Origin of the sequence: Pseudomonas sp. YuFO8, assembly GCF_035065025.1 — a bacterium.
GTDB lineage: Bacteria > Pseudomonadota > Gammaproteobacteria > Pseudomonadales > Pseudomonadaceae > Aquipseudomonas > Aquipseudomonas putida_AE.
The window spans coordinates 1-114,081 of sequence record NZ_JAXDEQ010000021.1 but is presented as its reverse complement, the minus strand read 5'-3'; the positions used below and the strand labels follow the sequence as shown (position 1 = coordinate 114,081).

Here is a 114,081-nt window from a genome sequence, read left to right as displayed (position 1 = left end):
GTAGACAGTGGGGGCGAGTCCATACATAGGAGCTGGCTTGCCAGCGAAGGCGGTGAGTCAGACGACGGAGGTGTTGGCTGTGCTGGCGTCATCGCTGGCAAGCCAGCTCCTACAGGTTTTTTGGGTGCGATTACTCTTTGACGTGCATGAACTCTTCCGCCCAACGGATGTATTCCTCCGGCTGGGTGTAGGTATGCGTCAGTTCAGTCGCGCTCAGGTCCGATGCCTGGGTAAAGATCTGACGCTGTTCGCGCAGGCTGTCGTACGTTGCCTTGATCGCGGCGAAGTAGGCACCGTGGCCGTCGATGACGACGCGCACGCCCAGTTCGGCCAGGCGTTTGTCGTCACGCAGCAATGGATTGCCGTAGGTCACCAGCATCAGCGGCACGCTCAGGTGCTCGGCGATTTGTTCCAGATGGTCGAAATCCTTCACCCCCACCATGCAGATGCCATCCGCACCGGCGGCCTGGTACTGCTTGGTGCGGCTGATGATCTCCTGGACCGGCAGAATGCCCGCGTGGGTGCGGGCGATGATGGCCATTTCCCGGTCACACCGGGCTTCCAGTGCCGCACGAATCTTGCCGACACCTTCGGCGACCGTGATCAGGTCCGTGGACTTGCGGCCAAATTGGGCTGGCAACAGGGTGTCTTCGATGGTCAGGGCGGCCACGCCGGCCCGCTCCAGCTCGACGATGGTGCGCATGACGTTGAGTGCGTTGCCGTAGCCGTGGTCGGCGTCGGCGATCACCGGCAATTGGGCGACGCGGCCGATACGGGTGGCCTGTTCGGCGAACTCGCTGAGGGTGATCAGGGCAAAATCCGGGGCGCCCAGTACCTGCAATGACGCGACCGAGCCACCGAGGATCCCCACCTCGAACCCGAGGTCTGCGGCGATGCGTGCCGACATCGGGTCGAAGACCGACGCGGTGTGGTAGCAGGTGTTGGACGCGAACAGTTGACGAAAATTGCGGCGCAAATCTTGATGAGAAAGCCTGGACATATGAGTTCCACCAATGGAAATGGAAGGGCTTGAGCAAAAGTGTCAACGCCGAAGATGTGAAAGGCTATCACGGGGGCAGGTCAGGAATGATGACGAATTTAGCGGTTTTCCGGCCACAGGCGTCAATCTTGTGGCGAGGCAGGGCGCCTTTACGCCGCCACGGCCTGCTGCTGTCGGTTGGGCAGCGCCACTGCTCGCACCGAGTCGCCGGGTTGCAGCTGCAGGCGTTTGGCGGTGAGGCGGTCGACCAGCAGGCTGTCGCCCCTCAATTGCGCCGGGGCGGCGGTGATGCGACAGTTTTCCAGGCGACGATTGTGGATCAGCCAGGTCGGTGCCTGGTCGTCCGGGGGGCCGATCGCCAATGCCAGGAGTCGGCTGTCGCGCACGGTGCGAATGGCCGAAACCGGCGCTTCGATGACCGGGCCCGCGTCGAAGATGTCGATGAAGCCCTGGTGGGAGAATCCTTCGGCCGTGAGGATTCTCAGTGCCGGCTCGGCATCGTGATGCGGCTTGCCGATCACGGCTTGGGCCCGTTCGGTGAGCAGGCAGGTGTAGAGCGGTTGCCGTGGCATCAGCTCGGCGATGAACGATTTGTTGCCCAGCCCCGACAAATGCTCGGCATGACTGAAATCCATCTTGAAAAAGTGCCGGCCCACACTGTCCCAGAACGGTGAACAACCTTTTTCGTCGGCACTTCCGCGCAGCTCGGCGATCATTTTCTCGCCGAACAGGTGCGGGAACTCCGCCGCCAGCAACAGGCGTCCCAGCGTGAGCAGGCGGCCGTTGCTGCCCCGGCGCTGGTCGGGGCGCAGGAACAGCGAGCAAAGTACCGATTGACCGGTCATTTCATTATTGAGGAACAGGGTCGGGATTTGCCGCGAAATACCCAACGCGGGTGAAGAACTGACCGTCAGCCCGAGCCGATAGTTGTACCAAGGCTCGCGCAGGCCAACCGCGCCGGTCATGGCGCTGACGCCGAGCACCTGCTGGTCGTCGTCTTCAAGGACAAACAGGTAATCGGCGTCGGCGCGTTCGACCTGCTCGGCGAAGGTTCTTTGGACCCAGCGCAAGCGGTGGGTCAGGCGCTCTTCATTGACCAGGGGCGTCAAGTCGCGACCGGCCAGGCGGCTCAGCGCCAGCAGGGCGGGCAGGTCGGTCACCTGGACCGGGCGCAGGATCATGCGGGCGTGCCTTGTGCAAGCCCGTTCGGGTGTTGTCGACGGGGATCCTGGCGTTTGCTACTCACAGCGCGATCAGCCGGACGTTGCTGCCTTCAGTCACCTGCAGCGCCTGGCACATCTCGCTGTCCAGCCCCACGGGTTGACCGGCGCGGTAGTCGAGATCGGCGACGATGGCGCGATAGTGCCCAAGCGCATCGTTGCTGACCAGATACCGACCGCGGGCATCGATGGATGAAACGGGCGAGACCAGCGCGGTCTGGCTCTGCGCAATCGAGCGAATGTCGCCGGTGCGTGCCTGCAGGGTCGGGCCGCCATCGAACAGGTCGACGTAGCTGGTAGTCTCGAACCCTTCGCGTTCAAGGATATCGAAGGCTTCCTGGCCATCGGGGTGGATGCGCCCGATGCAGTCTTGCGCGGCCTGGGGCAGCATCGGCACGTAGATCGGGTATTGCGGCATCAGATGGGCGAGGAACGACCGGCTTTCCAGGCCGCAGAGCCGCTCGGCCTCGACGTAGGGCAGGTCGAAGAAGTGCTTGCCCACGGCATCCCAGAAGGGTGACTGGCCGTCATCGCTGCTGAAGCCGACGATTTCGCTGATCACCGCGTCGGCAAAGCGTTGTGCATGGGCCGCAATGAACAGCAGGCGTGCCCGCGACAACAGTTCGGAGTGGGGCGTGCGCACCAGCGCCGAATCGATATGGAAGCCGCGCAGCAAGGTGTGGCCGTTGAGGTCGTGGCACAGCGACAGGGCAGGCACGCCGTGCTCGATGTTCAGCTCGCGCGAGGCGCTGGTGAAAGGGCGGTTGCGCAGGCTGTAGAAGGGTTCGCTGAAACCGGCCGTGGCGACGATTTCCGAGCAGCCCACCAGGCGCCCGTCCGCCTGGTTTTCCAGGACAAAAAAGTAATTTTGCGGGCCGGGACACTCGGCGTTTTGATCCAGCGATGTGCAGGCGTCGACAATCCTGTCACGCAATCGGGCGCTGTCATCGGGCAAGGACGTGACGCCCACCAGGCTTTCGCGGGCCAAACGCTGCAATTGGGGCAGGTCGGTGGGTTGCACGGTGCGCAAGACCAGCATGGGTGCACTCCTGTATCAAAGAGCTCGGCGACCGGCCTTCGCATGAGGGCATCCCGGCTCCTGCTGGATGAGGTGTTTCGTTAATCCGTTGAAAACAGTATTTGTATAGAGCGCACTACATGTCTAGTTAATTTTGACGGGACTTTTCCAAGGTCGAACAGGCGGGAAATAGCTGTCAGCGGCGGATGAAGGGGATGTTGAAGAATCGTGTAGGGTGTCGCCCTTGAAGCGTGTTTGAATCGTTGAAATGACAACCCCTGACGAACTTTCTTACGGCACAATTGGGCAATGACTTACGGCCAGGTGCCGATTTTCCTTTCTATCCAACAGAGTGATTTTTTTTCGTGCAGGCGACCCGATTGACCCTGATCTGCCACGCTCGAACCCTTGCACAGAAACAGGCACGCTTTCCCGTGGACGAACCCCTGGAGATGGATTGGCAAGCGGCGCGGGGTTCCCGAGGGGCACGCTTCAAGGAGGCCTCGCGCTTGTTGTGCGGGCCGGAGTTGCGCACCCGACAGACTGCCGAGCTGTTCGGCAAACCAGTGGAAGTCGTCGCAGACCTGCGCGATTGTGACTTCGGCGATTGGCGCGGTAAACGCATCAACGACCTGCAGAAAAACCAGGCCGAATCACTAAAGGACTGGCTCGCCGACCCGCGCTCAGCGCCCCACGGCGGCGAGTCGGTGGTGCAAGTCGGCGAGCGCGTCGCCGCCTGGTTGAAAACCCTGGAAGCGTTGCCCGGCCATGTGCTTGCCGTGACCCATCCATTCATCCTGCGTGCCGCGTTGATGCATGTTCTGCAGGGGGCGGCCTTCAACCTGATCGATGTCGAGCCGCTGTCGACGATAGATCTGCAGTTTCATGGTTGCTGGCGGCTGCGGCTGCCGTGCAGCGATAACGAGGGCATGTCCTGATGAAAACACTATTGGTCATCGGCATCGGTGCCGGCAACCCCGACTACATCACCCTGCAGGCCGTGAAGGCGCTGAATCGGGTCGATGTGTTTTTCATCATGGACAAGGGCCAGGACAAGGACAAGTTGATCGACCTGCGCCGCGAGCTATGCGAGCGCCACATCACCGATCCGCACTACCGCTTTGTCGAGGCCCGGAGCCCGGAGCGCGAGCGTGGCGAAGTGGACTACAAGACCAGCGTCGATGAGTTGAACCTGGCCAAGCAGCGGACCTTCGAGCGCCTGATCAATGAGGAGCTGGCGGATGACCAGTGCGGCGGTTTCCTGGTGTGGGGCGACCCGGCGCTGTACGACAGCACCATTCGTATCCTGCAGGCGATCCTGGCTTCAGGCACCTGTACTTTCGAGTTCGAGGTGATCCCCGGCATCACCAGCGTCCAGGCCCTGGCCGCGCAGCACAAGGTGCCCCTCAATCAGATCGGCCGTTCGGTCGAGATCACCACCGGCCGGCGCTTGGCAGCGGGGCAGGTGAGCGATGTTGACAGCCTGGTGGTGATGCTCGATGCCCAGGATGCCTACCAGCATGTGGCGGACCAGCAGACGCAGATCTACTGGGGCGCCTATCTGGGCACGCCGGATGAAATCCTCATCAGCGGCAAGCTCGGGGAGGTGGCGCAGCAGATCGAGCGGGTGCGCAAGGCGGCCCGGCAGGCCAACGGCTGGATCATGGACACTTATCTATTGCGCAAGCCCTGAAGCACGGGTGCGCCCAAACCGTTCCCGGTACACCGACGGCGGCACGCCGACCACGTTGCGAAAGGCCACGCGGAAACTTTCCACCGAACGATAACCGCAGTGCCGGGCGATCTGCTCGGTGTGCTGGTCGGTGCTTTCCAGCAATTCCCGGGCGCGGCCCAGGCGTTCATGTTGCAACCAGGTCTTGGGCGACAGCCCGCTGGCTTCGGTGAAACGGCGCAGGAAGGTGCGCTCGCTCATGGCGGCTTCGCTGGCCAGGTCGCGAACCTCCAGCGGTTCGTGCAATCGCTCCCGTGCCCACTGCATGACACGCGAAAGATCACTGCGCGGCGTCGCACTGACCGGCGTCGGAATGAACTGCGCCTGGCCCCCGGTGCGTTGCGGTGACATCACCAGGCGCCGCGCCACCGAGTTGGCGACCTGGGTGCCGAAGTCCCGCGCCACCAGATGCAGGCAGGCGTCGATGCCGGCTGCGCTGCCGGCCGAGGTGATCAATTGACCCGAATCGACATAGAGCACGTCCGGGTCCACCAGGATGTTCGGGAAGCGTTCGGCCAGTTCCGTTGTGTAGCGCCAGTGCGTGGTGGCGCCGCGACCGTCGAGCAAACCGGTGGCGGCCAGCACGAACACCCCCGAGCAGATCGACAGCAACCGCGCGCCCCGGGCATGGGCCTGGCGCAGGGCGGTCAGCAGCTCCTCGGGTACTGCAGCCTGGCGATCGCGCCAGCCGGGAATGATGATGGTCCGCGCCTCTTGCAGCAGTTCCAGGCCGCCATCGGCCAGTACCTGGATGCCACCCATGGCGCGCATCGGGCCTTGATCGACGGCCGCGATCTGATGGCTGTACCAAGGGAAGTCGAACTCCGGCCGGGCCAGGCCAAAGATCTCCACGGCGATGCCGAATTCGAAGGTACACAAGCCATCGTAGGCGAGGATCGCGACCAGTCCTGGAGAAAAATGCATTTGGCGGAAAGTTCCCGGTGAGTGTCTTGTGCGCCACTTTAGCCGTTGATGGTGGGCAGATAAAGTCTGTTCACACCCACCGACATCCCGGAGCCTTGCCCATGACCAGCCTCGTTCGCGAAATTCCCGCCGCCCCTTCGGCCATTGCCTTGATGCATTTCAGCAACCGCCTGACATTCGAGACCGATTGTTCCGATGTTTACGCCAGCCAACAGGCTGGGGAAGTCGATTTCATTCTGGTGGATGTGCGGGGGCCGTTGGCCTTTGATCGGGGGCATGTGCCGGGTGCGATCAACATTCCGGGGCGACTGCTGACTGCCGAAGGCTTGCGCGGTTACCCGAAAACCAGTCTGTTTGTGGTCTATTGCGCAGGTCCCCACTGTAATGGCGCGAACAAGGCGGCGGTGAAGCTGGCGGCGCTGGGTTACCCGGTGAAGGAAATGATTGGCGGCGTGACCGGGTGGCTGGATGAAGGGTTCGAGTTGAGTGCGGCGAATGCCGCTATTGGCTGCGCCTGCTGACCCCCCTGTAAACGCTGGCCTGTCCGGTCGGCGCATCGCAGCGCTGGCGGCGAAACGGCCACCATCGCATCGCCAGCAAGCCGGCTCCTACAGATTCGCGTAACGCCACAGATTCACCATAAGCCCACAAATCCTGTAGGCGCCGGCTTGCTGGCGATGAGGCCCGAAAGTCCAACGCAATGTTCAAGTCCGCCTTCGCCGGCATGTCTGCCGCTTGCCGGCCACTTTCTATAACTATTTGTCGCCTCGAAATAATTTACCCTGTGATAGCCGCTCTAGACTGCCGGCCACTTCGGTCCCCCGGCCACAAGCCAACGACCGAAAGCTGCCAATAAAAGTCTCCGCACACAGGAGTTATAAATGAAGAAGCTAGTGATGTTCGGTGCCCTGGCACTGTCGATGTTGTCCCTGACCGCCGTGGCCGCGGATGCCAAGCCGATCCGCATCGGTATCGAAGCCGGTTACCCGCCATTCTCGATGAAAACCCCTGACGGCAAGCTCACCGGTTTTGACGTGGACATCGGCGACGCCCTGTGCGAGCAGATGCAGGTCAAGTGCACTTGGGTCGAGCAAGAGTTCGACGGCCTGATTCCGGCACTGAAGGTCAAGAAGATCGACGCCATCCTGTCGTCCATGACCATCACCGACGATCGCAAGAAAAACGTCGACTTCACCATCAAGTACTACCACACCCCGGCACGTTTCGTGATGAAGGAAGGTTCCGACGTCAAGGACCCGCTGACCGAGCTCAAGGGCAAGAAAGTCGGTGTACTGCGCGCCAGCACCCATGACCGTTTTGCCACCGAAGTGCTGCAACCGGCGGGGATTGTCCTGGTGCGCTACGGCTCCCAGCAGGAAGCCAACCTGGACATGGTGTCCGGTCGCGTTGACGCGCTGCTGGCCGACTCGGTCAACCTGGAGGACGGTTTCCTCAAGACCGACGCCGGTAAGGGTTTCGCGTTCGTGGGGCCTGAATACAACGATCCGAAATACTTCGGCGGTGGTGCCGGGATTGCCGTGCGCAAGGGCGATACCGCCCTGGCCGAGCAATTCAACAAAGCCATTACCGAAATCCGCGCCAACGGCAAGTACAAGCAGGTGCAGGACAAGTACTTCAAGTTTGACGTCTACGGCGAGTAATCGAGCCGTTCAAAAAAGTGGCCCCGTTGACGCGGTGGCCATTTTTTTTCGCTCATGATTTATCCTGCAATCACATTTCCCCCCTGTAGGAGCTGCCGCAGGCTGCGATCTTTTGATCTTGCTTTTAAAAAATCAAAATCAAAAGATCGCAGCCTGCGGCAGCTCCTACAGAGAAATCGGAGTTCTGCCATGCAACGCATCGACCATTTGCTGCCCTGGAGCCACCTGGGAACCGAGCGCACCCTCAGCGTATTCCGTTATGGCGCGGGCACTCGCAAGGTCTACATCCAGGCCAGCCTGCACGCCGACGAGCTGCCGGGCATGCGCACCGCCTGGGAGCTCAAGCAGCGCCTGGCTGAACTCGAAAGCCAGGGCCAATTGCAAGGCGTGATCGAACTGGTGCCAGTGGCCAACCCCATCGGTCTCGACCAGCACCTGCAGGGCAGCCACATGGGCCGCTTCGAACTGGGCAGCGGCAAGAACTTCAACCGCGCGTTCGTCGAACTGAGCGCTCCGGTCGCGCAGCGGGTGGGTGATCGTCTGGGCAGCGATGCCGAGGCCAACATCGCCCTGATTCGCCAGACCATGGGCCAGGTGCTCGACGACCTGCCGGCCCCGGCGTCGCAGCTGGAAGCGATGCATCGCCTGTTGCTGCGTCACGCCTGCGACGCCGACATCACCCTCGACCTGCATTGCGACTTCGACGCGGCGATTCACCTCTACGCCTTGCCGCAGCACTGGCCGCAGTGGCAATCGCTGGCGGCGCGCTTGAAAGCCGGGGTGGCGTTGCTGTGCGAGGATTCCGGTGGCAGCTCCTTCGACGAGACCTGCTCTTCACCCTGGTTGCGCCTGGCCAGGGCTTTCCCCGAAGCCAACATTCCACCGGCCAACCTCGCGACCACCCTCGAGCTTGGCAGCATGGGCGACACCCGGGTCGATCAGGCCCAGGCCAATTGCGAGGCGATCCTGGGCTTTCTCGCCGAACAGGGTTTCATCAAGGGCACCTGGCCGGCGGCACCGAGCGAGTGCTGCGAGGGTATGCCGTTCGAAGGCACCCAATACCTGTTCGCACCGCATCACGGCGTGGTCAGCTTCCTGCGCGAGGCCGGTGAATGGGTGGAGCAGGGCGATGCGCTGTTCGAAGTGGTCGACCCGTTGAACGACAAGGTCACCACCGTGCGCGCGGGCACCAGTGGCGTGCTGTTCGCGCTTGATCGCGGGCGCTACACGCAACCGGGCACCTGGCAGGCGAAAGTGGCCGGGCGCGAGCCGATTCGGGTTGGGAAGTTGATTAACGATTGAGGAGGGGGAGGGTCATTGCACCCCGCGTGATCGGTGGATGCCTAATGTGATGAGGTAGCGCTCTTCCGTGGGGCGTTTTACATCCTTGAAACGGCTAACTACCAGCATCAGTTGGTACTTGTCACCTGCACGCCAGTAAGCTTTTCCAACGTTGTTTACATCTCGCAATTGGGCACGCCATTGCGGGGTGTCGGCGAACGATGGGAAGTCTTGGACCCGGATGGGTACCCAGCCAGCGTTGCGCCATTGCTCCTGCAGATCGAGTACGACCTTGAGGGTGTCGTCGAGCAATAGTGGCTCGACTTGTGGGGACATTCGGACACCGTCGATCCGTTCATTACGTCCAAAACCCACTGTGAAGAAGCGGGCCAGTGGAGTCACAAAACCATACTCAGGATCTGCAAAACGCAGTCGGGCATCAGACTTGGGAATATTGAACCAGGAGTGCCCTGGTATCACGGGATCGATTCTTGCGCTGGAGCGCTGGCGCATGGCTTCGTACGGCTCGCCAATTACCAGCGAAATTTCCGGTTCATCCGATAGCGCCTCAATCGCTGTCCACGTAAGGCAGGCAGCGACCGTCAGTGCCAACACGCCGCGTCGCCGCCCGATGCGATGCATCAGCCTCATCGCACGCCTCCACCCCAGGCGATATCCCGAATGGATCGCTCAATCTGCTCGCGCTGGTCGCCGTGCAGCAGATCATCAAACTGCTGCGCCGCCCTGAGCACGAAGGGCATGCGTTGGTTGATATCGGCCAGGTTGGCAACGGGGTTGTTGCCAAAACCAATAGTGCGTCCGTCATCGACGGAGCTCCTGCTGGCCTATGAGGCGATTGAGGCGGGTAGCATCGCCGAAAGTGTTGAGCATCTGGCCAAACACGAGCAGCGAAATATTCTGCAATCCGCGCTGTAGGCTGATTCCGTAATCGGGCCGGTGGTGGGAGTCGCTGGGACGAAGGTGTTAGGCTCTATCCGAATCCTGCGCACGGTGAAGGAAGGTTTATGCTGAAGTTTCTCGCTCTGTTCACGTTGCTGGCATCCGCCACTGTCCACGCTCAATCCCCCCTGCAAACCGATCTGCCGCTCAAGTACCTGGAGCAGGCCAACGCCGATTCCCGCGAGCAGCCGCTGGTGATTTTTCTCCACGGCTACGGCAGTAACGAGCAGGATCTGTTCGGCATCAAGGATGAGTTGCCCGGCACGTACAACTTTCTGTCGGTGCGGGCGCCGATGGTGATGCAGGAGGGGAGTTACCAGTGGTTTCGCAAAAAAGGCGAGGGTGCCTACAACGGCGAAACCGATGACCTGAAGTCCAGCGGCCAGTTGTTGCTGGATTTCGTCGTACAGGCGACGAAGAAATATCACACACAACCGGAGAAGGTGTTCCTGGTGGGTTTCAGCCAGGGGGCGATCATGTCCTACGAAGTCGCCCTGCGCCATCCCGAGGCGGTGGGCGGGATAGCCGCGTTGAGCGGGCGGATTCTGCCGGTGCTCAAGTCTGAGTTGAAACCGGATGAAAAACGCCAGTCGCTGGCGATTTTCATCGGCCATGGCACGGCGGACCAGCGTCTTCCCTTCAGCGATGGCACCGAGGCCAACAGCCTGTTGCAGAGCGTGTCACTGGAACCCGAGTTCCACGCTTACCAGGGTGTCGGCCACAGCATCAGTGCCGAAGAATTGCAGGATTTGAGCGCCTGGTTGCAGCGTCGTAACCCCTGAGGCTCATTTGCCGCTGACTATCTGCTTGATCAGGGTTTCGTGGGCAGCCATGTCGCCGGGGCGGGAAATGACCTGAATCACCGTCATGTGGTTGCCCGAAGCCGCCATCAACGTGGTGTTGAGGGTCATGCCACCGCCCTGGGTGGCGGTGCTGTCGACCTGGCGCACGCCCAGGCCTGTTTTCTTCAGGGTCAGGCTTTTTTCGCTGAGCTTGTTGTAGTCCGCCAAGGCCTTGTGTTGCGCCGCGTCGAAGTCGGCCGCCGTGCCGTCGAGGAACTCGCCGTCGTTGTCCTTGACCTTGACCCCTTCGGGCAGGTTGTTCTGCGCGGCGATCACCACGGTCTTGGTGGTTTCGTTGGAATACATGGTGCCGCTCGCACCGGTGGGGCTGGCGGGCAACGGGTTGGCCACGAAACCCTTGGGCAGGGTGAAGGTGAACTTGCCGTCGAGCATCGAGACTTTCTGGCCCTGCACCGTCTCCTTTGCAGGGGCCTTGGCCGCCTGCACATTCAAAGCCCCCAGGCTGGCAGCCGCCGCCAGCAACAGGACAACGGCTTTTTTACTCAACAGTGACATCAAAATCTCCAGGGTTGGTCGCGCGGTGGGGCGTGATCATCCCATGGGGGCTGCGAGATGTTCCAGCATGGGCTAACGGACGGTCGTTGATGCTTCGGAATCAGGGGTATTCCTGCCGGGCATGTAACACACTCAGGATCTGGATTTGATCCGTCACTTGATAGACCACCAGGTAATTGGGATGCACAACAATTTCTCGTGTACCGGGAAGTCGGCCACATCGATAGAGGTAGGGATATTCGGGGAGGGCTGATGTAACCGTTTCTATAGCCTGATAGAGCTCCAGAGCCGCTACGAGGTTATGGTCGCCAAGATAATTCAGGATTTTCGATAGATCGGACCGTCCTCCGGATGCCACTCAACCCGCATCGCGCTGGTTGCGCTTTGACTGCAGGAGGGCGCGCATTTCGGCCATCACTTGATCATGCGGGATGTTTGGGCGCGGATCATCCAGGGCTGCCTGTACCTTGGCTCGGAACCAGCGGTTGTCTGGATGAAGTACATCCCTTCCAATGGCGCCGGGTGTTGACTTCATCGATAAATCGTAACCACTTGACGTCTGACGGCCAACCGGAAAAACATGTAGGAAATAGGCTCGATTTCTTGCGCTACTCGTTCGAAATAGTTGAACGTGTTGCCAGGGGCGCGGGTTTTGCCAGCAAGCGCCGGGTGACGCCGAGCATGGCCACCGAAACGGCGACGCCAATACCGAACCCCATCAGGCCCAGGCTGGGCACGGTCAGGGTCACGACCAGGCAAAAGGCCGAAAATGAATACATCCCGGTGGCCGTCGCCCGCAGCAACGCCGCGGTAAACGCCGGGCCCCGGGTTTGCTGGGAGAACACCGCCATCACGCTACCGAGGACCGGGAACACGGCGAGCAGGCCGCTCCAGCGATCGCCGACGGTGCTGGCGAGCCAAGTGACGGCGAGGGTCAGCAAGGCGCCGGCGACCATACGCAGCAGCAGTTTGTCGGACTTTGGCGCCGGGCCGGAAACGATCGGCTGCACAGCCGGGAACAGGTACGGCGCGGCCAGCAGTGCGATGGCGGCGGCGATCACCGAGATCGGCAGCGACGGCGGGAGCAAGGACAGGATCACGGCGAGCAGGGCCCAGACCAGCAACGAGATCGTCAGTGCCAGTGGCCATTTTGCCCGTTGCGCGACCTGGGCATAGGTCACGCAGAAGGCAATCATGGCGAACATCGCCGACAGCGCGGCCATGGCCGATTGGGCGGCGAATGCCTGGCCCTGTTCGATGGCGAGGAAAAACAGAATCGGCCCGACCACCACCGGCAACCCCGACAACCATCCCGCCACGCTTGGCCCCCAGCGTTTGCCGGCCAGGGAAATCAGCAGCAGAAAACCTGGAATCACCAGCAGTTTAAGCATCAACACGCGCACTTCTCCGTCCTGTGAGTGGCAGCAACGGTAGCATTTTGCGGGATGATTTGCTCTATAGATGGGCGGGTTTTGTATACAAAACCCGGCATTCGATGCGAGGCGCCAATGAGGGCGACATATACCTTGTAGGAGCGAGCTTGCTCGCGAAGGTCGTCAACGATTACGTGGAAGTTCTGACACCCCGCAGCGTTTTCAGATTTTTTCGCGAGCAAGCTCGCTCCTACAGGGACCAAAAAAAAGAACCCGGTACGACGTGAATCGTACCGGGTGTTTTGCCAGGCGTGCACGGATCTTCGTGGGTCCCCGCGCCGTCTGTTAAACGCTGTTGGCTTAAGCGCGTTCGAGCGCCAATGCCACGCCCTGACCACCACCGATGCACAGGGTGGCGAGGCCTTTTTTGGCGTCGCGCTTGATCATTTCATGCAGCAGGGTCACCAGCACGCGGCAGCCCGAGGCACCGATCGGGTGGCCGAGGGCGATGGCGCCGCCGTTGACGTTGACCTTGTCCAGGTCCCATTCCAGGTCCTTGGCCACGGCCAGCGATTGTGCGGCGAAAGCTTCGTTGGCTTCGATCAGGTCAAGCTGGTCGATGGACCAGCCGGCCTTGTCCAGGCAGCGGCGAGTAGCCGACACCGGGCCGATGCCCATGATCGCCGGGTCGACACCGGCGTTGGCGTAGGCAGCGATTTTTGCCAGTACCGGCAGGCCCAGGGCCTTGGCTTTTTCGGCGCTCATCAGGATCACGGCGGCGGCGCCATCGTTCAGCGACGAAGCGTTACCCGCGGTCACCGAACCGTCCTTCTTGAAGGCCGGCTTGAGCTTGCCCAGGGATTCGGCGGTGGTACCGGCCCGTGGCTGCTCATCGGTGGCGAAGGACAGCGGATCGCCCTTGCGCTGGGGGATCAGGATCGGCGTGATTTCATCGACAAAACGCCCGGCTTCGATGGCCGACACGGCTTTCTGCTGCGAGGCGGCGGCGAAAGCGTCCTGTTGCTCACGGGTCAGGTTGTACTTCTCGACCAGGTTCTCGGCGGTGATGCCCATGTGGTAATCGTTGAACGCGTCCCACAGGCCGTCGCTGATCATGGTGTCGACGATTTGCGCATTACCCATGCGCAGGCCGGTGCGGGCACCCGGCATGACGTAGTTGGACAGGCTCATGTTTTCCTGGCCGCCGGCGATGATCACCTCGGCGTCGCCGCAACGGATCGCCTGGGCGCCCAAGTGCAGGGCCTTGAGGCCCGAACCGCAGACCTTGTTCAGGGTCATGGCCGGCACGGCGAACGGCAGGCCGGCCTTGATCGACGCCTGGCGCGCAGGGTTTTGCCCGGCGCCGGCGGTCAGCACCTGGCCCATGATCACTTCATCGACTTGGGCCGGGTCCAGGCCGGTTTGCGCCAGCAACTGACGGATCACCGCCGCGCCCAGGTCAACGGCGGAGACGTTTGCCAGGGAACCCTGGAAACTGCCGATCGCGGTGCGCGTGGCGGCAACAATGACGACTTCTTGCATGGAATGATTCCTCACTGGTCGGCGAACTGCATTTCTGGAACGTGGTCCGGCACGATCAGTTTACCAGCGGTTTTGGCGACGATTTCCTCGACGCTGACACCCGGTGCACGCTCTTTCAAAATGAACGCACCGTTTTCGATTTCCAGGTAAGCCAGGTCGGTCAGTACGCGCTTGATGCAACCGGCACCGGTCAGCGGCAGGCTGCAGTGGTCCAGCAGCTTGGACTCACCGTCCTTGGAGGCGTGGGTCATGATGACGATGATGTTGTCTGCGCCAGCCACCAGGTCCATGGCGCCGCCCATGCCCTTGACCAGTTTGCCGGGGATCATCCACGAGGCGATGTTGCCTTGCACGTCGACTTCAAAGGCGCCCAGCACGGTGAGGTCGACATGGCCACCGCGGATCATCGCGAAGGACTCGGCCGAGGAAAAGATCGACGCGCCGGTACGAGCGGTCACGGTCTGTTTGCCGGCGTTGATCATGTCGGCATCGATGGTTTCTTCGGTCGGGAACGGACCCATGCCCAGCAGGCCGTTTTCCGACTGCAGCATGACTTCCATGCCTTCGGGGATGTAGTTGGCGACCAGGGTCGGAATGCCGATGCCCAGGTTCACGTAGAAGCCGTCCTGCATTTCGCGGGCGACGCGTTGAGCCATTTGTTCGCGGGAAAGTGCCATTGTTGTTATTCCTTCATTCGGTCCGGGGGCAGGGGATCACTTGCGTACGGTGCGCTGTTCGATGCGCTTCTCGAACGTGCCGCAGATGATCCGGTCGACGTAGATGCCAGGGGTGTGGATCTGCGCCGGGTCCAGCTCGCCGGGTTCGACGATTTCTTCGACTTCGACCACGGTGATCTTGCCGGCGGTGGCGGCCAGCGGGTTGAAGTTCTGGGCGGTGTGGCGATAGATCACGTTACCGAAATGGTCGGCTTTCCAGCCTTTGACGATGGCGAAGTCGCCGGTGATGGATTCTTCCATCAGGTACTTGCGGCCATGGAATTCGCGCACTTCCTTGCCATCGGCAACCGGGGTGCCAACGCCGGTGGCGGTGAAGAAGGCCGGGATGCCGGCGCCGCCTGCGCGCATTTTTTCGGCGAGGGTGCCTTGCGGAGTCAGCACGACTTCGATTTCGCCCTTGAGCAGTTGCTCTTCGAACAGCTTGTTTTCGCCGACGTAGGAGGCCACCACTTTGCTGATCTGGCGGTCGGTCAGCAGAACGCCAAGGCCGAAACCGTCGACGCCGCAGTTGTTGGAAACCACGGTGAGGTCGCGGGTGCCCTTGCGCTTGATCTCGTTGATCAGGTTTTCCGGGATACCGCACAGGCCGAAGCCGCCAGCGATCACGGTCATGCCGTCTTCAAGACCGGCCAGGGCTTCCTCGTAGGAACTCACGCGCTTGTCGAAACCTGCCATATGCACCTCTTTTATTCTTTGTGGGCGGCTGGCTAGCCGAATGGGATTGAGTGTCGCGCCACGAGATTCATTTGTTAAGTTGTTTTTTTGGCTTGATTGATTGATAAAGATCATTAAACCGCTGCTTCAATCTTGCCGTTTGAAGCTTGTAGCTGACAACTGGAGCAAAGCGACCATGACCATCAAGCAGATCCGCGCCTTCCTGGCCGTGGCCCAGAGCCTGAGTTTCGCGGTGGCCTGCGAGCGCCTGCACCTGTCGCAATCGGCCCTGAGCCTGACCATCAAGGCCCTGGAAGAAAGCCTGGGCGGGCGCCTGTTCACTCGCAACACACGCAATGTGGCGTTGACTGCCGAAGGCGAAGCCCTGGTGCCGCTGGCGCGCCGCCTGATCGCCGATTGGGACAATGCCGAGGATGATCTGCGCCAGCGTTTCACCCTGCAGCGCGGGCGCGTGACCCTGGCGGCCATGCCATCGTTCGCCGGCAACCTGCTGCCGCCGATCCTCAAGACCTTCCGCGCGCGGTATCCAAAAGTCAACGTCACGGTCAACGACGTGATCAACGAGCAAGTGCTGGAAATGGTCCGTGACCGCCAGGTGGAACTGGGCGTGGCGTTCGAGCCGACCCAGAGCTCGTCGCTGCAATTCACGCCGTTGTACATCGATCGCTTCGTGGCGGTGGTGCCCGCTGATTCGCCGTTGGTCGAACTGGAGGTAGTCGACTGGCCGACCTTGCTCAAGGAACCGTTCATCACCTTGCAGCGACCGTCGACGGTGCGAGTGATGCTGGAGGAACACTTGCAAGCCCGGGGCATGAAGTTGCCGGTGGAGTTCGAAAGCCATCAACTGGCTACGGTGGGGCGGATGGTTGCCAGCGGGCTGGGCGTGAGCGCCGTTCCGGCACTGTGCGCCGGGCAGATGCGTGAACTGGGGGCGCGCTGCATCACCTTGCGTGATCCGGTGGTGGAACGGGCGCTTGGGGTACTGACGTTGCCGGGCGGGGAGTTGTCGGCGGCGGCGCAGGCGTTGTTTGATGTGCTCAAAGAAGAAAACCTCGGCGAGCGAGTTTTCATGAGCTGATCACAAGTCCCCCCTGTGGGAGCCAGCCTGCTGGCGATGGCGGTGTATCAGGCGCGGGAGATGTTGAATGTGTCGGCCTCATCGCCAGCAGGCTGGCTCCCACAGAGGGATTGGGTTGTGTCAGGTGTTTAGGCGTTGTGCCAGTAACGGTAAAAGCTGTTCGCAGGACATTTCTATTTTCATATCCAGGATCCCGTCAGCCCGGGTCTTGCCCAGGTTGATCGCCAGCAGCGGCTTGCCCTGGTCCACCACCGCCCGGCACAGGCGAAACGCCGAGTACGCCATCAGCGACGAGCCAACCACGAGCAACCCGGCCGCCTTTTCCACCGTGGCCATCGCTTTTGCCGCAGTTGCCTGTGCGACGTTCTCGCCAAAGAACACCACGTCCGGTTTCATCCTCTCACCCGCGCAATGCGGGCAACGCGGGACCTGGAAGCGTGCTTCGAAGGCTGCATCCAGCAGGGTATCGCCGTCCGGGGCCTGCACCGCGTCGACGCCGGCCAAATATGGGTTTTGCGTTTCCATCAATTGCTGGATCGAATCGCGCTCACTGCGTTTTCCGCAGTCCAGGCACAGCACCCGGTGCAGGCTGCCATGCAGTTCGATCACGTCATGGCTGCCGGCCTGGTCGTGCAGGGTATCGACGTTCTGGGTGATCAAGCCGCTGATCCACCGGGTGCTCTGCAAGCGGGCGAGGGTGTCGTGGGCCACGTTCGGTTGTGCCTGACGCACCCGCGGCCAGCCCAGCATCGCTCGCGCCCAGTAACGCCGCCGGGATTCGGGCGCCGAGAGAAATTCCTGGTACATCATCGGCTGGCGGCCGCGCCGCACGCCCTGGTTGTCGCGATAGTCGGGAATGCCCGACGGCGTGCTGATGCCGGCGCCGGTCAGGACCGCGAACGGCTCGTCGGCCATCAGGTGCTGGAGGCGATCGAGTTGTTCGTGGATCTGGTGGTCGAGCATCTTCAACACTCCGGGGGCCACGGACGAACGCATGTAGGAGCTGCCGCAGGCTGCGATCTTTTGATCTTGCTTTTTAACATCAAAATCAAAAGATCGCAGCCTGCGGCAGCTCCTACAGGGTGCGGGCGGGTTACTTGCGTGCTTCAAGGATCAGGTTGAACGGCGTTTCCGTGGCCCGGCGGAAACTCGAGAACCCCGCCTCGCTGAACACCTTGCGCAACCGCGCCTCGCCTGCCTGGGCGCCGAGGCCGAGGCCGACTTCCTGGGACAGCGAGTTGGGCGTGCAGATGAAGGTCGAGGCGGCGTAGAACAGCCGGCCGACCGGGGTGATGTTGTCGTCCAGCGAGTCGTTGGCGAAAGGTTCCACCAGCAATACCGTGCCGTCCGGCTTCAACGACTCGTAGGCGTGTTTGGCCGCGCCCACCGGGTCGCCCATGTCGTGCAGGCAGTCGAAGTAGCAGACCAGGTCATAGTCGTCGCCGGGGTAGTTCTTGGCCGTGCCCTGGAAGAACTGCGCGCGGCTGGACACGCCACCTTCTTCGGCGCGCTGGGTGGCGACCGTGACGGACGGCGCGTGGTAGTCGAAGCCGACGAACCGCGAGTTCGGGTACGCCTGGGCCATGATCACCGTCGACGCGCCATGGCCGCAGCCGATGTCGGCGACCTTGGCGCCTTCCTCCAGCTTGGCCACCACGCCGTCCAGGGCCGGCAACCATTCGGCGATCAGGTGCGCCTTGTAGCCGGGCCGGAAGAAGCGTTCGGTGCCGCTGAACATGCACGGATGGTGATCGCCCCAGGCCAGGGCGCCGTCGCCGCGCATGGCCTTGACCAGTTTGTCCTTGTCATGGAAAAACGATGCAACCACACCGATGCCACCGGCTATGTAGACCGGAGAGTCTTCGATGGCCAGCGCCAGGGCTTGCTCTTCGGGCAGGCGGAACTGGCCGTCGCGGTGTTCCATGTAGCCGGAGGCGGCGTGGGCGCTCAGCCATTCGCGCACCAGGCGGGGGTTGCAGCCGGTCTTGTCGGCGAGCGCTTGGGGGCTGATCGGCTGGCTGTCGGCCATGGCCCGGTACAGGCCGAGTTCTTCGCCGAGGATGACGTTGGCCAGCATCGCCGCGCCGCCCATGTCGCCCACCAGTTTGCCCATGAAATCGTTGAGTCTGGCCTCGTCCATCACGTGTGCTCCTTTGCAAGGATCACGGTCCGGAGGCTTTGTCTGTCCGGGCGGTGGTCGTGGGAATGAACAGGACGCTGAGCAGCTCCTGTGTGCATTAAGTTTAGTTTGCATACCGTGCAGAGTGGCCTGGAGCGACGAAAGTCCCCTGACCGATACCGACCCCCTGTGGGAGCGGGCTTGCTCGCGATAGCGGTGTGTCAGTCTACAAATAGGCTGGATCTGCCGGCCTCTTCGCTGGCAAGCCAGCTCCTACAGGGTATTGGTCAGCAGTGCCTGTGTGTGTATCCCACTGTATCTAACTGGCCCCTCGATACAGTCCCGCTCTATTGCTGCTTATTGCCGAACACAGACCAGATACAAACCTGCGCTGAACTGTGAGGACTATTCGCGCCTGACACCGTAGAGGATCACCATGACAACGCTTGTGCCTCAACCCACTCTCAACGCCACGCCGGTCAATCGCCTGCGGGTCGATCGCTACACCAACGGCATCATCGGCCCGAGCCAGCCGATGCTCGGCCCGCTGGCCGACGGCGGCACGCTGATCACCGGGACGCCGCCAGGTTGCTGGGGGCCGATGATCACGCCAGCGTTCGAGGGCGGCCATGAAGTGACGCAGCCGGTGGCCATCGCCGGGGCGCAGATCGGCGATGCCGTGGCGATCACTATCAAAAGCATGCGCGTCACGTCGCTGGCCACTTCGTCCGGCGTCATGAGCTTCGTCGAGGGGCGCTACAACGGCGATCCGTTCGTCGCCAAATTCTGCTCCAAGTGCGGCACCGAGCATCCGGCCAGCCATGTCGAAGGCATTGGCGAGGACGCGATCCGCTGCAACCACTGTGGCGCCGAGGTCAGCGCCTTTCGCTTCAGCCACGGCTATGTGATTGTGTTCGACGCGCAGAATCAGGTCAGCCTGACGGTCAACCAGGACATCGCCAATCAACTGGCCGGCAAGGCCTCCGAGATGTCGGCGCTGCCGGAGTTCGCCGCGCAGCATTCGATCCTGTCCCTGGCCCGCGCCGACATCCCCGGCGTCGCCGCGCACATGCGCCCGTTCCTCGGCAACATCGGCACCCTGCCGTCCCGGGATATTCCCGACTCGCACAACTGCGCCGACTTCGGCCAGTACCTGATCAACGCCCCGCACCGTTTCGGCATGAGCCGCGAGGAGTTGCACGCGGCCAAGACCGACGGCCACATGGACACCAATTCGATCCGCGAAGGCTGTGTGCTGATCTGCCCGGTGAAAGTGCCGGGGGCCGGGGTGTACATGGGTGACATGCATGCGCAGCAAGGCAACGGCGAGATCGCCGGCCACGCCACCGATTGCTCCGGGGAAACCGAGGTGGTGGTGCAAGTGGTGAAAAACCTGACGCTGGAAGGGCCGATCCTCCTGCAAAACCTCGATGACCTGCCACCGATGGCGCGGCCGATGAATGCCGGGCAGCGCGCGAAAGTCCGTGAGCTGGGCGAGCGTTGGGGGCAGCACGAGATCGAACAGAGCGGCCCGATCACCTTCATCGGCAGCGGCGAGAACCTCAACCTGGCGGTGGAGAACGGCTTGACCCGCGCCGCCGCGGTCACCGGCCTGCCCTATGACGAAGTGCTCAATCGCGCCACCATCACCGGCTCCATCGACATCAGTCGCCTGCCCGGCACCGTGCGCGTGACCTTCCTGTGCCCGATGGACGTGCTCGACTCCATGGGCATCGGTGATCTGGTGCGCGAGAAATACGACCTGGCGTAAAGCCGGGCAGCGGGTCTGTATCAGAGTGTATACAGACCCGCTGCCGATACACGCTTTGCGGTTTTCTGTCAGCACGCCACACAGACCCGATACATCCCTTCGATTAACTGTGATGACGTTCTGACAACCTTGGAATCGACATCATGCACACCTCCATCACATCAACCAGGGCCAGCGCCGGGCTCGGCCTGCGTCGCGGCTTGATCAAGGACCTGCTGGCCGCCCCGGCCGGCCATTTCGACTTTCTCGAAGTCGCACCGGAGAACTGGATCGGCATCGGCGGCGCCCACGGCGCGGCGCTGCGGACCCTGGCCGAGCGCTATCCGTTGTCCTGTCATGGCTTGTCCCTGTCCCTGGGCGGCCCCTCGCCACTGGACGTCGAATTCCTGCGGGAGGTGCGGGTCTTCCTCGATCACCACCAGGTGCCCCTGTACAGCGAGCACCTCAGTTACTGCAGCGATGACGGCCACCTGTATGACCTGTTGCCATTGCCCTTCACCGAAGAAGCGGTGCATCACGTCGCCGCGCGCATCCGCCAGGCCCAGGACATTCTCGGCCGTCGCCTGGCGGTGGAAAACGTCTCTTACTACGCCGCCCCGCAGCAGGACATGGACGAGGTGACGTTCACCAACGCCGTGCTGCGCGAAGCCGATTGCGACCTGTTGCTGGACGTCAACAACGTGTACGTCAACTCGATCAACCACGGGTTCGATCCGCGTACCTTCCTGGCCGGGATCGACGCGAACCGGGTGGTGGCCATGCACATCGCCGGGCACTTCGATGAGTCCGATACCCTGAAAATCGACACCCATGGCGCCTCGGTCAAACCCGCGGTTTGGTCGCTGCTGGCCGACGCCTACGGCCGATTCGGCGCGCAACCGACCTTGCTGGAAAGGGATTTCAACTTTCCGGCGTTTTCCGAGCTGGTTGTCGAGTTGCAGACCATTCGCCGCTTGCAGACCGAGGAGGTGAACCGTGGCTAAGCGCACGCTGCACGACCAGCAAAACAGCATGGGCCTGTACTTGCGCGATCCCGAGCGCTACGCGCCGCCGGCGGAAATGGACCCGGCGCGGGCCGGGGTGTATCGCGACCTGGTGTTCGCCAACCTGTCGTCGTTGATCAGCGGCACCTTTCCGGTACTGGTGAAGATCCTCGGTGATGAGCACTGGCGGACATTGGTGCGAATCTTCCTGCGCGACTACCGCGCCCATACTCCGAAATTCGGTGAAATCGCCGAGGAATTTGTCGAGTTTCTCGCTTCCGGGCCTGAGGCGTTGATCGATGGACCCTGGCCGCCGTTCATGGTCGAGCTGGCGCATTACGAATGGGTGGAAATGGCCCTGCAACAATCCGAGGCCGAACCTTTGTCCGGCGGCGATGCCGATGGCTTGCTGGATCGACCTTTACAGGTTTCGCCATTGGCCTGGCCCTTGGCGTATGCCTGGCCAGTGCAACTGGTCGGGCCGGATTATCAGCCCGATACACCGCCGGATCAGCTGACGCTGTTGCTGGTGCGCCGGGACCTGGATTTCAGCGTGAAGTTTTCCGAGTTGAGCCCGTTGGCGTTTCGGTTGTTGCAGCGCATCGAGGAATTTCCCGGGCAGACCGGACGTGCACATCTGCAGGGGTTGGCGGCGGAGGCGGGGATGACGGAGTCTGTGGAGTTTATTGAAAGCGGTCTGGGGTTGTTGCGGCAGATGCAGGGGGAGGGCGTCATTGCTTGAACGAACATGGATCGTTCCCACACGCGTGGGAACGATCAACAGTATCACCCGCGCAATTTCAGCTCCGCACACAACCCACCACCCTCACGATTGCTCAATGTCAACGATCCCCCGATCGCCAACGCCAGCTGCTGCGCAATCGCCAGTCCCAACCCGGTGCCACCCGTGCTGCGGTTACGTGAATTTTCCACGCGGTAGAACGGTTGCATGACCTGGCTCAGTTCCGCTTCGGCAATCCCCGGGCCGCGGTCCATGACCTTCACCGACACGCTGCCATCGGTTTGCTTTTCCACCAGCAGTTCCGCTGCTCCGGCGAACTTGAGGGCGTTGTCCGTCAGGTTCACCAGCACTCGCCGCAAGGCGTGGGGGCGGGTGTCGATGACGGTGGTGCTTTTGCCGCTCAACTGCACTTGCTTGCCCATGTCCTGATAATCGAACACCAGGCTGTCGAGGAACGAGTCCAGGTCGGTGCGCCGGCTTTCTTCAGTGGCGCCATGGACGCTGCGGGCATACGCCACGCCTTCGCGCACCAGGTGTTCCATCTCGCCGAGGTCGTTCCACAGCTTGTCTTTCTCCACCGAGTCGTCCATGAATTCGGCGCGCAGTTTCATCCGCGTGATCGGCGTTTGCAGGTCATGGGAGATCGCCGCCAGCAGTTGCATGCGTTCCTTCAGGTAGGCGGCGATGCGCGCCTGCATGGCGTTGAAGGCCTTGGCGGCGTGGGCCACTTCGGTCGGGCCTTTTTCGTCCAGCAGCACCGGGTGGGTGTTGGGGTCGAGGCTGTCCACGGCTTCGGCGAGGCGGGTCAGGGGGCGGATGGCGATTCGCACGGCCAGCCAGGTACAGGCAATCATCAGCGCCAGTTGCCCGAGCAGCATGAAGGGCAGCCAGGGCGACAGCGGCACCATCGAAGGCCGCACGTCGATGGTCAGCGGGCTACCGTCCGCCAGTTTCAGGTGCACCTGGAAGTGTTTCACCGGCCCTGGAATGTCGGTGAAGGTCATCGGGTAGTCCTTGCCGATGGAATTCTTGATCGAGGTCATGGCAATCGGTGCTTCGGGCATGTCCGTGTCCATGGAGGTACCGGGCGAGCCTTCACTCAACAGATAGCGATAATTGCGCCGGTCCAGTTGTTGCAGCCAACTGGCGCGTTCTTCGGCCGGCAGGCGATCGAGGATGGCGATGGAGGTCGAGACGTCGGTTTCCAGGTTGCCGAGCATGGTGTTTTTCGAGATTTCATAGCGCTCGTAGTACTGCGCACCGAAGGACAGCGCCTGGGCGAGGATCAGGCCGATCAGGAAGATCAGCGACAGCCTTGACGCCAGGGTGCGGGGCCAGCGAAGCGTGCGGTTCATGCTGGCGCACCGACGATTTCCACCGGCAGGGAAAACACATAGCCCTCGCTGCGCACGGTCTTGATGTAGGCCGGTTCGCGGGCATCGTCCAGCAGGCGCTGGCGCAGGCGACTGACCAGCAGGTCGATGGAGCGATCGAACAGGTCGGCGTCGCGGCCCTGGGTCAGGTTGAGCAACTGGTCGCGATTGAGCACCCGCTGCGGGTGATCGAGGAACACCCGCAGCAACCGGTACTCGGCGCCGCTGAGGGCGACCATGGTGCCGTCGCCATCGAGCAGGTGTCGGGCGGAAGTGTCCAGGCGCCAACGACCGAAGGCCAGCAGGCGGCTGGATTCGGTCACCACCAGGTTCGGTGGCAGCATGCGTGTGCGGCGCAGCACGGCGTTGATCCGGGCCAACAGTTCGCGGGCGGCGAAGGGCTTGACCAGGTAGTCGTCGGCACCCATTTCCAGGCCGATGATGCGGTCGGTTTCATCGTTGCGCGCGGTGAGCATCAATACCGGGGTGGCCTTGTGTTTGCCCGTGCGCAGCTCGCGGCAGAGCATCAGGCCATCGTCGCCGGGCATCATGATGTCCAGCACGATCAGGTCCACCGGCGTGGATTCGAGGAAGCTGCGCATCTGCCGGCCATCGGCCACGACTGTGGTGCGCAGGCCGTTTTTCTTCAGGTAGTTGCCCACCAACTCTCGTATCTCGCGGTCATCGTCAACGATGAGAATGTGATCGACGTGCTCCATGGATTTGCCTCTGTCAGTGGGGGATGTCGCACAGTCTATCGAGCCTTGGCCCGCTCGCCCGTCGCCCTTTGTATTGCAGTGTATCTGGCCTGTGGGCGGATACACACCGACGCAAAAACAGCCATTTCCCGGGGTTTTGTATCCCTCTGTATCCCGGCCCGGTCCAGATACTTTCCGATTTACCCGCGCCGGTTCCCGACACATGCGGGATACCTCGCGGGCTTCTAATAGGTTCCATCGAGGCAGACCACAGCGCCTCTACCCAACCAACGATCTACCTGTCGAACCTTGAGGAAACCACCATGAACACCAAAGCCATCTACGCCGCTTGCCTGTTTGCCGCCCTGAACATCTGCACCTTGTCGGCCCGCGCCGAAGCGGATGTGACCCCGATGAGCTACAGCTACGGCACGCACCTGGACATCAGGAAAGTGGTGTCGTTGAAACAGGATGCCTCGCCCTCCTGCGGCGTGGTGAATGCACAGCTGACCTACCTGGATTCCCAGAGCAAGACCCAGGTCCTGGACTACCGCAAATTGGCTGACAACTGCAGCTCGGACAACTGAGTCCAGCGATCACGCTTAGCGCATTCCACTCACGCCAGGAAGAACATCATGAACAACGTTACCCGCTTTTTGACCGCTTTTGCTTTCTCCGTTGCCGGCGCCGCGGCCCATGCCAACGCCGCTGTAGAACAGAACGCTTGTGGCAGCAGCACCTGCTTTCAGCTGACGCCGGTGGCCGAGAAGGGCGGTGATGCCTTCCTCGCCGAGAACGGTTCCAGCCGTACACCGCAAGGCAAGTTGCTGGATGGCCAGACGGCCTGATTTCCGAATACCACGCCGATCCCCTGTAGGAGCTGGCTTGCCAGCGAAGGCGGCAGCCCATACAACCCGGGTTGTGGCCGTTAGACCGCTTTCGCTGGCAAGCCAGCTCCTACAGGGAGCGGTCCATGCTACCCAAAATTTTCAATGGTGACCCCCATGTTACTCATCGCTTTCCTGGGCGGCATATTGACCGTCCTCAGCCCCTGTATCCTCCCGGTCGTACCCTTCCTGTTCGCCGGTGCAGACCGTACGCGCTCGTCGATCATGCTGACCCTCGGCGGCATGGTCCTGACGTTTGCCCTGATCTCCAGCCTGGCCGTGGTCAGCAGTGAATGGGTGATCCAAGCCAGCAACACCGGGCGCCATGTGGCCCTGATCGTGATGGTGCTGTTCGCCCTGTCGCTGATTTCCGCACGGGTCGGCGACTGGTTGGCGCGTCCGTTCGTTGCCCTGGGTAATCGCATCGACCCCAACAGCCGCAAGATGTCCGGCCCGCTGAGTTCGGTGATGATCGGCGTGGCGACCGGGCTGCTCTGGGCGCCGTGCGCCGGGCCGATCCTCGGGGTGATTCTGACCAGCGCCATGCTGCAAGGCGCCAACGCCGGGACCAGTCTGTTGCTGGTGGCCTACGGCCTGGGTAGCGCATTGTCCCTGGGCACCTTGATCTTCGCCGGTCGTGGCCTGGTCAATCGCCTGAAGCCGTCGATCCCGGTCACTGGCTGGTTGCGTCGGGGTGCGGGTGTGGCGGTGTTGGCCGGGGCGGCGGTGATTGCCACCGGCACCAACGATGTACTGCTGGCCAATACCTCGTCGCAAGGGGTCAGCAGTGTCGAGAAAGGCTTGCTGGAAAACGTGCCGAAGGTCGTCGATTACTTCGTCAGCAAGGTCAAGGCCGAGTCCATGGACAACGCCCAGGGCGCCATGCCGTCCCTGACCGGTGCGGTGGAGTGGATCAACTCGCCAGCGCTGACCAACGAATCGCTCAAGGGCAAAGTGGTGCTGGTGGACTTCTGGACCTTCGACTGCATCAACTGCAAGCACACCCTGCCGTACGTCAAGGACTGGGCGAAGAAGTACGAGAAGGACGGCCTGGTGGTGATCGGCGTACACACCCCCGAATACGGGTTCGAGCGCATCATCGACAACGTCAAGGACAAGGTGAAGGAATACGGCATCACCTACCCGGTCGCGATCGACAACAACTATGCGATCTGGCGCAACTTCGACAACCAGTACTGGCCGGCTCACTACCTGATCGATGCCAAGGGGCAGGTGCGTTATACCCACTTTGGCGAGGGCAGCTATGAGACTCAGGAGAAGGTGATCCAGCAGTTGCTGGAAGAGGCGAAGGCCGCTGTTCCGGCGGCTTGAGATCAAAGGACCGCATCAATGGCTCACCTCACCGTGGGCCATTGTGCGTTTCTCCTGACTGCGCCGCCACGCTGCTGGCGGCGCGCCGTACTCACGACGGAAGGCCCGACTGAACGCCGTGTCGGTCTGGTAACCCACCTCTTCGGCGATGCGTATCAACGAACTGTTACTGCTGCGTAACAGGTTGGCCGCCAGCAGCATGCGCCATTGCGTCAGGTACTGCATCGGCGAAACCCCCACCAGTTGCGCAAAGCGTTCTGCCAGGACCGATCTCGAGGTGCCGGCCGTGCGCGCCAGTTCATCCAGGGTCCAGGCGTGGCAGGGTTTCTTGTGCAGGGCGTTGAGGGCCGCACCGACGATCCGGTCGCTCACGCCGGCCAGCCAACCGGTACGACCCTCGCCGTGTTCGTGCATGTACAGGCGCAGCACTTCGATGAACAGCACCTCGGCCAGTTTCGCCAGCACGCCTTCGCCGCCAGGCCTTGGCGAGCGCGCTTCGGCCAAGGCATAACGCACCGAAGATTCCAGCCAGATGCCGGCGTTCGAGCCACGCACATTGACCCTGACCACGGGCGGCAGCCCTGCCAGCAACATGCCGGCCAGACGCGTGTCGCAGGCCAGGTAGCCGCACACCAGGCGCGTCACCGCGCCGCCACCGCCATAACTCAACTGGCGTGGGCGCCGCGCCAGTACCTCGTCGAGCCGCGCACCGCTGGCGGGCGTCAACCCGGGGCGCGAACTCATGCGATGGGCGTGTCCCTGGGGGAATATCACCACGTCGCCGGGGTTGAGCAGCAGCGGCGGATCATCCCCCAGTTCGACGTAGCACTCGCCCTCGGTGATCAGGTGAAAGATCACCACCCGTTCGGCGCCAGGCTCCAGGAACGGCGCCGCCGTGTCTGCGCTGGGCGACTGATAGCACCAGGGCGCGGTGAACCTGGCGTTGATGAAGATCGCGCCGACCAGGCGGACGACACGCAGGGTCTGTGACAGGGCGTCCATGGGCGTTTTTCCCGTGTGGGGGTTTCCGATTGTGAACGCGTCACGGCTTAACGTGAATTCTCCGGACGATCGGGCAGTGTTGGCCGACGATCGGACAGGACGCCAGTCAGCGGCAGAGAGATAGTTCGCACACAGGGCCACCGGGTCCTGTCATCAATAACAATAAAGTGAGGTTGCCATGCCCAAGTTCGTCATTGAACGCGAGATTCCAGGCGCCGGAGCACTGTCAGAAAGGGATTTGAAAGCCGTCTCGCAAAAATCCTGCAGGGTGTTGCGCGAGTTGCCAGAGGTGCAATGGCTGCAGAGTTATGTCACGGGCGACAAGCTCTATTGCGTGTACATCGCGCCTAACGAAGAGCTCATCAGGGAGCACGCCAGGCAGGGCGGCTTCCCGGCCAATCGCATTTCCCAGGTCATGAACATCATCGATCCGACCACGGCTGAGTGAGCGTGCGCCCGATCCTGTTCCAAACCAGAGATTGTCTCCATGAGTACACCTATTGATCTTGCTGCCTTGAAAACCCGTCAAATGGCCGCGTGGGCCAGTGGCGACTACGCCGTGATCGGCACCACCCTGCAGATCGTCGGCGAGCAACTGGCCGAGGCCTGCGACCTGCTGTGCGATGAGCAGGTGCTGGACGTCGCCGCCGGCAACGGCAATGCGACCCTGGCCGCTGCGCGTCGCGGTTGCCGGGTTACGTCCACCGACTATGTCGCCGCACTGCTCGAACGCGGCGAAGACCGCGCCCGTGCGGAACGCCTGAACGTGACCTTCCAGGTGGCTGACGCCGAGGCGCTGCCTTTCGCCGATGGCAGTTTCGACGCCGTGCTTTCAACCTTCGGCGTGATGTTTGCCCCCGACCAGGCCAAGGCCGCCGCGGAGCTGGCGCGGGTGTGTCGCCCGGGAGGGCGGATCGGCCTGGCCAACTGGACGCCGGAAGGTTTCGTCGGCCAGATTTTCAAGACCCTGGGGCAGCACATGCCGCCACCACCCGGCGCGCAACCGCCGTCGCTGTGGGGTACCGAAGCCTGGCTGCGCAAGCACTTCGACGAGCACGACTTCCTGCTGCAGGTCACTCGCCGGACCTTCAACTTCCGCTATCGCTCGGCCGAGCATTTCATCGACACCTTCCGCAGCTGGTACGGTCCGATCCACAAGGCTTTCGCGGCACTGCCCCCCGATGGCGCCAAGGCCCTGGAAGACGACCTGACCGAACTGCTCAACCGCCTGAACCGGGCGGGGGACAAGTCGATGGTGGTGCCCAGTGAATACCTTGAGGTGGTGATTACGAGGCGTTGAGCCCTCTCGGCCACGGATGGCCGATGGCGGCGGGCCTCCTGTAGGAGCAGCCGGTCGACGCTCGATTGCTCGCGAAAAACCTGAGAGCACCGCGATGTATCAGGGGGCCCGCGTCATCGTTGATCTCCATCGCGAGCAGGCTCGCTCCCACAGTAGATCGGGTACGGCCGCGGTAGATGGGGCGTCTGGCAGGACGCCTTCGCTGCGATGCGGCGACCCGACAAGCCAGCTCCTACAGTAAATCGGGTACGGCGGGACAACCTCCGCCCCGGTTTGCGCGGGGAGCCGAGTCGTACGATATGGATAGGCATGGCGTTATTTGAGCCGCGATTCGCCGAACCACTCAAGCGCCGTGCGCCAGAAACAGATCCCCAGAAAATACGCCGACATCAGCAGCCAAAGCCCCATGACCAGGGGATTGATCACCGGATGGTTGATCACCAGGGACAGGCTGCACAGCAGCCAGATCGCGGTCACGGCAATGTTGATCGGCATGAAGCGGCGCACCCGGAACGGATGCAGGAATTTCATGCGGGTCAGCGTCAACAGCGCCAGGCCGATCACGGTGAGGAAGGTGATCCAGGGCGACGGCGCAATGATGTACAGGCACAGGGCAACCACGTTCCACGCCGCGGGGAAGCCCTGGAAGTAGTTATCCTTGCTTTTCATGTTGACGTTGCAGAAGCAGAACAGCGACGACACCAGGATCAGCGACACGGTCAGCAGCAGCGTGTAGTCCGGCAGCGGGATATAGCGATAGATGAACAGTGCCGGGATGAACACATAGGTCAGGTAATCGATCACCAGGTCGAGAATCGAGCCGTCGAAACTCGGCAGTACCGTCTGCACATTGACCTTGCGCGCCAGTGCGCCGTCCAGGCCATCGACGATCAGGGCCACGCCCAGCCACAGCAGGCAACGGGTCGGCTGGTTTTCGAGCAGGGCGAGGGTGGCGAGGAAGGCGGTGACCACGCCGGTAGCGGTAAAACCATGGGCACCCCAGGCTTTGAGCCTGGCGATGTGTAGGGTTGGTATCACGGGGGCGCTCTCCAGAAAGTGCAGCAAGCCAGTCATCGCCCTCTTCTGGCGGGCGGCGGCAAACCGGGTGGGGTTGCAGGTATCGACCGGGTATCCGGGAATAAGGTTCACCCCCTATGAATCTTAGCTGCGCCACAAGAAAACACTGCGGATAAAACGGCGCTGTGTCAGCCAGACGGTGGTAGCACATTCACCCGCGAAGGCTATCGTTGTCTGACTGGATCACTCCCTTCGATGAGGACGTCGTCATGAACACCAGCGATCTGCTCGAACAATTACTGCGGGCCGGCCAGGGCTCGAGGGCGCAACAGGGCGGCGGTGGGGCGTCGGCTCAAGGTGGCCTGGGTGACCTGGGCGGACTGCTCGGCGGTTTGTTGGGCGGTGGTGGCGCCAGCAGCGCCGGGGCAGGCGGCATGGGCGGCCTGGGCGGATTGCTCGGCGGCTTGCTGGCTGGAGGCTCGCGAATGGGCGGTGCGCCGCAATCGCGCTCCGGGGGTGGTGCCAATTATGCAGCGCTGGCCTCGCTGGGGATGATGGCCTTCCAGGCTTACCAGGCCTGGCAACGCAGCCAGGCCACGCAGCAACAGCAGGCGCCGCAACAGGCGATGCGCACGGTGGACATGCTGGCCGGGCCGGAAGTCGAGGAACACAGCCATGCGATCCTGCGGGCATTGATAGCGGCGGCCAAGGCCGATGGCCGGATCGACGAGGCCGAAACGCTGATGATCAGCAAGGAAATCGGCCGTCACACCGACGACCCAGAGCTTCAGCAATGGCTGGATGATGAAGTCGCCAAACCGCTTGACCCTTGCGAAGTGGCACAGTCGGCAACGGATTCCGGCATGGCTGCGGAGATGTACCTGGCCAGCGTGATGCTGGTGGATGATCAGCAGGATGCCGAACGTAGTTACCTGGATGAACTGGCAGCGGCACTGGGCATCGAGCCGGATCTGCAAGTGCATCTGGAACAGCAGGCCCACGGCACCGCCTGACGAGAACCCTGTAGGAGCTGCCGAAGGCTGCGATCTTTTGATCTTGATTCTTTAAAATCAAAAGATCGCAGCCTTCGGCAGCTCCTACAGGGGCGACGATCACGAATTCGGGGGGTTTGGCACCAGGAACGTCACGCCAAAGCGCTCGGCCACCTCGAATATCCGCGGCAGGTCCTCGGGTACCTTGAACTGATCCATCGCCGTGAAAAACTGCCCGCCCCGGGGATCGGATACCACGCCGATCATCTTCGCGGTGGGGCTGACGTTCTTGTAGGCATGGATCGCCCCGGCAGGAATGTGCACATAGCCCCCGGCCGAGACGATGCTGGATGTGCCTTCGACGGTCACTTCGACCTGCCCCTCCACCACATAGAACGCCTCGTCCCACGGGTGAAAGTGCGGGGGCGGGCCGCCACCTTGCACGCCTTCCTGGATATGCATTTCAAAGGGTTTGCTCAGATCGCCGCCGGCCAGGACAGTGATCGTTTCGCCCACGACATTGACCGATGCCGGTGGGGCCTGGAGGACATGGACCGTGCGCATGATTACTCTCCGCAGATGAGACGGCACCTGCCGATTGTAGGCTTATTTGCCCTTCCAGTACTTCTGCATTTCCAGGAACAGAAAGGACGCGGTCCATGAGATGAGCACCAGCCCGGTAAGGGCTTGCAGACCGGTCAAGTACTTGAGGTCGCCGACAGGCGAAATATCGCCGAAGCCGATCGTCGTGTACGTGGTGAAGGAGAAGTAGACGCAGTCCATCAGCGAGCCGTCGAAGTTGCCTGTCAGGCTGCCCCATTTGCCGGAATGCACCATCAGGTAATAGACCAGGGCAAAGCACCAGACCTCTATCGCGTGGGCCAGGAGGGCGCCGAATACCCCGACGACAATTCTGAAGCGGCTCCACAACTTGAGCCGTGGCAGCCAGTCATTCATGCGCAGCAAACATTCGTAATGGATCACCACGGTGATGATGACCACCAGCGTATTGATCAGCGTGACTGCCAACATGGCAAATCTCCAGCGAAAAAGGACTGAACCTTCGCGCACTCATCCGGGGTCTCATGACAATAACGGTTTGACTCAAGTCATGAACCCGGCGGAGGCGCCATGGACAAGCCGCTCGAAAAATACAACGACATGCGGGACTTCGACAAAAGCCCCGAGCCTTCCGGTGTTTCCAGGTCTCGCGGTCGAAAGGGCAAGGCCCATGCGCTGCTTTTCTGCATCCAGAAGCACGATGCAACCCGGCTGCATTACGACTTCAGGCTGGAGCTCGACGGTACGCTCAAAAGCTGGGCGGTGCCCAAGGGACCGTCGCTGGACCCCAAGGTCAAGCGCCTGGCGGTGCATGTCGAAGACCATCCGCTGGATTACGCTACCTTTGAAGGTAGCATCCCCGAAGGCCACTACGGTGCCGGTGATGTCATCGTCTGGGACCGAGGCGTGTGGATTCCCCAGGAGGATCCGGCCAAGGCCTACGCCAAGGGCCGGCTCAAGTTCGAACTGCAAGGCGAGAAGCTCGCCGGACTGTGGAACCTGGTGCGCACGCACATGCCGGGCAAGCAGGAGCAGTGGTTCCTGATCAAGCATCAGGACGGTGCCGCCCGGCCGCAAAGCGATTACGACGTGGTGGCCGCCGAGCCCGACAGCGTGCTCAGCGAACGGACCCTCATTGCCAAAACACCCAAGGCGGCCAAACCCAAGGCCGTCAAGCAGCCCGCTGCGCCAAGGCATAAAGAGCCGCGCAAGGAAAAATCCGCACCCCTGACCGGCGCACACAAGGCCAAGCTGCCGGACCAGATCAAACCGGAACTGGCGACGCTGGTGGAAAAGGCCCCGGGTGGCCAGTGGAGTTATGAGGTCAAACTCAAATAGGCACCGGTGTTGTGTTGCTTTTCAAGAGCCCTATAGGATGGGGCTCTTTCGTTTGCAGTGTTGCGATTGAAAGGCTACATGTGTTGCTTTTCGGCCGCCTCATTCAGCGAAGAGCGAACCAAAAGCGTTGCATTTGAGGCTTTTCGGCCGTTGCGGAGCTTATTCGCACATTCATTTGCAAGTCAATGCGCGGTCAACGTGGCTCAAAGCACTAAGCGTAGTGAATGGACCCCGGCCCCATAGACACATCTGAATGACCGTTCCTGGCCGATTCTGTTGAAAAAGTCGGTCTTGTTTTCTTCAGCAGAAAAGTACGCGTCTGAGATTGAAATCTTTATTTTTGGCAGAGGCTTCCGGACTCGGATTTCACGTAGCAGCGTGCAAAAAAGGCGTTTTCACTAGTCAATGAACAGGCAGTTTTGGCAGGCCGACTTTTTCAACAGAATCGGCCAGGTCCAGCCACTTGTGTGGGAGTGCCACGGAAGCACGCTGCATCCATTGATATAAATGCAAGCGCAGAGCCTCTAGCTCAGGTGTTCCCGGCATTTCTAGTATTCCACAAACGGAAAAACCGGCTAGCGCCGGCTTTTCCCCCCTCCAACCAGATGGTCAAGCCACGCCGGTCATGAGGGTTAGTTGTTGCGCAAACTATGGCGCAATAGAGGCCTTAATACAAGGGAACACAAAGGGATTGAACAGGCTACGACGCACGTCTGTTACTGGCCCGTCTCTGCCTTACGAAGAGCGGTTCTGGCTTGGTTGCGTCCTTCGCGACAGGCACAAAACGGCCGATTCTGTTGAAAAAGTCGGCCATGGTTTCCACGGCAGAAAAGTACGCGCTTCAGATTGAAATCTTTACTTTAAGCAGAGAATTCCGGGCTCAGATTTCGCGTAGCTGCGCGCAAAAAAGGCGATTTCAGCAGTCAGTACGCGTGCAGTCTGGAAGGACCGACTTTTTCAACACAATCGGCCATAAGCGGTCGGTGGACAGGCTAATGGCCGAACTGCCCAACGAAAAATAGGAAGGCTTAGTGAAATCTAGCGATTTATAGCGAATTTTGCTAGACATCGCTATACATCGCTAGATTTGCGTATTAGTCGATCGCAGCTATGACCCGTATTTACATGTGTTGACGCGCAGGCAAAATTTTCGGGGTCGCGGAGGGGCTGCCACATGATTTCCCCGATTGACCGCTATGTATTGGCCAGCAAACGGCCTAATACCCAGCGCAGCTATGCCAGTGCACTCAAGCATTTCGAGCATCTGCTACCCGCCTCGACCGCACAGGTTGCGGCGTACTTGGCGGCCTACGCTGACACGCTCTCGCCCAATACATTGCAGGTGCGCCTGGCCGCCTTGGCCCAGCGGCATTTGGCTCAGGGATTTACTGATCCGACCAAAGATTCGTTGATTCGCCAGGTGCTCAAGGGCATTCGGGTTCTCCAACCGAGCCAAGAAACTCAGGCCGAGCTGCTGCCGCTGCGCGTTTTAGAAACTTGCATCGCCTGGCTCGAAGCCGAAGCGGGGCAATCTGTAGAGGTCGGGGATGCAGGACGACTACTGCGTTGTCAGCGCGATCGCGCCCTGATCCTGCTGGGTTTCTGGCGGGCCTTTCGCAGCGAGGAACTGTGCCGTATGGAGGTGCCGTTCATAGAAGCGCGCCGCGACGAAGGCATGACCATTTTCCTGCCCTGGAGCAAGGCTGACCGTGACAACCAGGGGCGAACCTACAGCACCCCCGCGCTGAAGCGGCTGTGCCCGGTCGATGCCTACCTCGATTGGCTTAACACGGCGGGCATCCGTGAAGGGCCGGTGTTTCGTGGCATCGATCGTTGGGGCCGGCTCTCGGCGCATGCGCTACACCCCTACAGCATTGGTCACATCCTGCGGCACACCTTGATCCGCTCAGGCGGGGAGGGCGAGTTGTACAGCAGTCACTCCTTGCGCCGCGGATTTGCCACGTGGGCCAGCGCCAGTGGTTGGGACCAGAAATCTTTGATGAATTACGTCGGATGGCGCGATGCGAAGTCGGCGTTGCGTTACATTGAGGCGCGTCCGGATTTTTCCAGTCTGTAGCGCTCAGTAGCGTCAGCGTCGGTACAGGAACACAGATGTCCAAGCTCGAGTAACGGAATGTGATCTCAGCGTCGTCGCCAGTAGTGACGGGGCTAGTGTTCGAGGGCTCGAGCTCAACATGGCTGAGTGCAGTTGGATCGCCGTTTCCCGCTTTGGATCGTCAGGCGCGGTGGATTGCAGCAGTTCCTCGAATTGTCCGATGCTGAGCACGATCCAGGGATCGGGGTAGTGGCGTAGCAGATGCTTGGCCTCACGGCGAATCGATTCTGGGACAGATGGGTTTTTCGATAGATCGCGCAGAAAATCACCCGTATGGATAATGCTGCGCGTACGCTCGCACGGCATGGTCATGCTCACCTCCATCACATCGTTAGATCGTCACACATCAACGGCTGTTGCTACTGTACTCCGACCCGATGACGTCCCCGAGGGGCTGGATTGTTCGGTACGACCGCGGTCTTCTACTGAAGCTCAAGAAGATTCAATGGTGCGCACTTTAAGAGTGCAGCAATCGACCCAGTGGCGACAGGCATAGATTGGCCGATTCTGTTGAAAAAGTCGGCCATGGTTTCCACGGCGGTAAAGTACGCGCTTCAGATTGAAATCTTTACTTTAAGCAGAGGATTCCGGGCTCAGATTTCGCGTAGCTGCGCGAAAAAAAAGGCGATTTCAGCAGTCAGTACGCGTGCAGTCTGGAAGGACCGACTTTTTCAACACAATCGGCCAGGAGCGGTCAGTCATTTTCGGCAGAAAATGGCCAGAAATGGCCCTCACAGTTCGATTACAAACCCGCGCAGTCCTATGCCCTCCTCGAATCGTCCGAACGCCCTAAGGCTTCTCAGGTACGTATTTTCTTCTGGCCGGCGTTCTAGGAAAATTTGAGTAAATCCTAAGAAGCCTATAGCTCCAGTTTACGTCATCGGATCTGTGCAGGCTTGTCGAAAATACCGAGCCTGCGCATTACCCACTGCAAGCACTCCTCGACATCCCGTAACCCACTGTACTCACAACAATAGGGCCATATTTTTCATTCAGTCCATGATTTTTCTAGATATTAAGGTTGTTCTCGGCCCATTCCCTAGCCCATATTTTTTGTCGCTGACTTCTTAGTGAATCTTGAACGGACTCTAGACTCCTACTAGCGGGGGATACTTGAAGAAATGGATCGAGTAGCACTAGAGCCACTGGAGTGCCAACCGCCGTCCGGGCTTCAACGGAAAATTTCGCGTCAAAGACTATCTCTTTGATGATGTCGTTATGATATGATCGAGTAGATTAGGGGCTCAATACCTTTATATTTGCGTTCTCCGATAAAAATAGAGGTTAAGGGACGCGAAGTCATTGGAATGATTAGCAAGCAGGAGCAAGAGTATTCATGTCTCGTAGACCTCAAGTTACAAATCTAGTGCGTCCCGCTGTAATATTTAAGCTGATGTCCAGAGTCATAGCGCTGCAAAAGCGCAATTTAGTTCGTGGGTATGCTTCGAGAGAGTTGTGTGTAAGTTCTGAGATAGAGGCTATCCGTAGAGATAATTCTCTTCAAGATATAATGACTATCGGATCCTTGCTAAAAGGTTCCGATGGGCTTTTAGGTGGAAATAAAAAAAAATCTAGTTCAGATTTGTTCAAGTTCACTGGATTTAGCCCGCTGGGCTGGAAGGATGAGATCCGATACACTGCCGGTTACTTGAATTCGTTTGAGTCCGAGTGTTTGGACGCTATGCAAATGATGCAGCCTCTAGGTCAGATTGAACGCTTGGAAACGAATGCTGCTCTAGATGCTGTGCACGCGCTTGCATGCACCTATGGTGCCTCAAACTTTCTCTCATATAAGCTTGCATACCTTCGTGTAACTCGGCAGCTAACTGCACCGCAACTGGCGAAAATTCACAGTATTGAGGAAGAGTTTAATCATAGTGATAAGCCTGGATTTCACTTCAGTGCACTAGAAAATCTAAGCCCAAGAATTTCATTGTTTTTGATTGCGCAGCGTAGAGTTAGCATCTTAGTTGGTAAGGTCGATGGGGAGTTACGTAAGTCACACGTTCTAAGTAACTTCATTCCTACCCCGCTTGACGATGTGGACTTGGCTGCATTTCTATTGCGAGCGAGTGAGTCATCTCTCCTGGATACTATGCATGCTCTGATTGTCATCCTAAATCTCCAAGAAAAGTTCCCGGATCAAGTTGATGAAATTAAAAAAAGGCTTGCTCCCTCTGTCTTGTCTGCGCTAGAAGGGCTGATTCAGTATAGTGCAGCTGCAGATGATAGTTTGATCGTGACAGATCATTATCAGAGTGATGAAGGTGAAAGTGACTCTTCTCTAGATTTGTATCGTTTGTCGTCTGCATTTCTTGAGCGAAAGCATATGACGGAGTTTAGGCATGAACTGGATTGTGTGATTGGAGCTAGATTATTAGCTGAGATTATTACTAGGAAAATCGATTATTCCAGTGAGGAATTATCCGATAAGCAGGTTCTATTGCAGCCAGATGGTTCGATTGTCAGAAGTCAACCTCCAATTTCTCTCGATTCGTTTTATCGAACGTTTCTTTTTTTGCAATTTGTAAAAGATCGTACGAACTTACTAGATTTAACGGATGAGGATATAAAGTATATTTTTGAAAACACAGTTTCTCTTGAGAGCTTATTCACTGAGGCAGAGCTTAGGGCGGTTTATGGGATTGCCCCGGACGAGAGTCAGAAAATAATCGCAGTTTTGGCTTTGGCATTATTTAGGAAAACATCTGTTGATCCTGATGTAGATTTCGAGTTTCGAGAGGATCTGGTTGAACATGTTACATTGCGTCATAACGGTTCTATAATAGATTTCATCGATGACTTGATCGTTGATTCGCCTCAGATAGCGAGTTATATAGCGGAATCTCTTGATGAAGTTACATTGGAGAAAATGTACGAGATTATTAAGACAGCTTCACAAGCAGCGGAGATTCGACGGGATTTATTAAGGCTTTTGGGTCGTAAGCTTAATCGTATAGAATATCTAATTGAAGCGGATGCTATCGAGACGAGATCCAAGCTTTCTACTTTACAAAAATATTTCGATAGCAGTCGTATGTACGTTGATAGTGTGGCAATGAAGAAGTGGCTCGACGGAAATCCTTCTGTCTCAACAGAGCAATTTAGGACACTCCAACCAAGTATTCAAGCGACACTTCGTACAATTGAGTCGGAGCCTGGAAAGAGCAAGGATGTTTATTTTATTACGCTGAGCGCTCAGAGCGAGGGCTTGATTGAGCAAATAGCCAAGGACTCCTTTGAGCAGTTTTGCCTAAATACAGAGTTTGGTATTGAATCTTATTTGGGGCGTCGAATTCGTCACAATACTTTAGATGGTGTCACAACAGAGACGGTGGATGCGGTATTCAATAAGCCCGAGTACCACATGGGGCCCAGCATGAAACGAACCGTCGATGCCTGGATGGCCCAATATAGAGCTATTGTGGATAAACTGCGTAAAGAGAATCTTCAATTCAAGTCTGGTGGCTCGCTTTTTAATGCAAACGTTGATCTTGATGACTCTGCTACTAGGGAGAATATCCGTTTGCTGTCAAGTAGCCTGCGTACAGCAGGCAGTCAACTCCTGAACGATTTGGTTATTTCTTTTTGCTGGAAGCAAATTTCTCCTCAGCTAGAAAACGCGGCTAGATACATTAAGACAGAACTACTGAAGGAAGCTACGAGCAGTATAGATAAGCATTTTTCGGGAGCATTCGGGAGCGTTGAAGAGCAAATAAAGATCGGGCTTCATGAAGCTGTTAGTAGTGTCTTCATGAAGGTTGCCGATTGGTTCAGAGTGCCGCAGACCGGTTTTATATCTGCATCTGTGAAAGAGTTATGTGAAATTATCCTGTATGACTTGAATCGAACAAGAAACGTCGAATATGTGGGTGGTGCGCTCGAGAATAAATATACTGGAATTAGTGTGCATAGGTTGTACGACTGCTTAGCTGTTCTTTTGCAGAACGCCCTTACTCATGGGGAAGAAGGCGAGCCGGTAGTCGTGAATGTAAAGGCGTGTAGGGCTGAGGATAATGATATTCTAGACGTCGTTTTTGTTGAGGTGACCTCAATTGTTGCATCCGATCTTTACGAAAATTCAAAGCAGCGAATAGAAAGATCAATCAGCTCCGTTGAGAATGGCATTGATATGGTGACTGAGGGTTATACGGGTATTAAAAAAGTTAAATTCATTACCCAAAAAAGCGAGGGGCGGCACACTGTAGAGTGTACTGCTGATGATGGGGCTAAATCTTTAAGGTTGAGTTTTTCTTTGCATTCTGAAGTTGTGTTGGATGACTTGGTTGGAGTGCGCGATGAACAAATTATTGCTTGTTGAGGATGAGATACATAAACGGGATGAGATAAATGGTTGTATTAGGGAGGTTTTTGATTTGCTCCCTGATATGGCGGATAGCGTGAGCAGTGCCGTACTGAAGGTTAAGTCACAAAGCTACGACCTGATTATTTTGGATATGGCGCTATCTACATTTGGGGAGAGCGCCGCTGACAACAAAAAAGGTCATGACCAAGCCCAGGGTGGTATTGAAGTCCTTCGTGCTCTAAAGGCGTATAAGAAATACACAAAAATTTTGATTGTTACACAATATCCAGATTTCTTTATTGGCGGTGCCAAGGTTAAGTTAAAAAACTCTATCGACATCATAGGTGAAAAATACTCGCAAGATGTGGTTGGTGCGATTCTTTATACCTATAAATCCAAGCAAACCTTACAAAAAATAACATCCATACTGAGATCTGTTCGTGAAGATATTGCTAATTGAAGATGATGACCTAAAGTCTCAGGCGATTATCGCGCATCTGAAAGAGCGAGATGTTGCAGTGAGCGACATTGTTCATGCTAAAAATATGACTGATTTTGCAGCATATCTTAGTCATGAAATTGGACTGTTTATAATTGACTTCAAAGTTCCAAATCTAGACAATGGCAATGCAATCCATAATGGGAGGGTAATACTTGAATCAATAGTGAAGGCAGGGAAGAATGATGCGCATCTTCTTGCGATCAGTTCATATCCTGCAGATTTCCCAGAGCTCCGTGATCAATTCGAAGCGCAGGGCTGTATTCTGGCTGATTACAGAAATACAGCCGGTTGGAAGTCTACGCTAGATCATCTTCTAACTCAGCTTAAGAAAAATATTAGATTTGACTTTCTTATATTCTGCGCTTTGAAAGAAGAAAGGAGGCCGTACAGTGTTTTTATTGACGGTCGCGCAGTAAATCGTGCTGGTATAAATTTTATAGATTTTGAAATTGAAAAGGCTAGGGGGGCGGTGGTTTTGCTACCCCAAATGGGACTCGTCAACGCGGCTGTAGTGGCTGCAACATGCATTGATAGATATAAACCAAAACTCGTTGCGATGAGTGGTATCTGCGGGGGATTTGAAGGGCGAGCGGAATTAGGGCAGTTGCTTGTTTCAAAAATGGCGTACGAGTATCAAAGCGGCAAGTGGTCTACTGATGGATTTCAAAATGATCCATATCAAGTGCCGGTTGATGCTGGATTCGTATCTTCTTTAGAGTTTCTACTCGATCAAGAAGATCTATTGGAGGAACTTGAGAAGGGCTTTAAAGGTGGAGACAGACCATCGAAGCAAACCGCTCCAGCAGTTGGAGTATTCACTAGCGGGTCTGCAGTCATTGCGAGTCAGGAGTACATGGAACAAATAAAAATCCTGCACAGAAAAGTTAATGGTCTGGATATGGAGGTTTTTGCCATACAGAGGGCGGCAGAGCTTTCTATCGTCAAGCCGCTGTGCTTATGTGCCAAGGTTGTCGTGGATCTATGTAACTCGGAGAAAGGCGATAAAATTCACCAGTATGGTTCGTATGTTTCCGCAAAATTTGTGTTAAAGGCTATCGAAAGATACTTTTCCCATGGTTAGGGCTTAGATTTAGAAAGTGGCGCAAATAATTTTTTGGTTTTTTACGGCTACATTTATTTATAGAGCCATCATCGCCATGAACGACCCGGATTCGGGTCTTCATCGGCTGGCTAGTAGAGCGCTTTGTCCATTTAGATTAAGTTGTTGATCAACAGTATGGGCGATCCTAGCGGCTTGCTGCCTGTCGCGCGGAGTGGCTGAAGTCGACACCCACCAAAAGGTAAGTAGTGATGGAGCGCGAGTGGGAATGTGAGAACCCTTTACGCCGGCAAGCCTGGTCAGCCGCTATAAACGCTACGCTTCGCGTTTTGGAGGGCAAATGGAAAATTGTGATTATCAATGAATTAATGGCCGCGAAAGGCCGACCGCTTCGGTTCTCCGAGCTGGAAAAGCTGATTCCCGATGTAACGCAGAAAATGCTCATTCAGCAATTAAAAGGGCTTCAGCAAGACGACATTGTTCAGCGCACCGTTTACCCGGAGGTACCTCCGCGAGTGGAGTATGCGCTGACAACTTTGGGTCATTCACTCGGCCCGGCTATGACAGCGCTTATCGATTGGGCTGAGCTTCGTCATCAGCACGAGGCGCAGGGTACGCAAGTACCTGGCGCGTGATTTGCGAATGATTGATTTGTGACTATGTGTTCTATCAGTCACAATTTGTATGTCCTGGATAGGTGAGTAAGCTACTCCCATGAATCAGCCATCAGCCTCTGCGCCCGGCGCCCGTGGCCCAATCGATCACGAGATCCGCGATCAGATTGTCGCGGCGGCCAATGAACATTTCAGTCAATACGGCTACGGTAAAACCACGGTTTCCGACTTGGCCAAGGCCATCGGATTTTCGAAGGCTTACATTTACAAATTTTTTGATTCCAAGCAGGCGGTAGGTGAAGCCATCTGCGCAAATTGCCTGGCAGAAATCGTCGCGGCAGTGGAGCAGGCTATCAATGTAGAAGGCCTTTCGCCGACGGAGCGGTTTCGACGCTTGGTTAAAACGGTGATCGCCACTGGAGTGAATCTGTTCTTCAACGACCGAAAACTATATGACATTGCAGCGTTCGCGGCGTCGGAAAACTGGCCAAGTGCGCAGGCTTATGACGCACAGATCAAACGCTTCGTTTCGCAAATAGTGCGAGAGGGGCGCGAGATTGGCGAGTTTGAACGCAAGACTCCGCTGGACGAGACAGTAGAGTCAATACATCTGACGCTCAGACCATTCGTTAACCCCTTGCTGCTTCAATACAACCTCGATTTCGTCGAGGAGGCGCCTACGCTCACCTCCAACCTCATCTTGCGCAGCCTCATGCCTTGAACATCGGCTAAAGACTTTATGGCTACCCGGGTAAGCGAAGGGCACCAAATGCCTTTTCACTTCGCCCCGGGTGCTCCCATCGTTTTTAACTGCGGCGCTTGCGCCACGCCTGGTAATCGGCCAGAGCGTCCTCGCGTCCGCGTCGCATACCGTCTGCCTCCCAGCTGGCTTCGAGACTGACCTCGTAGGAGTTTCCGTACAGAAAATTTGACGGAGGGGAGGCGTTAAGAGTCCTTCAATCAGAAGATAAATATGACGATATTGCGAGTTGGTCACCTTCGCTCAATTGTTGGTGTCCATTCAAATAATGGCGCTGATAAGCCGCGTATTTAAAGAGTGTGACCATTGACACATATGGTCACTAGATTGAGAATATGACGCTCGTCCTATTTTGAAGAAAGGGAACCTATGCGCCGGCTTCGAACTTCTCCCATTGCGGCTTGCATGTTGCCTCTCGTCCTGACGGCGTGCGGTGATTCATCCACCGTCGAAGATGCGCGCACGCAAGCCCCTCTGGTGAGGTCCGCAGCGGTTCAGGCTTCGTTCGAGGTCTCACGCACTTTCACGGGAGTAGTGGCTGCCCGCGTCCAGGGCGATCTGGGTTTCCGGGTATCAGGCAAGGTGCTTGAGCGTCTGGTTGACACCGGTCAGACCGTCAAACGTGGCCAGCCGCTGATGCGCCTCGACCCTGTCGATTTGGGGTTGCAGGAGCGTGCACAGCAAGAGTCGGTCATGGCCGCTCGGGCCCGAGCCAGGCAGACAGCCGATGATGAGGTTCGATATCGCAAACTGGTCGCCGCTGGCGCTGCTTCTGCATCGGCCTATGACCGGATCAAAGCCGCAGCGGATACCGCGAAGGCGCAGCTTGGCGCCGCGGAAGCGCAGGCTGACGTCGCTCGTAACGCTTCTGGTTACGCAGTGCTGTTGGCGGATTCCGACGGCGTGGTGGTGGAGACGCTCGCCGAGCCCGGACAAGTTGTCAGCCCCGGACAGCCCGTGGTTCGACTGGCGCGGGCAGGACAGCGCGAAGCCATCGTTCACCTGCCGGAGACGTTGCGCCCCGCAGCAGGATCTACTGCGCAGGCGACACTTTATGGCAATACCACGAATGCCGTTACAGCGAAGCTCAGGCTGCTGTCTGATTCGGCCGACCGCATGACACGTACCTTCGAGGCGCGGTATGTGCTTGAGGGCGCGCTGGCCAATGCACCGATAGGCTCGACCGTCACGCTTCGGATCGTTGAAAGCGCCACGCAAGGGCTGGGGCTGCGAGTCCCGATCGCTGCTGTTTATGACCCAGGCCAAGGCACTGGCGTGTGGGTCATCGCCGGTCAACCGGCGAAGGTGACCTGGCGACCTGTACAAGTCCTGGGCTTGAGCGACGACGCAGTACGAGTCGCGGGCGACCTCGAAGTCGGCGAACAGATCGTAGCGCTGGGCGCACATCTGCTGCGCGAAGGTGAAGAGGTGAAATTGCCTCCACAGGATGACGTCAAAGTTGCCGGAGGTCGTCCATGAGCGAGGGGCGCTTCAATCTTTCCGCGATTGCCGTTCGTGAACGCTCTATCACGGTGTTTTTGATCTTCCTTATTGCCGTTGCCGGCATCTTGTCGTTCTTTCAGTTGGGACGTGCGGAAGATCCTCCGTTTACGGTCAAGCAGTTGACGGTCATTACCGCGTGGCCGGGCGCCACGGCGCAGGAGATGCAGGATCAGGTGGCAGAGCCACTTGAAAAACGCCTGCAAGAACTGAAATGGTACGACCGCACGGAAACCTACACCCGTCCTGGCCTTGCTTTCACGATGGTGTCGCTGCTCGACAGTACGCCGCCCTCGCAAGTGCAGGAGGAGTTCTATCAGGCGCGTAAAAAGCTCGACGACGAGGCCAGGAAGCTGCCGGCGGGAGTCATCGGGCCAATGGTCAACGACGAGTTTTCGGACGTGACATTTGCGCTTTTCGCCCTGAAGGCCAAAGGCGAGCCGCAGCGATTATTGGTACGTGAAGCTGAGTCGTTGCGCCAGCGCCTGTTGCATGTGCCCGGCGTGAAAAAGGTCAATATTATTGGGGAGCAGCCGGAACGTATCTTTGTATCCTTTTCTCATGATCGCCTCGCCACCCTGGGGGTTTCCCCTCAGGACATCTTTGCCGCGCTGAATAATCAAAACGTGCTCACGCCCGCCGGTTCGATCGAAACCAATGGGCCACAGGTCTTCGTCCGCCTGGATGGCGCCTTCGATAAGGTGCAGAAGATCCGTGATACACCCATCGCGGTTCAGGGGCGAACGCTCAAGCTCACCGACGTGGCGACAATCGAACGTGGGTATGAAGATCCTGCAACCTTTCTCGTACGCAATAATGGTGAAGAAGCCCTGTTGCTGGGGATCGTGATGCGTGAGGGCTGGAACGGTCTGGACCTGGGCAAGGCGCTGGACGCAGAAACCGGCAAAATCAATGAAGGCATGCCGCTGGGCATGACGTTTAGCAAGGTCACCGATCAATCTGTGAACATCGACTCGGCCGTAGGCGAGTTCATGGTCAAATTCTTCGTCGCGCTGCTAGTGGTGATGCTGGTCTGTTTTCTCAGCATGGGCTGGCGGGTAGGCGTTGTGGTTGCTGCGGCTGTGCCGTTGACCTTGGCCGTGGTGTTTGTGGTGATGGCGGCCACTGGAAAAAACTTTGACCGTATTACTCTCGGCTCGTTGATTCTGGCACTTGGACTGTTGGTCGACGACGCCATCATCGCTATCGAAATGATGGTGGTGAAAATGGAAGAGGGTTACGACCGCATCAAAGCGTCCGCGTATGCCTGGAGTCATACCGCCGCGCCGATGCTTTCCGGTACGCTGGTGACCGCTATTGGCTTTATGCCCAACGGATTCGCGCAGTCGACCGCCGGCGAATACACCAGCAACATGTTCTGGATAGTGGGCATTGCCTTGATTGCCTCTTGGGTCGTTGCGGTAGCTTTTACCCCATACCTGGGCGTGAAGATGATGCCCGACATCAAGAAGGTGGAAGGTGGTCACGCAGCCATCTACAACACCCCTAACTACAATCGCTTCCGTCGGATTTTGTCCCGAGTCATCGCGCGCAAATGGCTGGTAGCCGGGACTGTTATTGCTTCGTTTGTCGTGGCGATCCTCGGCATGAGCCTGGTCAAGAAGCAGTTCTTCCCGACCTCTGACCGCCCAGAGGTTTTGATTGAAGTGCAAATGCCTTATGGGACCGCCATTGAGCAGACCAGCGCCACCACTGCCAAGATAGAGGCCTGGCTGCAAAAGCAGGGTGAGGCAAAAATCGTCACCGCGTATATCGGGCAAGGCGCGCCGCGTTTCTATCTGGCGATGGCGCCGGAGCTCCCCGATCCGTCTTTCGCAAAGATTGTGGTGCTGACGGACAGCCAGGAGGCGCGCGAAGCCCTCAAGCATCGTATTCGCGAGGCAGCTGCAGAGGGACTTGCTCCAGAAGCGCGTATCAGGGTGACTCAGCTGGTGTTTGGTCCGTATTCCCCATTCCCTGTCGCTTACCGGGTGATGGGGCCCAACCCGGCAACGTTGCGCGAGATTGCGGGCCAGGTGCAGAACGTATTGCAATCGAGCCCCATGATGAGAACCGTCAACTCCGATTGGGGGCCGCTGACGCCGACGCTGCATTTTGCTCTGGATCAGGATCGCCTGGAGGCGGTGGGATTGACGTCAAATTCAGTCGCGCAGCAATTGCAGTTTCTGCTGGCCGGAATACCGATCACCGCGGTTCGTGAGGACATTCGTTCGGTGCAGGTGGTGGGACGCGCAGCGGGTGATATCCGGCTCGATCCCGCCAAGATAGAAGGCTTCACGCTGGTAGGCACGCAAGGCCAGCGGATTCCGCTGTCTCAGGTGGGAAAGATCGATGTTCGTATGGAAGATCCAATCTTGCGGCGTCGTGACCGTACACCGACCATCACCGTGCGTGGCGACATTGCCGAAGGTCTGCAGCCACCGGACGTTTCGAGCGCAATTGTGAAGCAACTGCAGCCGATCATCGACAGGCTGCCAGCCGGTTACCGGATCGAGCAAGCGGGTGCCATCGAGGAGTCGGGCAAGGCTGGTAAAGCGATGTTGCCGCTGTTCCCCATCATGATTGCCCTGACGCTGCTGGTCATCATCCTGCAGGTTCGTTCGATATCGGCAATGATCATGGTATTCCTCACCTCACCACTGGGGTTGATTGGTGTGGTGCCGACACTGCTTGTCTTCCAACAGCCGTTTGGTATCAACGCTCTGGTCGGCCTTATCGCTCTTTCGGGCATTTTGATGCGCAATACGCTGATTCTGATTGGGCAAATCCATCACAACGAGCGAGAAGGGCTGGATCCTTTTCACGCGGTGGTCGAAGCCACAGTCCAACGGGCCCGCCCGGTACTGCTGACAGCACTCGCCGCCATCCTGGCGTTCATTCCCCTCACGCACTCCGTCTTCTGGGGGACGCTGGCCTATACCCTTATTGGAGGCACCTTCGTCGGCACTATTATGACGCTGGTGTTCCTGCCAGCCATGTATTCCATCTGGTTCAAGATCCGTCCTGCCAATAAAGGGACAGCTGCAACAACTAAACAGGCAGCGCTCGAACCGAGAGGGGAGGACGCATCCGTTTTCTAGCGGTTCGCCTGGTGAAACGTCGTCGATTGAGTTGTCACTTGAGTTGTCCCAAGCGAAAAACGGATCTGACGACCCGTTTCTCATATTCACCCGTTGGCAGCTGCGGGATATGGCATCTCCCTAGATTGACGCAACCCTAACCATGAGTTTGCCATCGTTGCTACCGCGAAAAACATGTTTCAAGGCCTCCGGAGCAAGCTCAAGCCCTTCTACAACATGAGCACGATGCTGAATGTGTCCGCGTTCGTAAAAGCGCTCAAGGATCGCGTCGAACTCTCGCATTCGAGATGAAAGATCTGGAACAACAAAGCCTTGGATATGGGCCCTTCTGAATAATACCTGCGGCAGATTTTTACATCCGTAGGCGTGCCCCGGATCGGCCAGGTCGTACTGCGACATAGCCCCGCACACCACGATTCGGCAACCAATTGCCATGTTGGAAAGTACAGCGTCAAGAATCGAGCCGCCAACATTATCGAAGTAGACGTCGATGCCCTCGGGGCACAGGTGATTCAAAGCATCTGCCACGTCTTCGCGCTTGTAATCAATTGCGGCATCCAGGCCAAACTCGTTGATCAATAGGCTGCATTTCTCTGGGCCGCCGGCGATGCCAATGACACGATTGCCCTGAGCTTTTGCCATCTGTGCGGCTATCGATCCGGTCGCACCCGCAGCTCCCGATACAACCACGACGTCATTCGGACCTGTTTGCCCAATCTCAAAAAGCCCGATGGCCGCTGCGCGACCAACATGCGAAAAAATTGATAGATACGCCTCTAGCGGTATATGTGACCTTTTGGCGAAACGCTCGATGAGCATCGGTTGAGCAATCGAGTAGCGCTCCCAACCCCACATACCTTTGACCATGTCGCCCGGTGCAAAATCCGGTGAGCGAGACGCCTCAACTATTCCTACAGCCTGGCCGATCATTACACTCCCTACTGCAAGTGGTAGATAGGTAGAGCTGGGCTCAAGCTTCAACCAGTTACGGCTAGTGGGGTCCAACGAAATCAGTAAGGTCTTTACCAGCACTTCACCTTCACGAGGCTCGGCAATTGGTCTTCTTTCCCAGCGCAGACATTCTGGGTTGTACTCACCGAGTGAAGGCTGAGCGATGACCCAAGCTTCGTTTTGCATATGACTCCCCTCTTGTTGTTTTGGTTGTTGCTCAATGGCTCAGCCAACGGAAGCATTAATGAAGTTGAATACCTGGAAAGCACTATTGCGACATTGCATTAATGCCAAACTGGCCCTGAAAGGGTATCGATTCACACCAGGTCTAACCCTTGCTCCTCACTCAATAAGTAGCGTTGGTATCGGGCGATCAGAGGCTGACTCAAATGCCAGGATTGCATTGATAAGCTCGCGTGCAGCTACACTACCAAATCGGATTTGAAGAGTGCGCCTCTGGTTACCCGGATGTGAAGGAGCGAACTCCACGAGCAATTCTTGATCTGCGACTTCGAATCGCACCGCGGTAAGCTCTTGTATATGAGCGATAGTGAAAATCATCGATTTGATGCCAAGTACGAAATAGCGTCATTCGCCTGTGGCATTCCCTCTCAGTTCAACAGTTGATTTTAGAAATATTGCATCGCCAATTAAGGAGTTGAGGGCCATCCTCGAAAGCCTTGCGGCAGATTGCATGGTGCATTCGCTATCTGACAGGCGCTCGGCACCTGGGTGACATGATTGCGGGGAGCAGGTGATATTAGTAAAACGGCCATTGCCCCGAATAGACACGCCAGCAACGCGATCGATTTTATTTTTGTTTTCACTTCTTCGTCTCCTAAGGGAACAAATTAGCCTCAGGTTGCGACGCCTGAAGACGAATTGGTCCTATCTTTCGGTAGTGCGCAGAGTTCTTTGACGAGTGGTATTTACGGGGCCGAACCGTAGATGCACAGCCAGCGAATACAAGATGGGGAAGGCGCAATTCTGGCAGGCAAATAAGCCACCAAGACGCAGCGACAGGGAGCCGCCACGCCAGGGAGCCAGTTAAAAATCAGGCTGCACTGAAGGTCTTATGCGGATCGATGACAAATTTCTTCGGCACACCGGCGTCAAACTCGCCATATCCTTCCGGCGCCTGATCCAGACCAATGACCTGCACACCGACTACTTCTGCGATGTTGATGCGGTCCCACATGATCGCCTGCATCAGCTGGCGGTTGTACTTCATCACCGGGGTCTGGCCAGTGTGAAAACTGTGGGATTTGGCCCAGCCGAGACCAAAGCGAATGCTCAAGCTGCCCATTTTCGCCGCGGCATCTGTTGCACCTGGATCTTCGGTTACGTAGAGGCCGGGGATGCCGATCTTTCCTGCCACGCGCACTACGCCCATCAATGAGTTGAGCACAGTGGCTGGGGCCTCATGCTTGACACCGTCATGACCATGGCCACGGGCTTCGAAACCGACGCAGTCCACTGCGCAATCCACTTCCGGTTCGCCCAGCAGCGCAGCGATCTGTTCGTGCAGAGGCGCGTCTTTCGACAGATCGACGATTTCAAAACCCTGAGCCTTGGCGTGGGCCAGGCGGATGGTGTTGACGTCGCCGACGATCACCACTGCAGCACCCAGCAGGCGCGCCGAAGCGGCTGCCGCCAAGCCGACGGGACCAGCGCCGGCGATGTAGACGGTGCTGCCTGGGCCAACGCCGGCCGTCACGGCACCGTGATAACCGGTTGGCAGAATATCGGAAAGGCAGGTCAGGTCACGGATTTTCTCCATGGCCTTGTCTCGGTCTGGCAGTTTCAGCAGGTTGAAGTCGGCGTATGGCACCAGCACGTATTCGGCCTGGCCACCGGTCCAGTCGCCCATGTCGACGTAACCGTAAGCGCCACCGGCACGAGCCGGGTTGACGGTCAGGCAGACGCCGGTGTGTTGCTCCTTGCAGGAACGGCAGCGCCCGCACGCCACGTTGAACGGTACGGACACCAGGTCGCCAATTTTCAGGCTTTCGACGTCGCTGCCTTTTTCGATCACTTCACCGGTGATCTCATGCCCCAAGACTAGGCCTACCTGTGCGGTGGTACGACCGCGCACCATGTGCTGGTCGGAGCCGCAGATGTTGGTGGATATCACTTTGAGAATGACACCGTGCTCGATCTTCCGGCCCCGAGGATCTTGCATCTTCGGGTAGTCGATATTTTGCACTTGAACTTTGCCCGCCCCCAGATACACCACACCGCGATTACCAGACATATATTGTTCTCCTTTGTTGTGAGTTCGCCGACGTTTAATGCCGCAATCACTTACGTTGCGCCAGAATTACTGTGAGGTGGCGACCAGTTGAGCCCGTGCCCTCTCTTCTTTCTTTAATTTATCCAGAACCCAGCGCATCTGAGACAAGGCATTGTCGAAAGCAATCGGTACCTGCTTTGGATTTGGCGTGTGTTGAAGGACGCGAGCTTGAGCTTCAATCATGATCCGATCCTCCTCGAAGGCCATTCGTGCGATGGCGATCATGTCATCGGCAAGTTTCTCGCTGCATCCGGCAAGAGCGTGGCGATTCGGCGCCCATGAGAAAAAGTAGCGAGAGGTATCGTCATTGGTTGGCGTGATGGCTTGGCATGTGACGTCGTGAGTAATGGGAGCCACACCTTGCGGCTTTTCACCATTGAATTGCTCTAGGGTGCCGCGCGGAAAACTGTACGAGTTCATCACCATCACACCGGGTGCCAGATAATCGTAAGCCGTGAAAATATCCACCGTGTCAGAATCTACGACCCCTTTAATGTGATTCGGTGTCGGTTGTGCAGGTAACCAACGTTCGACACGTACTCCGCGGTCGAGTCGGCTGACCTTCGGTCGAACATGGGCCCAATCTATCCCCATGCCGAAGCTTTCTGGATGGAGGAAATAGAGGTGCGAAAAATCTAACAGGTTGTCGTTAACCAACTGATAGTTGGCTTGATACTCGATGCTGCCCGATCTAAAAATCCAATCTGGATGATCATGACCTACAGCTGGAGGGATAAGCGCGGGATCTGCCTCCTGTGGGTCGCCGAGCCAGACCCATACCCAACTGTCTTGTTCAATGACAGGGAAGCTACGCACGCATGTCTGCGCAGGGACGGTATCTTGACCAGGTATCTCGGTGCATTTGCCTGAACTGTCAAACTTCAGACCGTGGTACATGCAGCGAACGGAGTCGCCTTCTTTTCTCCCGATGGATAACGGCGCCGAGCGATGGCAGCAGCGGTCCTGGAGCGCGGCGATGGCTCCATTCTCCAAGCGATAGAGCACGATTGGCTCATTGATGATGGTGCGAGCAACCAGCCCGTCAGTGACCTCATAGTTCCACGCTGCCACATACCAGCAGTTGTGCAAATACATAATTCCTCCGGCGGCTTGTTGTTGTATTTGTATCGCCAGCATATGGATGCGAGGATTAGTCTTCCATGCCGTATTGCATCGTTTTTCGGCTGAATTCATCACATTGGGGGGCGCGTGGATCTTCTAGGCGAAGTACTTTTATCTCTTAAGGTAGAGGTGAACTCGGGGGGCATCTATGCACTGGGGGACCCGTGGGGGCTGAGTGTGCCCAGTTTTTCAGCTGCCAGTGCCTTCGCGTTGTGTTGCCTCGATGCCCCACTTTGGTTGATGTTGTCTGGACAAGCTCCAGTTCGGCTTGAGCCGGGCGACTCGGTTTTGATATTGCATGGTGCAGCCTATACGGTGGCTTCGAGCCCTGACGCCGACTGCATTGATTTGATGGATTACTGGCACGCGAGAGGATTACCACTGCTGGTCGCCGGGGAACGGCAGGCGGCTCCTATTTCTGGACTGGAATTGGGGCAGGGAGAAAAGGTCGGGCGCATGATGATTCTCGCCTTTTTGCTTCAGGCCGCGGACAGCAATCCTTTGTTACGGTCGTTGCCACGAATGATCCACCTACATGGGAGTGCCAGCGGCATGTTCCCCTGGATGAATTCAATGCTGGAGTTTCTCGTCAGCGAAGATACGGCTAACCGTGCCGGTTACGTAGCGACTGCTGCGCATCTTTCAAACTTGATTTTTACAAGTTTTATCCGAGCTCATGCGCTGTCCGTTCCAGGAGAGAGTAGCGGCTGGCTGCAGGGGCTGGCTGATCGGCGCATTCGTCAGGCTTTGGTTTCTATGCATGCGCGCCCTGGTGAGCACTGGACCACTGAGTCGCTGGCCGAAGAAGCGGGAATGTCTCGCCATACCTTTGGTCGCCGTTTCACTCGACTGGTCGGTCAGTCACCCATCGATTATTTGATTGATCTTCGGATGCAGGTGGCGGCGGAGCACCTGCGCGCAGGCAATCCGGTTGCTCGGGTGGCTGAAGCCGTGGGGTATCAATCAGAACGTGCCTTTCGTGAGGTCTTTCGCAGGCGATTTGGAGTACCCCCGTTGCGCTACAGCAAGGCATAGCCATTGAACTCGAACGCTAGTGGCTGGCCCATACGGATTGGCTGAATGGCGTGAGTTGAATCTTTGGTTTCTATATCGGAAGCGCCAACCTTGGGTTGGCGCTGCGAGCAGGTGGAGCTTGGTTCAGTGGATCGAATTAGTCTGCTTGGCCTAGTAGGGCGCCACCGTCGATAACGATTTCGCTGCCGGTGATGTAGGAAGACGCTGCAGAGGCGAGGAGGAGCGCAACCCCCTTGATTTCTGCCGGTTCAGCAACGCGATGCTGCGGGTTTCCGGCCTCCAACAACCGACGCATCTCAGGATCTTTGACATGGCCATCTGCGATATTGGTGGCAAATGCTCCCGGAGCAATGGCATTCACCTGAATGTTGTACTTGGCCAGCTCTAGAGCGGCTTGACGCGTCAAATGGGATGCGCCGGCCTTTGCTGGGAAGTAAGACGTGCCAACCCAGGCGGCATTGAGACAGCTTGCAATCGATGTTGTCACCACGATCTTGCCAGAACCTTGGGGTTTCATATGTTTGGCTGACTCCTGCAGACAGTACAGCACGCCATTCAGATTGATAGCCATGACTCGCTCCCAATTACGGAGGTCGAGATTTTCTAAGCTACCTTCCAAAAGTCGCTGCCCCTCGCGCCCAAGAAAACCAGGACCCGAATCGATCCCTGCATTCGCGAACACCACGTCTAGCCTGCCGTAATGATTGACTGTGTTTTGAAATGCACTTGCGACCGACGCCTGGTTACTGACGTCTACGAGTTCGCCACGTACTTCAAAGCCGCGGCTGGTGAGCGAAGATACTGTGTCGTGGAGGCACTGGGCGTTGATATCCATCAGGGTGACTTTGGCACCATTTTCTGCAAGCGCTTCTGCGCAGGCCAGTCCGATACCGCTTGCTCCACCAGTGACTACACAAATTCGACCAGATACGTCGAACAAACGTGAGGCTGTACTCATCTCAAATCTCGCTGTTGTTGTATTGGATGGAGAATTGTTATTACCGAGAGGCGGGTCATACAGCACCTATCGGATGGCGGTTGGGTGGAAAGATAAGCGGTTTTGCCCTGGACTAATTCAGCTCGGCAGTCAGCTTGCGCTGACATGACTACGTGCCCTATTGCGGCGTTGGAAGGGAAAACAGGAGCGCGCAAGAGCTCTATCTCGCGATGTTGGCCAAATAAGAAAGACGGCGGTGACGTGAACGGTTGTACGCGAGTTTGCCGCCAGCTTTGGTGCAAGGAGGGGGGATTCAAGAAAGGCGAGTCTATCTTTGGATAGGTGCTCCCGGTTGTGCCATCTCCGTACGTTCGGTTCACAGCAGCTACCTGGCAGCTGGATAGGACTCAAAAGTCAGGCTTCACCTGCCTGCTAAAAATACGAGCCTTACCGATAATCGGAGAACAATAATAATGGCGATTAATAAAAAACATATCTGTTTCAACGCTAGAAAAAAGGGAGATTTGTCATCGACGTCGTTGCCCTCAGCTGCGCTTCTGGGCCTAGCTTTAGCAACGTTGAGCAGTTCACCTGTTCGCGCAGCACAGTTTGACGTTGGTGAAGTCGACGTTAACTGGACCAACACCCTCAAGTATTCCTTGGGTTCCCGCCTCGGTGAACCCAACGATAAAAACTTGGCCAACCCAAACGTAGATGATCCTGATCGAAATTTTGATAAAGGTTCATTGATCATGAATCGATTTGATTGGTTGAGTGAGTTCAACGCCCGTTGGAAAAACTTTGGACTGAGTCTGAGTGGTGCTGCTTGGTACGACAACGTCTACAACCGCAGCAACGATAACAACTCGCCGGCGACATTTAACCCGTACTCAGTGAGCAGCGATCATTTTACCGACCAGACTGAAAAGTGGGCCGGTAAGAAAATCGAGTTAATGAACGCCTTTGTGTCCGGTCAGTTTACGCCAATGGATGTGCCGGTCAGCATGCGATTAGGGCAACACACGCTTATTTGGGGCGAAAGTTTGTTTTTTACCGATAACGGCGTCGCCGCCGGCATGGCGCCTGTGGATGCCTATAAAGCTCTAAGCGTTCCTAATATTAAAGCGCAGGAAGTATTTTTGCCGACTAACCAGCTTTCGATGAGTGTGCTCCTATCTGATAGTTGGGTAGTCGAAGGTTATTACCAGTTTGAATGGGAGAAAACTCGTATCCCTCCTGCTGGAAGTTATTTATCCTCGGTCGATCTTTTGGATGAAGGGGGTGAACGAATCATCGCTGGTCCTGACGCATATTTTTATCGTACTTCGGATAAGGAGCCGGACGCTGGGCAATATGGGGTTTCGGTGCGTTGGCGGCCGGTAGACTTGAACCTCGATATTGGTGCCTATGCTCTTCGCTACAATGACAAAGCTCCCCGTGTAAATACAGTTCTTTCAGGAGCGTTTGATCCAGCAAGTGGTTCAATTGGGCAATATTTTCTGGATTATAAGGAGAAGATTGAGCTTTATGGGTTAAGCGCCAACATGTCTTATGGTTCATTGAATCTTGGAGGGGAAATATCTTATCGCGATGGTGTAGCGCTTCGGGCGAACGGCAATGTACTTGTCCCAGATGTCCTGGGTAATACACTCCACGCCCAGATATCTGCTATCTGGGTCGGAACTGCTGGTCCCGCTTGGGATGGCGTCAGTATCGCTGCAGAGTTGGCAGGACATAAACTCCTTGAAGTAACCAGAAACAAGGAGCAGCGTGACACTAGCTTAGATGATTCGGTTTACGGTATTCGCGGGGTCACAACCTTTCAATACTTCCAGGTGATGCCAAGTCTGGATGTTGAGGTTCCGATAGGTCTTGGCTACAACTTTAAAGGTAAGTCTCCGATCTCGGCGGCCTTCAACAATTATGGTGGTAATGAAGGAGGCGATCTCACTGTCGGTGTAGTGGGTACTTACCAGCAAGACTGGAAGTTGGGTCTTAATGCTACGCACTTCTTTGGTGGTGAATCGGATAATTACTACTCGGGGCGTGATTTCCTGATGGCGTCTGTTAGTCGTTCCTTTTGATTGCACTTAGGTATTCACTTATGAATAATTACAAGATAAAGTTTTTGCTGTCGACTGTGTTTGTTTTAGCTCTAAACAATACTCCTGCTTGGGCCGCTGTTACCCCTGCAGAGGCGGCTAAACTAGGCAACGAACTTACGCCATTGGGTGCAGAGCGATCAGGGAATGCGGCAGGAAGTATTCCGGCGTGGTCAGGTGGTTACAAAGGCATACCCGCGGGTCACAAGCCCGGCAGTATGAACAGTGATCCGTTCCCAGACGAAAAGCCAACTTTGGTTATTACCAGCAAAAACGCGGCGGAGTACAAAGATCGGATATCTCAAAGTGTGCAGTTGCTGTTGCAACAGAATCCTGACTGGCGCCTTGATGTCTACCCAACGCATCGCACAGCTTCGGCGCCCGAGGCTTTTTATAATTACACGAAACAAAATGCTACTACGGCGCGGCTAAGTGGCGACGGCATTGGTGTCAACAATGCCTACGGTGGTGTGCCGTTCCCATTACCGAAGAATGGCTCAGAAGTCCTTTGGAACCACTTCCTTGCATGGAAAGGAGTTGGAGTGGAGATGGAGGGTGGTATGTACATGGTCGATAGCAAGGGGCGTTCGTCTTTGACTGCTGCGCTAAAAATGGACGGCTTCTACAGATATGCTTTACCCGGTGGTGAAAAAGATTTTGATGGGTTCTTTCAATGGCATCGGTCGTTAACCACCGCTCCGGGTCGTAGTGCAGGTGAGGCACTGATAGGGATCTGGCCGCAAGACTTCACAAGTCAGCAGCCAGGCTCATGGCAATATATGCCTGGTCAGCGGCGCGTTAGAAAGCTACCTAATGTGCAGTTTGATACGCCGAATTTCCTGATGTCCGGTTTGACTCAATTCGATGAGGCATATGGATTTTTCGGTTCGCCAGAGCAATATGATTGGAAATTGGTCGGAAAGAAGGAGATGTACATTCCTTATAATACCAACAAACTTTTTTCTGTTACTCCGGAGGAGTTGCTGACTCCAAAAGTGCTTAATCCGAATGTCATTCGTTGGGAACTACATCGTGTTTGGGAGGTTGAGGCGACTCTTAAGGCTGGAGTTCGAAACGTTGTGCCTAAACGTCGTGTTTACATGGACGAGGATACTTGGGGCATCGTTCTCGCAGACCTTTGGGACTCTCAAGGTAAGCTCTATCGCGGTGCGATCAACTACCCGGTCGTGAACTATGATCTGCCTGGTGTGATCATGCGACCTTTTATGTCAATAGACTTTCAACAACAGGCTTATACGTTGGGCGAGTTGGACACAAAATACCTGCCTGTCACTCCGAAGCCCCGTTCCTTTTATTCCGCTGAAGCTTTGGTACAAGACGCCCTGCGTTAAAACCATGGTCCGGGCGGCCCATGGTCGCTCGGACATTACTGAGCGGAGCTATTGCTCAAGGGGTCATGAGATGGTTTATACGATTGCGCGCGCAGCTCATTGGTTGAGCGCAGTGTATCTGGTTGTCGCTGCATATGGCGCGAGTGCCGAGGAAGGGCGGCCTGCTGTGTTGGACCGCCCTGCCCGTGAAGTACTCCAGCCTGCTTCAACGTTTCTCCTTGGCGCGACAAAAGCGGGCGAGCGCTTGGTAGCTGTCGGCGAGTCGGGCCGTATCGTCCTGTCAGATGACCAAGGTCAAAGTTGGCGCCAAGCCAAGGTGCCGACCAGTGTGCTGCTTACGGCTGTTGAGTTTGCGGATGCAAAAGTTGGATGGGCAGTCGGTCATTCAGGTGTGGTGCTTCGAACGGAGGACGGTGGCGAGACTTGGAGTCGCCAACTTGATGGTGTTCAAGTCGCTCAACTTATCTATGACGCCGCCTCCAAATCAGCCTTGCATGAGTCTGGGACCTCCAATGGTATTAGTGTCGATCAAGCTGAGCGGTTGATCAAAGATGGCCCGGACAAGCCTTTTCTCGCCCTCCAGGTTGAGGATACGCAAAAAGTGACCATAGTGGGCGCCTTTGGATATGCGCTAAACACCATAGATGGTGGTAAACACTGGGTATCCTTGTACACCCAACTCAAGAACCCGATGGGTCTGCATTACTACGGCGTTGTTAAAACAGTCGAGGGTCTATTATTCGTCGGCGAGCAAGGCATCGTTCAGCGTCAGATCACGGCCGATGAGTTTAATGTCGAAAATCCTTCCGAAGGAACACTTTTTGGCATTCTGTCTCTTGGAAACCAAACCTTTATTGCTTACGGATTGCGCGGAAAGGTGTTACGTAGCCTAGACGATGGAAAGACTTGGAATAGTGTAGGCAGTGGTATTGAGGCTTCCATTCAAGCGGGGGCGGTACTTCCAGATGGCGCCATTCTGTTAGTGGCGGAAAATGGCCAAATGATCTCTAGTCATGACCGGGGAGGTACTTTCAATCTGCTGCCAACTCGGGGCTTGCCCACTGCTTACGTTCTTCCTGTTTCCGCAAAAAGTTTGATTGCGGTGGGTCCTCTCGGGCCACAAACCGTCCCTGTGCCGTGAGATCTCAAACATGAAAATTGATATAACCTCGGCGACTAAGGTCGAAGACTTTGATCCCGCTGCCGGCACTATTCTTGAGCGGGTTTTATTTAACAATCGCCTGTTTGTAGTGATGTTCTGCGCGTTAGTTACGGTTTGCTTAGGGTGGAGTGCTCGTAATATTGACCTGAATGCAAGCTTCAAAGCGGTTATTCCAAATGATCACCCGTATATTCAGAACTATCTCAGCAATGAGGCCGACCTACAAGGCTTAGGAAATACCCTGAGGGTGGTGGTTTCTACCCAAGGCGATAGCATTCTGGACGCTGATTATTTAGAAAACTTGCGAAAAATAAACGATGAAATTGTTACCATCCCCGGTGTAGAACGGCCATTTCTGCAGTCCTTGTGGACTCGAAGTACCCGATGGTTGATGGTGACCGAAGTTGGTATCGATGGCGGCCCGGTCATGCCAGATACTTTCGATGGCAGTCCTTCCAGCCTAGAACAGTTGAGGCTTAATATCCTTCGCTCGGGAGAGGTTGGGAAATTGGTCGCTGCCGACTTTCGATCGAGCGCCATCGTTGTTCCCTTATTGGATTATGACGCTCAAGCCCAGAAGGCTCTTCACTATGGTGAGCTTTCCCAAAGACTGGAAAACATCAGGGCAAAGTACGAAGGTAAGGGTATCAATATCCATATCGTTGGGTTTGCAAAAGTCGTCGGCGATTTGATTGATGGTTTGAATCAGATATTAATATTCTTTGGAATTGCCGTAGCAATTGCGGCCGCGATGGTTTTTTGGTTCACCCATTGTGTGCGTAGTACCTTGTTGGTTGTGACCTGCTCCCTTATTGCTGTGGTTTGGCAGTTAGGGATTTTACCATTAATTGGCTTTCGACTGGACCCATACTCGATTCTGGTTCCGTTTCTCATCTTTGCAATTGGGATGAGTCACGGTGCGCAAAAAATGAATGGTGTGATGCAGGATATCGGCCGCGGTATGCATCGTCTTCATGCTGCCCGGAATACCTTTAGACGCTTGTTTATGGCCGGCTTCACGGCTTTGGTTTGTGATGCGGTCGGGTTTGCTGTGCTGTTCATGGTAAACATTCAGGCAATACGCGAGTTAGCCATCGCTGCGAGTATCGGCGTGGCCATTCTCATTTTCACCAATCTTATCCTGCTTCCCGTCCTGTTAACCTATACAGGAGTTAACGATCGTGCGGCTAAACGTGCTCTTGTCCAGGAGCAAAATTCCTTGGAAGCGGCTCAAGGAAGGCGTTCCTTGTGGCGATTGCTGACACTCTTCACCCAGCGGCGATGGGCTATTGGCGCCATTGCCTGCGCAGTGATATTGGCGGTAGCAGGGTTAGTCGTTGCTTCGCGATTGCAGGTCGGTGATCTGGATGCCGGGGCTCCGGAATTACGCGCCGATTCTCGATACAATCTGGACAATGCCTATTTGACCAGCCATTACGCGACCAGCAGTGATGTCATGGCAATTATGGTCAAGACCCCCCCTGATCAATGTGTTAACTACGAAACGCTCGTAAAGGTCCGCGATCTGCAAATCCTTTTAGGGCAGTTACCCGGCGTCGAAGCAACCAACTCCTTCGCAAATTTGGCCAGGCAAATGACTTCTGCCTACAGCGAAGGCAGCTTCAAATGGGCAGAGATTCTGCCCAATCAAGCCGCATTAAACTCGCTGATCGGTCAAACGCCTCGGGGGCTACTCAACACTAGTTGTGAGCTCCTCACCGTTTATGCCTACCTGAAAGACCACAAGGCGGAAACGCTCCAGCAAACGGTGGAGGTTGTGGAAGCTTTTGCTAGAGAGAACAACACCGCAAACGTGAAGTTCTTGCTCGCTGCGGGGAACGCAGGCATTGAGGCGGCGACCAATCAAGTGGTTAAACACCACAACTACTTGATGCTGGCCGGCGTCTATCTCGTCGTCATTGTTCTTGCACTGGTTGCATTTCGCTCCTGGCAAGCGGTAGTGGTGGCAGTCGTACCGCTCGTGTTGACTAGTATTCTTGCGGAAGCGCTGATGGTCTGGGTAGGAGTCGGGCTGAAGGTCGCCACGCTTCCCGTAACGGCTTTGGGAGTAGGGATTGGGATCGACTATGCGCTGTATATCTTAAGTGTGACGTTAGCCTGGCTGCGTATGGGGGCGTCACTCAGTGAAGCTTACTATCGTTCACTGCTGTTCGTGGGTCGAGTGGTGATGCTTACCGGCGCGACGTTGGCAGCTGGCGTGGCTACTTGGGCGTTCTCCCCAATCAAGTTTCAAGCCGATATGGGTATGCTTTTGGCCTTTATGTTCCTGGTAAATATGTTCGGTGCGCTGATCTTGCTGCCCGCGTTGGCTAGTTTCCTGCTGAAACCTCAGCTTCAGCCTCACGACAGTCAAAATGCGGCCGGTGGGTTTTGCGAGTTCGACGAGCTACAAAAACCTCTGAGTCGTACATGCAGCCGTGCGTCTTTGGAGGCGAAAGGCGTTTAAGCAGACCTCGATCAATCAACGCCGCACTCAGTGCGGCGTTTTTTTCAATGCTGCGGGTGGGTGATGCCGTACCTAGCGATTTACGGCTCACTCAGCTGGACAGCTCGAGAGATAGTGGGAGGGGCGGAAGTCGGGAGAGTGGCCCGGGCATTGCAATGGTGTTGAGCACTTATTGGTTAATCACGCAGCAAAAATTCACGAACAGCATGGCGGGCGGTTTCGGATTCGTCCAGCACCAGATGCCCTGCGTTTTCCACTATGTTCACTTCGCATTGGGAGATGGCTTGATGCCAATGTCCGGCTTGGCCTACCGGAAGAATTTTGTCTTCTTTACCCCAGATGACAAGGGTGGGCGTTTGAATTTTTTGCAGGATTGAAGGCATAGCTGGATTTATCATTTTGCCGTTGAGTAATAACCGGCAGGCTGATTCTCCTTCCTTCTTGCGCATAGCATTGAATTCTACATCTGGCCCTTCAGGGAGGTAAGGCACCAGGTTGCTGACATTGTGCACGAGGTAATTGGGGATCTGGTCCGGTGAAACTCTACTTAGGTCGGTTGGCGGGTGCTCCTTCACATCAAATCCGGCGGGGCACGCGAGCACCAATCGATGTACGCGCGAGCCATGCTGCGCCGCAAACTCGGCAGCGAGGTAACCCCCAAGTGATGTTCCGACCAGATGAACGCGATCTAGGCTCAATACATCAAAAAGCTTGGCGTAGTGATCGACGTAACTTTGAATCGAATCAATTCGAGGATTGATTGCCGACGCGCCGAAACCCGGATGGTAGGGCAAATACGTCGTAAAGTGATTGTCCCACTTATCGGAAAAACCTATTCCATGCCAAGTTCCGGCTCCATGGAAGTACACCAACGGTTCACCCGTTCCGTTCTGATAGATGATGGTTCGAGTGCTATCAATTTGGAATTCTTTTCGGATGTAAGTGCCATGATCAACCCTGCGATCGCCGAAGGGAAAGCTGCTCATACAATGCGCTCCTGTTGATAAGTCCGCTGTACAGATGTGAAAGAATGAAGGCTAACTTTCTGGAAAGACGCGCTTACGCTTCATATTTCATCCACGCCGAGTTGACGTTATAGGCGTCCGATTCAGTATTGAGACCAAACATCGTTCACCTCACCTATCTTCTGGCAGGCGTTGTCGAAAAATACTTGATGGATTCTACGAATGAGCGCCGACAATTGGCTCATGAAAACAACAAAAAAATCGGATCAGCACATACCTACAGCAGATGAATATTCGTGCTGGGCGGAACCTCCGCAGTATTCCAACACTGAGAAAATAACAATGCGAAACTTGATTGATCTGTCAATTGGAAAGAAGTTGTTGCTCGCTTTTGGTTTTCTGGTGGTAATCGCCTTAGGTGTTGCCGGAATAGGGTTCTACAGCATGTCTGCGATATTCCAGCAGGGAACCTTCATCACCATCATTTCTGATATCAATGCACGACAGTTAGAAGTAAAGATCGCTCAACGAGACTTTGCCCTCACCCGCTCAGCAGATTCTGCAAGGCAGGCGCAGAAACTGATCGGTGAACTCAAGCACGAGCTTGATCGAATGCTGGTCAGCCACCCAGGACATTCGTCTGCGAATGTTCTGGGTGAAATGGCGTCGGCAGCGGCCCGCTACGTTCAAAGTCTAGATGATTTGGTTCGCCTGACCGATTCCGTAGGCTTATTTGCCGGGCGTGAGGAAATCGAGGCGCTTAACACTGAACTGGACAAAGATGCTGGGCGGCTTCTCGAGTTAGGGAAGGAGGCCTATACCGCACAAAGCTATGAAATGCTTGCGTTGAAAACGCGTATCTTCCAGTTACTCGGCGGCAGTGTGCTTCTGCTCCTAGTCGTCGCTGCAGGCTCAACCTTGGTGCTTCAGGCCCAAATAGTAAGTCCTTTACGAAAGGCGGTAGCGGTACTGCAAGAGGTTGCAGAAGGAAACTTGGCAGTTCGTATGGACAGCCATCGGCGCGACGAAATAGGTCAGTTGTATTCTTCAATGCAGCAAATGTGTGACGGATTACGGCGGCTGGTTATTAGAATCGGCGATGGCATCCATCAACTTGGACAGGTTGCAGAGGCGTTTTCTGAATTTGGCATTGCGAGTCAAAACACTGCCCAGGAACAGGCGCAGGAGTCTGAACAAACAGCGTCGGCGATGTCGCAGATGGTCGCACGCGTTCAGGAAGTGGCTGATAATACTCAACAGGCCCGAGGGGCCGCAGAGTTGGCGGAGCGCCAGGCAGCCGCCGGTGTGGACGTCGTCGGTGAGACGGTGCGGCAGATTGATCGACTGGCGCTCGGAGTTGAGCGCTCTACCGAGTCGGTGGTTCGTCTGGAGGCGGAAAGCAATCGAATCAGTGGTGTGCTTGATGTCATTCGATCAGTGGCGGAGCAGACCAACCTTCTTGCCCTCAACGCGGCAATCGAAGCTGCGCGAGCCGGTGACCAAGGACGCGGCTTTGCCGTTGTGGCTACGGAAGTGCGAGCCTTGGCCAGACGAACTCAAGAGTCCACTGCAGAAATCGACCTGCTCACACACAGCTTGCAGAGCATTGCTATCGAAGCCGTTGCGCAGAGTCGGGAAAGCCTCTCTCTCACCCGGCAAACCGTGGAGCTTGCAGGTAAGGCCAGCACAGCTCTTGAAGAAATCAGTACCGCGGTCTCGCTGATTGAGCAGATGAATCAGCAAATCGCTGCTGCTGCAGTACAACAGCATGCAGTGGCAGAAGATGTTGGACGCAGTGTGACACGGGTACGGGATTTAGCTGACAGCACCGCTTCGAATGTGAAGGGCAGCGCTCAATGCGGTGTCACCCTCAAGAAACTGAGTGGCGAACTACAAGAATGGGTTGGCAGCTTTCAAGTGAATTGAAAGGTGCGTTGACCAAGGCGCGAGAATGCCGTTATCGCAATCACGGTAACGGTCGTCCTAAAGGATGTGCAGGATGCACTCAACAGGTCTGTACTCTCCGTAGTATCGTTTCACGCAGAAAATCTCAAACGTATTTGAGCACGGTATGATGGTAAAACTGCATCGAAATTGAGCGGCCTGACTTAGCTCCGTAGGCGTCGACCGAAGCTGGCCTTTGGATAATGCCAGTGCGCAAAGGAAGTTTGGTGTCGCAGTAAAAAAGAGGAGCTTGGTAGTTTGTCAGCCATGCATCGGTTGACGCTACCGCGCTCCTAAAGTCCTGAAGTGGACGATTTGTTGAACGCCTATGAGCTCAAATCCCCTTAATTGCTAGCTTGCTTTTTGTTTGCAGGCTCAGAGAGGTAACGCGCCAAGGAGTCCAACTCAATATCGTTAATTTCTGTTTTACGGAAAAACGGCATCACGGAAATGCCATTGCGAACGAAGTACTTAACCAGCTCTGGCGAAAGGTCTGAGCGGTCCTCAAGGCTTGCTGGAACAGCTCCTTTGTATCGCGCATCAAGGGCAGTTGTGCCGGGATACACCTCCCCTCGGGAGTGGCAAGGAGCACACCACTTCTCGTAAATCAGCTTGCCTTGGTTTTCTGCGGCGGCAGCGGTTATAGCCCAGCTTAGCGACGCACCTACCAAGATGGCTTGGAGTGAAAGCTTCATGCTTTTTTCTCCTGCCGTAGATTCTTCGGCCAAATTCCATAGCGCCCTGGAGAGATAATGCCATTAGGGTCAACGGCATCCTTCAGCGTTTCATGGAAGCGCAACAGAATATTGTTGTTGAAGGAGTAGGTATCCATGACATCGCCCTGGAAGGCGGTGGCGGTACGGTATTCGCCCCAGCCATTTTCCGCGGCAATTTTGATCAATGCGCGAAACGCTTCCCGCGTCTGTTTGTTCTTTGCAGGATCTTTAGAGATCCAAAACGGGATGATGAAGACAAAGCACCGTTCCCAGCAGGGGACGGGGACGTTGAGGGCGAAAGCAAATGGCACGCCGAGTTTCCGAGCAGCGGTTCCGAGCACTTCATTGATCTTAAGAATGGCTTCACCGTCCCGGGGAATAATGGGGGAGAACCATGCATGACCGTCGGAAGGTGGCGCGGGATTCCAGTGAGAGCGTGCACCGATCGAAAAGGCCCGCATGTTGGGGATGCCAAACTGAGCGGGATACTGGACCTGCTTTTGCTGCTCTGGCGAGAGGGGCAGATCGTAATACTCACTTTCCTCAAACCTTGCGTCAGGAATCGCTTTGCGAAAGCGTTCTTGGACATGTTCCCATTGAGCGCGAATGATTTTTTCGGGACCGTAGAAGGTGAAGGCGCCGTTCCAAAATGGGATGCCATGTTTCTTGCCGTAACCTTCGTACTCTTCCGGTTTCGCGCCGCGGTCCGCCAGTGCTTTGTATTCGGCATCTCGTGCCACTGGGCCGTGGAGTAGGAAGTCGTGCAGGCCGGCCAAACTCGGGGATCCCAGCAACGGGCTGTTAATGTCAGGGAAGCCGGTGAAGATCTTTTGATTCTCCATCTCGGTCATGATGTCCACCAACGGTATGAGGTCCCGATAGCTAGACAGGTGCACTGTGCCTTTTAGAAACGCCTCCGGTTCAGGCATCAACCAAAAACCCATCTTGGTCACAATGCCAAAATTTGACTGGCTGAAAATACCGTCGACCCAAGGACCAAACCCGGTCTTGTAGAGCTGCCAGGTCTCTGCGCCAGGCATCGCTCCCATGCCAGTTCTCATTACCTCGCCATTCGCCAGTACCACCTCCATCCCGCAATGAGCATCGAAATGGTTGCGAAACTGCGCGGCCGTATAACCTGCTCCGCGATCAATGGCGTTCCCTAACATGCTGCCCCAGCCTGGGTCAGGAACATCCATCCACAGCTTGATCTTTTTTTCCTGCAGATAACGGTAAAGGTCGAAGTAGCTGACCCCTGGCTCTACGACGCAATAGGCCTGCTTCTCGTTAACCTCCAAGATCCGGTTCATTCGCTTCAGATCCAATACCACCGAACCTGAGTAGGTTGGTGCTGAACCTCCATAGCCCAGGTTTTTGCCTGTGGAGATCGGATACATCGGGATCTTGAACTGGTTGGCGATTCGCATCAGTTGCTGAACTTCTTCAGTATTTAATGGAGCCACTGCCGCCGATGCGAGAATTTCTTCGGGCTCTCCCCAGTATGGCGAGTAAGCGTCGCGATACAGATGGAGATCTTCTTGGCTGGTAAAGACCCATTCCTCTCCTACCACTTGGCTGAATTTACGTAGTGCTAGGGCGAAGTCTTCGGCGCTTATGCCGGGCGGGGTTTGCATATCTATACCTCGTAAATCGAACTGTGTTGTGTCAGCTGATTAGTGGAGCGATAACCCAGCTAACGAGAGGACTGCCAAGCAAACTGGCGTCGGTAGCCCCTGAAATAATGCGGTGTGAGCGGCACGGACCTGGAGCGCCACCCCACGAGCAGACACCGGCCAACCTGGCCATACGCTCGCTCCAATCCGCGCCCTCGAGAAGCTGACTCAGCGGCTGAAGCAAGTGCTCTGTAGCTTCAACGTGATGGCTCACTTGATTGTTCGGGAAAGCTTCATGGGTGATGCGCAGCACGACTCTCATGCCACGGTCATGAGCAAGGCGCTCCAGGCAAAAGAGAGGTTGGGGGGCTGTCATGCCCGCAATGATCGTTGGATGCCGACGCCACTGTGGATCCAGTGTTTCAAACCAGAGGTCGGTGATGTCTCCATCAATCATGTGGTGAGGCAGACCATTGCGTGCGGCCTCGCCGCCAAAGCGGCGGCTCGCCTCGAACCGGTCATCAGCGATGACTAAATCGGGTTGGCGCAGCACCAGAGCTTCTAGGCTCGCTGCAATCGCTTTGGAGTTGAAACCGGCAACCACGCCGCTGGTGAGCCCAACCTTCAAAAAGTCACGGCGGTTCATTCGGATTGCCATTTAACGATGGTTACAGTGCGGATTCGCTTAGGCAGAAATACCTGAGGCCCGTCGCCGCCATTTGCATCGAGTGGGCAGCAAAAAGAATCGGAATTGGTCATGAGGTCCTGCGCTTCTGATTGTTGTTTTCGCCCGCTGCATTTCTGCAGCGAGGCAGATATATGCAGTAGTCCAGATGCGCTGATTTTGATGTAGACCGCGTGAGCTACACCTATCGAAGGATAGCGACGTGCGCTTGTCCCGAAACTCGCAATTTCCTGGTGACCCAAAGCTATCTTTGGGTAGGTCATCTAGTAAGCCGTTCAGTAGTAAATGCAATTTGCGTCGCGCGAACAGTCTCGGATTCGCGGTCTCACTCACAGACTGCTCTGCGCTGCCCACAGGAACAACGAACCGGAGTTATAGATGGCTACAGGTAAACGAGTAATTGTCGTCGGCGCAGGACCGACAGGTTTAATCACGGCGCTGGGGCTGGCGCGTCAGGGCGCGCAGGTCACTGTTATTGACCGAGAGCAAGATATCCTGCGTTGGCCACGTGCGATGGTGTATCTGTCATCTACGTTGAAGGTGCTGGATGAGCTTGGTTTGCTTGAGGCGGCTCAGAAAGTTGCGGCGTGGGGATACGAATACAACCTGCGTTTTACGATGACGGGCAATGTTGGCCGCCTTAATTTTCGCGATGTCGAAGACCTCACGCCTTATGCCTACAACCTGCATTTTGGGCAGGATTTGCTGGCCGAAATCGTTTTGGAAGAATTCCTGAAACTGCCTGGCACTGAGCTGTTATGGGATGTGGTCTTTGATACTGTTCAGGAAAATGACGAGCAGGTGTTGGTTTCTGTCCTGACCGCCGAAGGGCCACGTACGCTTGAAGCAGACTGGTTAATTGGCGCCGATGGTGCCCGTTCGAGTGTTCGGAAAGAATTGGACATTGAGTTCGAGGGTTTCACCTGGGATGAGGTTTTCATGGCGACCAATGTCATCTACGACTTTGACAAGCATGGCTACACACCATCCACAATGCTTGCGAACGGAGATAACTGGGCGGTAATTGCCAAGATCGACAATAACCATCAGTGGCGAATTGCATATGGTGAGGCTGGCGATCTGTCCGAGGAGGAACGTCTTGCTCGGATTCCCAAGCGTATCCAGCAATTTCTCCCTGACCCGGAGCAACCGTACGAACTGTTGATGGCTAATTCGTACCGTGTACACCAACGCTCCGCTAGTACCTATCGCCAAGGTCGTGTGCTGCTTGCTGGTGATGCTGCCCACGCTACCAACCCTATTGGTGGCTTAGGGTTCACCAGTGGTATTCAAGACGCCGACATGTTGAGCAAATGCCTGGGTGGGGTCATCAATGAAGAGTATGGCGATGACGCGCTGGATTGGTACGCCTATGAGCGTCGTCGCTGTTTCCTGGAGATCGCCAACCCTACAGCGATTGAGATGAAACGCCGCACGCAGGAGAAGAATCCAGTCAAGCGCCAAGAGGATGAGGACAACTTCGTGGCACTGATGAATGATCGCGAACTGCGACGCCAAGCGCTGACCTCGGTCTTCAACCTTGCAGGCCGTGATTATCGTGCCGATTGGAAAGAGGCCTATTTGAAGGCCGATGGAGCCGGTACTACGCCAAAGCTCGGCGCACATGGTGGGATTGTCTTCTCAGAAGAGTCACACTAACGTCGCGTACCCCATGTGGGCTGTCCCCCTCCGCAGCACATGGAGGGGGAGCTAAATATCCGTCTAAGGCGGGTTAGATGCCTGATCACGCATCACTAATATCCAACTTAATCAGCGCAATATGCCGAGTTGGCGCGCTCGATCAGCGGCCTGCGTGCGACGACGGACGCCGATCTTGTCGTATATCTGCTGGAGATACCATTTCACCGAACCTTCGGTCATCCCCAATTTACCCCCGATCTCCCGATTGAGCAGGCCCATTGCAACCATTTCCAAAATATCGATCTCACGGCTATTCAACGCGCCAAGGATGGGAGATGGTTCGCTTGTGTCGAGGCTTGGTTTGCCAGTTACGCCATCGGATCCTTGCATACGATTCAGCAAATCGGTCGCAAAAGCATCGGCAGGTTCCTCACTGAGGACTGCGTTTTTCAATTGTTCCCGAAGCAGGCTTTCCAGCCACGGCCCTTCATCAAGGAATACACGGATGAATCCGCAAGGGGCCGCTTGCAACATCGTCCGGCGCAACATGCGCTGAGCTGCCCGATGGTCTCCAGAAAGCACCGAAAGGTGCGTGATTAACAAACCCCACCGAATCATGTTCCGTATGGCGTCAACGTTTTCAAGATACCGGTGCCAAAGCTTCGCCAGGTTCAACGCCTCTGGTAAACGATCTTCAGCCTGCGCAACTCTGATCCAAGCTATGGCGCGTGCCTCATCACGAGTGTTTGCTCGAGTCGTGGGAGAGACTTCATTGATAGGGCATCTTAGTCCATTGCGTCGGCCTAGGCGGATGACTTCGTCGGTATCGCCCCTGCGCAGTAACCACTTCAGGCGCTCGGCTAAGGTGAACAGACGTAGGCGTTCAAAGTTATGCTCAGTCGCGAATACATCCGCCTCATCCAGCGTGGAAAATGCAGCTGCTTGGTTCCCTTCAATCATTGAAAGGCGAGCTCGGGTCAACCAACCGGCGATGGCTTGATCCACGAAGCCGATAAATGTTGATTGAGGAAGGTAGCGATCCAGCAACTTTACCGACTGCTCCAATTCATCGCGCTCGTAGTAAACTTTGGCCAGAAGAACAGCAACCATCGCAGCCAAGGGTGAGCTCTTGCCGGCAAGGTGTTCTGCCGTCTTAAGGGCGTTATTGAGTGCTTGTATCGCTGCATGTGTTCGGCCGACCATCAGTCGTGATGGACCGACAACCGCGTTGTGGAATACTTGGCCCAGGTCATTGGGCAAGCGCTTCAGATGTTCTGTAGCCAGAGCATTTAAGCGCTCCACATCACCAAGTTTGTAGTGTTCGCGCTGAGCACTGATCAGCGCCGTATAAAGGCTGGCCCGTACCACCGGATGTGCGTCATCGTAAGTCTCAAGCAAGGTCTGAGCACGCACCTGCACAGTGGACAGGTCGTCACCCAGTAGTGCCAGCATCAACTCACGGTGTTGAAGTAAGTGGTTGAGAGATCGAAGCTTCTCTTCTGGCAGCAATTTATCGCGTTCTAACTGATGTATGCGCTGACGAGCCTTCTCCATCAGTTCTGCGCAGGTCTCAAATTGCCAGAGCATTTCAAGCTGCCAAACCTGTGCAAGAAGAATGTAAGGGAAGCGCCCGATGATCTCTCTTGGCAGTCTATCCACCATTTGCCAAGCGTACTCTTGGGTCGCAAATATGTCCTGACAATGTGTGTCCATGATTTCTGCCGCGCGGTGCATTTCCTTCGCCGCGAAGGCTTGATTGAATGCCTCCAGATGATCACCTTGCTCCGAAAACCAGTCGCTGGCACGGGCGTGTAGGGATAGGAGCAATTCGCCGTCTTGTTCGCGCAATTCCTTCCGTAAGAATTCAGCGAACAGCGGGTGATAGCGATACCAGGATTGTTGGTCGTCCATAGGTATGAGAAACAGGCCAAGCCCTTCGCATTCACGTAGAAGTTCTTGGCTGTGCTCAACGCCTGTCAGCAGATGGCACAGTGGTGCGCACAGACGGTCTACCACAGAGGTCCGCAAGAGAAACGTCCTAATGACTTCAGGTTGGCGATTGAATACATCCTGAAGGAAAAATTCGGCGAACTGTCGTCTATCACCAGAGAAATGGGTGAGGTTGTGAATCAACTCCGGGTCGCGACGGAGTTGGATCGCACTCAAGACGAGGCCGCCGGTCCAACCTTCTAGTCGTCTTCCCAGCGTATGGAGCTGGCGCTGATCGATATCTTGAACGCCATGCATCTCCAGCAGCGCGCTGGTTTCCATATCTGTTAAGCAGAGATCCCGTACACCGAGGTCGAATACCTTGCCGTGCATTCGAAGTCGGGCCACCGACAGACAGGGTTCACCGCGGAAACTAAGAGCAAAATGGAGGTTGGCGGGCGCCCTCTCAATTAGCATAGAAAGGACCCGGACGGAGTCGCTACCAGCTAGGTGATGAACGTCATCAAAGATCAGATAGAGCGGCGTATCCAGGTGCCCATCCAATAAGGCGAGGAGAGCGTTGAGAGAGTCCATCAGCCCCGTGTCGCCAACTCGGGTGAGCTGCCCTAATCGTGCTCGGGGTTGGCCTGCGAGCTCTATCATGGCCTTGAGGTACGCGGTGAAAACTGAGAGCTCGCGCTCGGAGCTATCGATGGCCAACCAAGCAACGCGTTTACCCTGCTCGCGCAGGTTTTCGCAGTACTGCGCAAGTAAGCAAGTCTTGCCATAACCTGGTGGGGATTGCAGCAGGATAAGCGGTGTGTCGATGGCCTCCATCAGGCGGTTCTGGAGGTGCGGACGCGGGATGAGCTGAGCGAAACTGGGAGGATGCAGCTTCGAACTGAGCAGAGCTACGTTGAAAATATCCTGGGGTTCCCGAAGGAACTTATGGTTATCACTGCGCATAAGCAGCAAGCCTCCAAAAAGTACGAGTCGATGTGTTCGACCTCTTGTAGAAATGATTTGTATACGGTGGCCATGAGGCTGGGCAGCGGCTCGATACTAACACCCTGACATTGTTATACGACCTTCAGCGTCGCTCGATTTGGGGTACTTTGTGTAATGCAACGATGTCGTTCATCGGGTCGCCCTCGAAGGGAAAGTACGTGCGGACCATCGGGTCGTGCCCCGGGATCACGTGATCCAGCGAGTCTGCCAGGGAGATTATCTTTTGATATCCATCTAGCATGTCGCCTACGTGAAAGACTACAGGGAACGGAGACTCTTCGATCATATTGTCGTAGTAGTGGCTCGCGTCCGACGCCAGGACTACCCAACCGCGCGACGTATGCACCCGCACGGCCTGCAGTCCTTGGGTATGGCCTCCAATGTGAATCAGCTCAACGCCGGGAGCTAGTGTTGTGCTCCCCTGATGAAAAATGACACGCTGCTGGTATACGCCGCGAACGATGTTGATCACATCATTCACGTTAAAGGGGTGGCGTAGGGGGGAGTAGCGCATGTAACGGCCGGTTGCGTAGTGTAGCTCCGACTCTTGGAGATGGAACCGGGCGTTCGGTAGTAAATCCACGTTGCCGGCATGGTCGTAATGCATGTGGGTAAGAATGACTTCCCGTATGTCTTCGGGAGATAGACCAAGTAGCTGTAATGCTTGGATTGGGCAGCGAAGTAGCGTTCGCCCGCGAGCATCTGCAGCAGCTTGATTGAAGCCGGTGTCTACCAAGAAATTTTCGGATTTTCCTCGAATCAGCCACACGAAATAGTCCATGGGCATCGGACCATCGTGCGGATCGGGCGCTATAAAATTGTCGCGGCGCGAGCGCTCGAGTTGTGCATAACGCACGGCAAAGACTTCGTATTCAGGCAGTGGGAGCATCATTTTGACCTCGACTGCGAACTGGATGTTTTGCTCCGCGTTTCGGCGATTAACTTTTGCGTTTCGCGGGCGCCAGCTCTAGCCGGATAATGGTTATGGTTGTCGTCGCGAGCACTTGGTGGAAGTGCTCGCTGAGTTCTGCTCATCTGGGGAGCAGAAAGTCCCGTCAGGCCGTTGATGACTTCGGCGGGAGTACTGTCTGTCAGGAATTTTGCGCTTCCCAAGCGGCAATCGCTTCGCTGGCTACGCGAAAGGCAGCCAGCGCCAGAGGGACGCCACAATAGATTGCGGCTTGCATCAACACCGCACGTATTTCTTCCTTGGTCACACCATTGGTCAAGGCGCCTTTGACGTGAACGGAGAGTTCGTGGTGCTGGCTCATTGCGGTCAGCGCTGAAAGGTTTACGATGCTTCGAGTCTTAAATGACAACGTGTCATCGCCCCATACTTCGCCCCAGCAATATTTGGTCACCAGTTCTTGCATCGGCTTGTTGAAGTCATCGGCGTTGGCCCAGGATTTTTCAACATGTGCTGCACCAAGTACCGCTTTACGATTGGCAAAGCCTTTCTCAAAAATTTCGTTGCTCATAGTCATCTCTCCGTATTGTTAGACTTCAGAAACCAAAGGCACTTCTATCCCGGCCCATTGCTCAAGCACACAAACCATTCGGGTAAAATCGGCACTATCGCCGTAGGCGGCGCGAGTCATATTGAGCATTTGGCGAACAGCACTGCCAACCGGCATTGGAATGCCCATCGCTTCAGCTTCATCCAGGCACAAACGTGTGTCTTTCAGTGAGAGGGCAGTACTGAAACCGAAGTCGAAGGTGCGCGGCAGCACTGCTCGAGGAAGCTTGTCGACGGTGGCGCTATTACGACCGCTGCCGGCATTGAAAACGTCCAGCATCACTTTGGGAGCTAACCCAGCCTTAACGCCCATCACCAGCGCTTCTGACGAAACGGCAAGAGCAGTGACCGAAACCAAGTTGTTGACCAGTTTCATCGTTTGCCCCAACCCTGCGCCTTCTCCGCAGTAAATCGCTTTACCGAGGATACGAAGTGAATGGGCGATCTCATCGAATGCTGTGCTGGGACCTGAGACCATTAAGGCCAATGTGCCCTTCGCCGCGCCGGCAGCGCCGCCGCTGACGGGGCAATCTAGCGCGACGATTTTTTGTTCTGCAAGTTGACTGGCTACCAACTTGGCCACCCGAGGGCCAGTGGTTGACAAGTCAATATAGATGCGTACTTTGCCGCCCTCGATAACACCCTTTTCACCCAATGCGACTTTCTGAACGATTTCGGGCGTTGGCAGGCTCACGAATACGATCTCGGCCTTACTTGCCACATCCGCCGCCGATTCTGCGCGGTGTGCTCCGAGTGCGGTCAAGCGATTTACCGCGTCGCTGTTCAGGTCAAACACCGTCAATGTCAACCCTGCTTGAACAAGGCGCGTGGCCATGGGCTCACCCATAGTGCCGAGTCCGATGAATCCTATGTTCATAGTGAATGCTCTCTTTTCCAGTGTTGAAGCAACTATCCAGGGAATGACTCGCCTGTGTTTTTCCGATCCCGGATTGCCACACAGGAACGGCCATAGAGATAAATGAGGTTATGGCCAGGGAATACGGTCGGGCGATGGGGTAGAGCCGGGCTGCTTCGTCGCGAGTCGCATTGCGCTTTGCAGCAACGTTCTACTGATCATGATTTCGTCGTCAGAGACTTCATGACTTCGCCCTGGATATACCTTCAGTTCGGCCTGTGCGCCCATGGCATTGAAGACTTCCAACGTCTGTCTGGTGCGGTCTAGGGGGACCCAGGGATCTTGATCTCCATTGCTCAGGAAAATGGGCATTCCTTTAAGGCGGCCGGTTCTTTCCCACTGAGTACCCTCAGGTCCGATCAGCCCGCCGGTGTACGCCACCAAAGCGGCGAACGGCAGCTTTTTCCTGAAGACGTACTCGCAAGCGAGACATGCTCCTTGCGAGAAGCCCACGATAGCGATGTGTTCGTTTGGAATACCGCGTTCGTTGAGATCGATCAGCAACTGGTCGAGTCGCTCCAAGGCGAAGTCCAGACGCGGTTGGTTATTCGCCACGGGTTCCATGAACTGGTTGGGGTACCAAGAGTTATCCGCGGCATCCAGCGCGATACATGGCATTCCCGCAAGGTTCAGTCGGCTGGAGACAGCCAGCATGTCGCTTGATGACTGTGTTCGACCGTGGATGAGTACCGCGACCAAGCCCACGGTCTCGGGCGCTGGGCCGGAGCTTTGGACTGGTATTCCCAAGTGTGGGTTTGTGCTCATGTCTCCCACCTTGATCAATACTTCAGAGGTTCGAGGTAAGCGATGATTTCTTGAGCCCTGGCACCCAATTGCGGAGGGATTTGAATGGATTTACCGAGCGACTCGAAGGGCTCGTCAACGGTGAATCCGGTTGGCTTCGAGACAGTTGCCTCGAACAATGCACCACTGGGCGTGCGTACATAAACGGAGTCAAAGTAACCACGATCTTTGCGGTCTGAGACATCGGTATAACCGAGGCCTTCCAGGTGCAGCTTGACGTTACGTTGAACATCTAGGTCAGCCACTTCGAACGCGCAATGGTGCACAGTGCCTTCTCCGTAGGCCCATGAACCTTGAGGTAGGTTTGGTTCAAGTTGATAATCGATGACCGCACCGCTGCCACCGTTGCCTACTTCGTATCGTGTGAATAGTCCGTCCGTATTGGTCTTGGTCCCATTCCATCCGTAGTGCATGAATTCAGAAGAGTTCTCAAGGTCACGCACAGATACCGTGATGCCGTGAGTTCCACGAATGCCGAACCCTGAAGGCACAACACCATTTGAATAGGGCTTGCGATCATCATCCGCAATACCTACCAGCTCGTAACAAATTCCACATGGGTGGGCGAAGTGAAGAAGCTTCTCGCCGAAACGTTCTTGGTACTCAGGTTTAAAACCGTGGCTTTCCAGATGCTTTGCCCAAAACACCAGTGATGACACCGGAACAGAGAGCGCGAGGGTCTTAATTTGTCCACTGCCTGGGCGTCCCATCCGACCAGATTGGCGCATCGGAAAGCAGGTCACCAGAGTGCTCTCTTCCCCGATATCGTTTCCGTAGTAGAAGTGGTAGATCGGATCGTTGCCGTCGTATAGGCCGGTTTTCTTTACACTCTTCAGGCCCAGCACTTTGGTATGAAAGTCGTAGTCATCCTGAGCACTACCCACGTTCAGGGTGATGTGGTGATGGCGCAGGATATGTGGGTTCAGCTCCATGTCGTCTCCTTTGTCGTTCTTAACGAGCGAGTGAGTTATCGAGTTCTGGGTTATGGGCGATTGCCTGCCCAGGCATTGGCTAGCAATTCGCCAATTGCTTTCGGCTCAATGGCGCGTGGATTCCAATAAGGTGACGCGCACGCAATATCGGTCGCTTTTGCAAGGTCCGCTTCCTTCAACCCAAGCTCGGCAAGGCTGGTGGGAACCCCAAGGCTTTTGGCTAAATCGAACAACCCACGAGGTGCGTTATCGACACCAAGTGCTGCTGCAATTCGAGCCATAGCCGCGGGCGCGGCGTCGAGGTTGTAAGCGGCCGCATGAGGCAGTACCGCAGTGTGGGTTTGGGCATGTGGGAGGTTGAAGGTACCGCCCAGCGTATGGCACAACTTGTGATGAATGGACATTCCGACCGCACCAAGGCATACACCGCACGCCCAAGCGCCATACAGAGCATCAGAACGAGCCTCTCGGTCTTCCGGGTTCTTGATGATGCGCGGCAGCGCACGAGCGATCGCTGCAATGCCCTGTTCTGCGAGCATTGAAATTAGCGGATTGGCGTCTTTCGCATAAAGCGCTTCCACAGCATGGGCGATTGCGTTGAGCCCACTGGTGACGGACATTTCAGCCGGTAACCCGAGGGTTAAATCAACGTCATACACGATGACTTCAGGCAGGACTTTCAGGGTCTTCTGAGTGGTTTTTATGCCGTTTTCAGTTTGACCAATAATCGGCGTGGCTTCTGAGCCTGCGTAGGTCGTTGGAATTACGATCTGCGGTACATCGGTGTTCAGCGCAATGGCTTTTGCAAGTCCAATTGTGGACCCGCCACCCAGAGCTACGACGCAATCCGCCTCAGCCTCTCGAAAAAATTGCAGGGCATGGAACGTGACATCAGTAGGTGTGTGCATTGTCGCATTTGTATAAACACCAACAGCGAGATCACCTAGTTGCGCGGCCAAGCGCTGAGCTTGCGTTTGTTGCTGAGGAGTACTGAGCACCAAGGCACGAGAACATCCTAGGCCCCGGATCTCATCACCAACCTGACTCAAGGTGCCTGATCCAAAAATCACTCGCCCGGGCAGGGCATTAAAAACAAATGGTTGCATCCATCTCTCCGCAGAAAAGGTACCAGCCTCAGATTTCGAGGTGTTACACGTCGATGCTGGGCGTACCGGAGGATGGAGATGACGGGGCGACACCCAGTCAAACTGTCGTCAGTCTGAGGACATTGCCTAACTGATGGGCAGCCTGCACTCCGGTCCGTGTCCAGTGTTTCTTTTAACGTGACTGGAGGTTCATGCAGCAGGGCAACGCAATCACCTATCAAAAGATAGTGTGGCAAGCAGTGAGTTATCGGAGGGCTGTATGACCCAAGATGTCGAGTATGCTTTGCGGATTTTCGGAACCGCGAAGAGGGCGAATTCGCGTTCTAAATTCAGCATATGGGAGTCCGCGGATCGAAGGCTTATTCACGCGTGAAAAGCTGGAGGTGTGCAGCGGACTATTTTGACTCTTGCGTTATTCCTCCTCACTGTCGATTATTTTTAGATGCTTTTTGGTGCAGCCATACGCATTCCAGAGGGCTCGGTAAAGGCCATCCCGGAAAGGCAGGTTGTCCAGGTTGCGAAGTCAGATGATACGCTGGCTAGGAATATCAATCGTTTGAGCAGACGTCAGATGGGGTCTGCACTTGCTACGACCTAAGGAGGCCGAGTTGAAAGATCGTAAAGATGCCACGGTGGTTTCGCCCATTCGAGAGGCGCAGGCGAAAATGACTAGGGATCGAATCGTAGAGGCGGCCTTTCAGGCATTCTCAGTCAAAGGATATCAGGCGACATCAGCTACAGAGATCGCTTCTGCTGCCGGAGCTAGCAGAGCTACCTTCTATCTGCATTTTGCTACGAAGGCGGAAATCATTGTTGATGTGATCGAGCGAAACCAAACTGAGCTGTTCCAGCGCTATACGCTCTTTGCCAGAGAATGCTGCGACACGGAGAGGGACATCTGCGTTTGGCTGATGGGGATCATCGAGCGTTGGAAGGGTGAAAGTCTTCACTACCAGGCCATGGAGCAGGCCGTTGCCACTGAGCCCAAGGTTGCGCAGCGTTGGATCGATAGCATCAGTGAAGCCGCAACTCAATTCACACGCGAACTGAATCCGGCGTCCAATGCGGAGCATTTCAAGGACAACCATCTCGCAGTCTTGGCTTTGATGATTCAGTTCGAAAGGGTGATGTTCTTTACGGTTGTCGGCAATCTGCTCGACGTAGAGCCCTTCTGTCGCGTCCTTGCTGCCCAATGGTGGGCCGTCCTTTCCCGCATCCGCAGCTAATTCTTCTCTCGCATACATAGTCTGGAGACACCGTTTGTCACCGGGCAAAAAAATTTGCCGAAAATAGACACCTGTCTACTCAGTTGTCTATTGACAAGTCGCATTGGCTGAAAGAACATGAATTCAATCCCAAAACAACTCCAATCAGAGGATTAATCATGTTTCAAAGGAACGCGTGGTACGTTGCCTGTACCCCTGATGAGTTGGCCGAGAAACCACTTGGCAGGCAAATCTGTGGCACGAAAATGGTGTTCTTCCGTGGCGCTGATGACCTTGTATGTGCCTTGGAAGATTTTTGCCCACATCGCGGAGCTCCGCTCTCACTGGGGTATGTCGAAAACGGCAATCTGGTCTGCGGTTATCACGGCCTCGCTATGGGCTGCGATGGCCATACCGCGTCCATGCCAGGGCAGCGGGTCGGCGGTTTTCCCTGCATTCAAAAATTCGCTGCGGTTGAACGATACGGGTTCATTTGGGTTTGGCCAGGTGATCAGTCGTTGGCGAACGCCGACGAGATTCACCATCTTGAATGGGCGCAAAACCCAGAGTGGGCTTACGGTGGTGGTCTATATCACATCGCCTGCGACTATAAACTCATGATCGATAACCTCATGGATTTAACCCATGAGACCTATGTTCACGCTTCCAGCATCGGACAGAAAGAGATTGATGAGGTCCCTTGCAAGACGTCCGTAAATGGCAATGAGGTTGTGACCGAGCGGCACATGCACAGCATCATCGCCCCGCCATTTTGGAAGATGGCGCTTCGGGGTAATGACCTGAATGAAGACTCCTTAGTCGATCGTTGGCAGATCTGCCGATTTACCCCTCCGAGTCATGTGCTCATCGAAGTTGGTGTTGCCCTGGAAGGAAAAGGTGGGGTACATGCGCTACCTGAACACAAAGCCTCTTCCATAGTGGTGGATTTTATCACTCCGGAAACTGAGACATCTATTTGGTACTTCTGGGGCATGGCTCGTAATTTCAAACCAGGCGATCATGTACTGACAGATACAATCCGAGAAGGTCAGGGGAAAATTTTCGCGGAAGATCTAGATATGCTCGAACAGCAGCAGAAAAATCTGTTGCTATATCCGGATCGGGTACTTCTTAAGCTAAACATTGACTCAGGCGGCGTTCAATCGCGGCGAGTCATTGACCGCCTTCTTGCCGAAGAGCTAAGTAAATTTAAGTAAAACCCATTAACGACGTTGTGTTCGTATTGCCTACTGCCTGTGGGCGGGTATCACTTTTTATAATTGCAGGAGATCTGGCCGTGATAAGTGTCAGGATTGCCGACCGCAAGTGCGAAGCCCATAATATTCTTAGTTTTGAACTGGTGTCTGCAACTGGAGAGGCACTACCGCCTTTCAGCGCAGGCTCTCATATCGATATCCATCTTCCCAATGGATTGATTCGGCAATACTCGTTGTACAATAGTTCACAAGCTGAGCACAGCTACAAGATTGCCGTCCTGCTGGCCCCCGAGGGACGCGGAGGCTCTTCAGCGATGCACCAATTGCAAGTTGGTCAAGAATTTAATATTAGTCAGCCTCGAAACTTGTTTCCTTTAAGTCATGAAGCGAAGAAGACGCTGTTGTTCGCTGGTGGCATAGGTATCACTCCGATCCTTAGCATGGCTGAGAGGCTGTCACAGATAGGTGCTGATTTCGAATTACATTATTACAGTCGCTCTTGGGAGCATGCTGCATTCGCGGAAAAACTCAAAAGCTGCTCTTTCGCCCATCGGGTCAACCTTTATTTTGACTCCGAACCTGATACCAAGCCTGACTTGGCATCCATGCTTGCAAACCGAACCCCCGATGAACACCTTTTCGTCTGCGGTCCGACTGGTTTTATGAACTTCGTCTTGGACTCCGCACGCAATGTAGGATGGGGAGAGAACCAGCTGCATCGCGAATATTTTGCAAATGAGGCTGGTGATGCTGATTCAAATCAATCCTTTGAAATAACTATTGCCAGTACCCAACAGGTTTTGAAGGTACCTGCGGAGCGCAGCATCTTGCAGGTGCTTATGGAAAACGAAATTGAAATCCCATACTCCTGTGAACAGGGTGTATGTGGGACTTGTCTTGTGCGGGTGCTGGAAGGTACGCCGGATCATCGTGACCTTTATCTTTCGGCAAGCGAGAGAAGTGCGAACGATCAGATTTTGACTTGTTGTTCTCGGGCACATGGGAAAAAGCTCGTGCTGGATATTTGATCGAACCAAAACCTTTTTTGTGCTGCAACCAGCAGAGTTAGATTCTTGCGAGTGTAAATAACTTTCTTTCCGATGATGATCGATTTGCGATATTCAGGCCTACGCGCACCTGCGCTATTAAAATAACTATAGAGGTTTATATGAAACTTGAAGGAAAAGTCGCTTTTGTTACTGGTGCCGCATCTGGTATTGGCGCTGCAACGGTTGAGCTTTTTGTGGCAGAAGGTGCTACTGTCATTGCCGCTGATCTGTCCATGGCAAAATTAACCGACAAGTTTCACAATCCACGGATCGAGTGCGTGGAGTTGGATGTGAGTAACAGCCAACTGGTTAATGCGGTGTTTTCTGGCGTCAATGAAAAACATGGCAAGCTCGACATTCTAATTAACGCTGCTGGCATCAATGCCCCGACGAAAGAAGCTAATGATAAGTTAGTGAGGGCAAATGTCAGTGCCTTTGAAGCGGCCGCACGAGGTGAGCGATTTCTCCCTGCATTTCTCGAAGATACGAGCGATGAAGAGTTCGCTAAAGTCCTGGCTGTCAACCTTGCCGGTACTTTTTATTGCCTGAGGGCAGCCGCGCCACTCCTGAAAAAAGCCGGCGGCGGGTCTGTAGTAAATATTTCGAGCGTGGCAGCTCTGGTCGGCGTCCCCATGCCTCTGTATTACCCGGCTTCAAAGGCCGCTGTCCTTGGCATGACCCGTTCAGCTGCCGGCGAGTTGGCTCCTCACAACATTCGAGTCAATGCCGTAGCCCCAGGGGCCGTCGATACCCCGCTGCTGAGCTCACAGCCTCCAGAAATCATGGAGAAAATCATCGCAATGCAGCCTATCCCAAGAGCAGCACATCCATCTGAAATCGCTCAGACGCTGCTGTTCCTCGCAAGTGAGGATGGAGCGTATTACACGGGGCAAACACTCTGCCCGTCCGGCGGCATTTACATGTAATCAAACTCTTGGGTAGGAATAGTCACATGCCAAACAATAATAAATTTTTTGACCCTGCTGCTTTGCAACGTCTGGACGATGTAATCAAGAAAGATATCGACTCAGGGCTGTACGACGGAGCCAATATTATCCTGGCACGTCATGGTCAGATTGGCTACGAAGCCTCAATCGGCTGGGCCGATAAAGAGAACAACCGACGTGCCGCGCCGGATGATATCTATCGGGTGTTTTCTCTCACCAAGGCGTTTACCAATGTCATGGTGCTTCAGGCCGTGGATAGGGGAATCTTGTCCCTAACCACTAAGGTCGTCGACTTGATCCCCGAGTTCTATGGTCGGGATCGCTTCCGGAGCGGGCGCAAAGATAAAATCAATCTGGGGCATCTGCTCACTCATCGTGCTGGCTTAGTTCCGACGCCTTGCCCACTTCCCTACGACCAACTGGGCGATATGAGTGCCGTGGTTGATGCAATTTGTCAGCTGGATGTGACAGGCGAACCAGGTGTGACACTCAATTATTCGCCAACGCTCAACCATGTACTGATGGCCGAAATGGTTCGGCGCGCTAGTGGCGTAGATCGGTTCAAAGATCTACTGCAGAAAAACCTTTTCGATTCTCTGGGAATGTCCAGTAGCGCTTTGGGAGCTCCTGACGCGTGGACCGATCGGTACGTCCCGATTAAAGCTAAGTTTCCTGATGGTGGATGGCTCTCAGTGGCAGATATCGAGGTGATGAACGACATCATCAATAGCCAAGCTGAGATGCCTTGGGTTGGAGCGGTGTCAACAGCCAGAGACGTATTCAAGTTTGCTGAAATGCTGCGCTCCGCAGGCAAAGGAGCTAAGGGCACGACCATCAGCTCTGCGATGATGGATGTTGCGACAACCAACCAGACTGGCGACCAGCCTAGTGACTTGTATAAAGCGCTAGCCGAGGCACGCGGCTGGCAAGTTCCTCCTGCAAATTTCGGCCTGGGCTTTGCGCTTTCGGGATCAGGTCTCTATCCGTCGTACTTTGGTCCTGCTACGAGCCCCCGCACCTTCGGAAATTACGGTGCTGGCTCCACGCTTTTCTGGGTTGATCCTGCGCGGGACGTTACGTTCGTTTGTCTTACCGCTGGGATTATGGAAGAAAGCGAAAACCTTATGAGATTTCAGCGGCTTTCAACATTGGCGATTGCAGCAGCCATCTGATTTCTCACACCAGATTTCCTAGTAAGGCAGGAATACCACTATGAGTCGTTGCCCTTTTAATCACTCCGCCCCGGCAGAGTTCGATCTTTTTAGCAATTTCTATCTGAATGATCCAGCAGCAGTGTTCGAGAGCGCCAGGGAAAATGCTCCAGTATTTTGGTATGAACCCATTGGTGCATGGATCATTACTCGCCGCACGGACGTTGATGCTGCTCTGATGGATTGGGAGCTGTGGTCATGCAAGTCTAACGGAGCATTCATTGAGATCCCGGCGGACTACTCCGAAATTGTCAGCCCCGAGCTGATGAGCGAGATAATGATCGGCATGGATCCGCCTAAGCACACAGGTGCTCGAAAGGTAGCTCAGAAAGGCTTTCTCAAGCCCAATATTGCCAAACTTGCTCCTGAAATCGAGGCGCGAGCCAACAGGATTCTCGACAAGCTGGCACCCGCAGGCTCAGCAGAGTTCATGGAAAGCTATTGCCTTGAGTTGACGACTCAAACGCTCATGGCTCTTCTGGCACTCCCACCAGCAGATGAAGGTTTCATCCGTCAACTGCGTGACGATCATTTCCGCGTTCTGGCTAGTGGTCGCGAACCTATCCCAGAGCCGGAATTCTCAACCGTTTGGCAGCGGTACGCAGCGGCACAGCTTCACCTACGTAAGTTGGTCGAGGAACGTAGGGAAAGTCAGGAGGGCGATATCATTTCCATTATGGCTAGCGCACGAGAGCCTGATGGGTCGTATTCGCTATCAAAAGAGCGAATCTCAATGCATTTGACCGAGTTTGCTGCTGCGGGCACAGATACAACCGCCCAAGCGATGGCCAACGGCATACTTTTTTTGTCTCAACATCCCGAACAACTAGCGGACGCACTAAATGATCCAACTCTGTGGCCGAAGGTGTTTGAGGAGACGGTTCGGCGACGACCTTCAGCTCCGTTTACATCGCGTGTCGCGACTAGGGACACCGAGGTAGCAGGGGTACAAATTAAACAAGGGGACTTCGTTTGGCTTGCGCTGGTCAGCGCCAACACCGACCCCTCCGGCGTGGCCGACCCAATGTCATTCAATATCCATCGCGAGGTGCTGGATGAGCAGAGTCATTACGCATTCACCAAAGGACGCCATACATGCCTGGGCGCTCCCCTTGGTCGTCTGCAGGGTACTATTGGCTTGCGCGTAGCCTTCGAGCGACTGAAATCACTTTGTGCTACGCCTGACCAGGCTCCTGATTTCTTGCCTCTGGCTCTGCTGCCAATTCGTCGTTCTTTCCAAGTTCAATGGAACCCGTAGTGGCCTACTTATAACTAGCGAAAAGATTGTACGCGTAGGATCCGGACCCCACAGTCATAAACTTGGAGTCCGGCATCCTACACCGCTTTAATAGTACGTATACCTACAAAAATAATAGCCTGGAGTAACGTATGAAATGTATCGAGCGTGCTTGTAGTATCATCGTGACAGCAGCGATATTCACGCTTCCATTCAATTTGAATGCTGCGGAGTCCATCTCCCCCGCCGGTCCAATTGGGGGGACTGATATCAGGTCAGCATTGCTTCCTCCACCGGGAAACTACGTGGCAGCTGTCACGGGCGGGATCAACGTAGAAAAGTGGTACACTACCAACGGTGACTCAATATCTGCTGATGGACATGTGTATTTCGCCGGCGCCGGATTGTTGCATGTATATGATCAACCCATTCTATCAGGCACTATAGCCTCAACTCTCTATCTTGGGGCCCAGCGCACCTGTTTCGGTATATCATCGGTATCTTGCGCATCCGGAATTCAAGATATTTACTCTGATGTTTTCGCCTGGAGCAAATTTAATCCGTCGGAGCAGTTCTCTCCAAATTCTCCTGTACCCTATGGAACAGCATATTGGGTTGGACTTGGCTTAAATATTCCAACTGGTAATTACAAAAAGGATCGCTCACCAAATATCGGGTCAAATTTTTATACCATTTCGCCCAACGTAGGGGTTACACATACAGTTCCTAGTATATTTCCTAAGGCGCTTGGTGAGGCTACTGAACTGAGTGCGAGGCTGTTTTTCAACTATTATACTGAAAATCGTGATACTGATTATCATTCTGGTTATGTAGTGAGTTTGGACTTTGCAGGTACCCAGCGGAGTGGTCCATGGCAATATGGGATAACTGGTACTACTTATAAGCAGCTAAACGACGACACATTGAACGGCGCTCAGTTAGCAAATGGAGGAAGTCGTGCCGCCTCATTCAGTATTGGCCCATTGTTGGCTTATGATTTCAGTATCGACGGAAAGCCATATAATTTGATGGCTAAATTCCTTACCACAACTTGGGGTGAAAATACCACGGGTGTGAGTGGGCTTACGCTGCGCCTTGCAACTAAATTTTAGTCTGGTTATCAATCCTAAGTAGCTTGGGTGAGACGAACCTTGCGTATTTACTATCAAAACTAAAATGACGCGGAATTTTTCCTGTTTAAGAAGGTTTTAAGCGTACGTGTGCTGTGAGAAAGTTTCTTGGGTTATACCCAAGATGTGAATTCTTGCGCCTCTTCGATTTCGTTCCTAGGCATTGCGGCGACCAGCGCGCACACGCACGGTCTCAAAAATCTTCACTCCAGAAAGTCGGCTGCTCCCCATTTTCTGCCGAATCTAGGCAGCCGATTTGCAGTGACTTCTAATGTACCGGATGGAGGTATCAGTCTCCGGCGTAATGAAGTCAACGAAGATGGTCCCCGCTTTATGGGCGGGATTAGCGTCATATCCACCCTCACCAGCGTGTGCAACGCCCACTTTGATTAGGACATGGCTAGGAGGAAAAACCTACAAATCTGCCAGCGATCCACCGGTACATCGTCAGCAGGACCATTTCCTCTTAACGCTGCCTGCCAGAAGAGAGGGGCCATCCCTCAATCCATAGATCGACTGGTAATCACCGCTTCACCTAAAACGCGAGTGTTTACAGGTGCCTCGTCAATTTCCTTTTGGCCAATGCTTGAGGCATGGACATACGTCTCATGGGTCAGATCCATGAGGTTACCGATCATCAGGCGGTAGTCGCAGGCAATGTGATACAGGCCGCCTCCAGATGCCCACTCAGGGTTATTAGCCCATTCAGGATGGTGAATGGGGCAGGGGTCGACTTTTTCCAGTATTAACGCGCACAGCAAGCGCATAGTTGGATCCATGTGTCCGAGTTTCCTACAGCCGATCTGATAGGCGTCTCACGGACGCCTGTCCGAATGGTATTCAGGGTTTTAGAGCAGGAGGTCTGCTTGTTCGCGAGATGGCTGAAGAGCAAATAGCCGTGTTTGGCAAGCCAAGATAGTCAGGTAATCGGCTTGCGGACATGGTTACGCGTTTTAAAAACTAATGACTTCATTTTATTTTCTAATGACCACCGAAGGTTGGTAGGCAGTAATTTCAATAGGCTGTGTAAACCAAAAGTTTCTAGTGATTACTATGGAAACCTTCAGCGGTATCGAATGCTTTGTGCGTAGCGCCGGGTACCGCACCACAAAATCACAAGGTAGCTGGTGCTCCCGATCCAGGCGCTGACCCAGTAGCCTCAGGCTGAGTTGAAACTCAGTTATTCGTCACCTACGGCGCCGGCGTAGGTAAATAAACCATTATCTAGCGTCGGTTGGCGTTTGGCGGTTGGATAAGTTCAGGTGGACCAGCGACAGCGACAGTGTGCCGACGCAGAATCGCCCCGACTCCCCCGCAGTGGCTGCCATGATTTGTGGCAGGCTGAAGATCACTGTCAATCATCGAGCCTTCTACCAGAGACATCCGTAGGCTCAGGGATCTCGACCTTGCAATTGCTCCAAGGGTAGGGGAGGAGCCAGTCGACGGAACAGCCGATGGCGGGCCTTTCAGATGCCATGGGAGAACCTCACAAAACGAGATTTGCTGCACTCACGAATGAGCGAGGAAACTGGCTCTAATTTCTGCGTAAGCACGCAAATCCTTTTTTGATTTAGATCAGAAAACGGGCGAACACCGAATTTATCCATGGGCTATATCCGAGGACTGACTGAAGCCAACATGCTGATCGTGGCCTGTTGCCAAGGTATTCACGCCGAGCGGCACCTGTGCCATATGGCTCATTTGAGCCTGGTGTATCGCTGATTTCTCAACGAAGTACTGCACTCCTTAACTGATGCATGACTGCTCAAGGACGAAGCTCTGCATTCAGAAGCACGATTCTTCCTGGCTCCATTACGACTTCAGATCAAAGCTCGAAGGTACGCTCAAAAGCTGGGCGATTCCAAAAGGGCCTTGCCTCGATCCGACAGTTAAACGGCTATCCGTTCACGTCGAGGACCATCCCCTGGAGTAGTCGACGTTGAGGGGACCATTTCGGAGGGGCACCACGGAGAGGTAATCGTATCCGTGGCCTGCAGTGCCATCAACTCAGCGGCTTTCGACCAGCGCGGCGAACTAAGTGAACCTTCTCACACCTATTCGAGGTCTCAAGACAACAGCAGGTCGATGTTGTCTGCACTTTGGGGAGGGCACCATGGAAAAGCAACTCGAACAATACAACAGTATGCGTAACTTCGAAGAGAGCCCCGAACCTGCTGGCGTCGCAAAATCTGCGAAAGGCAAACGTAAGGGAAAAGCACACGCCTTGCAGTTCTGCATCCAGAAGCACGATGCTTCGCGCCTGCATTACGACTTCCGCTTGGAGTTAGATGGTGCGCTCAAGAGCTGGGCGGTACCCAAAGGTCCGTCGCTGGACCCCAAGGTCAAGCGCCTGGCGGTGCATGTCGAAGACCATCCGCTGGATTACGCCACCTTTGAAGGTAGCATCCCCGAAGGCCATTACGGTGCCGGCGATGTCATCGTCTGGGACCGTGGCGTGTGGATTCCCCAGGACGACCCGGTCGAGGCCTATGCCAAAGGCCGGCTCAAGTTCGAACTGCAAGGTGAGAAGCTCGCCGGCCTGTGGAACCTGGTTCGCACGCACATGCCGGGCAAGCAGGAGCAATGGTTTCTAATCAAGCATCAGGACGGTGCCGCTCGGACTGAAGACGTTTACAACGTGGTTGCCGCCGAGCCCGACAGCGTGCTCAGCGAACGGACTATCGTCGCCAAAGCGCCCAAAGCGCCCAAAGCGCCCAAAGCGCCCAAAGCACCCAGGACAGCCAAAGCCAAGGCCATCAAGCAGCTCGCAGCGCCAGCACGCAAAGAACAGTCCGCGCCACTCACCGGCGCGCGCAAGGCTGAGTTGCCAGACCAGATCAAACCGGAACTGGCGACCCTGGTGGAAAAGGCCCCGGGCGGTCAATGGAGCTTTGAGTGCAAATTCGATGGTTTTCGGATGCTCGCTAGGATAGAAAATGGAAAGGTTCGACTCTTTACACGAAACGGACATGACTGGACCCACAAGTTGCCCAGCCAGGCCAAGGCGCTGGTGTCCCTGGGCCTGGAATCGGCCTGGCTTGACGGTGAAATTGTGGTGGCCGACGAGCAGGGCGTGCCGGACTTCCAGGCCCTGCAAAACGCCTTCGAGGCCGGCCGCAGCGGCAATATTCTCTACTACCTGTTCGATATGCCCTACCTCAATGGCGTGGACCTGCGCGAGGTACCCGTCGAGGAACGCCGGGCTGCGCTCTCGACGGTGCTCAAGGCCGACAAAAACCCTCTGCTGCGCTTCTCCGAGGCCTTCAGCGAAGACCCGGAGGCCTTGCTCAACAGCGCCTGCCAAATGCAGATGGAAGGCCTGATCGGCAAACGGCTCGGTTCGCCCTATGTCTCTCGGCGCAGCAGTGACTGGATCAAACTCAAGTGCAAGCATCGACAGGAATTCGTCATCGTCGGCTTCACCGACCCTAAAGGCTCACGCAATGCCTTCGGTGCGTTGCTTCTGGGGCTGCATGACCGCGACAGCGGTGAATTGCGCTACGCCGGCAAGGTCGGCACCGGGTTTACCGAGGCGACCCTCAACAGCATTCATCAACGACTCAAACCCCTGAAGACGAAGAAACCCGCGGTGGTCAACCCGCCGAGCGGTGCCGAGTTCAAGGCCGTGCACTGGCTCAAACCCAGCCTGCTGGCGGAAGTGGCCTTTGCCGAGATGACCAAGGACGGTTCGGTGCGCCATGCGGTGTTTCATGGCCTGCGTGACGACAAGCCCGCCAAAGACATCACTGAGGAGCGTCCGACTGCCGTGAAAACTGCCCCCGCGAAAAAAACTGCCGCCGCCAAGCAGTCGGCTGCGAAGAAGAAAGCCGAACCCGCGCCGTCTCAAATTGGCCTTGACCAAGGCAAGGTGCGCATCACCCACCCGGACCGGGTCATCGACGCCAGCAGTGGTGCAACCAAAGTGCAACTGGCGCAGTATTACGCTAGCGTCGCCGAGTGGATTCTGCCGCAGCTCAAGGACCGCCCCGTAGCGCTGGTGCGCGCGCCGGATGGCATCGCAGGCGAGCTGTTTTTCCAGAAAAACGCCGAGCGCCTGGCGATCCCCGGCATCACCACCCTCGACCAGGAACTCACGGGCCAGCCGATGATGGTGATCAACAACGCCGAAGCCTTGATCGGCGCCGTGCAGATGAGCACTGTCGAGCTGCACACCTGGAACGCCACCTCGGACCACCTCGACAAACCCGACCGCTTCGTCCTCGACCTCGACCCGGACCCTGCGCTGCCGTGGAAACGCATGGTCGAGGCCACCCAGTTGACCCTGACGGTGCTCGATGAGCTGGGGCTCAAGGCGTTCCTCAAGACCAGCGGCGGCAAGGGCATTCACTTGGTGGTGCCGCTGACCCGAAAGCTCGGCTGGGACGAGGTCAAGGAGTTCAGCCATGCCATTGTCAGCCACATGGCCAAGATGCTGCCGGAGCGTTTTTCCGCGGTGTCAGGGCCGAAGAACCGGGTAGGGCGGATCTTCATCGATTACCTGCGCAACGGCTTGGGCGCGACCACCATTTGTGCCTACGCCGTGCGTACCCGCGAAGGGATGCCGGTGTCGATGCCGATATTTCGTGAAGAGGTGGAGGAGCTCAAGGGCGGCAACCAATGGAACATTCACAACGCGCATGAACGCCTGGCCGAAGTGGGCGATGAGCCTTGGGCGGACCTGAAGAAAACCCGGCAGACGATTACTGCGGAGATGCGCCGGCGGGTCGGAATGAAAAAAAACTGATACCCCTGTACACCCCTGTAGGAGCTGCCGCAGGCTGCGATCTTTTGATCTTGATCTTAAAAATCAAAATCAAAATCAAAATCAAAAGATCGCAGCCTGCGGCAGCTCCTACAAAGGCCGCGGGTTATTTATTGATGAACGCCTGGAAGTCGCTACCCAACTTGTCGATCGCCGTCTTGAAATCCTGGGCGGTGATTTTCTGTTTGTCATTTTCCAGCGTGGTGCCAAAGACCTTGCGCACGACCCGGCCTACGGACTGATTGTTCTTGGCGTCGATGAACTCGGCCTCGATATACAATTCAGTGTTTTCATCGCGGATACCGGTCGCTGCGGACACACCGCCCACGACCGCTGCGATAGGCACCACTTCATACCAGTGCATGCCTTCGGGAGAGGCACTGACCCCGGTGATCGCTGCACGCATGACCAGGGTCTTCGAACCGGCCGGCGCGGCGGCCGGGCTGGAAACGACCCGGTACTTCTGCCCCAGCGTGGTCTTGGCCTTGTTGGTCATGTAGTTCTGGATTTCGCTTAGCGTCTGCTGGTTGACCCGCTCATTGGGTTTGGGCGCCGGGTACATTTCCAGACGGGTGAAGGCCACGGTGTCATAGGCATTCGGGTTGAATGACGGGCTCACCCAACGCATCGCTGTACCGCCGCTGGGCGTCTCGACTTCCTGCAGGTTGTTGTAGGTGGACAGGTAGCCGGAGTACTGCTCCTTCTCGGTGACTTTCGACGTACAACCGCCGAGCATGAGCCCGGCCAGGGCAGTGCCGACAAGCAATTTGCGGGTCAGGTTCATAGTGCTGTTTACTCCTTGGTTAAAATCGTTCTTTTTTTTAACTATCAGAAACGCCAGGTCATGTTGCCGGTCAGGGCCGAAATCCAGGCAGTGTCGAACTGACCGGAAACTCGATTGCCCGACGTGGATTTGGTCTGGTCTACCGGCATATCCCCAAGATAGACCATGGCCCAACTGACGTTGACGTCGGTGTCCTTGTTCACAGCATAGGTGGCTCCTGTGGCAATGCGCCAGGATTCGGCCATTGGCACGGTCAACGTGCGGTCGCTGTCCGAAACGGGACTGCTGTCGTATGCCACGCCGACGTTCCACAGCAGTTGCGGCGTGGCCTGGTACTGCGCGCCGAGCGCCAGTTGCCAGGTGTCCTTGTAGTTGGCATCGATTGTAGTCGAGCGCGCATCGATGGACGTGGTGTCGACCTGCACGCCGACCTCGCCGAACTCCGACCAGTCCTGCCAGTTGACCGAGGCGAGCAGGGCCCACTGCCGATCCAGTTGCTGGAAAAGGCTCAGGGTCACGGTTTGTGGCACCGTCAGATCGAGCTGGGTGTTCAGGCCATTGAGCCTGTCCAATGCCGGGCCATTGCCTTTGATGTCCAGCCCGTCTTCGAAGTCCAGATCGACCTTGCTGGTGTAGGTCAGGCCAATTCGCGTGCCGGTTTGCGGGGCGTAGATCACCCCCACGTTCGCGCCAAAACCCCAATCCTCGTCCTTGTACTTGAACTGGCCGTCGCCACGGTCGGTGAAGCCGAATGGCGAGCGGTCGATGGCGGTCTGTGCCTGCAGCATGCCGTACATGGCCTTGACGCCGACGCCTACCGACCATTGCTCGTTGAAGCGGTAAGCCACGCTCGGCACCAGAGACAGACCGCCGAGGCTGGCGTTCTGCGAGAAGTAGCGCCCGGACCAATCGTTGTCGTAATTGACCGCCAGGCCAAAGTCGGCGTACTGGCCAAAGCCGATGCTCCAGTGGTCGTCCAGTTCATGGGTGATGAAGAAGCTGCCGCCGGGAATCGGATCGAGGGCGTTACCACTGCCACTGCCCGGGACATTGGTGTCGCCGTCGCGATTGAACTCCAAGTTACCGTAGAGCACCTGCAAGCCACCGGTGATTTGCGTGCCCGGCAGATAGCTCATGCCCGCCGGATTGCTGGCGATCGTCGAGGGACCCTGGGCTCGGGCAGCGGCACCGGCGTTGGCCAGGCCTGCGTTATCGGTGCCGATTTCGTAAAGCATGATGCCGCCGGCGTAGGCCTGCTGGCAGCACAGTGCTAACAGGGTGACGGCGGGCAGGGCGGATGTTTTTACCTGCATGGGATCACCTGCGCAAATGACCATGATGTACTGGCGTTAATCCCCTGGAAGAAGTCCCGTGACGGCCCCAGGATTTTGGATCACTCGCGAAAGAGCGTAGGTATTTATGCTGAAAAATCCAGTCATTGGGTAAGTTAAACCGCCAGCTCCAGCCTCCCCGAGTCAAGGCGGCGAGATTGCCTCGCCGCCTCGATGCCATTACCTGTCGGCAGTGGCTGCCAGTAGAGGCGCCACCTGTTCGTCGGTCAGTGCCGCCTGGACCTTCATGGTCATCAGGTCGCTCCATTGCAGTACCCACTGCTGGATCGGTACCGCGTCGTTGGCCTCTGCAATGCCAAAACCGGCCGCGCCGCCGACGGCGTGCCAGCGCCCGAGCATCTTGACGCCGTCCGGTGGCGCGCCGCCGGTCTTGAGAAAGCGCTCGATCGTACTGTTGCGATTGGCCGTACTGATTTTCCAGCTGACGATGAATAACATCTGCCACCTCCTTCCAGGGATTGGCACCTGTGTGTCTGCGCGCACCGGGTTGGCGCCGGGACCACGGTCACGTTTGCCTTGCCAGGGTCATCCTGCCTGGCCTGAAACGCTTGCTCCCTTGAGAAGGCATAGCAGCGCCGCGCACTTCACGTACGACCGTCGATCTTGTTCGGGGTGTCAGGTATCGCGCAACAGGTCGTTGGCGTTGAGCAGGTCGTAGGCGATTTCCGGGCGTTTTTCCATGGCGCGACGAATCGCGGCAGGGATCGAGGCGCGGGTCTTGCGGCACAGCCCCGGCAGTTCACCGACCTGGATGCCGATGCCGCGCATGGTCCGCACTTCGTTGAAGCTGGGCACGATGTCCACGCGGATACCCAACTGCTCGAACATCCGCCGTTGCAGGTGCTCGAGGTCCTGGAGGCTTTGCAGGTTTTCCAGGCGGTCGACCAGGCGTTTTTCTTCGGTGCGGGTCAAAAACAGGATGCGCAGGTCCGCGCCGGGTGTTTCCAGCAGCGGGTCACGCCCGCAGTCGCAGGCACCGGGCGGGCAGGGTTGGCGGATCGGAGCGGAGGTGGTCATGGGGTTCAATCATAGAGCGCTGTGATTGAATTTGCCCATAGGCATTTGGACCGACGTAGATCCAGATGTGGAATGAGACCCCCTGTGGGAGCTAGCCTGCTGGCGATGGTGGGTCATCCACATTGATGTCGACTGACACTCCATCGCTAGCAGGCTAGCTCCCACATTGGCTTGTCTACTTCAGTACCAGCATCCGATAAACCCCGGCCTCGGCTTCGATCCCGTGGGTGTCATGGGTGAATCCCGGGAAGGATTTGTCGAAGGCTTCCAGCGCCTTGAGATAGGCCAGCAACGGACCGTCGGCAGCCCCGGCGTTCTCACCCGGCATCAGCAACGGAATACCTGGTGGATACGGCACGATACCGGTGGCGGCGATGCGCCCGGCGGCCTGTTCCAGGGTGACCAGTTCGATCTCGTTGCGCACCAGTTTCTCGTAGGCCTCCACCGGGCTGAACACCGCTTGCGGCAACGTGCCGAATGCCTGGGACATGGCCGAGGTGGTCTTGTGTTGCTTCATGGCGGCAAAGATTTCGTCAGCCAGGTCCTTGAGGCCCATGCCGGCGTAGCGGGTCTGGTTACCGGCCAGCAGATCCGGCAGGCACAGCTCCAGTTCGACGTTGTCGTCATAGTCGCGCTTGAAGTCCAGCAGCGCGTTGACCAGGGTGCCCCACTTGCCCTTGGTGATGCCGATGGAGAACAGGAACAGGATGGTGAAGTCGGTGGTTTTCTCGACGACGATGCCCTGGCGCCCCAGGTACGCGGTCAGCACGCACGCCGGGATGCCGGTCGGGAGTAGATTGCCGTCATCACCCATGCCGGGGCTGAGCACCGAGACCTTGATCGGGTCCAGCATGCAGTAGCCTTCCTCGATGTCACCGAAACCGTGCCACACCTCGTTGGGGTGAAGTACCCAGCAGTTCGGCTCGGTTTTGAGCAACACAGGATCGACTTCGTGGAACGGCACGGTGGCATTGCCCACCTGCACGGTCGGCGGCTGCCAGCAGGTGAAGAACCAGTCGTCCTTACTCCGCATCTCGTGGTGCATGCGCGAGATGACCTGGCGGAAGGACACAGCCTCCTCGATGGATTCGCTGGTGAGGATCTGCCCGCTGGGCGCTTCCATCATCGCCGAGCTGACGTCGCAGGAGGCCATGATCGCGTAGTTCGGCGAAGTCGAGGCGTGCATCATGTACGACTCGTTGAAACGCCCGTGTTCGATCGGATTACGGCCGTTGCGCACGTGAATCATCGAGGCCTGGGACAGGGCCGCCAGCAACTTGTGGGTCGACTGGGTGGCGAACACGGTCGGCTTCGACGCATCGTGATCGTCCGGGCTGCCGTGCATGGCGTGGCGGTCGCGGTACAGCGGGTTGAAACGCGCGTAGCCGTACCAGGCTTCGTCGAAATGCAGGCGGTCGACGCTCTGGCCCAGCAGCTCTTCGACGCGGGTGACGTTGTAGGTCAGGCCGTCGTAGGTGGAGTTGGTGATGATCGCGTGGACCGGCGTCGGGTCGATGCCGTCCTTGACCATCGGGTTGTTGGCAATGGCCGCTTTCACGCCTTCGGCGCTCAGGGTTTGCGGGAGGATCGGGCCGATGATGCCGTAGCGGTTGCGCGTCGGCACCAGGTAGGTCGGCAGCGCCCCCGACAGGGTCATCGCGTGCTCGGCGGACTTGTGGCAGTTACGGTCGCACAGGGCGATCTGGTTGCGCGTGACGCTGGCCATGAGGATCACGCGGTTGGACATCGACGAGCCGTTGGTGACGTAGTAGGTGCGATGGGCGCCGAACACCTTGGCCGCGTAGCGCTCGCCCTGGCCAATGGGGCCACTGTGATCGAGCAGCGAACCCAGTTCACCGACCGAGATCGACAGGTCGGAACGCAGCAGGTTTTCCCCGAAGAACTCGTAGAACGCCCGGCCCGCAGTGCTTTTGAGAAACGCCGTGCCACCGGCGTGACCGGGGGTGTGCCAGGAATATTCGTAGGACCTGGCAAACTTCACCAGCGCCCCGAACATCGGCGGCAGGGCGGCCTGGCGATAGCGCTCGATGGCCGCCATGATACGTCCGCTGAGGAAGCGGCTGGTGTCTTCGGGCAGCCAGATGAAGTCGTCGGCGTGTTGCATGACCAATAAAGGAATGCTCGACGCGGTGGTCCGGTCGCTGATCAGGAACACCGGCACGCGGGTGTTGCGTTCGCGCAGTTTGACCAGCAACTTGATGCAGTCTTCGTGATCTTTGCTGGTGTCCATTTCCCAACTGATCAGCACGCATTGCACGGCCGGGTCCGAACGCAGGATCGACGCCGCATCGCTGAGGCTTTCCGAGGCCAGTACGCTGACGCCACGACCCTCTACGTCGCTGACCAACTGATCCAGGGCGCGGCCAAACACCGTGCGCTTGTCCGCCGGGTCGCTGACCAATAGCGCGAGCATCCCGAGTGAATGTTTATAGTCCGTCATGCGTTAACCTCCAGAGTGGCTTTATTCAGGCTGTTCACCGGCACCGGTTTGCCAGTGAGGTGCTGCGCGCTGACAGTTTGCGTCGGCACGCTGTTGTTGAGCGCTTCGAGGCGAATCAGGCGGTTGTTGACGAAGCCGAAGAGCGTGTAGCCGAAGATGGTCGCCACGCCGCCGAGCATCAGCGCCTGCTCGCCCGAACTGTAGAGCGCCAGGTAGCTGTAGGCCGCGGCCACCCAGGCAATGATGTTGGTGGCCAGCGCCTTGCCGGCCGGTACGTTGGACACCTTCTGCATGGTCATCAGCGCGGCCATGGAGAGGATGTAGGGCACCAGGTTGGTGACCACCGCGAGGTTGACCAGGGTGTCGAACTGTTTACTGAGGTCCGGGCTGATGGTGAGGAAACCCAGCGCCGTTTGCGCGGCCAGCAGCACCAGCATGCCGACGATCGGGGTTCCGGCCTTGTTGGACTTGGCGAAGATCGACAGGAAGTAACCGGTGTCCGCCGAGCTTTTGTAGACCTGGGCAATGGTGAACTGCCAGCCCAGCAGCGAGCCGATGCAGGCCAGCACCATCGCGGCCATCACGATGTCGCCCACCAGGGGGGTGAACATCTTGGCGAAGACCAGGCCGAACGGAGCGGTAGAGGCGGCCAGTTCCGGGTTGTCGACGATGCCGGCGATGACATTGGTGGACACGATGTAGATCACCGCCGCGCCGAGGGTGCCGCCGAGAACCGCGATCGGTACGTTCTTTTCGGGGTTCTCCACCGCATCGGTGTTGGCGCACGCCGATTCCAGGCCGAGGAAGGCCCACAAGGTGATCGCTACCGAGGCCCCCGCGGCGTCGAGCCAGCCCATGTTGTGCGGGTTCCAGCCAGCGGCGTAAACGCTGCTGTCGAACCAGAACCAGCCCACGGTGGACACCAGCACCACCGGCGCAATCACGCCCCAGACGGTGACTGCGCCAATCCGGCCGGTAATCCGCGCACCGCCAAAATTGGCGAACGTGGTGATCCACAACAGCGCAATGGTCGCCAGGCCCACTTGCAGCGAATCCAGTTGAATGTGGAACAGCTCCTGGATATAGCCGACCGCGGTAATGCTGATCGCCACGTTGGCAATCAACAGCGAGAGGCCATAGGTGTAGTTGGTGATGTAGTTACCGGCCTTGCCGAAGGTGTACTCGGCGTATCCGCCCATGCCCCCCGTTTTTCGGCTGAGCATCCCGCATCGTGCAAAGGCATAGGCCAATGCCAGTGAACCGGTGGCAGTGATCAGCCAGGAAAGTATCGAAATTCCCCCGACTTCCGCGAGTTTAGAGGGAAGTAGAATGATCCCTGAGCCCAACATGTTGACTGCAGTCAACATCGTCAGTTGCCCCACACTCATTTTCTTTGCGACTGACATTCCGTTGCCTCTTTAGTTGGCGGAGAGAGCTTAGCTATAGCAAAGTTTTGAAATGTCGCAAGAAAATGACTTTCGTTTACTGATGCAGGTCAAGGAATTGCACAGAAGGCATTATGCTGGCCCCCATGTTCTCCGCTTGTCGCCAGAATCGCTTCATTTTCAGGCGGTTAGGTGGAATGCAAATGCGCAATGTCTGGGTCGTGCTGATCTCTTTCGGCGTCGCGGGTCTTACGGTTTCTGCCCAGGCCAAGGAACTGAAGCCCGGTGATACTTATATGTGCAGTTGGGGCGCGGGCACCGCGGCAAGAGCCCAGGAACTCAAGTTGTCCGGGGTTTCGCTGTATGCGGCGCGGCAAAAAATCCAGTCGTACAAGTTCGCCAAGTCGTGGATGCGGATGATGGCAATGGGCATTACCGAACAAACTTACGACAGCCCGACGCGGATCAAACCGGCGGCGGTTCGGCAGAGTTTTTATGATGATTGTTTGAAGTACAAGTTGGCGCGTAAGTAAGATCAAGAGATCGCAGCCTGCGGCAGCTCCTACAATACCGTGGCCTGTAGGAGCTGCCGCAGGCTGCGATCTTTTGATTTTATGGCCTTTGTCGGATCGGGCGCCGGGTCGGGCAACGCCGTCTATATTGAATGCCTGGCACCCAGCCGGAAGGCCGATTCACCTGACATTGCATGAACCTCAATTCAATCAGGAGATCATCATGACCCAGCTCGAAAAAGTCCTGTACACCGCAAAAACCCACACCACCGGCGGCCGGGATGGCGCATCGCGCAGTTCCGACGGCATTCTCGATATCAAGCTATCGTCGCCTGGCGCCGGTGGCGGCGGCACCAACCCGGAGCAACTGTTCGCCGCCGGTTGGTCAGCCTGTTTCATTGGCGCGATGGGTGTCGCCGCCAAGGAACTGAAAGTTGCACTGCCCAAGGACGTTGCCGTCGACACCGAAGTCGACCTGGGCACCAATGAAGGCGGCTACCTGCTGCAGGCACGGCTGAATGTGAGCCTGCCGGGCCTGGATCGCGAAACCGCGCAAAAACTCGTGGATACCGGCCACAAGTACTGCCCGTACTCCAAAGCCACCCGCAACAACATCAACGTCACGGTCAATCTCGTTTGATTTGAAAAAGGTCCTGGCGACAGTTCAGGGAAGAGCATCGCCAGCGCCTGCAATAATGGCTATTTACCCAATCCAGGTCTGCGTCTGAAGCATCCGGCAGCGAGCTATCGATGCCGCTGTCCACCCGCTACGGCAGGGGCTAGACTGCCGCGATAAAACATAATAACGACGTGACCTGCCTTGTATGAAAATCCACCCTTTACCGCCACTCAACAGCCTGGTCGCGTTTGAAGCGGCAGCGCGGCATTTGAGTTTTACCCTGGCTGCGCAGGAATTGAACGTCACCCAAGGGGCAATCAGTCGACAGGTTCGACTGCTTGAAGACTATTTGGGCAAGGTTCTGTTCGAACGCACCACCCGCACGATTCACCTGACCCCGGCAGCCAGCCAATATTATGAAACGGTCCGTGCGTCATTGCTGCAGGTGGCCCAGGCCACGGGTGAAATTCGCCATTGGCAGGGCGCCGGGCAAGTGACGGTCGCCACCAGTACCGCGATGGCTTCACTTTGGCTGTTGCCTAAAGTGAGTGAATTCCAACGGGAAAACGAAGAGATCGACCTGCGGATCATCGCCCATGACCAGGTCAAGGATTTCTCTCGCCTGGATTGTGACCTGGCCCTGTATTACTGCCGGACGCCGCCCAGGGACATGCAGGTCACGCCGTTGTTTTCCGAAGAGGTCTTCCCGGTGTGCAGCCCCGCTTACCTGGCCAAGCATCCAGACTTGAGCAAGCCTGAGGACCTGGCAGCCTGCACCTGGCTGTTCCTCGACGACCCGCAGCGGGACTGGATCGGCTGGCCCGAATGGTTCCGCAGCCTGGGTCTGAAAAACGTCGAGCCCAAGCGCCGGATCAATATCAATAGCTACTCGATGCTGATCCAGTCGGCTATCGGCGGACAGGGTATTGCGCTGGCCTGGTCGAATCTGGTCGATGATCACCTGCACAAGGGTGCCCTGGTACGACCGCTCGACACCGTGTTACGCACAGACGCCCAGTTCTGTTTGCTGGAACCCTTGACGCGTTCTGGCATGCGGCAAAGTGTAAAACGCTTTCGCACCTGGCTGATGAATCAACTGCCAGCGCCGCAGGACGACGAGTAACGAAGTTGCCATGGCTGTCATTCAGACCCACTGAATCACTCTAAGTCTCATATCTCGAACCCTCGGTATTTTTAATGCCGAGCGGCCACTTTCGCATGCGTATATTTATGACAAAAAGTCATGAGTCGCGCCGCAAATATCGTTTGTCGTGACACCCCCTGTTTTCCCAAACTGGCTGCCAGCGGACCTTGGCCAATGCGCCTGCCGACCTTCCAATACCGTGCCCAGCAGGGGAGAACAATAATGAGCAGCATCCAGCAAATTCCTGTGCATCAGCTTGAAACCGTCCTCAATCCGATCCACGAAGCGACCGGCCTCGGCAACGAGTTCTATACCGAGCAACGCTACTTCGAGCTTGAGCGCGATCAGGTCATGGGTAAAACCTGGGCCTGTGTCGGTTTCGCGAGTGATCTGGGCAAGGCCGGTTCGGTCAAACCTGTCGATTTCATGGGCTTGCCTTTGCTGCTGATGCGCAACCGCGAAGGCCTGGTGCAGGTGTTCCATAACGTTTGCAGCCACCGCGGCATGAAGCTCGTGGAGGAGGCCGGTGAGGTGCAGGGCGTCATTCGTTGCCCTTACCATTCCTGGACCTACGACCTCAATGGCGGGCTGCGCGGCACTCCCCATGTCGGCGGTATCGACCAGCACAAGGACGACCGCTTCGCCTGTGAAAAACATGGCTTGAAAGCGATCCGCAGCGCGATCTGGATGGACATGGTGTTCATCAACCTGTCCGGCGACGCACAACCGCTCGAAGACATGCTGGCGCCCTTGACCACGCGCTGGACGCAGTTTCTCGGTGAGGACGGCATGAGCCTGCTGCGCCGTCGTCCGGGTCATGACGCCACCACGCTGGACATCAACTGCAACTGGAAGCTGGCCGTGGAAAACTACTGCGAAGCCTACCACCTGCCGTGGGTGCACCCGAGCCTGAACTCGTACTCGCGCCTGGAAGACCACTACAACATCATTTTTGACCAGCATTTCGCCGGCCAGGGCAGCTACGCCTACAACCTGTCGGATGTTGCCGGCACGCATCTGCCGAAATTCCCGGCCTGGCCGCTGGATCGCCTGCGCAACGCCGAATATGTCGCATTCTTCCCCAACGTGCTGCTCGGCATCCAGGCCGACCATGCCTTCGCCATGCAGCTGGAGCCGGTCTCGCCGGGACGCACCATCGAACACCTGCGCCTGTTCTATGTGGGCGACGACGCGGCGGGCAGCGATGAGTTCAGCGCTTGCCGCGAGGCGATCCTTGAGTCCTGGAAAGTGGTGTTCGCCGAAGACATCAGCTCGGTCGAAGGCATGCAGAAAGGCCGTCATTCCCCAGGCTACAAGGGCGGGGCGTTCTCTCCGGAAATGGACATCCCGACGCACTTCTTCCACCAGTGGGCCGCGCGTCAACTGCTCGCCACCACACCGTCTGCCTGAGGAGGTCCCATGTATCCGATAGCCTCCCACTGGCTCAATTACATCGACGGTCAATGGCGCGACAGCGACCAGCATCTGGCGGTGCACAACCCGGGAACGGCCAAGCCGGTTGCGACCATTGCCCAGGCCAGTGTTGCCGATGCCGAGCAGGCGTTGCTGGCTGCCCGCCGCTGTGCCGACAGCGCTGAGCTGACCCGTGCGCGTCCTGCGCAGCGGGTCACCTGGCTGCTGCGCATTGCCGAGGAAATTCGCGCTGTGGCCGAAGAGGGCGCCTGGGTGCTGTGCCAGGAAAACGGCAAGCGTCTTTGCGATGCCCGGGACGAGTTCATCGAGGCGGCGCGCTACTTCGAGTATTACGCCGGCATGGCCGACAAGATCGAGGGCACGTCGATCCCGCTGGGCAATGGCTACATGGACTTTACCCTGTACGACCCGATGGGCGTTTCGGCCCAGATCGTGCCGTGGAATTTCCCGGTGTCGATCTGCGCCCGTTCGCTGGCCCCGGCCCTGGCGGCGGGCAATGCGGTGGTCATCAAGTCCCCCGAGCTTTCACCACTGGGCGTGTGCGTGCTGATCCGCGCCATTGCCAAGGCCGGCTTGCCCGACGGCGCGGTCAACCTGATTTGCGGCCGCGGTCGCGAAGTCGGTGCGTATCTGGTCAGCCATCGCGCTGTCGATCAGATCGTGTTCACCGGTTCCGTACCGACCGGCCAGTCGATCCTGCGCGATGCCGCCCAGCATGCGATTCCCAGCGTGATGGAACTGGGCGGCAAGTCCGCGGCGATCGCCTTCGCCGATGCGGACCGCGAGCAGCTGCTGGCCAGCGTCCAGTCGGGCATCTTCTTTAATGCTGGTCAGGTCTGTTCGGCGATGTCGCGGCTGCTGGTGCAGCGCGAGATTTATGAGGAGGTGGTCGAGGCCGTCGTCGCCATGACCCAGGGGCTCAGCGTCGGCCTGGGTCAGGACGATGCCGACCTCACTCCCGTGGTCAGCGCCGGGCAACTGGCGGGCATCGAAGACTTGTGCCGTCGCGCAGTGGAAGACGGCGCGATAGCGGTCACCGGTGGTGAAGCCTTCGCTGATCGGGCCGGGCATTTCATGCGCCCGACCGTGTTCCGCGACGTGACCCCGCAGATGTGCATTGCCCAGGAAGAGGTGTTCGGGCCGGTATTGGCCATCATGCCGTTCGACACCGAAGACGAGGCGATTGCCATCGCCAACGGCACTGAATTCGGCCTGGTGGCCGGGGTGTTCACCCAGGACATCAGCCGCGCGATGCGCTGCACCCGCCGCTTGAAATCCGGCCAGGTGTTCGTCAACGAATGGTATGCCGGCGGCATTGAAACACCGTTTGGCGGCGTCGGTCTGTCGGGCTTTGGTCGGGAAAAGGGCCAGGAAGCCTTGTACAGCTACGTGCGCACCAAGAACGTAGCCATCCGGGTGGCGGGGGAGTGAATAGTATGTTCAAGACCTGGCTTTGCATCGTGTGTGGCCTGATCTACGACGAGGCCCTGGGCTGGCCCCAGGACGGCATCGCCGCCGGCACCCGTTGGGAAGATGTCCCCGAAGACTGGATGTGCCCCGAATGCCACGTGGGCAAGTCCGATTTCGAGATGCTCGATATCAGTGAGTACACCCAGGCGGCCGCTGTCGCCAGCGTGCCGCTCAGCGCGCCGCCGCTGCCTGTCGCCGCACCGTCGCCGCGTCAGCCGATCGTCATCATCGGCAGCGGTTATGCCGGTTACGGCCTGGCCCAGGCGTTGCGCAAGGCTGACCCCAAGGTCGAGATCCGCGTGCTGACCCAGGAGTCCGGTCACCTGTACTCCAAACCCGCGCTCTCGATCGGGCTGTCCCAAGGCAAAAGCGCCGAGGCTTTGTCCGGCGAATCGCCGCTGGCCATCGAGCAGCGTCTGAACCTGCGTGTCTATCCGCACTGCAAGGTACTGGGCATCGATAGTTCGGCGCGGCGCCTGCGCACCAGCTTCGGTGACATGGAGTACGGCCAGTTGGTCCTCGCCAGCGGTGCGCAACCGATCCGCTTGCCGATCCAGGGCGATACTTCAGCGCTGATCAGCGTCAATAATCTGCAGGACTATCACGGCTTCCGTGAGCGCCTGGGCGGCGTGCGACGTGTTGCGATCCTCGGGGACGGCCTGATCGGCTGCGAGTTTGCCAACGACCTGGCCCACAACGGTTTTGACGTCGATGTCATCGGTCTGGGCCGCTGGCCGATGGAGCGCCTGTTGCCCGTCGACGCCGGGCAGATGTTGCAGCACGCGCTGGGTGAACTGGGAGTGAACTGGTATCTGCAGAACACCCTGCAAGCCATCGACTCCAAGGGACAGGGCTATCGCCTGACACTCGCCGATGGTCGCACCCTGGAGGCCGACCTGGTGTTGTCTGCCGTCGGTCTGCGCCCCGACCTGAGCCTGGCCGAAAGTGCCGGCGTGGCGGTTGGACGAGGCATTCAAGTGAATGCGCAGCTGCAAACCTCTGTGCCGGGCATCTACGCCCTGGGTGACTGCATCGAGATTGGCGGGCAGCTGCTGCCTTACCTGGCGCCGATCAACCAGGGCATCCAGGCGCTGAGCAAAACCCTGCTCGGCCAACCGACCGCCGTCGACTACCCCTTGATGCCCGTCACGGTCAAGACTCCGGCCGCGCCGCTGTGCCTGTTGGCGCCTGCCATCGCTTGCGAAGGCGAATGGCGCTGCACGCCGACCGAGGATGGCTTGTGCGCCGGTTTTTATGACACCCAGGACCAGCTCAACGGCTTTGTCCTGCTCGGTCGCCAAGCGCAAACGCAACGCAGCGCATTGCTGCAATCCTGTCAGCACACCCAGCAGGCTGTCGCCTGAGGCCAGACCCATGAAAAACACGATCAACCTGCCTTATGACGATGCGAGTTGCGGCTGGTATGCAGCGCTGCCCGAACAACCGGCCTGCAAGCGCCTGTCCGGCGAACAGCGTGCCGACTACGCCGTGATCGGCGCGGGCTTTGCCGGCCTGGCCGCGGCCCGTCGCCTGGCCGAACATCATCCGCAAGCCCGTATCCTGTTGGTGGATGCGCAACGGGTCGCCCATGGGGCTTCCGGGCGCAACTCGGGCTTTGTGATCGACCTGCCGCACAAGTTCGCGCTGGAGCATCCGGACCCCGCGCACAAACAGCGGTTGCTGTCGCTCAACCGCGCCGCGATTGCGCAGTTGCAAGGCCTGGTGCAAACCCGTGGGATCGATTGCCAATGGTCCCATGCCGGCAAGTACCAGGGCGCCGTCGGCGAACGTGGCCTGGCCTACCTGGAGCATTTCGAACGCCTGATGAGTGACCTTGGCGAACCGTTCCGCCGGGCCGATAGCGCCGAGCTGGCCAAGGTGCTGGGCACCGGTCATTACAGTGGCGCGATCTACACCCCCGGTTGCTACCTGATGCAACCGGCGGCTCTGGTCACGGGGCTGGCCCGGACCTTGCCGGCCAATGTCGAGTTGCTGGAAGAATCACCGATCCAGCGCCTGGAGCGCGACGGCCGTGGCGGCTGGATCCTGCACGGCACGGCAGGGCAGATCCGTACCCCACAGCTGCTCCTGGGCACGAGTATCTTCACCCAGGAGTTCGGCTATCTGCGCAATCGCCTGTTGCCGGTCATGACCTTTGCCAGCTGGACCCGCCCGTTGACCGATGCGGAACTGGCCACCTATGGCGGCCAACTGGACTGGGGACTGACCCCGGCGGATCACGCCGGCACGACGGTGCGCATGACCCAGGACCGCCGCCTGATCATCCGCAACACCTACAAGCACGTGCCCAAATACGGCCGCAGCACCAGCGATGCCATGCGTTCGAAAATACAGGACTCGCACCGCAAGGCTTTCCTGGCGCGTTTCCCGCAACTGGCCGGGGTGCCTTTCAGCCATACCTGGGGCGGCGTCTACGCCATCTCGCGCAACTTCACCAACTTTTTTGGCGAACTGGAAAACGGTGTCTACGCATCGGCGTGCGACAACGGCGTCGGCGCGGCCTGGGGCACCATCTCCGGGACGATGCTGGCTGATCTGGCGGTGGGTGCCGATTCGGTACAGCTCAACGATATCCGCGCGGTGACCGGCATGCCCTCGCTCAACCCACCGGAGCCTTTTCTCGGCCTGGGCGTTCGCTCGCGCATTCGCCTGGCGGCCTGGACCAGCCGGAGTGAGCTATGAGCCAGGCGGATAACGGCAACCGCCGGGTGCTGCGCATCGACCATCAGGACCTGGACTTCACCTTTCGCGGCGGCCCGCCAGGCGCCGCGTACGTGGCGCGAGCCCTCAGCAACGAAATCTCGCCGAACATCGGCGTGGGTTTTGCCCGCTGGGAAGGTGCGCAAGTGGCCTGGACGGTGCTGTACGACGAGGTGATTTTCGTGATCGAGGGTTGCTTCGAATTGCGCGTTGGTGACGAGCTTTTTGAGGTCACGCCCGGGCAGTTGCTGTGGATTCCCGAAGGCACCGAACTGGTTTATGGCGGGCATGCGTTGTTCGGGTATGTGGTTCACCCCGGCAACTGGAAGCAAATTCACGGCTTGGCTTGAAGCGCAATTCTCGGGGATCGCACGGTGATAAGACTGACAAAAACCTTCGGTGCTCTTTATCTGGCCAGCCTGTTGATGCAGCTGGGATCGACTTTGCTGATGACCTATCTGGCACTGCGCCTCAATGCGATGGGGGCGAGTGAAACGGCAGGTGGTGCGTTGATGGCCGCCAATGCTCTGGGGATGGTGCTGGGTGGCTGGGTCGGGCGCAGCCTGATCGCACAGGTCGGGCATATTCGAACCTATGCGGCCTGTGCCGGACTGATTGCGGCAGCGGTTCTGGCGCATGAGTTCAGTACGTCCCTGCCTTTCTGGCTGGTGCTGCGGGGGCTGGTCGGGCTGGCCATGATGTGCCAGCTGATGGTGCTGGAAAGCTGGCTCAACGACCAGGCCCGGACCGAGCAGCGCGGCAGCGTGCTGGCGCTGTACATGGTCGCCAGCTACGTCGGCATGATGCTTGGTCAGTTGGCCTTGAGTCTCGACGAGGGGTTGGGAATCCGTGCGCTGTTGGGTGTGGCGATGGTGTTTGCGCTGTGCTCGGTGCCGGTGGCACTCACTCGCAGCGCCCATCCGACGGCGGTGCCCGCGGCTTCGATCGACCTGCGATTGTTTGTGCGGCGCATTCCGCAGTCCCTGGTGACGATTCTGGTGTCCGGCATGATCAATGGAAGCTTCTACGGGCTGGCGGCGATCTATGCCAGCAAACAGGGACTGGAAACAGCACAGGTCGGCCAGCTCATGGCGTTGACCATCGGTGCCGGGCTGTTGGCGCAGTTGCCGTTGGGCTGGCTCTCGGATCGTCTGCCTCGGGCAAGTCTGATCCGCGCGGTGGCGGTCTTGCTGGTGCTCATCAGCCTGCCGCTGGGCTTCAATCAAGCGCCTGCATTCGTGACTCTGCTGTGGTTCGGCTCGGCGATCGGCTTTCTGCAGTTCTGCCTCTACCCGTTGGGCGTGGCGCTGGCCAACGACAACATGGAGCCGCAACTGCGCGTTTCGCTGTCGGGCATGTTGTTGATCACCTTTGGTGTCGGCGCCTGCATCGGTCCGCTGATTGCGGGTGTGCTGATGGAGTTCTTCGGCACCTCAAGCTTCTACTTTTTCTATGCCGGCAGCGCCGCGTTGCTCGCACTGTGCGTAGGCCAGGCGAAAGTCACGGGCAAGCACCTGCAAAAGGATGCGCCACTGCATCATCCGGTGACGCCAAACGGGATTGCCAGCTCTAACCTGGTTTCGGTGGCAGACCCTGTGGGTGAGTGCGTCGACGGGCGTTAAGTGGAGGAGGGCGAGCCGGATTTATTGATGCGTTTTTCTCATGAGTCGGTGAATAAAAATGGTTTGAACGATGGTCAGGTTTCAATCATCTTGGCGATGCTGCCAAAACCGAGTTAGACCGGAATTAATCTGAAGATATACAGCGCCCTGATGTCATTCGATATCAAGGGGTCAGTATCTTGCGGAATACTCTCTAAAACCCTTAAACAAAAACAAAAGGGGAAAACAATGCGTGCGCAATCAGGCGTGTTAAAAGGCTTGAACCCGAATGTGACAGTCGCTTCGATATTGGCGGTGATCTCATTTGTTCTGTTTTGTGCATTTAAAGACGAGCAGGCAGCCAAGGCCTTTGAAATGGCTTCGGTGTTTATCCTGCATAACTTTAAGTGGTATTACATCGCCCTGATCAGTGGCGTACTCGGTTTGCTGCTGTATATCTCCGTCAGCCGTTTCGGCAATCTCAAACTGGGCACCGAGCACGATCGGCCCGAGTTCAGTTTCGCTTCATGGATTGCCATGCTGTTCAGTGCGGGCATGGGCATCGGCCTGATTTTCTGGTCCGTGGCCGAACCCATGCTGCACTATGCCGACAACCCGTTTTCCAAGGGCCTGACGGACGAGTCGGCCACCCTGGCGATGCGCATCACCCTGTTCCACTGGGGCCTGCACCCATGGGCGATCTTCTCCATGATCGGCCTGAGCCTGGCCTACTTTGCCTACCGCAAAGGCTTGCCGCTGGCCCTGCGTTCGCTGCTTTACCCGCTGATTGGCGACCGCATCTACGGCTGGATCGGCCATGTTGTCGATATCATGGGTGTCGTCATTACGGCCTTTGGTGTTTCGCAGTCCCTCGGTCTGGGCGTTGCGCAGATCAATACCGGGCTGCATCAGGTATTCGGTATTCCGGTCAGTATCGGGTTGCAGTTATCGATCATTCTGGTTGTGAGTATTATTGCCTGCATTTCGCTACTTGCCGGGCTGTCAAAGGGTATGAAGCGTATCTCCACGCTTAATATGTACCTGTCATTTATTTTGATGTTGGCGGTACTGGCTATCGGGCCAACTCGCTACATCCTCAACTTGATGTTCGAATCCACCGGCGACTATGTACAAAACATCGTCGGCCTCAGCTTCTGGATGGACACGCAGAAAGACAGCGAATGGCAAAACTGGTGGACGGCGTTCTACTGGCCATGGTGGATGACTTGGGGTCCTTTTGTCGGCCTGTTCATTGCGCGGATTTCCAAAGGCCGGACCATCCGTGAACTGGTGATCGGGGCGCTGGTGGTGCCGACCATGGTGACCATCCTGTGGATGTCGGTGTTCGGTGGCGCTGCGCTGAAAAACGAACAGCAGGATCGCCAGGCTTATCAGGCATCCGTTGCCAGCCAGGTTGTGGGTCAGGAGCAACCGAAGTTCGAAGGCGGCACGGTGCTGCTTGCCACCAAGAAAGAAACCACGGCGGCGATGTTCACGCTGGTCCAGTCACTGGATGGCCCTACTGTTGGCGCCGTTCTCTCGATACTGGTGTGCGTGTTGCTGGGTGTGCACTTTGTCACCACGGCAGATGCCGGAACCCAGGTGTTGTGCACCTTGTGTGCCCTGGGCAGCACCAATCCGCCCAACTGGATCCGGTTGCTGTGGTGCATTCTGGAAGGGGCGATTGCGGCGGGCCTGCTGCTCGCCGGGGGACTCAAGGCCATTCAGATGGCGAGTATCGCCGCCGGATTGCCGATCGCCATGTTGCTGCTGGTGATGTCGTACACCCTGATTCACAGCTTGCGCAAGGAGATGCCGAGTGTGCCGGCGTGGACGCCTGCGGCAGAGGTTTTGCCGGGAATTGAGCGCCGTGAATCGGAATCGAGTGGGGTGCGTGTGGCTTCGTTGGCTTCTGCACAGGCTTAAGGCGCGCCATCGTTGGGGCATTCCCCCTCATTTTGTTAACAGTGTTTGTCCGGCGCTGCGCTGTTTGGCGCCGGGCTAAACCCCTAGCATCGTCTCTACCGAATGAACCAACCCGGTTGGGTCGACACTCCATCCTCAGATGGTTTTTAGTTTTTTTTCCGGGCAGGTAGTCCTTGAGAAACTCCACCCAGGTTTTTATTTTTGCATCGACGAATTTTCGTGAAGGGTAGATCGCAAACAGATTCAACTCTTCAAAATGAAATTGCGGCAATACCCGTACCAGGGTGCGTGCCTTGAGGCCGGCCCGCGCTCATGAATGGCCCGGGACCGAACTCGGTGGCGACCAAGGTTTTCTTGCGGGCAAAATCCCTTCTGGTCGAAGTCCGCCGACTCCTTGGCCGATTGCCGTTCAACCTGCTGTTGACGGCAGCTGGCCTTGAGCCCATCGATGCGCCGCCGCGCCACACTCAATTGCGCCTGGGCACGCTCGATCGTGATCTGCAGAGGCTTGGGGTCGAGGCGAAACAGCACTTCGCTTGAACAGACATGGATCAAGGAATTCGTGGTTCCTTATTTTTGTGCGATGGTGTAAAAATATCCCCTCACCACCTTCCTGCAAGGATTTTGTACGATATGGAACAAAATAAAGTGGCAGAGGGTAAAGGCCGCGGCCGGCCCCGCGCGTATGACCCGCAGACAGCGCTGCAACAAGCCCTCGGTGTGTTCTGGAGCACCGGCTATTCCGGCGCCTCCCTGGACAGCATCGCCACGGCGGCCGGAATGAACCGTCCCAGCCTCTATGCGGCCTTCGGTGACAAGCATTCCCTCTACATCAAGGCGCTCGAGCAGTACTGGGAATTCGCCGCCGCCGACATGCAGGCCGCGCTGAGTGACAGCGCACTGACCTTGCGCCAGGCACTGATGCGTTTCTATGAGGGGCAGCTGTCGATCTACTTCTCGGGCGATGGCCAGCCACGCGGCTGTTTCGCGATTGGCACGGCAACGACCGAGGCGGTCGAGGATTCGCAGATCCGTGAGGTGCTGGGCGATCGCCTGGGCCGGCTGGATGCCGACCTGGAGGCGCGCCTGCGCACCGCCATTGAAGCCGGCGAGTTGAAGAGCGATGTCGATCCAGGGGCGCTGGCTGTACTGGCTTCATCGCTGCTGCACAGCATTTCGATCCGTGCGCGGGCGGGCAAGTCCCGGGCAGAACTGACGGCGCTCGCATCTAATGCGGTCGATGTGATCTGCGGTGGGTGAGGGGCTCGACGATATATTGGCGCAGCAACTGGACGTGGTGTTTTGTGGCATCAACCCCGGCGTGACGGCCGCGGCCCAGGGGCACCATTTTGCCGGGCGCGGCAATCGCTTCTGGCGCACCCTGCACCTCGCCGGTTTTACGTCACAGCAACTGTTACCGGAACGAGACAGGTCCATCATCGAATATCGCTGTGGTTTGACCGCGGTGGTCGAGCGACCGACGGCGCGGGCGGATCAGCTGTCGACCGATGAATTTGTCGCGGCCGCGGCGGCCTTCGAACAAAAGATAAGCAGGTTTGCGCCACGTTTCGTGGCATTTCTCGGCAAGGCGGCGTACTGCGCCTTGTCCGCCCAGCGCGACGTTGCCTGGGGGCCGCAGCCGAAAACCTTTGGCAATGCCGCGGTCTGGGTCCTGCCCAATCCCAGTGGGCGAAATCGCGCCTTTACCCTTGAGCAACTGGTGGATTCCTACCGCCAACTGTACGTGGCTGCAGGCGCGCGCCTGTTTTAACGCGAGGGCGCCGCTTGTTCCATACGAAGCGATCAACGTATCACTCGACGGCATCTTCATTGCATTCATTTAAGTGAACGTCGTGCGTTTGACAGCGTTTTTTTGCGAGGCTGCTGCGCACAGAATCACTTGCTGTCTCTGGCACGTTGCTTGGATCCATTGCGGCGTTTTTTTGACGTTATTCGGCTGCGTTTTATATTTCTATTTATTATTGTGACGTGCTATTGACGTACTGGCTATCTGCTTATAGGCTCCATTTAGCCTGATTCAGATTTCTTCAACCGACCAATTGCAAACCCTCAGCGCAGGGAGGCGGTTATATGCGGACGACAGTTTTCATTAAGTTGATGGTGTTATTTGCGACTCTGAATGGAGTAGCCGCTTCCATTGCCCATGCGGCCAATTTGCCCAATGAAATTAGTCGCATAAGCAGCGCTTGCGAAGGGGCACGGGCTCAAGCCGCCGTGGCTTCGACAGGGGCTGCCACTGCTGCCACTGCCAGCCTTGGCACAGGCCTTGGTGGCTCTTCGCCAGATACCCAAAGTGCTCAACTTGCGAGCGCTGATTCTGGATCCAAGTCGGGAGCAAGTGCTTCCGTCAATACTTCAGCGTGCGACGGTTTAATGACGAAAGTTGCCACGCAGGCATTCGCGATCGATCCAGTCCAGGACAAGGGACTGACTGGAGAAACGGCGTTCCACGACACTCAACCCAATGCACTGCCGGTCTCTGCGGTTGTATGGTTATTCTCTTCCGCACTATTGGGATTCATCGTTGTTGCCAACCGGCGCAAGATCTAGGTGCCAGTTTTACGAGACAGGTTTTTCCAGGTGTTACAGCTTTAAAGAGGACGCTGATTGTTACGGTTGATCCTCATTAGATGTGCTAACCAGGCGGAGGAATTCAGATGCTGCGTTTACTGTTACCTGCACTGTGTGCGCTGGCTATTGTGCCCAGCGTGGCCCGTGCCGCCGAAGACAGCCCCTATCTCCTGAATTCTGGAGATAAGGTTGAAGTGTCCATCTGGGGCGAGCCAGTGGAGAAATTAGAGCGCGTCGATGTGCTGCCCAATGGCTACATCACTTTGAAGCTGGCAGGGCCGGTCAAGGTCAAAGGGCTTGATACGTCTCAAGCTGAAAAGATAATCACTGAAAAACTCACCAAATATTATCCCGATCCGGTGGTCAGCGTTGTTGTCACCGAGGCCAAGGGCAATGTCGTCTATGTCCAGGGCAAAGTACTCAAGCCTGGCAAGGTGCAGTTGGCCGGTGATACCGATGTCCTGCAACTATTGGGCGAAACCGGGCCCCTCGACAAGTTTGCGGACAAGGACGAAATCAAGCTCTTGCGGCGCGAAGGGAAAACCCAGAAAGTAATGCCCGTTGATTACAGCGCTCTCATTTCCGGGAGTGACATGTCCACTAACTACGAACTTAAGGCCGGCGATACGCTGGTCGTTCCCTGACATTGCGCGATGCATTAAGGATTAACTTGCGTTCATTGCAAACAACCGGAGTGGTGATGGCAATATTGACTTTGCCATGTTCCGGCATGACCTACGCCGGCACCTGGCAGTCGGAAGTTGCGCTGCCCATGACAGTCGAGCACGACAGCAATCCATTGCTCTTGACGAGTGACGAGAAAGCGGTGACTCGAACGATCATTGCCCCCGATTACACGCTGGTGGGTAATTTTGATCGGGATCAGTGGAAGTTTGGCCTGGGTGTCAATGTCGAGCGCTCGTCCGACACCGACGTCGTGTCCAATCGAGAAGATCCGAGGCTGTCGTTTGGCTGGCAGCGTGAGACCGAAAAGGGTAGCTATGGACTCACGGCGCGGTACATCGAGAGTTCGACGCTTTCCACGGAAGTCCAGCAGACCGGTGTAACAGACTCGACCGACGGCACGCAGAAGCTCTCGAACATCGGCGGTAACTGGCGAAGTGCGGTGACCGAGCGCAGTACCCTGGTCAACGAAATCGACCTCACCCATGTCGAATACGACACCGATTCGCTGACCAACTACGATGAGCTGACCAACCGTTTCAGCTGGCTTTATCAATGGAATGAGCGGACCGAACTGTTCACCCGTTTCGAAGCGACGCGCTATGAGCCCAAGGACGAGACTACCCTTGGCTCCTCGAACAGCTACACCCCGGTGGTCGGCGTGAACTACCAGATCTCGGAGCGGTTCACGGGATCGGTGTACGGCGGCGTCAACAAGGTTTCCGACAGCGACAGTGGCCCCACGGGCCAGGGTGGCGTGAACCTGCGTTACACCGGTGAGCGTTTCGAGTCCTTCGTCGAAGCCAGTCGTAGCACGATCGCCAACGGCGAGGACGGCCTGGTCGAATCCGATGAGCTACGGGGTAATGTGAGTTATCTGCTCGACGAGACCAGTCGTGTCGGTGTTGATGGCTCCTGGCAGGAAACCAAAGGGGATGCGCCCAGTACCTTTCGCACATACGGCGCCTATGTGAGTCGCGAACTCTCGCCTTTTTGGCTTGCACGCCTATCCTTCACCTACAAAGAGCGCGAGCGAGACGGCTTGCCAAACGCCGATGCCAACATCATAGGGATGACCTTGATCTATAGTCACCCCGACTTCTGACCTTCAGCAGCGTGGTATTTATGTCCTCTGAATACGAAATGTCGGTCAACGACTACATTGCAGTAATCAAACACCGGGCCGTGCTGTTGATTGTGACTGTGGCCGTGATAATCGGGGCGAGTGTATTGGTGGCGACGTCCATGCCACCGATCTATCAGTCGTCCGGGACTATCCTGGTCGAGTCGCAGCAGATATCACCGGACCTGGTGGCGGGGAACAACAATACCTTTGCTGACGAGCGCATCGAGGTCATCCGCCAGCGCGTGATGACCCGCGAGCATCTGGAGGCGATCATCAACAAGTACAATCTTTTCGAAACGGGCAGCCGGCGACTGACCCTGACCGAAAAGATCGAAGAGATGCGCAATGCGATTTCCGTCGCCCTGGTCAGTGCGGCGGTCAAGGGGCGAGGCGAAGTGACGATTGCCTTTCGCCTGGCCTTCGAGCACCGGGAGCCGGAAGTGGCCAACGAAGTGGCCAAGGAACTGGTGACGCTGTTCCTCAACGAGAACATCAAGCAGCGCACCGAGCGCGCCAGTGAAACCACCGAGTTCCTGACCCAGGAAGCGAACAAGCTGCGCACCGAGCTGGAAGTGCTGGAGAACAAGCTGGCGGACTTCAAGCAGGCCCACGGCAACGCGCTGCCCGAGCATCAGGAGCTGCGCATGAACATGTTGTCGCGCTCCGAACTCGAACTCAAGGATATCGACCGCGACTACAAGGCGGCCAACGAAGAGTTGCGCTTCCAGGACCTGGAACTGTCGGCGGCCCATGCCGGTCTGGCGACCAGGGCGGCTACGGCGGGTGCGGTGGCTGAACCCGTGCAGGACCTGGCCAGCCTCAAGGCCGAGTACGCCCGGTTGCAGGCGATGTATACGGATGCCCACCCGGATGTACGGGCGGTCAAACGCAAGATTGCCGCCATGCAGGCAACCCAGGGCCGCGGCAGTTCCGTCACCCCGGTCAGCCTGGACGTGGCCAGGGTGCAGGCGCGCATCGCCGGCTCGGAACAGCGCATGCGCTCGCTGGCTTCGCAGAAGCAGGAACTGCTCAACAAGATCGCGACCCTGGAGAGCCAGATTCTCGAGGCGCCGCAAGTGGAGCGCGGCCTGGTCACGCTGATGCGCGACCATGAAAACGCCCGCAAGAAATACGAGGAAATTCGCACCAAGGAGATGAGTGCGAAGATTACCGAAAGCCTCGAGCAGGAAAACAAGGCCGAGCGTTTTGTGCTGCTCGAGGCGCCGCTGATGCCGGAAAAACCAGTGCGGCCGAACCGCAAGAAAGTCGTGGCCCTGGGCTTTGTGCTCGCGCCGGTAGGGGCGGGTGCACTGGTGATGCTGCTCGAGATGCTGAGCCAGCGGGTACGTGGTGTCGACGCATTGACCAGTGTACTGGGCAGGCGCGTACTGGTAGCCATTCCCTACATTCATACCCAGGCGGAACTGGATCGTCGCAAACAGTGGCGAACGATACTGGTGCTCTGTGGCGTCGTGTCGATCGTGGTCTCCCTGGTGCTCCTGCACTTCCTCTACATGCCACTGGATCTGCTGATGTTCAAAGCTCTGGCGCGGTTTGAATAAGGAATATTGCGATGGAAATTATTAAGCCACCTCTGGGTAAGGGCGAACAATCGCCTTCGTCAGGCCTGGTGATCTCTTCATCCGGGCAGCCTGCTCCGGTCAATGCGCTCAGTTACGTGCAAACCAGGGTTGTACCGCTGCGGGCAGAGCACCTGGAGCGCCATCGCATTGTCGCCTACAACAAGAATTCGAACATGGGCTGGGCGTTCGACCTGCTGCGTACCCAGGTCCTCAAGGCCATGGAGGAAAATGGCTGGCGCACGCTCGCCATCACCTCGCCGACGCCGGAGGCGGGCAAGTCGGTGTTGGCGATCAACCTGGCCATGAGTATCGCGCACCACACGACCAAGACAGCGCTGCTGGTGGATTTCGATTTGCGTTGTCCCAAGGTGGGTAACTACCTGGGGCTGCCGATGGAAAAATCGCTCAATGAGTTGCTGACCAACGAAGCGGAACTGCAGGAGGTCCTGGTCAATCCGACCTTGCCGCGTTTTGTGGTCCTGCCAACACGCGAACCGGTCCCGCTGTCCACCGAGGTGCTGTCGTCGCCGGCGGTGGGGGAATTGATCATGGATTTGCGCGATCGCTACAGCTCTCGCGTCGTGATCTTCGACTTGCCGCCGGTGCTCAGTTCGGACGATGTGATCACCATCCTGCCCAAGTTCGACTGCGTGCTGCTGGTGGTCGCCAATGGCATGAACACCAAGAAAGAGATCGAGGAAAGCCTGCATCACCTGGGCAGGGCCAACCTGATCGGCACGGTGCTGAACAAGTCCGGGCCGGCGAAACGTCCTTACTAATGCTCTGGCTTCTCGGGTCGTCGCAGAAGGCGGCCTGACAGCCGACCCATCTTCCACGGCCGTTCCCGATCCACTGTAGGAGCTGGCTTGCCAGCGAAGACGGCCTCAAGGTCGACCAATCTCTCACGGCTGTATTCGATCCCCTGTAGGAGCGGCTTGTCGGGTCGCCGCATCGCAGCGATGGCGGCATAACGGCCACCACCGCATCGCCAGCAAGCCGGCTCCTACAGATCTGTGTCAAGCCACAAACCCAACATACCCCACAAATCCTGTAGGAGCTGGCTTGCCAGCGAAGACGGCCTCA

At 56.8% G+C, this 114,081-nt stretch carries 97 protein-coding genes and 8 pseudogenes; 59 read left to right on the top strand and 46 right to left on the bottom strand.

Annotation, left to right across the window (positions count from 1 at the left end; all coding sequences use genetic code 11):
- Positions 1-130 precede the first annotated feature (130 nt).
- The 3 genes from SOP95_RS19420 to SOP95_RS19410 all read right to left on the bottom strand — a co-directional run bounded on the left by SOP95_RS19420 (position 131) and on the right by SOP95_RS19410 (position 3,259).
- Positions 131-1,000 carry an isocitrate lyase/PEP mutase family protein gene (locus SOP95_RS19420; protein ID WP_274076886.1) on the bottom strand — a complete coding sequence of 290 codons (870 nt, stop codon included), beginning with the start codon at positions 998-1,000 and terminating at the stop codon, positions 131-133.
- A 149-nt stretch (positions 1,001-1,149) separates the two neighbouring features.
- Positions 1,150-2,181, bottom strand: coding sequence for an arginine N-succinyltransferase (gene astA / locus SOP95_RS19415; protein ID WP_323607993.1), 1,032 nt, complete (start codon positions 2,179-2,181; stop codon positions 1,150-1,152).
- A 61-nt stretch (positions 2,182-2,242) separates the two neighbouring features.
- Positions 2,243-3,259, bottom strand: a complete 1,017-nt coding sequence (locus SOP95_RS19410) for an arginine N-succinyltransferase (protein ID WP_323607992.1) — start codon at positions 3,257-3,259, stop codon at positions 2,243-2,245.
- A gap of 344 nt (positions 3,260-3,603) precedes the next feature.
- Between SOP95_RS19410 and SOP95_RS19405 the strand changes: the two genes are divergently transcribed.
- Together SOP95_RS19405 and cobF are read left to right on the top strand one after the other, a co-directional pair.
- The gene (locus tag SOP95_RS19405; protein ID WP_323607991.1) at positions 3,604-4,176 is read left to right on the top strand and encodes a histidine phosphatase family protein; all 573 of its coding nucleotides are present in this window, start codon (positions 3,604-3,606) and stop codon (positions 4,174-4,176) included.
- On the top strand, positions 4,176-4,931 hold the full coding sequence (gene cobF / locus SOP95_RS19400; protein ID WP_323607990.1) for a precorrin-6A synthase (deacetylating): 756 nt from the start codon (positions 4,176-4,178) through the stop codon (positions 4,929-4,931). The genes SOP95_RS19405 and cobF overlap by 1 nt, the downstream gene beginning before the upstream one ends.
- On the opposite strand, the gene ftrA is transcribed toward cobF, so the two are convergent.
- Positions 4,914-5,894, bottom strand: coding sequence for a transcriptional regulator FtrA (gene ftrA, locus SOP95_RS19395; protein ID WP_323607988.1), 981 nt, complete (start codon positions 5,892-5,894; stop codon positions 4,914-4,916). The genes cobF and ftrA overlap by 18 nt on opposite strands.
- Positions 5,895-5,995: 101 nt before the next feature.
- On the opposite strand from ftrA, the gene SOP95_RS19390 reads away from it, so the two are divergent.
- From SOP95_RS19390 to SOP95_RS19380, 3 genes are all read left to right on the top strand, one after another.
- Positions 5,996-6,415, top strand: coding sequence for a rhodanese-like domain-containing protein (locus SOP95_RS19390; protein WP_274076892.1), 420 nt, complete (start codon positions 5,996-5,998; stop codon positions 6,413-6,415).
- Positions 6,416-6,775: 360 nt separating this feature from the next.
- Entirely contained in the window at positions 6,776-7,555 is a 780-nt protein-coding gene (locus SOP95_RS19385) for an ABC transporter substrate-binding protein (RefSeq protein WP_323607985.1), read from the top strand.
- A 189-nt stretch (positions 7,556-7,744) separates the two neighbouring features.
- Entirely contained in the window at positions 7,745-8,857 is a 1,113-nt protein-coding gene (locus SOP95_RS19380) for a M14 family metallopeptidase (RefSeq protein WP_323607984.1), read from the top strand.
- A gap of 12 nt (positions 8,858-8,869) precedes the next feature.
- Here the strand turns inward: SOP95_RS19380 and SOP95_RS19375 are convergent, their stop codons facing one another.
- On the bottom strand, positions 8,870-9,487 hold the full coding sequence (locus SOP95_RS19375; RefSeq protein WP_323607982.1) for a hypothetical protein: 618 nt from the start codon (positions 9,485-9,487) through the stop codon (positions 8,870-8,872).
- Positions 9,484-9,666 (bottom strand): annotated as a pseudogene (locus SOP95_RS19370) (PAAR domain-containing protein); the annotation flags it as partial. The pseudogene SOP95_RS19370 and the gene SOP95_RS19375, both read right to left, overlap by 4 nt.
- Before the next feature lie 195 nt (positions 9,667-9,861).
- Between SOP95_RS19370 and SOP95_RS19365 the strand changes: the two are divergent.
- Positions 9,862-10,578 (top strand): alpha/beta hydrolase, encoded by a 717-nt coding sequence (locus SOP95_RS19365; protein WP_323607981.1) that lies wholly within the window; start codon positions 9,862-9,864, stop codon positions 10,576-10,578.
- Positions 10,579-10,581: 3 nt separating this feature from the next.
- Here SOP95_RS19365 and SOP95_RS19360 read toward each other — a convergent pair whose 3' ends face one another.
- The 7 genes and pseudogenes from SOP95_RS19360 to SOP95_RS19330 form a co-directional block, all read right to left on the bottom strand.
- Entirely contained in the window at positions 10,582-11,154 is a 573-nt protein-coding gene (locus SOP95_RS19360) for a hypothetical protein (RefSeq protein ID WP_274076898.1), read from the bottom strand.
- 100 nt (positions 11,155-11,254) lie between these two features.
- A pseudogene (locus SOP95_RS19355) lies at positions 11,255-11,523 on the bottom strand (type II toxin-antitoxin system RelE/ParE family toxin).
- Positions 11,513-11,689, bottom strand: a complete 177-nt coding sequence (gene relB / locus SOP95_RS19350; protein WP_406592310.1) for a type II toxin-antitoxin system RelB family antitoxin — start codon at positions 11,687-11,689, stop codon at positions 11,513-11,515. The pseudogene SOP95_RS19355 and the gene relB overlap by 11 nt, the downstream one beginning before the upstream one ends.
- A gap of 73 nt (positions 11,690-11,762) precedes the next feature.
- Complete coding sequence (locus SOP95_RS19345) at positions 11,763-12,551, bottom strand: hypothetical protein (RefSeq protein WP_323607980.1); 789 nt, start codon at positions 12,549-12,551, stop codon at positions 11,763-11,765.
- Between the two features lie 336 nt (positions 12,552-12,887).
- Positions 12,888-14,069, bottom strand: a complete 1,182-nt coding sequence (locus tag SOP95_RS19340) for an acetyl-CoA C-acetyltransferase (RefSeq protein ID WP_323607979.1) — start codon at positions 14,067-14,069, stop codon at positions 12,888-12,890.
- Between the two features lie 11 nt (positions 14,070-14,080).
- On the bottom strand, positions 14,081-14,746 hold the full coding sequence (locus SOP95_RS19335) for a CoA transferase subunit B (protein WP_027925229.1): 666 nt from the start codon (positions 14,744-14,746) through the stop codon (positions 14,081-14,083).
- 36 nt (positions 14,747-14,782) lie between these two features.
- Complete coding sequence (locus SOP95_RS19330; RefSeq protein ID WP_274076901.1) at positions 14,783-15,481, bottom strand: CoA transferase subunit A; 699 nt, start codon at positions 15,479-15,481, stop codon at positions 14,783-14,785.
- 175 nt (positions 15,482-15,656) lie between these two features.
- Between SOP95_RS19330 and SOP95_RS19325 the strand changes: the two genes are divergently transcribed.
- Positions 15,657-16,559 (top strand): LysR family transcriptional regulator, encoded by a 903-nt coding sequence (locus tag SOP95_RS19325; RefSeq protein ID WP_274076902.1) that lies wholly within the window; start codon positions 15,657-15,659, stop codon positions 16,557-16,559.
- Between the two features lie 120 nt (positions 16,560-16,679).
- Here the strand turns inward: SOP95_RS19325 and SOP95_RS19320 are convergent, their stop codons facing one another.
- Positions 16,680-17,522: an NAD-dependent protein deacetylase gene (locus SOP95_RS19320; protein WP_323607998.1), complete on the bottom strand. Its 843-nt coding sequence runs from the start codon at positions 17,520-17,522 to the stop codon at positions 16,680-16,682.
- Positions 17,523-17,652: 130 nt separating this feature from the next.
- Positions 17,653-18,699 (bottom strand): class I SAM-dependent methyltransferase, encoded by a 1,047-nt coding sequence (locus tag SOP95_RS19315; RefSeq protein WP_274076903.1) that lies wholly within the window; start codon positions 18,697-18,699, stop codon positions 17,653-17,655.
- Between the two features lie 415 nt (positions 18,700-19,114).
- Here SOP95_RS19315 and SOP95_RS19310 point away from each other — a divergent pair, with 415 nt between their 5' ends.
- The 3 genes from SOP95_RS19310 to SOP95_RS19300 all read left to right on the top strand — a co-directional run bounded on the left by SOP95_RS19310 (position 19,115) and on the right by SOP95_RS19300 (position 22,174).
- Entirely contained in the window at positions 19,115-20,449 is a 1,335-nt protein-coding gene (locus SOP95_RS19310) for an acetamidase/formamidase family protein (RefSeq protein WP_323607978.1), read from the top strand.
- A 143-nt stretch (positions 20,450-20,592) separates the two neighbouring features.
- Positions 20,593-21,432, top strand: coding sequence for an HvfB family MNIO-type RiPP peptide maturase (locus SOP95_RS19305; protein WP_274076905.1), 840 nt, complete (start codon positions 20,593-20,595; stop codon positions 21,430-21,432).
- Complete coding sequence (locus tag SOP95_RS19300) at positions 21,425-22,174, top strand: HvfC family RiPP maturation protein (protein ID WP_323607977.1); 750 nt, start codon at positions 21,425-21,427, stop codon at positions 22,172-22,174. Before SOP95_RS19305 ends, SOP95_RS19300 begins: the two co-directional genes overlap by 8 nt.
- Before the next feature lie 44 nt (positions 22,175-22,218).
- On the opposite strand, the gene SOP95_RS19295 is transcribed toward SOP95_RS19300, so the two are convergent.
- Both SOP95_RS19295 and SOP95_RS19290 read right to left on the bottom strand, forming a co-directional pair.
- Positions 22,219-23,529: a HAMP domain-containing sensor histidine kinase gene (locus SOP95_RS19295; RefSeq protein WP_323607976.1), complete on the bottom strand. Its 1,311-nt coding sequence runs from the start codon at positions 23,527-23,529 to the stop codon at positions 22,219-22,221.
- Positions 23,526-24,266: a response regulator gene (locus SOP95_RS19290; RefSeq protein WP_046816306.1), complete on the bottom strand. Its 741-nt coding sequence runs from the start codon at positions 24,264-24,266 to the stop codon at positions 23,526-23,528. The genes SOP95_RS19295 and SOP95_RS19290 overlap by 4 nt, the downstream gene beginning before the upstream one ends.
- A 302-nt stretch (positions 24,267-24,568) precedes the next feature.
- Between SOP95_RS19290 and SOP95_RS19285 the strand changes: the two genes are divergently transcribed.
- From SOP95_RS19285 to SOP95_RS19275, 3 genes are all read left to right on the top strand, one after another.
- A complete protein-coding gene (locus SOP95_RS19285; protein ID WP_323607975.1) occupies positions 24,569-24,832 on the top strand; it encodes a DUF2790 domain-containing protein in 264 nt (87 codons plus the stop codon).
- A gap of 48 nt (positions 24,833-24,880) precedes the next feature.
- Positions 24,881-25,093, top strand: a complete 213-nt coding sequence (locus SOP95_RS19280; protein ID WP_323607974.1) for a hypothetical protein — start codon at positions 24,881-24,883, stop codon at positions 25,091-25,093.
- A 156-nt stretch (positions 25,094-25,249) separates the two neighbouring features.
- Entirely contained in the window at positions 25,250-26,464 is a 1,215-nt protein-coding gene (locus SOP95_RS19275) for a cytochrome c biogenesis protein DipZ (protein ID WP_323607972.1), read from the top strand.
- Positions 26,465-26,479: 15 nt separating this feature from the next.
- Here SOP95_RS19275 and SOP95_RS19270 read toward each other — a convergent pair whose 3' ends face one another.
- Positions 26,480-27,466, bottom strand: a complete 987-nt coding sequence (locus SOP95_RS19270) for an AraC family transcriptional regulator (protein ID WP_274076911.1) — start codon at positions 27,464-27,466, stop codon at positions 26,480-26,482.
- 178 nt (positions 27,467-27,644) lie between these two features.
- Here SOP95_RS19270 and SOP95_RS19265 point away from each other — a divergent pair, with 178 nt between their 5' ends.
- Positions 27,645-27,914: a DUF4242 domain-containing protein gene (locus SOP95_RS19265; protein WP_008063076.1), complete on the top strand. Its 270-nt coding sequence runs from the start codon at positions 27,645-27,647 to the stop codon at positions 27,912-27,914.
- Positions 27,915-27,953: 39 nt separating this feature from the next.
- A complete protein-coding gene (locus tag SOP95_RS19260) occupies positions 27,954-28,766 on the top strand; it encodes a class I SAM-dependent methyltransferase (RefSeq protein WP_274076912.1) in 813 nt (270 codons plus the stop codon).
- Between the two features lie 315 nt (positions 28,767-29,081).
- On the opposite strand, the gene pcsA is transcribed toward SOP95_RS19260, so the two are convergent.
- The gene (pcsA, locus tag SOP95_RS19255; protein WP_323607997.1) at positions 29,082-29,804 is read right to left on the bottom strand and encodes a phosphatidylcholine synthase; all 723 of its coding nucleotides are present in this window, start codon (positions 29,802-29,804) and stop codon (positions 29,082-29,084) included.
- Between the two features lie 248 nt (positions 29,805-30,052).
- Between pcsA and SOP95_RS19250 the strand changes: the two genes are divergently transcribed.
- Positions 30,053-30,796 (top strand): tellurite resistance TerB family protein, encoded by a 744-nt coding sequence (locus SOP95_RS19250; protein WP_323607971.1) that lies wholly within the window; start codon positions 30,053-30,055, stop codon positions 30,794-30,796.
- Positions 30,797-30,895: 99 nt separating this feature from the next.
- On the opposite strand, the gene SOP95_RS19245 is transcribed toward SOP95_RS19250, so the two are convergent.
- A complete protein-coding gene (locus tag SOP95_RS19245; protein ID WP_323607970.1) occupies positions 30,896-31,339 on the bottom strand; it encodes a cupin domain-containing protein in 444 nt (147 codons plus the stop codon).
- Positions 31,340-31,381: 42 nt separating this feature from the next.
- Positions 31,382-31,807, bottom strand: a complete 426-nt coding sequence (locus SOP95_RS19240; protein ID WP_274076918.1) for a potassium channel family protein — start codon at positions 31,805-31,807, stop codon at positions 31,382-31,384.
- 99 nt (positions 31,808-31,906) lie between these two features.
- On the opposite strand from SOP95_RS19240, the pseudogene SOP95_RS19235 reads away from it, so the two are divergent.
- Together SOP95_RS19235 and SOP95_RS19230 are read left to right on the top strand one after the other, a co-directional pair.
- Positions 31,907-32,665, top strand: a pseudogene (locus SOP95_RS19235) (DNA polymerase ligase N-terminal domain-containing protein); the annotation flags it as partial.
- A 1,183-nt stretch (positions 32,666-33,848) separates the two neighbouring features.
- The gene (locus tag SOP95_RS19230) at positions 33,849-34,751 is read left to right on the top strand and encodes a site-specific integrase (RefSeq protein ID WP_323607969.1); all 903 of its coding nucleotides are present in this window, start codon (positions 33,849-33,851) and stop codon (positions 34,749-34,751) included.
- 12 nt (positions 34,752-34,763) lie between these two features.
- Here the strand turns inward: SOP95_RS19230 and SOP95_RS19225 are convergent, their stop codons facing one another.
- Positions 34,764-35,102 (bottom strand): BPSL0761 family protein, encoded by a 339-nt coding sequence (locus tag SOP95_RS19225; RefSeq protein ID WP_323607967.1) that lies wholly within the window; start codon positions 35,100-35,102, stop codon positions 34,764-34,766.
- 1,024 nt (positions 35,103-36,126) lie between these two features.
- Between SOP95_RS19225 and SOP95_RS19220 the strand changes: the two genes are divergently transcribed.
- The 7 genes from SOP95_RS19220 (at position 36,127) to SOP95_RS19190 (ending at position 46,633) form a co-directional block, all read left to right on the top strand.
- Entirely contained in the window at positions 36,127-39,111 is a 2,985-nt protein-coding gene (locus SOP95_RS19220; RefSeq protein ID WP_323607966.1) for a hypothetical protein, read from the top strand.
- Positions 39,089-39,556: a hypothetical protein gene (locus SOP95_RS19215; RefSeq protein WP_323607964.1), complete on the top strand. Its 468-nt coding sequence runs from the start codon at positions 39,089-39,091 to the stop codon at positions 39,554-39,556. The genes SOP95_RS19220 and SOP95_RS19215 overlap by 23 nt, the downstream gene beginning before the upstream one ends.
- Complete coding sequence (locus SOP95_RS19210) at positions 39,537-40,679, top strand: 5'-methylthioadenosine/S-adenosylhomocysteine nucleosidase family protein (protein ID WP_323607963.1); 1,143 nt, start codon at positions 39,537-39,539, stop codon at positions 40,677-40,679. The genes SOP95_RS19215 and SOP95_RS19210 overlap by 20 nt, the downstream gene beginning before the upstream one ends.
- Positions 40,680-40,909: 230 nt before the next feature.
- The gene (locus SOP95_RS19205) at positions 40,910-41,293 is read left to right on the top strand and encodes a winged helix-turn-helix transcriptional regulator (protein WP_323607962.1); all 384 of its coding nucleotides are present in this window, start codon (positions 40,910-40,912) and stop codon (positions 41,291-41,293) included.
- 79 nt (positions 41,294-41,372) lie between these two features.
- A complete protein-coding gene (locus SOP95_RS19200) occupies positions 41,373-41,993 on the top strand; it encodes a TetR/AcrR family transcriptional regulator (protein ID WP_323607961.1) in 621 nt (206 codons plus the stop codon).
- 408 nt (positions 41,994-42,401) lie between these two features.
- Positions 42,402-43,511, top strand: a complete 1,110-nt coding sequence (locus SOP95_RS19195; protein WP_323607960.1) for an efflux RND transporter periplasmic adaptor subunit — start codon at positions 42,402-42,404, stop codon at positions 43,509-43,511.
- Complete coding sequence (locus SOP95_RS19190; protein WP_323607959.1) at positions 43,508-46,633, top strand: efflux RND transporter permease subunit; 3,126 nt, start codon at positions 43,508-43,510, stop codon at positions 46,631-46,633. Before SOP95_RS19195 ends, SOP95_RS19190 begins: the two co-directional genes overlap by 4 nt.
- Before the next feature lie 120 nt (positions 46,634-46,753).
- On the opposite strand, the gene SOP95_RS19185 is transcribed toward SOP95_RS19190, so the two are convergent.
- From SOP95_RS19185 to SOP95_RS19175, 3 genes are all read right to left on the bottom strand, one after another.
- Positions 46,754-47,770 (bottom strand): NADP-dependent oxidoreductase, encoded by a 1,017-nt coding sequence (locus tag SOP95_RS19185; RefSeq protein ID WP_323607958.1) that lies wholly within the window; start codon positions 47,768-47,770, stop codon positions 46,754-46,756.
- Positions 47,771-48,638: 868 nt separating this feature from the next.
- A complete protein-coding gene (gene fdhA, locus SOP95_RS19180; protein WP_323607957.1) occupies positions 48,639-49,838 on the bottom strand; it encodes a formaldehyde dehydrogenase, glutathione-independent in 1,200 nt (399 codons plus the stop codon).
- Between the two features lie 66 nt (positions 49,839-49,904).
- Positions 49,905-50,972 (bottom strand): aromatic ring-hydroxylating dioxygenase subunit alpha, encoded by a 1,068-nt coding sequence (locus SOP95_RS19175; RefSeq protein ID WP_323607956.1) that lies wholly within the window; start codon positions 50,970-50,972, stop codon positions 49,905-49,907.
- Between the two features lie 114 nt (positions 50,973-51,086).
- Here SOP95_RS19175 and SOP95_RS19170 point away from each other — a divergent pair, with 114 nt between their 5' ends.
- Positions 51,087-52,034: an AraC family transcriptional regulator gene (locus SOP95_RS19170; RefSeq protein WP_323607955.1), complete on the top strand. Its 948-nt coding sequence runs from the start codon at positions 51,087-51,089 to the stop codon at positions 52,032-52,034.
- A gap of 136 nt (positions 52,035-52,170) precedes the next feature.
- On the opposite strand, the gene SOP95_RS19165 is transcribed toward SOP95_RS19170, so the two are convergent.
- Positions 52,171-52,992, bottom strand: coding sequence for an SDR family NAD(P)-dependent oxidoreductase (locus SOP95_RS19165; RefSeq protein WP_323607954.1), 822 nt, complete (start codon positions 52,990-52,992; stop codon positions 52,171-52,173).
- A gap of 452 nt (positions 52,993-53,444) precedes the next feature.
- Here SOP95_RS19165 and SOP95_RS19160 point away from each other — a divergent pair, with 452 nt between their 5' ends.
- The 4 genes from SOP95_RS19160 (at position 53,445) to SOP95_RS19145 (ending at position 60,054) form a co-directional block, all read left to right on the top strand.
- Positions 53,445-55,055: a DUF1302 domain-containing protein gene (locus tag SOP95_RS19160; protein WP_323607953.1), complete on the top strand. Its 1,611-nt coding sequence runs from the start codon at positions 53,445-53,447 to the stop codon at positions 55,053-55,055.
- Between the two features lie 20 nt (positions 55,056-55,075).
- Entirely contained in the window at positions 55,076-56,425 is a 1,350-nt protein-coding gene (locus SOP95_RS19155) for a DUF1329 domain-containing protein (RefSeq protein WP_323607952.1), read from the top strand.
- 70 nt (positions 56,426-56,495) lie between these two features.
- Positions 56,496-57,566 (top strand): WD40/YVTN/BNR-like repeat-containing protein, encoded by a 1,071-nt coding sequence (locus SOP95_RS19150; RefSeq protein ID WP_323607951.1) that lies wholly within the window; start codon positions 56,496-56,498, stop codon positions 57,564-57,566.
- 10 nt (positions 57,567-57,576) lie between these two features.
- Positions 57,577-60,054, top strand: coding sequence for an efflux RND transporter permease subunit (locus SOP95_RS19145; RefSeq protein ID WP_323607949.1), 2,478 nt, complete (start codon positions 57,577-57,579; stop codon positions 60,052-60,054).
- Positions 60,055-60,230: 176 nt separating this feature from the next.
- Here the strand turns inward: SOP95_RS19145 and SOP95_RS19140 are convergent, their stop codons facing one another.
- Positions 60,231-61,040 (bottom strand): alpha/beta fold hydrolase, encoded by an 810-nt coding sequence (locus tag SOP95_RS19140; RefSeq protein WP_323607948.1) that lies wholly within the window; start codon positions 61,038-61,040, stop codon positions 60,231-60,233.
- Positions 61,041-61,241: 201 nt separating this feature from the next.
- Here SOP95_RS19140 and SOP95_RS19135 point away from each other — a divergent pair, with 201 nt between their 5' ends.
- Positions 61,242-62,945, top strand: coding sequence for a methyl-accepting chemotaxis protein (locus tag SOP95_RS19135; RefSeq protein WP_323607945.1), 1,704 nt, complete (start codon positions 61,242-61,244; stop codon positions 62,943-62,945).
- 362 nt (positions 62,946-63,307) lie between these two features.
- On the opposite strand, the gene SOP95_RS19130 is transcribed toward SOP95_RS19135, so the two are convergent.
- The 3 genes from SOP95_RS19130 to SOP95_RS19120 are packed head-to-tail and all read right to left on the bottom strand — an operon-like array spanning position 63,308 to position 65,938.
- Complete coding sequence (locus SOP95_RS19130) at positions 63,308-63,658, bottom strand: c-type cytochrome (protein ID WP_323607943.1); 351 nt, start codon at positions 63,656-63,658, stop codon at positions 63,308-63,310.
- The gene (locus tag SOP95_RS19125) at positions 63,655-65,313 is read right to left on the bottom strand and encodes an FAD-binding oxidoreductase (RefSeq protein ID WP_323607942.1); all 1,659 of its coding nucleotides are present in this window, start codon (positions 65,311-65,313) and stop codon (positions 63,655-63,657) included. The genes SOP95_RS19130 and SOP95_RS19125 overlap by 4 nt, the downstream gene beginning before the upstream one ends.
- A gap of 31 nt (positions 65,314-65,344) precedes the next feature.
- The gene (locus SOP95_RS19120) at positions 65,345-65,938 is read right to left on the bottom strand and encodes a hypothetical protein (protein WP_323607941.1); all 594 of its coding nucleotides are present in this window, start codon (positions 65,936-65,938) and stop codon (positions 65,345-65,347) included.
- A 417-nt stretch (positions 65,939-66,355) separates the two neighbouring features.
- On the opposite strand from SOP95_RS19120, the gene SOP95_RS19115 reads away from it, so the two are divergent.
- Positions 66,356-67,636: an FAD-dependent oxidoreductase gene (locus SOP95_RS19115; protein ID WP_323607940.1), complete on the top strand. Its 1,281-nt coding sequence runs from the start codon at positions 66,356-66,358 to the stop codon at positions 67,634-67,636.
- Positions 67,637-67,747: 111 nt separating this feature from the next.
- On the opposite strand, the gene SOP95_RS19110 is transcribed toward SOP95_RS19115, so the two are convergent.
- The 7 genes from SOP95_RS19110 to SOP95_RS19080 all read right to left on the bottom strand — a co-directional run bounded on the left by SOP95_RS19110 (position 67,748) and on the right by SOP95_RS19080 (position 75,829).
- Positions 67,748-70,513 (bottom strand): LuxR C-terminal-related transcriptional regulator, encoded by a 2,766-nt coding sequence (locus SOP95_RS19110; protein WP_323607938.1) that lies wholly within the window; start codon positions 70,511-70,513, stop codon positions 67,748-67,750.
- 124 nt (positions 70,514-70,637) lie between these two features.
- Positions 70,638-71,447: an N-acyl homoserine lactonase family protein gene (locus tag SOP95_RS19105; protein ID WP_201343608.1), complete on the bottom strand. Its 810-nt coding sequence runs from the start codon at positions 71,445-71,447 to the stop codon at positions 70,638-70,640.
- A 199-nt stretch (positions 71,448-71,646) separates the two neighbouring features.
- Entirely contained in the window at positions 71,647-72,033 is a 387-nt protein-coding gene (locus tag SOP95_RS19100) for a carboxymuconolactone decarboxylase family protein (protein ID WP_046816998.1), read from the bottom strand.
- Positions 72,034-72,051: 18 nt separating this feature from the next.
- A complete protein-coding gene (locus SOP95_RS19095; protein WP_323607937.1) occupies positions 72,052-72,948 on the bottom strand; it encodes an NAD(P)-dependent oxidoreductase in 897 nt (298 codons plus the stop codon).
- Between the two features lie 108 nt (positions 72,949-73,056).
- On the bottom strand, positions 73,057-73,752 hold the full coding sequence (locus SOP95_RS19090) for an alpha/beta hydrolase (RefSeq protein WP_323607936.1): 696 nt from the start codon (positions 73,750-73,752) through the stop codon (positions 73,057-73,059).
- Between the two features lie 14 nt (positions 73,753-73,766).
- On the bottom strand, positions 73,767-74,723 hold the full coding sequence (locus SOP95_RS19085; RefSeq protein WP_046817001.1) for a VOC family protein: 957 nt from the start codon (positions 74,721-74,723) through the stop codon (positions 73,767-73,769).
- A 50-nt stretch (positions 74,724-74,773) separates the two neighbouring features.
- Complete coding sequence (locus SOP95_RS19080; protein ID WP_323607935.1) at positions 74,774-75,829, bottom strand: maleylacetate reductase; 1,056 nt, start codon at positions 75,827-75,829, stop codon at positions 74,774-74,776.
- A 608-nt stretch (positions 75,830-76,437) separates the two neighbouring features.
- On the opposite strand from SOP95_RS19080, the gene SOP95_RS19075 reads away from it, so the two are divergent.
- The 7 genes from SOP95_RS19075 to SOP95_RS19045 all read left to right on the top strand — a co-directional run bounded on the left by SOP95_RS19075 (position 76,438) and on the right by SOP95_RS19045 (position 83,807).
- Entirely contained in the window at positions 76,438-77,055 is a 618-nt protein-coding gene (locus SOP95_RS19075) for a TetR/AcrR family transcriptional regulator (protein ID WP_046817003.1), read from the top strand.
- Positions 77,056-77,213: 158 nt separating this feature from the next.
- The gene (locus SOP95_RS19070; protein ID WP_323607996.1) at positions 77,214-78,251 is read left to right on the top strand and encodes an aromatic ring-hydroxylating dioxygenase subunit alpha; all 1,038 of its coding nucleotides are present in this window, start codon (positions 77,214-77,216) and stop codon (positions 78,249-78,251) included.
- Between the two features lie 80 nt (positions 78,252-78,331).
- Entirely contained in the window at positions 78,332-79,279 is a 948-nt protein-coding gene (locus SOP95_RS19065) for a PDR/VanB family oxidoreductase (protein WP_046817005.1), read from the top strand.
- Positions 79,280-79,419: 140 nt separating this feature from the next.
- Positions 79,420-80,226, top strand: coding sequence for an SDR family NAD(P)-dependent oxidoreductase (locus SOP95_RS19060; RefSeq protein ID WP_323607933.1), 807 nt, complete (start codon positions 79,420-79,422; stop codon positions 80,224-80,226).
- 26 nt (positions 80,227-80,252) lie between these two features.
- The gene (locus SOP95_RS19055) at positions 80,253-81,419 is read left to right on the top strand and encodes a serine hydrolase domain-containing protein (RefSeq protein ID WP_323607932.1); all 1,167 of its coding nucleotides are present in this window, start codon (positions 80,253-80,255) and stop codon (positions 81,417-81,419) included.
- Between the two features lie 40 nt (positions 81,420-81,459).
- A complete protein-coding gene (locus tag SOP95_RS19050; RefSeq protein ID WP_323607931.1) occupies positions 81,460-82,716 on the top strand; it encodes a cytochrome P450 in 1,257 nt (418 codons plus the stop codon).
- A 131-nt stretch (positions 82,717-82,847) separates the two neighbouring features.
- Positions 82,848-83,807, top strand: coding sequence for a SphA family protein (locus SOP95_RS19045; RefSeq protein ID WP_323607929.1), 960 nt, complete (start codon positions 82,848-82,850; stop codon positions 83,805-83,807).
- A gap of 291 nt (positions 83,808-84,098) precedes the next feature.
- Here SOP95_RS19045 and SOP95_RS19040 read toward each other — a convergent pair.
- Positions 84,099-84,562 (bottom strand): annotated as a pseudogene (locus SOP95_RS19040) (RHO alpha subunit C-terminal catalytic domain-containing protein); the annotation flags it as partial.
- Between the two features lie 1,037 nt (positions 84,563-85,599).
- Between SOP95_RS19040 and SOP95_RS32195 the strand changes: the two are divergent.
- Positions 85,600-85,808: pseudogene (locus SOP95_RS32195) on the top strand (DNA polymerase ligase N-terminal domain-containing protein); the annotation flags it as partial.
- A 130-nt stretch (positions 85,809-85,938) separates the two neighbouring features.
- The gene (ligD, locus tag SOP95_RS19035) at positions 85,939-88,569 is read left to right on the top strand and encodes a DNA ligase D (RefSeq protein WP_323607927.1); all 2,631 of its coding nucleotides are present in this window, start codon (positions 85,939-85,941) and stop codon (positions 88,567-88,569) included.
- 124 nt (positions 88,570-88,693) lie between these two features.
- On the opposite strand, the gene SOP95_RS19030 is transcribed toward ligD, so the two are convergent.
- From SOP95_RS19030 to potE, 6 genes are all read right to left on the bottom strand, one after another.
- Positions 88,694-89,371, bottom strand: a complete 678-nt coding sequence (locus SOP95_RS19030) for a DUF3313 domain-containing protein (RefSeq protein ID WP_274076921.1) — start codon at positions 89,369-89,371, stop codon at positions 88,694-88,696.
- Between the two features lie 44 nt (positions 89,372-89,415).
- A complete protein-coding gene (locus SOP95_RS19025; RefSeq protein ID WP_323607926.1) occupies positions 89,416-90,684 on the bottom strand; it encodes an OmpP1/FadL family transporter in 1,269 nt (422 codons plus the stop codon).
- Between the two features lie 198 nt (positions 90,685-90,882).
- Entirely contained in the window at positions 90,883-91,161 is a 279-nt protein-coding gene (locus SOP95_RS19020; protein ID WP_323607925.1) for a DUF3303 domain-containing protein, read from the bottom strand.
- Positions 91,162-91,338: 177 nt separating this feature from the next.
- On the bottom strand, positions 91,339-91,740 hold the full coding sequence (locus SOP95_RS19015; RefSeq protein WP_274076924.1) for a hypothetical protein: 402 nt from the start codon (positions 91,738-91,740) through the stop codon (positions 91,339-91,341).
- Between the two features lie 175 nt (positions 91,741-91,915).
- The gene (locus tag SOP95_RS19010) at positions 91,916-94,201 is read right to left on the bottom strand and encodes an Orn/Lys/Arg decarboxylase N-terminal domain-containing protein (protein ID WP_323607924.1); all 2,286 of its coding nucleotides are present in this window, start codon (positions 94,199-94,201) and stop codon (positions 91,916-91,918) included.
- On the bottom strand, positions 94,198-95,607 hold the full coding sequence (gene potE / locus SOP95_RS19005; protein ID WP_274076926.1) for a putrescine-ornithine antiporter: 1,410 nt from the start codon (positions 95,605-95,607) through the stop codon (positions 94,198-94,200). The genes SOP95_RS19010 and potE overlap by 4 nt, the downstream gene beginning before the upstream one ends.
- A gap of 182 nt (positions 95,608-95,789) precedes the next feature.
- Here potE and SOP95_RS19000 point away from each other — a divergent pair, with 182 nt between their 5' ends.
- The 11 genes and pseudogenes from SOP95_RS19000 to SOP95_RS18950 all read left to right on the top strand — a co-directional run bounded on the left by SOP95_RS19000 (position 95,790) and on the right by SOP95_RS18950 (position 107,013).
- Positions 95,790-96,119, top strand: a complete 330-nt coding sequence (locus tag SOP95_RS19000; protein WP_274076927.1) for a hypothetical protein — start codon at positions 95,790-95,792, stop codon at positions 96,117-96,119.
- Positions 96,120-96,321: 202 nt separating this feature from the next.
- On the top strand, positions 96,322-96,738 hold the full coding sequence (locus SOP95_RS18995) for an organic hydroperoxide resistance protein (protein ID WP_323607923.1): 417 nt from the start codon (positions 96,322-96,324) through the stop codon (positions 96,736-96,738).
- Between the two features lie 184 nt (positions 96,739-96,922).
- Positions 96,923-97,840 carry a transcriptional regulator GcvA gene (gene gcvA / locus SOP95_RS18990; RefSeq protein WP_274076930.1) on the top strand — a complete coding sequence of 306 codons (918 nt, stop codon included), beginning with the start codon at positions 96,923-96,925 and terminating at the stop codon, positions 97,838-97,840.
- 243 nt (positions 97,841-98,083) lie between these two features.
- Positions 98,084-99,271, top strand: coding sequence for an aromatic ring-hydroxylating oxygenase subunit alpha (locus SOP95_RS18985; RefSeq protein ID WP_274076931.1), 1,188 nt, complete (start codon positions 98,084-98,086; stop codon positions 99,269-99,271).
- 9 nt (positions 99,272-99,280) lie between these two features.
- Positions 99,281-100,726, top strand: coding sequence for an aldehyde dehydrogenase family protein (locus SOP95_RS18980; RefSeq protein WP_323607922.1), 1,446 nt, complete (start codon positions 99,281-99,283; stop codon positions 100,724-100,726).
- A 5-nt stretch (positions 100,727-100,731) separates the two neighbouring features.
- Positions 100,732-100,896 (top strand): annotated as a pseudogene (locus SOP95_RS18975) (rubredoxin); the annotation flags it as partial.
- Positions 100,885-102,129: an FAD-dependent oxidoreductase gene (locus SOP95_RS18970; RefSeq protein ID WP_323607995.1), complete on the top strand. Its 1,245-nt coding sequence runs from the start codon at positions 100,885-100,887 to the stop codon at positions 102,127-102,129. The pseudogene SOP95_RS18975 and the gene SOP95_RS18970, both read left to right, overlap by 12 nt.
- Before the next feature lie 10 nt (positions 102,130-102,139).
- Positions 102,140-103,468 (top strand): NAD(P)/FAD-dependent oxidoreductase, encoded by a 1,329-nt coding sequence (locus tag SOP95_RS18965; protein WP_323607921.1) that lies wholly within the window; start codon positions 102,140-102,142, stop codon positions 103,466-103,468.
- The gene (locus SOP95_RS18960; protein ID WP_274076934.1) at positions 103,465-103,836 is read left to right on the top strand and encodes an ethanolamine utilization protein EutQ; all 372 of its coding nucleotides are present in this window, start codon (positions 103,465-103,467) and stop codon (positions 103,834-103,836) included. Before SOP95_RS18965 ends, SOP95_RS18960 begins: the two co-directional genes overlap by 4 nt.
- Before the next feature lie 24 nt (positions 103,837-103,860).
- Positions 103,861-105,108: an MFS transporter gene (locus SOP95_RS18955; protein ID WP_274076935.1), complete on the top strand. Its 1,248-nt coding sequence runs from the start codon at positions 103,861-103,863 to the stop codon at positions 105,106-105,108.
- A gap of 228 nt (positions 105,109-105,336) precedes the next feature.
- The gene (locus SOP95_RS18950; RefSeq protein WP_323607920.1) at positions 105,337-107,013 is read left to right on the top strand and encodes a BCCT family transporter; all 1,677 of its coding nucleotides are present in this window, start codon (positions 105,337-105,339) and stop codon (positions 107,011-107,013) included.
- Positions 107,014-107,170: 157 nt separating this feature from the next.
- Here the strand turns inward: SOP95_RS18950 and SOP95_RS18945 are convergent.
- Both SOP95_RS18945 and SOP95_RS32190 read right to left on the bottom strand, forming a co-directional pair.
- Positions 107,171-107,314: pseudogene (locus tag SOP95_RS18945) on the bottom strand (LysR family transcriptional regulator); the annotation flags it as partial.
- Positions 107,315-107,342: 28 nt separating this feature from the next.
- Positions 107,343-107,547 (bottom strand): annotated as a pseudogene (locus tag SOP95_RS32190) (HlyD family secretion protein); the annotation flags it as partial.
- 99 nt (positions 107,548-107,646) lie between these two features.
- Here SOP95_RS32190 and SOP95_RS18935 point away from each other — a divergent pair.
- The 7 genes from SOP95_RS18935 (at position 107,647) to SOP95_RS18905 (ending at position 113,777) form a co-directional block, all read left to right on the top strand.
- Positions 107,647-108,273, top strand: coding sequence for a TetR/AcrR family transcriptional regulator (locus SOP95_RS18935; protein ID WP_323607918.1), 627 nt, complete (start codon positions 107,647-107,649; stop codon positions 108,271-108,273).
- On the top strand, positions 108,266-108,784 hold the full coding sequence (gene mug / locus SOP95_RS18930; protein WP_323607917.1) for a G/U mismatch-specific DNA glycosylase: 519 nt from the start codon (positions 108,266-108,268) through the stop codon (positions 108,782-108,784). The genes SOP95_RS18935 and mug overlap by 8 nt, the downstream gene beginning before the upstream one ends.
- 320 nt (positions 108,785-109,104) lie before the next feature.
- Positions 109,105-109,584 (top strand): hypothetical protein, encoded by a 480-nt coding sequence (locus SOP95_RS18925; protein ID WP_323607916.1) that lies wholly within the window; start codon positions 109,105-109,107, stop codon positions 109,582-109,584.
- Between the two features lie 107 nt (positions 109,585-109,691).
- On the top strand, positions 109,692-110,249 hold the full coding sequence (locus SOP95_RS18920) for a polysaccharide biosynthesis/export family protein (protein WP_323607915.1): 558 nt from the start codon (positions 109,692-109,694) through the stop codon (positions 110,247-110,249).
- A gap of 56 nt (positions 110,250-110,305) precedes the next feature.
- Positions 110,306-111,394, top strand: coding sequence for a hypothetical protein (locus SOP95_RS18915; protein ID WP_274076942.1), 1,089 nt, complete (start codon positions 110,306-110,308; stop codon positions 111,392-111,394).
- A 20-nt stretch (positions 111,395-111,414) separates the two neighbouring features.
- A complete protein-coding gene (locus SOP95_RS18910) occupies positions 111,415-112,977 on the top strand; it encodes a GumC family protein (protein WP_274076943.1) in 1,563 nt (520 codons plus the stop codon).
- An 11-nt stretch (positions 112,978-112,988) separates the two neighbouring features.
- Positions 112,989-113,777: a CpsD/CapB family tyrosine-protein kinase gene (locus SOP95_RS18905; protein WP_274076944.1), complete on the top strand. Its 789-nt coding sequence runs from the start codon at positions 112,989-112,991 to the stop codon at positions 113,775-113,777.
- The last annotated feature ends 304 nt before the right edge of the window (positions 113,778-114,081 follow it).

Excerpts from the sequence above, each read along its gene's own strand:
- SOP95_RS19190 (WP_323607959.1), top strand. The coding sequence starts at position 43,508 with ATGAGCGAGGGGCGCTTCAATCTTTCCGCGATTGCCGTTCGTGAACGC.
- SOP95_RS19325 (WP_274076902.1), top strand. The coding sequence starts at position 15,657 with ATGACCATCAAGCAGATCCGCGCCTTCCTGGCCGTGGCCCAGAGCCTG.
- SOP95_RS19390 (WP_274076892.1), top strand. The coding sequence starts at position 5,996 with ATGACCAGCCTCGTTCGCGAAATTCCCGCCGCCCCTTCGGCCATTGCC.
- SOP95_RS19015 (WP_274076924.1), bottom strand. The coding sequence starts at position 91,740 with ATGACCACCTCCGCTCCGATCCGCCAACCCTGCCCGCCCGGTGCCTGC.
- relB (WP_406592310.1), bottom strand. The coding sequence starts at position 11,689 with ATGAAGTCAACACCCGGCGCCATTGGAAGGGATGTACTTCATCCAGAC.
- SOP95_RS18965 (WP_323607921.1), top strand. The coding sequence starts at position 102,140 with ATGAAAAACACGATCAACCTGCCTTATGACGATGCGAGTTGCGGCTGG.
- SOP95_RS19280 (WP_323607974.1), top strand. The coding sequence starts at position 24,881 with ATGAACAACGTTACCCGCTTTTTGACCGCTTTTGCTTTCTCCGTTGCC.
- SOP95_RS18970 (WP_323607995.1), top strand. The coding sequence starts at position 100,885 with ATGCTCGATATCAGTGAGTACACCCAGGCGGCCGCTGTCGCCAGCGTG.
- ftrA (WP_323607988.1), bottom strand. The coding sequence starts at position 5,894 with ATGCATTTTTCTCCAGGACTGGTCGCGATCCTCGCCTACGATGGCTTG.
- SOP95_RS18915 (WP_274076942.1), top strand. The coding sequence starts at position 110,306 with ATGGCAATATTGACTTTGCCATGTTCCGGCATGACCTACGCCGGCACC.
- SOP95_RS19360 (WP_274076898.1), bottom strand. The coding sequence starts at position 11,154 with ATGTCACTGTTGAGTAAAAAAGCCGTTGTCCTGTTGCTGGCGGCGGCT.
- SOP95_RS19215 (WP_323607964.1), top strand. The coding sequence starts at position 39,089 with ATGAACAAATTATTGCTTGTTGAGGATGAGATACATAAACGGGATGAG.
- SOP95_RS19245 (WP_323607970.1), bottom strand. The coding sequence starts at position 31,339 with ATGCGCACGGTCCATGTCCTCCAGGCCCCACCGGCATCGGTCAATGTC.
- SOP95_RS19105 (WP_201343608.1), bottom strand. The coding sequence starts at position 71,447 with ATGATGCTCCCACTGCCTGAATACGAAGTCTTTGCCGTGCGTTATGCA.
- SOP95_RS19380 (WP_323607984.1), top strand. The coding sequence starts at position 7,745 with ATGCAACGCATCGACCATTTGCTGCCCTGGAGCCACCTGGGAACCGAG.
- SOP95_RS19030 (WP_274076921.1), bottom strand. The coding sequence starts at position 89,371 with ATGAACCTGACCCGCAAATTGCTTGTCGGCACTGCCCTGGCCGGGCTC.
- SOP95_RS19185 (WP_323607958.1), bottom strand. The coding sequence starts at position 47,770 with ATGCAAAACGAAGCTTGGGTCATCGCTCAGCCTTCACTCGGTGAGTAC.
- SOP95_RS19140 (WP_323607948.1), bottom strand. The coding sequence starts at position 61,040 with ATGAGCAGCTTTCCCTTCGGCGATCGCAGGGTTGATCATGGCACTTAC.
- SOP95_RS19195 (WP_323607960.1), top strand. The coding sequence starts at position 42,402 with ATGCGCCGGCTTCGAACTTCTCCCATTGCGGCTTGCATGTTGCCTCTC.
- SOP95_RS19200 (WP_323607961.1), top strand. The coding sequence starts at position 41,373 with ATGAATCAGCCATCAGCCTCTGCGCCCGGCGCCCGTGGCCCAATCGAT.
- astA (WP_323607993.1), bottom strand. The coding sequence starts at position 2,181 with ATGATCCTGCGCCCGGTCCAGGTGACCGACCTGCCCGCCCTGCTGGCG.
- SOP95_RS19175 (WP_323607956.1), bottom strand. The coding sequence starts at position 50,972 with ATGTATTTGCACAACTGCTGGTATGTGGCAGCGTGGAACTATGAGGTC.
- SOP95_RS18960 (WP_274076934.1), top strand. The coding sequence starts at position 103,465 with ATGAGCCAGGCGGATAACGGCAACCGCCGGGTGCTGCGCATCGACCAT.
- SOP95_RS19135 (WP_323607945.1), top strand. The coding sequence starts at position 61,242 with ATGAGCGCCGACAATTGGCTCATGAAAACAACAAAAAAATCGGATCAG.
- SOP95_RS19080 (WP_323607935.1), bottom strand. The coding sequence starts at position 75,829 with ATGCAACCATTTGTTTTTAATGCCCTGCCCGGGCGAGTGATTTTTGGA.
- SOP95_RS18905 (WP_274076944.1), top strand. The coding sequence starts at position 112,989 with ATGGAAATTATTAAGCCACCTCTGGGTAAGGGCGAACAATCGCCTTCG.
- SOP95_RS19320 (WP_323607998.1), bottom strand. The coding sequence starts at position 17,522 with ATGCTCGACCACCAGATCCACGAACAACTCGATCGCCTCCAGCACCTG.
- SOP95_RS19020 (WP_323607925.1), bottom strand. The coding sequence starts at position 91,161 with ATGTTATTCATCGTCAGCTGGAAAATCAGTACGGCCAATCGCAACAGT.
- SOP95_RS19130 (WP_323607943.1), bottom strand. The coding sequence starts at position 63,658 with ATGAAGCTTTCACTCCAAGCCATCTTGGTAGGTGCGTCGCTAAGCTGG.
- potE (WP_274076926.1), bottom strand. The coding sequence starts at position 95,607 with ATGTCAGTCGCAAAGAAAATGAGTGTGGGGCAACTGACGATGTTGACT.
- SOP95_RS19125 (WP_323607942.1), bottom strand. The coding sequence starts at position 65,313 with ATGCAAACCCCGCCCGGCATAAGCGCCGAAGACTTCGCCCTAGCACTA.
- SOP95_RS18920 (WP_323607915.1), top strand. The coding sequence starts at position 109,692 with ATGCTGCGTTTACTGTTACCTGCACTGTGTGCGCTGGCTATTGTGCCC.
- cobF (WP_323607990.1), top strand. The coding sequence starts at position 4,176 with ATGAAAACACTATTGGTCATCGGCATCGGTGCCGGCAACCCCGACTAC.
- SOP95_RS19070 (WP_323607996.1), top strand. The coding sequence starts at position 77,214 with ATGTTTCAAAGGAACGCGTGGTACGTTGCCTGTACCCCTGATGAGTTG.
- SOP95_RS18995 (WP_323607923.1), top strand. The coding sequence starts at position 96,322 with ATGACCCAGCTCGAAAAAGTCCTGTACACCGCAAAAACCCACACCACC.
- SOP95_RS19260 (WP_274076912.1), top strand. The coding sequence starts at position 27,954 with ATGAGTACACCTATTGATCTTGCTGCCTTGAAAACCCGTCAAATGGCC.
- SOP95_RS19025 (WP_323607926.1), bottom strand. The coding sequence starts at position 90,684 with ATGCAGGTAAAAACATCCGCCCTGCCCGCCGTCACCCTGTTAGCACTG.
- SOP95_RS19290 (WP_046816306.1), bottom strand. The coding sequence starts at position 24,266 with ATGGAGCACGTCGATCACATTCTCATCGTTGACGATGACCGCGAGATA.
- SOP95_RS19305 (WP_274076905.1), top strand. The coding sequence starts at position 20,593 with ATGCACACCTCCATCACATCAACCAGGGCCAGCGCCGGGCTCGGCCTG.
- SOP95_RS19385 (WP_323607985.1), top strand. The coding sequence starts at position 6,776 with ATGAAGAAGCTAGTGATGTTCGGTGCCCTGGCACTGTCGATGTTGTCC.
- SOP95_RS19270 (WP_274076911.1), bottom strand. The coding sequence starts at position 27,466 with ATGGACGCCCTGTCACAGACCCTGCGTGTCGTCCGCCTGGTCGGCGCG.
- SOP95_RS18985 (WP_274076931.1), top strand. The coding sequence starts at position 98,084 with ATGAGCAGCATCCAGCAAATTCCTGTGCATCAGCTTGAAACCGTCCTC.
- SOP95_RS19150 (WP_323607951.1), top strand. The coding sequence starts at position 56,496 with ATGGTTTATACGATTGCGCGCGCAGCTCATTGGTTGAGCGCAGTGTAT.
- SOP95_RS19055 (WP_323607932.1), top strand. The coding sequence starts at position 80,253 with ATGCCAAACAATAATAAATTTTTTGACCCTGCTGCTTTGCAACGTCTG.
- SOP95_RS19095 (WP_323607937.1), bottom strand. The coding sequence starts at position 72,948 with ATGAACATAGGATTCATCGGACTCGGCACTATGGGTGAGCCCATGGCC.
- SOP95_RS19330 (WP_274076901.1), bottom strand. The coding sequence starts at position 15,481 with ATGGCAGGTTTCGACAAGCGCGTGAGTTCCTACGAGGAAGCCCTGGCC.
- SOP95_RS19285 (WP_323607975.1), top strand. The coding sequence starts at position 24,569 with ATGAACACCAAAGCCATCTACGCCGCTTGCCTGTTTGCCGCCCTGAAC.
- SOP95_RS19240 (WP_274076918.1), bottom strand. The coding sequence starts at position 31,807 with ATGTTGGCAGTCACGCTGATCAATACGCTGGTGGTCATCATCACCGTG.
- SOP95_RS19045 (WP_323607929.1), top strand. The coding sequence starts at position 82,848 with ATGAAATGTATCGAGCGTGCTTGTAGTATCATCGTGACAGCAGCGATA.
- SOP95_RS19060 (WP_323607933.1), top strand. The coding sequence starts at position 79,420 with ATGAAACTTGAAGGAAAAGTCGCTTTTGTTACTGGTGCCGCATCTGGT.
- SOP95_RS18980 (WP_323607922.1), top strand. The coding sequence starts at position 99,281 with ATGTATCCGATAGCCTCCCACTGGCTCAATTACATCGACGGTCAATGG.
- SOP95_RS19165 (WP_323607954.1), bottom strand. The coding sequence starts at position 52,992 with ATGAGTACAGCCTCACGTTTGTTCGACGTATCTGGTCGAATTTGTGTA.
- SOP95_RS19090 (WP_323607936.1), bottom strand. The coding sequence starts at position 73,752 with ATGAGCACAAACCCACACTTGGGAATACCAGTCCAAAGCTCCGGCCCA.
- SOP95_RS19160 (WP_323607953.1), top strand. The coding sequence starts at position 53,445 with ATGGCGATTAATAAAAAACATATCTGTTTCAACGCTAGAAAAAAGGGA.
- fdhA (WP_323607957.1), bottom strand. The coding sequence starts at position 49,838 with ATGTCTGGTAATCGCGGTGTGGTGTATCTGGGGGCGGGCAAAGTTCAA.
- SOP95_RS19050 (WP_323607931.1), top strand. The coding sequence starts at position 81,460 with ATGAGTCGTTGCCCTTTTAATCACTCCGCCCCGGCAGAGTTCGATCTT.
- SOP95_RS19365 (WP_323607981.1), top strand. The coding sequence starts at position 9,862 with ATGCTGAAGTTTCTCGCTCTGTTCACGTTGCTGGCATCCGCCACTGTC.
- SOP95_RS19420 (WP_274076886.1), bottom strand. The coding sequence starts at position 1,000 with ATGTCCAGGCTTTCTCATCAAGATTTGCGCCGCAATTTTCGTCAACTG.
- gcvA (WP_274076930.1), top strand. The coding sequence starts at position 96,923 with ATGAAAATCCACCCTTTACCGCCACTCAACAGCCTGGTCGCGTTTGAA.
- SOP95_RS18950 (WP_323607920.1), top strand. The coding sequence starts at position 105,337 with ATGCGTGCGCAATCAGGCGTGTTAAAAGGCTTGAACCCGAATGTGACA.
- SOP95_RS19120 (WP_323607941.1), bottom strand. The coding sequence starts at position 65,938 with ATGAACCGCCGTGACTTTTTGAAGGTTGGGCTCACCAGCGGCGTGGTT.
- SOP95_RS19085 (WP_046817001.1), bottom strand. The coding sequence starts at position 74,723 with ATGGAGCTGAACCCACATATCCTGCGCCATCACCACATCACCCTGAAC.
- SOP95_RS18925 (WP_323607916.1), top strand. The coding sequence starts at position 109,105 with ATGCGGACGACAGTTTTCATTAAGTTGATGGTGTTATTTGCGACTCTG.
- SOP95_RS19225 (WP_323607967.1), bottom strand. The coding sequence starts at position 35,102 with ATGACCATGCCGTGCGAGCGTACGCGCAGCATTATCCATACGGGTGAT.
- SOP95_RS19145 (WP_323607949.1), top strand. The coding sequence starts at position 57,577 with ATGAAAATTGATATAACCTCGGCGACTAAGGTCGAAGACTTTGATCCC.
- SOP95_RS19205 (WP_323607962.1), top strand. The coding sequence starts at position 40,910 with ATGGAGCGCGAGTGGGAATGTGAGAACCCTTTACGCCGGCAAGCCTGG.
- SOP95_RS19340 (WP_323607979.1), bottom strand. The coding sequence starts at position 14,069 with ATGCAAGAAGTCGTCATTGTTGCCGCCACGCGCACCGCGATCGGCAGT.
- SOP95_RS19295 (WP_323607976.1), bottom strand. The coding sequence starts at position 23,529 with ATGAACCGCACGCTTCGCTGGCCCCGCACCCTGGCGTCAAGGCTGTCG.
- SOP95_RS18910 (WP_274076943.1), top strand. The coding sequence starts at position 111,415 with ATGTCCTCTGAATACGAAATGTCGGTCAACGACTACATTGCAGTAATC.
- SOP95_RS19010 (WP_323607924.1), bottom strand. The coding sequence starts at position 94,201 with ATGACGGACTATAAACATTCACTCGGGATGCTCGCGCTATTGGTCAGC.
- SOP95_RS19375 (WP_323607982.1), bottom strand. The coding sequence starts at position 9,487 with ATGAGGCTGATGCATCGCATCGGGCGGCGACGCGGCGTGTTGGCACTG.
- SOP95_RS19000 (WP_274076927.1), top strand. The coding sequence starts at position 95,790 with ATGCGCAATGTCTGGGTCGTGCTGATCTCTTTCGGCGTCGCGGGTCTT.
- SOP95_RS19275 (WP_323607972.1), top strand. The coding sequence starts at position 25,250 with ATGTTACTCATCGCTTTCCTGGGCGGCATATTGACCGTCCTCAGCCCC.
- SOP95_RS19315 (WP_274076903.1), bottom strand. The coding sequence starts at position 18,699 with ATGGACGAGGCCAGACTCAACGATTTCATGGGCAAACTGGTGGGCGAC.
- ligD (WP_323607927.1), top strand. The coding sequence starts at position 85,939 with ATGGAAAAGCAACTCGAACAATACAACAGTATGCGTAACTTCGAAGAG.
- SOP95_RS19265 (WP_008063076.1), top strand. The coding sequence starts at position 27,645 with ATGCCCAAGTTCGTCATTGAACGCGAGATTCCAGGCGCCGGAGCACTG.
- SOP95_RS19250 (WP_323607971.1), top strand. The coding sequence starts at position 30,053 with ATGAACACCAGCGATCTGCTCGAACAATTACTGCGGGCCGGCCAGGGC.
- SOP95_RS19110 (WP_323607938.1), bottom strand. The coding sequence starts at position 70,513 with ATGCGCAGTGATAACCATAAGTTCCTTCGGGAACCCCAGGATATTTTC.
- SOP95_RS19230 (WP_323607969.1), top strand. The coding sequence starts at position 33,849 with ATGATTTCCCCGATTGACCGCTATGTATTGGCCAGCAAACGGCCTAAT.
- SOP95_RS19100 (WP_046816998.1), bottom strand. The coding sequence starts at position 72,033 with ATGAGCAACGAAATTTTTGAGAAAGGCTTTGCCAATCGTAAAGCGGTA.
- SOP95_RS18935 (WP_323607918.1), top strand. The coding sequence starts at position 107,647 with ATGGAACAAAATAAAGTGGCAGAGGGTAAAGGCCGCGGCCGGCCCCGC.
- SOP95_RS19410 (WP_323607992.1), bottom strand. The coding sequence starts at position 3,259 with ATGCTGGTCTTGCGCACCGTGCAACCCACCGACCTGCCCCAATTGCAG.
- SOP95_RS19335 (WP_027925229.1), bottom strand. The coding sequence starts at position 14,746 with ATGGCACTTTCCCGCGAACAAATGGCTCAACGCGTCGCCCGCGAAATG.
- SOP95_RS19220 (WP_323607966.1), top strand. The coding sequence starts at position 36,127 with ATGTCTCGTAGACCTCAAGTTACAAATCTAGTGCGTCCCGCTGTAATA.
- SOP95_RS19310 (WP_323607978.1), top strand. The coding sequence starts at position 19,115 with ATGACAACGCTTGTGCCTCAACCCACTCTCAACGCCACGCCGGTCAAT.
- SOP95_RS19115 (WP_323607940.1), top strand. The coding sequence starts at position 66,356 with ATGGCTACAGGTAAACGAGTAATTGTCGTCGGCGCAGGACCGACAGGT.
- SOP95_RS19155 (WP_323607952.1), top strand. The coding sequence starts at position 55,076 with ATGAATAATTACAAGATAAAGTTTTTGCTGTCGACTGTGTTTGTTTTA.